The organism is Burkholderia territorii (genome assembly GCF_001718335.1).
GTDB classification, from domain to species: Bacteria; Pseudomonadota; Gammaproteobacteria; order Burkholderiales; family Burkholderiaceae; genus Burkholderia; species Burkholderia territorii.
In genome coordinates this window covers 57,021-169,041 of the sequence record NZ_CP013365.1, presented here as the reverse complement: position 1 = coordinate 169,041, position 112,021 = coordinate 57,021, and the positions used below count along the sequence as shown (strand labels likewise).

At 65.4% G+C, this 112,021-nt stretch carries 113 protein-coding genes and 4 pseudogenes (1 of these 117 running past the window's edge); 48 read left to right on the top strand and 69 right to left on the bottom strand.

The window, feature by feature from the left end; translation table 11 throughout:
- Positions 1-21 precede the first annotated feature (21 nt).
- A complete protein-coding gene (locus tag WS51_RS00825; RefSeq protein ID WP_059508087.1) occupies positions 22-522 on the bottom strand; it encodes an Lrp/AsnC family transcriptional regulator in 501 nt (166 codons plus the stop codon).
- A 188-nt stretch (positions 523-710) separates the two neighbouring features.
- Between WS51_RS00825 and WS51_RS00820 the strand changes: the two genes are divergently transcribed.
- A complete protein-coding gene (locus WS51_RS00820; RefSeq protein WP_059447580.1) occupies positions 711-1,727 on the top strand; it encodes a 1-aminocyclopropane-1-carboxylate deaminase in 1,017 nt (338 codons plus the stop codon).
- Positions 1,728-1,908: 181 nt separating this feature from the next.
- On the opposite strand, the gene WS51_RS00815 is transcribed toward WS51_RS00820, so the two are convergent.
- The 3 genes from WS51_RS00815 to WS51_RS00805 all read right to left on the bottom strand — a co-directional run bounded on the left by WS51_RS00815 (position 1,909) and on the right by WS51_RS00805 (position 4,561).
- Positions 1,909-2,910, bottom strand: coding sequence for a hypothetical protein (locus tag WS51_RS00815; RefSeq protein ID WP_069229094.1), 1,002 nt, complete (start codon positions 2,908-2,910; stop codon positions 1,909-1,911).
- 115 nt (positions 2,911-3,025) lie between these two features.
- On the bottom strand, positions 3,026-3,853 hold the full coding sequence (locus WS51_RS00810) for a hypothetical protein (protein ID WP_059447579.1): 828 nt from the start codon (positions 3,851-3,853) through the stop codon (positions 3,026-3,028).
- Between the two features lie 120 nt (positions 3,854-3,973).
- The gene (locus WS51_RS00805; RefSeq protein ID WP_059447578.1) at positions 3,974-4,561 is read right to left on the bottom strand and encodes a tetratricopeptide repeat protein; all 588 of its coding nucleotides are present in this window, start codon (positions 4,559-4,561) and stop codon (positions 3,974-3,976) included.
- A 355-nt stretch (positions 4,562-4,916) separates the two neighbouring features.
- On the opposite strand from WS51_RS00805, the gene WS51_RS00800 reads away from it, so the two are divergent.
- From WS51_RS00800 to atsR, 3 genes are read left to right on the top strand one after another with little or no spacing between them, the layout of a single operon-like run.
- Positions 4,917-5,795 (top strand): response regulator, encoded by an 879-nt coding sequence (locus WS51_RS00800; protein ID WP_069228433.1) that lies wholly within the window; start codon positions 4,917-4,919, stop codon positions 5,793-5,795.
- Positions 5,796-5,828: 33 nt separating this feature from the next.
- Entirely contained in the window at positions 5,829-6,329 is a 501-nt protein-coding gene (locus WS51_RS00795) for a putative pterin-binding protein (protein WP_059447576.1), read from the top strand.
- A 9-nt stretch (positions 6,330-6,338) separates the two neighbouring features.
- Complete coding sequence (gene atsR, locus WS51_RS00790; protein ID WP_059447575.1) at positions 6,339-8,150, top strand: hybrid sensor histidine kinase/response regulator AtsR; 1,812 nt, start codon at positions 6,339-6,341, stop codon at positions 8,148-8,150.
- 56 nt (positions 8,151-8,206) lie between these two features.
- On the opposite strand, the gene WS51_RS00785 is transcribed toward atsR, so the two are convergent.
- Positions 8,207-8,626, bottom strand: coding sequence for a secondary thiamine-phosphate synthase enzyme YjbQ (locus WS51_RS00785; RefSeq protein WP_059447640.1), 420 nt, complete (start codon positions 8,624-8,626; stop codon positions 8,207-8,209).
- Between the two features lie 7 nt (positions 8,627-8,633).
- Positions 8,634-8,960 carry a thioredoxin family protein gene (locus tag WS51_RS00780; RefSeq protein ID WP_059447574.1) on the bottom strand — a complete coding sequence of 109 codons (327 nt, stop codon included), beginning with the start codon at positions 8,958-8,960 and terminating at the stop codon, positions 8,634-8,636.
- A 237-nt stretch (positions 8,961-9,197) separates the two neighbouring features.
- Between WS51_RS00780 and WS51_RS00775 the strand changes: the two genes are divergently transcribed.
- From WS51_RS00775 to WS51_RS00755, 5 genes are all read left to right on the top strand, one after another.
- Positions 9,198-9,890: a flavin reductase family protein gene (locus WS51_RS00775; RefSeq protein WP_069229093.1), complete on the top strand. Its 693-nt coding sequence runs from the start codon at positions 9,198-9,200 to the stop codon at positions 9,888-9,890.
- 44 nt (positions 9,891-9,934) lie between these two features.
- Positions 9,935-10,267 (top strand): DUF2322 family protein, encoded by a 333-nt coding sequence (locus WS51_RS00770; protein ID WP_059447572.1) that lies wholly within the window; start codon positions 9,935-9,937, stop codon positions 10,265-10,267.
- Between the two features lie 62 nt (positions 10,268-10,329).
- Positions 10,330-11,190: a protein kinase family protein gene (locus tag WS51_RS00765; RefSeq protein WP_069228432.1), complete on the top strand. Its 861-nt coding sequence runs from the start codon at positions 10,330-10,332 to the stop codon at positions 11,188-11,190.
- A gap of 58 nt (positions 11,191-11,248) precedes the next feature.
- A complete protein-coding gene (locus WS51_RS00760; protein WP_081053883.1) occupies positions 11,249-11,494 on the top strand; it encodes a type II toxin-antitoxin system RelE/ParE family toxin in 246 nt (81 codons plus the stop codon).
- Positions 11,481-11,768, top strand: a complete 288-nt coding sequence (locus WS51_RS00755) for a helix-turn-helix domain-containing protein (protein WP_059508080.1) — start codon at positions 11,481-11,483, stop codon at positions 11,766-11,768. The genes WS51_RS00760 and WS51_RS00755 overlap by 14 nt, the downstream gene beginning before the upstream one ends.
- 203 nt (positions 11,769-11,971) lie before the next feature.
- Here WS51_RS00755 and WS51_RS00750 read toward each other — a convergent pair whose 3' ends face one another.
- Complete coding sequence (locus WS51_RS00750) at positions 11,972-12,541, bottom strand: hypothetical protein (protein ID WP_059508079.1); 570 nt, start codon at positions 12,539-12,541, stop codon at positions 11,972-11,974.
- A gap of 218 nt (positions 12,542-12,759) precedes the next feature.
- Positions 12,760-13,218, bottom strand: a complete 459-nt coding sequence (locus WS51_RS00745) for an Lrp/AsnC family transcriptional regulator (protein WP_059447568.1) — start codon at positions 13,216-13,218, stop codon at positions 12,760-12,762.
- Positions 13,219-13,344: 126 nt separating this feature from the next.
- Here WS51_RS00745 and WS51_RS00740 point away from each other — a divergent pair, with 126 nt between their 5' ends.
- The 3 genes from WS51_RS00740 to surE all read left to right on the top strand — a co-directional run bounded on the left by WS51_RS00740 (position 13,345) and on the right by surE (position 15,355).
- A complete protein-coding gene (locus WS51_RS00740; protein WP_069228430.1) occupies positions 13,345-14,082 on the top strand; it encodes an AzlC family ABC transporter permease in 738 nt (245 codons plus the stop codon).
- Positions 14,072-14,374, top strand: a complete 303-nt coding sequence (locus WS51_RS00735; RefSeq protein ID WP_081333511.1) for an AzlD family protein — start codon at positions 14,072-14,074, stop codon at positions 14,372-14,374. Before WS51_RS00740 ends, WS51_RS00735 begins: the two co-directional genes overlap by 11 nt.
- A gap of 201 nt (positions 14,375-14,575) precedes the next feature.
- Positions 14,576-15,355, top strand: coding sequence for a 5'/3'-nucleotidase SurE (gene surE / locus WS51_RS00730; protein WP_069228429.1), 780 nt, complete (start codon positions 14,576-14,578; stop codon positions 15,353-15,355).
- A gap of 191 nt (positions 15,356-15,546) precedes the next feature.
- Here the strand turns inward: surE and WS51_RS00725 are convergent, their stop codons facing one another.
- On the bottom strand, positions 15,547-16,350 hold the full coding sequence (locus tag WS51_RS00725; protein ID WP_059447565.1) for an SDR family NAD(P)-dependent oxidoreductase: 804 nt from the start codon (positions 16,348-16,350) through the stop codon (positions 15,547-15,549).
- Between the two features lie 617 nt (positions 16,351-16,967).
- Here WS51_RS00725 and WS51_RS00720 point away from each other — a divergent pair.
- The 5 genes and pseudogenes from WS51_RS00720 (at position 16,968) to WS51_RS00705 (ending at position 21,313) form a co-directional block, all read left to right on the top strand.
- The gene (locus tag WS51_RS00720) at positions 16,968-17,543 is read left to right on the top strand and encodes a fimbrial protein (protein ID WP_060118866.1); all 576 of its coding nucleotides are present in this window, start codon (positions 16,968-16,970) and stop codon (positions 17,541-17,543) included.
- Positions 17,544-17,621: 78 nt separating this feature from the next.
- A complete protein-coding gene (locus WS51_RS00715; RefSeq protein WP_069228428.1) occupies positions 17,622-18,368 on the top strand; it encodes a fimbrial biogenesis chaperone in 747 nt (248 codons plus the stop codon).
- A gap of 75 nt (positions 18,369-18,443) precedes the next feature.
- Positions 18,444-19,667, top strand: a pseudogene (locus WS51_RS31830) (fimbria/pilus outer membrane usher protein); the annotation flags it as partial.
- A 37-nt stretch (positions 19,668-19,704) separates the two neighbouring features.
- Positions 19,705-20,394 (top strand): annotated as a pseudogene (locus tag WS51_RS33125) (YadA family autotransporter adhesin); the annotation flags it as partial.
- A 616-nt stretch (positions 20,395-21,010) separates the two neighbouring features.
- Positions 21,011-21,313, top strand: a complete 303-nt coding sequence (locus WS51_RS00705) for an H-NS histone family protein (RefSeq protein WP_069228426.1) — start codon at positions 21,011-21,013, stop codon at positions 21,311-21,313.
- A gap of 327 nt (positions 21,314-21,640) precedes the next feature.
- On the opposite strand, the gene WS51_RS00700 is transcribed toward WS51_RS00705, so the two are convergent.
- From WS51_RS00700 to WS51_RS00685, 4 genes are all read right to left on the bottom strand, one after another.
- On the bottom strand, positions 21,641-22,108 hold the full coding sequence (locus tag WS51_RS00700; protein WP_059508143.1) for a cupin domain-containing protein: 468 nt from the start codon (positions 22,106-22,108) through the stop codon (positions 21,641-21,643).
- 140 nt (positions 22,109-22,248) lie between these two features.
- Positions 22,249-23,601, bottom strand: a complete 1,353-nt coding sequence (locus WS51_RS00695) for a pyridoxal phosphate-dependent decarboxylase family protein (RefSeq protein WP_069228425.1) — start codon at positions 23,599-23,601, stop codon at positions 22,249-22,251.
- 20 nt (positions 23,602-23,621) lie between these two features.
- A complete protein-coding gene (locus WS51_RS00690) occupies positions 23,622-23,921 on the bottom strand; it encodes an ArsR/SmtB family transcription factor (protein ID WP_059791233.1) in 300 nt (99 codons plus the stop codon).
- Positions 23,922-24,114: 193 nt separating this feature from the next.
- The gene (locus WS51_RS00685; RefSeq protein ID WP_060256790.1) at positions 24,115-25,002 is read right to left on the bottom strand and encodes a LysR family transcriptional regulator; all 888 of its coding nucleotides are present in this window, start codon (positions 25,000-25,002) and stop codon (positions 24,115-24,117) included.
- A gap of 126 nt (positions 25,003-25,128) precedes the next feature.
- On the opposite strand from WS51_RS00685, the gene WS51_RS00680 reads away from it, so the two are divergent.
- Positions 25,129-26,166 (top strand): aldo/keto reductase, encoded by a 1,038-nt coding sequence (locus WS51_RS00680; RefSeq protein ID WP_069228424.1) that lies wholly within the window; start codon positions 25,129-25,131, stop codon positions 26,164-26,166.
- Between the two features lie 55 nt (positions 26,167-26,221).
- Here WS51_RS00680 and pdxR read toward each other — a convergent pair whose 3' ends face one another.
- Complete coding sequence (pdxR, locus tag WS51_RS00675; protein ID WP_059809931.1) at positions 26,222-27,706, bottom strand: MocR-like pyridoxine biosynthesis transcription factor PdxR; 1,485 nt, start codon at positions 27,704-27,706, stop codon at positions 26,222-26,224.
- Positions 27,707-27,837: 131 nt separating this feature from the next.
- Here pdxR and WS51_RS00670 point away from each other — a divergent pair, with 131 nt between their 5' ends.
- The gene (locus WS51_RS00670) at positions 27,838-28,314 is read left to right on the top strand and encodes a GNAT family N-acetyltransferase (protein WP_069228423.1); all 477 of its coding nucleotides are present in this window, start codon (positions 27,838-27,840) and stop codon (positions 28,312-28,314) included.
- Between the two features lie 34 nt (positions 28,315-28,348).
- Here WS51_RS00670 and WS51_RS00665 read toward each other — a convergent pair whose 3' ends face one another.
- Entirely contained in the window at positions 28,349-29,074 is a 726-nt protein-coding gene (locus WS51_RS00665) for a class I SAM-dependent methyltransferase (protein ID WP_060298725.1), read from the bottom strand.
- A gap of 219 nt (positions 29,075-29,293) precedes the next feature.
- Here WS51_RS00665 and WS51_RS00660 point away from each other — a divergent pair, with 219 nt between their 5' ends.
- Together WS51_RS00660 and WS51_RS00655 are read left to right on the top strand one after the other, a co-directional pair.
- The gene (locus WS51_RS00660; protein WP_069228422.1) at positions 29,294-30,307 is read left to right on the top strand and encodes a hypothetical protein; all 1,014 of its coding nucleotides are present in this window, start codon (positions 29,294-29,296) and stop codon (positions 30,305-30,307) included.
- Between the two features lie 230 nt (positions 30,308-30,537).
- The gene (locus WS51_RS00655; RefSeq protein ID WP_069228421.1) at positions 30,538-31,347 is read left to right on the top strand and encodes a TlpA disulfide reductase family protein; all 810 of its coding nucleotides are present in this window, start codon (positions 30,538-30,540) and stop codon (positions 31,345-31,347) included.
- Between the two features lie 115 nt (positions 31,348-31,462).
- On the opposite strand, the gene WS51_RS00650 is transcribed toward WS51_RS00655, so the two are convergent.
- Positions 31,463-31,867, bottom strand: a complete 405-nt coding sequence (locus tag WS51_RS00650; protein WP_059447543.1) for a hypothetical protein — start codon at positions 31,865-31,867, stop codon at positions 31,463-31,465.
- 452 nt (positions 31,868-32,319) lie between these two features.
- Between WS51_RS00650 and WS51_RS00645 the strand changes: the two genes are divergently transcribed.
- A complete protein-coding gene (locus WS51_RS00645; RefSeq protein WP_059508058.1) occupies positions 32,320-32,709 on the top strand; it encodes a fucose-binding lectin II in 390 nt (129 codons plus the stop codon).
- Between the two features lie 85 nt (positions 32,710-32,794).
- Entirely contained in the window at positions 32,795-33,529 is a 735-nt protein-coding gene (locus WS51_RS00640; protein WP_059447637.1) for a fucose-binding lectin II, read from the top strand.
- 107 nt (positions 33,530-33,636) lie between these two features.
- Here WS51_RS00640 and WS51_RS00635 read toward each other — a convergent pair whose 3' ends face one another.
- Complete coding sequence (locus WS51_RS00635; RefSeq protein WP_069228420.1) at positions 33,637-34,674, bottom strand: histone deacetylase family protein; 1,038 nt, start codon at positions 34,672-34,674, stop codon at positions 33,637-33,639.
- A gap of 125 nt (positions 34,675-34,799) precedes the next feature.
- Here WS51_RS00635 and WS51_RS00630 point away from each other — a divergent pair, with 125 nt between their 5' ends.
- The 5 genes from WS51_RS00630 (at position 34,800) to dbpA (ending at position 39,787) form a co-directional block, all read left to right on the top strand.
- Positions 34,800-35,288: an Lrp/AsnC family transcriptional regulator gene (locus WS51_RS00630; RefSeq protein WP_069228419.1), complete on the top strand. Its 489-nt coding sequence runs from the start codon at positions 34,800-34,802 to the stop codon at positions 35,286-35,288.
- 66 nt (positions 35,289-35,354) lie between these two features.
- Complete coding sequence (locus WS51_RS00625; protein ID WP_059768544.1) at positions 35,355-35,684, top strand: hypothetical protein; 330 nt, start codon at positions 35,355-35,357, stop codon at positions 35,682-35,684.
- A gap of 503 nt (positions 35,685-36,187) precedes the next feature.
- Entirely contained in the window at positions 36,188-37,849 is a 1,662-nt protein-coding gene (mqo, locus tag WS51_RS00620) for a malate dehydrogenase (quinone) (protein WP_196484875.1), read from the top strand.
- Positions 37,850-38,190: 341 nt separating this feature from the next.
- The gene (locus WS51_RS00615; RefSeq protein ID WP_059447636.1) at positions 38,191-38,388 is read left to right on the top strand and encodes a hypothetical protein; all 198 of its coding nucleotides are present in this window, start codon (positions 38,191-38,193) and stop codon (positions 38,386-38,388) included.
- A 1-nt stretch (position 38,389) separates the two neighbouring features.
- A complete protein-coding gene (dbpA, locus tag WS51_RS00610; protein ID WP_059508055.1) occupies positions 38,390-39,787 on the top strand; it encodes an ATP-dependent RNA helicase DbpA in 1,398 nt (465 codons plus the stop codon).
- 29 nt (positions 39,788-39,816) lie between these two features.
- On the opposite strand, the gene WS51_RS00605 is transcribed toward dbpA, so the two are convergent.
- Positions 39,817-40,701 carry a LysR substrate-binding domain-containing protein gene (locus WS51_RS00605; protein ID WP_069228418.1) on the bottom strand — a complete coding sequence of 295 codons (885 nt, stop codon included), beginning with the start codon at positions 40,699-40,701 and terminating at the stop codon, positions 39,817-39,819.
- Positions 40,702-40,824: 123 nt separating this feature from the next.
- Here WS51_RS00605 and hndA point away from each other — a divergent pair, with 123 nt between their 5' ends.
- On the top strand, positions 40,825-41,775 hold the full coding sequence (gene hndA / locus WS51_RS00600; RefSeq protein WP_069228417.1) for a 2-hydroxy-1-naphthoic acid nonoxidative decarboxylase: 951 nt from the start codon (positions 40,825-40,827) through the stop codon (positions 41,773-41,775).
- Between the two features lie 83 nt (positions 41,776-41,858).
- Here the strand turns inward: hndA and WS51_RS00595 are convergent, their stop codons facing one another.
- The 17 genes and pseudogenes from WS51_RS00595 to WS51_RS00515 all read right to left on the bottom strand — a co-directional run bounded on the left by WS51_RS00595 (position 41,859) and on the right by WS51_RS00515 (position 55,568).
- Positions 41,859-42,761 carry a SphA family protein gene (locus WS51_RS00595; protein WP_069228416.1) on the bottom strand — a complete coding sequence of 301 codons (903 nt, stop codon included), beginning with the start codon at positions 42,759-42,761 and terminating at the stop codon, positions 41,859-41,861.
- A 67-nt stretch (positions 42,762-42,828) separates the two neighbouring features.
- Positions 42,829-43,650 carry an alpha/beta fold hydrolase gene (locus WS51_RS00590; protein WP_069228415.1) on the bottom strand — a complete coding sequence of 274 codons (822 nt, stop codon included), beginning with the start codon at positions 43,648-43,650 and terminating at the stop codon, positions 42,829-42,831.
- Positions 43,651-43,687: 37 nt separating this feature from the next.
- Positions 43,688-43,882 carry a 2-hydroxymuconate tautomerase gene (locus WS51_RS00585; RefSeq protein WP_257785635.1) on the bottom strand — a complete coding sequence of 65 codons (195 nt, stop codon included), beginning with the start codon at positions 43,880-43,882 and terminating at the stop codon, positions 43,688-43,690.
- A 24-nt stretch (positions 43,883-43,906) separates the two neighbouring features.
- A complete protein-coding gene (dmpH, locus tag WS51_RS00580; protein ID WP_069228414.1) occupies positions 43,907-44,695 on the bottom strand; it encodes a 2-oxo-3-hexenedioate decarboxylase in 789 nt (262 codons plus the stop codon).
- Entirely contained in the window at positions 44,692-45,738 is a 1,047-nt protein-coding gene (dmpG, locus tag WS51_RS00575) for a 4-hydroxy-2-oxovalerate aldolase (protein ID WP_059800514.1), read from the bottom strand. Before dmpG ends, dmpH begins: the two co-directional genes overlap by 4 nt.
- Before the next feature lie 43 nt (positions 45,739-45,781).
- The gene (locus tag WS51_RS00570; protein ID WP_069228413.1) at positions 45,782-46,702 is read right to left on the bottom strand and encodes an acetaldehyde dehydrogenase (acetylating); all 921 of its coding nucleotides are present in this window, start codon (positions 46,700-46,702) and stop codon (positions 45,782-45,784) included.
- A 34-nt stretch (positions 46,703-46,736) separates the two neighbouring features.
- The gene (gene dmpE, locus WS51_RS00565; RefSeq protein WP_059508046.1) at positions 46,737-47,519 is read right to left on the bottom strand and encodes a 2-oxopent-4-enoate hydratase; all 783 of its coding nucleotides are present in this window, start codon (positions 47,517-47,519) and stop codon (positions 46,737-46,739) included.
- A 28-nt stretch (positions 47,520-47,547) separates the two neighbouring features.
- Positions 47,548-49,059: a 2-hydroxymuconic semialdehyde dehydrogenase gene (locus tag WS51_RS00560; protein WP_059508045.1), complete on the bottom strand. Its 1,512-nt coding sequence runs from the start codon at positions 49,057-49,059 to the stop codon at positions 47,548-47,550.
- A gap of 60 nt (positions 49,060-49,119) precedes the next feature.
- Positions 49,120-49,569 (bottom strand): GlcG/HbpS family heme-binding protein, encoded by a 450-nt coding sequence (locus WS51_RS00555; RefSeq protein WP_059508044.1) that lies wholly within the window; start codon positions 49,567-49,569, stop codon positions 49,120-49,122.
- Between the two features lie 20 nt (positions 49,570-49,589).
- The gene (locus WS51_RS00550; RefSeq protein WP_059870235.1) at positions 49,590-50,534 is read right to left on the bottom strand and encodes a catechol 2,3-dioxygenase; all 945 of its coding nucleotides are present in this window, start codon (positions 50,532-50,534) and stop codon (positions 49,590-49,592) included.
- 25 nt (positions 50,535-50,559) lie between these two features.
- Positions 50,560-50,916 (bottom strand): 2Fe-2S iron-sulfur cluster-binding protein, encoded by a 357-nt coding sequence (locus tag WS51_RS00545; RefSeq protein WP_059800518.1) that lies wholly within the window; start codon positions 50,914-50,916, stop codon positions 50,560-50,562.
- A gap of 1 nt (position 50,917) precedes the next feature.
- Entirely contained in the window at positions 50,918-51,982 is a 1,065-nt protein-coding gene (locus WS51_RS00540; RefSeq protein ID WP_060256763.1) for an NADH:ubiquinone reductase (Na(+)-transporting) subunit F, read from the bottom strand.
- A 25-nt stretch (positions 51,983-52,007) separates the two neighbouring features.
- Positions 52,008-52,364 (bottom strand): phenol hydroxylase subunit P4, encoded by a 357-nt coding sequence (locus WS51_RS00535; RefSeq protein ID WP_059800521.1) that lies wholly within the window; start codon positions 52,362-52,364, stop codon positions 52,008-52,010.
- A gap of 84 nt (positions 52,365-52,448) precedes the next feature.
- Positions 52,449-53,999, bottom strand: a complete 1,551-nt coding sequence (locus tag WS51_RS00530) for an aromatic/alkene/methane monooxygenase hydroxylase/oxygenase subunit alpha (protein ID WP_059508039.1) — start codon at positions 53,997-53,999, stop codon at positions 52,449-52,451.
- A gap of 38 nt (positions 54,000-54,037) precedes the next feature.
- Positions 54,038-54,307: an MmoB/DmpM family protein gene (locus tag WS51_RS00525; protein ID WP_059447521.1), complete on the bottom strand. Its 270-nt coding sequence runs from the start codon at positions 54,305-54,307 to the stop codon at positions 54,038-54,040.
- Positions 54,308-54,343: 36 nt separating this feature from the next.
- Positions 54,344-55,126, bottom strand: a pseudogene (locus WS51_RS00520) (ferritin family protein); the annotation flags it as partial.
- Between the two features lie 223 nt (positions 55,127-55,349).
- Positions 55,350-55,568 (bottom strand): phenol hydroxylase subunit, encoded by a 219-nt coding sequence (locus tag WS51_RS00515; protein WP_230947116.1) that lies wholly within the window; start codon positions 55,566-55,568, stop codon positions 55,350-55,352.
- Positions 55,569-55,872: 304 nt separating this feature from the next.
- On the opposite strand from WS51_RS00515, the gene WS51_RS00510 reads away from it, so the two are divergent.
- Both WS51_RS00510 and WS51_RS00505 read left to right on the top strand, forming a co-directional pair.
- Positions 55,873-57,561: a sigma-54-dependent Fis family transcriptional regulator gene (locus WS51_RS00510; RefSeq protein WP_059508036.1), complete on the top strand. Its 1,689-nt coding sequence runs from the start codon at positions 55,873-55,875 to the stop codon at positions 57,559-57,561.
- A gap of 1 nt (position 57,562) precedes the next feature.
- Positions 57,563-58,303 (top strand): GntR family transcriptional regulator, encoded by a 741-nt coding sequence (locus tag WS51_RS00505; protein WP_059800527.1) that lies wholly within the window; start codon positions 57,563-57,565, stop codon positions 58,301-58,303.
- Between the two features lie 25 nt (positions 58,304-58,328).
- Here the strand turns inward: WS51_RS00505 and WS51_RS00500 are convergent, their stop codons facing one another.
- Entirely contained in the window at positions 58,329-59,153 is an 825-nt protein-coding gene (locus WS51_RS00500; protein WP_069228412.1) for a phosphate/phosphite/phosphonate ABC transporter substrate-binding protein, read from the bottom strand.
- 321 nt (positions 59,154-59,474) lie between these two features.
- Here WS51_RS00500 and WS51_RS00495 point away from each other — a divergent pair, with 321 nt between their 5' ends.
- Both WS51_RS00495 and WS51_RS00490 read left to right on the top strand, forming a co-directional pair.
- Positions 59,475-60,500, top strand: a complete 1,026-nt coding sequence (locus WS51_RS00495; RefSeq protein WP_059508033.1) for a fatty acid desaturase — start codon at positions 59,475-59,477, stop codon at positions 60,498-60,500.
- Between the two features lie 230 nt (positions 60,501-60,730).
- Entirely contained in the window at positions 60,731-61,933 is a 1,203-nt protein-coding gene (locus WS51_RS00490; protein WP_059791207.1) for a benzoate/H(+) symporter BenE family transporter, read from the top strand.
- A gap of 30 nt (positions 61,934-61,963) precedes the next feature.
- Here WS51_RS00490 and WS51_RS00485 read toward each other — a convergent pair whose 3' ends face one another.
- Positions 61,964-62,851: an NmrA family NAD(P)-binding protein gene (locus tag WS51_RS00485; RefSeq protein ID WP_069228411.1), complete on the bottom strand. Its 888-nt coding sequence runs from the start codon at positions 62,849-62,851 to the stop codon at positions 61,964-61,966.
- A gap of 142 nt (positions 62,852-62,993) precedes the next feature.
- Complete coding sequence (locus WS51_RS00480; RefSeq protein ID WP_059800534.1) at positions 62,994-63,917, bottom strand: AraC family transcriptional regulator; 924 nt, start codon at positions 63,915-63,917, stop codon at positions 62,994-62,996.
- Between the two features lie 191 nt (positions 63,918-64,108).
- On the opposite strand from WS51_RS00480, the gene WS51_RS30425 reads away from it, so the two are divergent.
- Positions 64,109-64,306: a hypothetical protein gene (locus WS51_RS30425; RefSeq protein WP_081060102.1), complete on the top strand. Its 198-nt coding sequence runs from the start codon at positions 64,109-64,111 to the stop codon at positions 64,304-64,306.
- A gap of 59 nt (positions 64,307-64,365) precedes the next feature.
- On the opposite strand, the gene WS51_RS00475 is transcribed toward WS51_RS30425, so the two are convergent.
- The gene (locus WS51_RS00475) at positions 64,366-65,319 is read right to left on the bottom strand and encodes a LysR family transcriptional regulator (RefSeq protein WP_059508028.1); all 954 of its coding nucleotides are present in this window, start codon (positions 65,317-65,319) and stop codon (positions 64,366-64,368) included.
- 100 nt (positions 65,320-65,419) lie between these two features.
- Between WS51_RS00475 and WS51_RS00470 the strand changes: the two genes are divergently transcribed.
- From WS51_RS00470 to WS51_RS00460, 3 genes are all read left to right on the top strand, one after another.
- On the top strand, positions 65,420-66,778 hold the full coding sequence (locus tag WS51_RS00470; protein ID WP_059508027.1) for an NAD(P)/FAD-dependent oxidoreductase: 1,359 nt from the start codon (positions 65,420-65,422) through the stop codon (positions 66,776-66,778).
- A 327-nt stretch (positions 66,779-67,105) separates the two neighbouring features.
- The gene (locus WS51_RS00465) at positions 67,106-67,540 is read left to right on the top strand and encodes an HAD family hydrolase (protein WP_059447488.1); all 435 of its coding nucleotides are present in this window, start codon (positions 67,106-67,108) and stop codon (positions 67,538-67,540) included.
- A 185-nt stretch (positions 67,541-67,725) separates the two neighbouring features.
- Positions 67,726-69,336, top strand: coding sequence for a histidine-type phosphatase (locus WS51_RS00460; protein WP_069228410.1), 1,611 nt, complete (start codon positions 67,726-67,728; stop codon positions 69,334-69,336).
- A gap of 7 nt (positions 69,337-69,343) precedes the next feature.
- Here WS51_RS00460 and WS51_RS00455 read toward each other — a convergent pair whose 3' ends face one another.
- Positions 69,344-69,595, bottom strand: coding sequence for an energy transducer TonB family protein (locus WS51_RS00455; protein ID WP_069228409.1), 252 nt, complete (start codon positions 69,593-69,595; stop codon positions 69,344-69,346).
- Positions 69,596-69,677: 82 nt separating this feature from the next.
- Positions 69,678-69,959 carry a transcriptional regulator gene (locus WS51_RS00450; protein ID WP_069229091.1) on the bottom strand — a complete coding sequence of 94 codons (282 nt, stop codon included), beginning with the start codon at positions 69,957-69,959 and terminating at the stop codon, positions 69,678-69,680.
- Between the two features lie 372 nt (positions 69,960-70,331).
- On the opposite strand from WS51_RS00450, the gene WS51_RS00445 reads away from it, so the two are divergent.
- The 4 genes from WS51_RS00445 (at position 70,332) to WS51_RS00430 (ending at position 76,433) form a co-directional block, all read left to right on the top strand.
- On the top strand, positions 70,332-70,643 hold the full coding sequence (locus WS51_RS00445; RefSeq protein WP_069228408.1) for a hypothetical protein: 312 nt from the start codon (positions 70,332-70,334) through the stop codon (positions 70,641-70,643).
- Positions 70,644-70,991: 348 nt separating this feature from the next.
- Complete coding sequence (locus WS51_RS00440; protein WP_081333509.1) at positions 70,992-72,638, top strand: EAL domain-containing protein; 1,647 nt, start codon at positions 70,992-70,994, stop codon at positions 72,636-72,638.
- 214 nt (positions 72,639-72,852) lie between these two features.
- Positions 72,853-75,219, top strand: coding sequence for a DNA polymerase II (locus WS51_RS00435; RefSeq protein WP_069228406.1), 2,367 nt, complete (start codon positions 72,853-72,855; stop codon positions 75,217-75,219).
- A 104-nt stretch (positions 75,220-75,323) separates the two neighbouring features.
- On the top strand, positions 75,324-76,433 hold the full coding sequence (locus tag WS51_RS00430) for a J domain-containing protein (RefSeq protein ID WP_069228405.1): 1,110 nt from the start codon (positions 75,324-75,326) through the stop codon (positions 76,431-76,433).
- 61 nt (positions 76,434-76,494) lie between these two features.
- Here WS51_RS00430 and WS51_RS00425 read toward each other — a convergent pair whose 3' ends face one another.
- The 6 genes from WS51_RS00425 to WS51_RS00400 form a co-directional block, all read right to left on the bottom strand.
- Positions 76,495-77,391: a LysR family transcriptional regulator gene (locus WS51_RS00425; protein ID WP_059508022.1), complete on the bottom strand. Its 897-nt coding sequence runs from the start codon at positions 77,389-77,391 to the stop codon at positions 76,495-76,497.
- Positions 77,392-77,470: 79 nt separating this feature from the next.
- The gene (locus WS51_RS00420) at positions 77,471-78,715 is read right to left on the bottom strand and encodes an acyl-CoA dehydrogenase family protein (protein ID WP_059768521.1); all 1,245 of its coding nucleotides are present in this window, start codon (positions 78,713-78,715) and stop codon (positions 77,471-77,473) included.
- Between the two features lie 39 nt (positions 78,716-78,754).
- A complete protein-coding gene (locus tag WS51_RS00415) occupies positions 78,755-79,513 on the bottom strand; it encodes an SDR family NAD(P)-dependent oxidoreductase (RefSeq protein ID WP_059508020.1) in 759 nt (252 codons plus the stop codon).
- A gap of 7 nt (positions 79,514-79,520) precedes the next feature.
- Entirely contained in the window at positions 79,521-80,285 is a 765-nt protein-coding gene (locus WS51_RS00410; RefSeq protein WP_059768543.1) for an SDR family oxidoreductase, read from the bottom strand.
- Positions 80,286-80,348: 63 nt separating this feature from the next.
- Positions 80,349-81,380, bottom strand: a complete 1,032-nt coding sequence (locus WS51_RS00405) for a phosphotransferase (protein ID WP_069229090.1) — start codon at positions 81,378-81,380, stop codon at positions 80,349-80,351.
- A 20-nt stretch (positions 81,381-81,400) separates the two neighbouring features.
- Positions 81,401-82,075: a histidine phosphatase family protein gene (locus tag WS51_RS00400; RefSeq protein WP_059768518.1), complete on the bottom strand. Its 675-nt coding sequence runs from the start codon at positions 82,073-82,075 to the stop codon at positions 81,401-81,403.
- Positions 82,076-82,281: 206 nt separating this feature from the next.
- On the opposite strand from WS51_RS00400, the gene WS51_RS00395 reads away from it, so the two are divergent.
- Together WS51_RS00395 and WS51_RS00390 are read left to right on the top strand one after the other, a co-directional pair.
- Positions 82,282-82,437, top strand: a complete 156-nt coding sequence (locus tag WS51_RS00395) for a DUF3309 family protein (RefSeq protein ID WP_069226475.1) — start codon at positions 82,282-82,284, stop codon at positions 82,435-82,437.
- Between the two features lie 391 nt (positions 82,438-82,828).
- Positions 82,829-83,272, top strand: a complete 444-nt coding sequence (locus tag WS51_RS00390) for a GNAT family N-acetyltransferase (protein WP_059791147.1) — start codon at positions 82,829-82,831, stop codon at positions 83,270-83,272.
- A gap of 130 nt (positions 83,273-83,402) precedes the next feature.
- On the opposite strand, the gene WS51_RS00385 is transcribed toward WS51_RS00390, so the two are convergent.
- From WS51_RS00385 to WS51_RS00355, 7 genes are all read right to left on the bottom strand, one after another.
- Positions 83,403-86,288: a beta-propeller fold lactonase family protein gene (locus WS51_RS00385; protein ID WP_081333508.1), complete on the bottom strand. Its 2,886-nt coding sequence runs from the start codon at positions 86,286-86,288 to the stop codon at positions 83,403-83,405.
- A gap of 268 nt (positions 86,289-86,556) precedes the next feature.
- Positions 86,557-88,491: an SMP-30/gluconolactonase/LRE family protein gene (locus WS51_RS00380; protein WP_069228404.1), complete on the bottom strand. Its 1,935-nt coding sequence runs from the start codon at positions 88,489-88,491 to the stop codon at positions 86,557-86,559.
- Between the two features lie 453 nt (positions 88,492-88,944).
- Complete coding sequence (locus WS51_RS00375; protein WP_069228403.1) at positions 88,945-90,249, bottom strand: dicarboxylate/amino acid:cation symporter; 1,305 nt, start codon at positions 90,247-90,249, stop codon at positions 88,945-88,947.
- A gap of 347 nt (positions 90,250-90,596) precedes the next feature.
- Positions 90,597-91,802: an MFS transporter gene (locus tag WS51_RS00370; RefSeq protein ID WP_069228402.1), complete on the bottom strand. Its 1,206-nt coding sequence runs from the start codon at positions 91,800-91,802 to the stop codon at positions 90,597-90,599.
- A gap of 7 nt (positions 91,803-91,809) precedes the next feature.
- Positions 91,810-91,995 (bottom strand): DUF1289 domain-containing protein, encoded by a 186-nt coding sequence (locus WS51_RS00365; RefSeq protein WP_059508013.1) that lies wholly within the window; start codon positions 91,993-91,995, stop codon positions 91,810-91,812.
- A gap of 3 nt (positions 91,996-91,998) precedes the next feature.
- Positions 91,999-93,282 carry a CDF family Co(II)/Ni(II) efflux transporter DmeF gene (gene dmeF, locus WS51_RS00360; protein WP_069228401.1) on the bottom strand — a complete coding sequence of 428 codons (1,284 nt, stop codon included), beginning with the start codon at positions 93,280-93,282 and terminating at the stop codon, positions 91,999-92,001.
- 11 nt (positions 93,283-93,293) lie between these two features.
- Complete coding sequence (locus WS51_RS00355; RefSeq protein WP_059447469.1) at positions 93,294-93,566, bottom strand: metal/formaldehyde-sensitive transcriptional repressor; 273 nt, start codon at positions 93,564-93,566, stop codon at positions 93,294-93,296.
- Positions 93,567-93,745: 179 nt separating this feature from the next.
- Here WS51_RS00355 and WS51_RS00350 point away from each other — a divergent pair, with 179 nt between their 5' ends.
- The gene (locus WS51_RS00350; RefSeq protein ID WP_060023706.1) at positions 93,746-94,723 is read left to right on the top strand and encodes a chromate resistance protein ChrB domain-containing protein; all 978 of its coding nucleotides are present in this window, start codon (positions 93,746-93,748) and stop codon (positions 94,721-94,723) included.
- Complete coding sequence (locus WS51_RS00345) at positions 94,720-95,898, top strand: chromate transporter (protein WP_059768511.1); 1,179 nt, start codon at positions 94,720-94,722, stop codon at positions 95,896-95,898. Before WS51_RS00350 ends, WS51_RS00345 begins: the two co-directional genes overlap by 4 nt.
- A 113-nt stretch (positions 95,899-96,011) precedes the next feature.
- Here the strand turns inward: WS51_RS00345 and WS51_RS32720 are convergent, their stop codons facing one another.
- Positions 96,012-96,386: a thiamine pyrophosphate-binding protein gene (locus WS51_RS32720; RefSeq protein ID WP_236872358.1), complete on the bottom strand. Its 375-nt coding sequence runs from the start codon at positions 96,384-96,386 to the stop codon at positions 96,012-96,014.
- 88 nt (positions 96,387-96,474) lie between these two features.
- Between WS51_RS32720 and WS51_RS00340 the strand changes: the two genes are divergently transcribed.
- Entirely contained in the window at positions 96,475-97,350 is an 876-nt protein-coding gene (locus tag WS51_RS00340) for a LysR family transcriptional regulator (protein ID WP_059508004.1), read from the top strand.
- Between the two features lie 33 nt (positions 97,351-97,383).
- Here the strand turns inward: WS51_RS00340 and WS51_RS00335 are convergent, their stop codons facing one another.
- The 12 genes and pseudogenes from WS51_RS00335 to thrS form a co-directional block, all read right to left on the bottom strand.
- Complete coding sequence (locus WS51_RS00335) at positions 97,384-98,586, bottom strand: multidrug effflux MFS transporter (RefSeq protein ID WP_069228400.1); 1,203 nt, start codon at positions 98,584-98,586, stop codon at positions 97,384-97,386.
- A 486-nt stretch (positions 98,587-99,072) separates the two neighbouring features.
- The gene (locus tag WS51_RS00330; protein ID WP_167357955.1) at positions 99,073-99,945 is read right to left on the bottom strand and encodes a gamma-glutamyl-gamma-aminobutyrate hydrolase family protein; all 873 of its coding nucleotides are present in this window, start codon (positions 99,943-99,945) and stop codon (positions 99,073-99,075) included.
- Positions 99,946-99,973: 28 nt separating this feature from the next.
- Positions 99,974-100,360: a GFA family protein gene (locus WS51_RS30415; protein ID WP_081053822.1), complete on the bottom strand. Its 387-nt coding sequence runs from the start codon at positions 100,358-100,360 to the stop codon at positions 99,974-99,976.
- 36 nt (positions 100,361-100,396) lie between these two features.
- Entirely contained in the window at positions 100,397-101,551 is a 1,155-nt protein-coding gene (locus WS51_RS00325; RefSeq protein ID WP_069228399.1) for a trans-sulfuration enzyme family protein, read from the bottom strand.
- Positions 101,548-102,759 carry an MFS transporter gene (locus tag WS51_RS00320; RefSeq protein WP_059791125.1) on the bottom strand — a complete coding sequence of 404 codons (1,212 nt, stop codon included), beginning with the start codon at positions 102,757-102,759 and terminating at the stop codon, positions 101,548-101,550. Before WS51_RS00320 ends, WS51_RS00325 begins: the two co-directional genes overlap by 4 nt.
- A 166-nt stretch (positions 102,760-102,925) precedes the next feature.
- Positions 102,926-103,588, bottom strand: coding sequence for an ATP-grasp domain-containing protein (locus WS51_RS00315; RefSeq protein ID WP_069228398.1), 663 nt, complete (start codon positions 103,586-103,588; stop codon positions 102,926-102,928).
- 22 nt (positions 103,589-103,610) lie between these two features.
- Positions 103,611-104,132 carry a preATP grasp domain-containing protein gene (locus WS51_RS00310; RefSeq protein WP_069228397.1) on the bottom strand — a complete coding sequence of 174 codons (522 nt, stop codon included), beginning with the start codon at positions 104,130-104,132 and terminating at the stop codon, positions 103,611-103,613.
- Complete coding sequence (locus tag WS51_RS00305; protein ID WP_069228396.1) at positions 104,125-105,048, bottom strand: fatty acid desaturase family protein; 924 nt, start codon at positions 105,046-105,048, stop codon at positions 104,125-104,127. Before WS51_RS00305 ends, WS51_RS00310 begins: the two co-directional genes overlap by 8 nt.
- Before the next feature lie 2 nt (positions 105,049-105,050).
- Positions 105,051-105,827: a hypothetical protein gene (locus tag WS51_RS00300; RefSeq protein WP_069228395.1), complete on the bottom strand. Its 777-nt coding sequence runs from the start codon at positions 105,825-105,827 to the stop codon at positions 105,051-105,053.
- A gap of 233 nt (positions 105,828-106,060) precedes the next feature.
- Positions 106,061-106,201 (bottom strand): annotated as a pseudogene (locus WS51_RS33115) (LuxR C-terminal-related transcriptional regulator); the annotation flags it as partial.
- Between the two features lie 12 nt (positions 106,202-106,213).
- Complete coding sequence (locus tag WS51_RS32675) at positions 106,214-106,750, bottom strand: autoinducer binding domain-containing protein (RefSeq protein ID WP_208606672.1); 537 nt, start codon at positions 106,748-106,750, stop codon at positions 106,214-106,216.
- Positions 106,751-106,941: 191 nt separating this feature from the next.
- Complete coding sequence (gene thrS, locus WS51_RS30405) at positions 106,942-108,150, bottom strand: threonine--tRNA ligase (protein ID WP_081053821.1); 1,209 nt, start codon at positions 108,148-108,150, stop codon at positions 106,942-106,944.
- Between the two features lie 976 nt (positions 108,151-109,126).
- Between thrS and WS51_RS00280 the strand changes: the two genes are divergently transcribed.
- Positions 109,127-109,744, top strand: coding sequence for a LysE family translocator (locus WS51_RS00280; protein ID WP_059800572.1), 618 nt, complete (start codon positions 109,127-109,129; stop codon positions 109,742-109,744).
- A gap of 110 nt (positions 109,745-109,854) precedes the next feature.
- The gene (locus WS51_RS00275; protein WP_059507992.1) at positions 109,855-110,103 is read left to right on the top strand and encodes a hypothetical protein; all 249 of its coding nucleotides are present in this window, start codon (positions 109,855-109,857) and stop codon (positions 110,101-110,103) included.
- 121 nt (positions 110,104-110,224) lie between these two features.
- Here the strand turns inward: WS51_RS00275 and WS51_RS00270 are convergent, their stop codons facing one another.
- Positions 110,225-111,583 carry an MFS transporter gene (locus WS51_RS00270; protein ID WP_059507991.1) on the bottom strand — a complete coding sequence of 453 codons (1,359 nt, stop codon included), beginning with the start codon at positions 111,581-111,583 and terminating at the stop codon, positions 110,225-110,227.
- Between the two features lie 164 nt (positions 111,584-111,747).
- On the bottom strand, positions 111,748-112,021 hold the 3' portion of the coding sequence (gene pcaC / locus WS51_RS00265) for a 4-carboxymuconolactone decarboxylase (protein WP_059447463.1). Its footprint extends 113 nt past the window's final position; 274 of the gene's 387 nt are visible here — the last part of the coding sequence; the start codon falls outside the window, past its right edge; its stop codon occupies positions 111,748-111,750.

Here is a 112,021-nt window from a genome sequence, read left to right as displayed (position 1 = left end):
GCCCGGCGACGTTGCGATGCGCTACACCGGCAGCGCATGCGTCGACAGAATCTCCTTGAGCACCATGAACGAGCGCACCTGCCGCACGCCGGGCAGGTACAGCAGCTGTTCCGCATGCAAGCGGTTGAAGCTCTCGTTGTCGCGCGTGCGGACCAGCATGAAGTAGTCGAATTCGCCGGTCACCACGTGACATTCGACACACCCGGACACCTTCCGCGCGGCCTTTTCGAATTCGGCGAATGCCTCGGGCGTCGAACGATCGAGCACGAAGCCGATCACGACCAGCATCCCGGCACCGAGCGGCCTCGGGTCGAGCAGCGCGACGATGCCGCGGATCAGTCCCGTCTCCTTCAACCGTTCGACGCGCCGCAGGCACGCCGGCGCGCTGAGCTTCACCTTCGCGGCGAGGCGCACGTTCGAGATCGACGCGTCCTGCTGCAACTGCCGCAGGATCGCGCGATCGATGCGGTCGAGCACCGGCGCTGTGTCGGCAGGCACTGCCTTGTCGCGATCTAATTTCATTGCGTCACCTGCGCCTTTTGCGAACCGAAATTATCGATTTGATCCGGATATCATCGATAACGTAGGTCTTCGTTATTTATTTCGCAAGCTCATTTCGCGCGGTCGTGCCTATCATTTTTTCAGCGGGACACGGCACGACTGCCGCACCCGACCGTTTCGAATCCCCCATCGCCTTTCGGAGCTTGCCGATGAACCTGCAACGTTTCCCCCGTTATCCGCTCACGTTCGGCCCGACCCCGATCCAGCCGCTCAAGCGTCTGAGCGCGCACCTCGGCGGCAAGGTCGAGCTGTATGCGAAGCGCGAGGACTGCAACAGCGGCCTCGCGTTCGGCGGCAACAAGACGCGCAAGCTCGAATACCTCGTCCCCGACGCGCTTGCGCAAGGTGCCGACACGCTCGTGTCGATTGGCGGCGTGCAGTCGAACCAGACCCGCCAGGTCGCGGCCGTCGCCGCGCATCTCGGGATGAAGTGCGTGCTCGTGCAGGAGCACTGGGTCAACTACGAGGATCCCGTGTACGACCGCGTCGGGAACATCCAGCTGTCACGGATGATGGGCGCCGACGTGCGGCTCGTCGCGGACGGCTTCGACATCGGCATTCGCCGCAGTTGGGAAGAAGCAATGGAGAGCGTGCGGCAGGCAGGCGGCAAGCCGTATCCGATTCCTGCCGGGTGTTCCGAACATCCGCTCGGCGGGCTCGGGTTCGTCGGGTTCGCGGAAGAAGTGCGCGAGCAGGAAGCGCAACTCGGCTTCAAGTTCGACTACATCGTGGTCTGCTCGGTCACGGGCAGCACGCAGGCGGGAATGGTCGTCGGCTTCGCGGCCGACGGACGCGCGGACCGCGTGATCGGCATCGACGCGTCGGCAACGCCGGAGCGCACGCATGAACAGATCACGCGCATCGCCCGGCACACGGCCGAGCTGGTCGGGCTGGGACGCGATATCGACGAGAAGGACGTGGTGCTCGACACGCGCTATGCCGGGCCGGAATACGGACTGCCGAACGATGGCACGCTGGAGGCAATTCGTCTGTGCGCGCGACTGGAAGGTGTACTGACGGATCCCGTCTACGAAGGAAAATCGATGCACGGGATGATCGACAAGGTGCGGCGCGGGGAATTCGAGCCGGGGTCGAAGGTGCTGTATGCGCACCTGGGCGGGGTGCCGGCGTTGAGCGCGTACAGCGGGATTTTTCGGGAAGGCTGAACTTGCCCGTGCGGCAGAGGCCGGCGAGGCAGGCGTGAAGCGGGCGCCGCCTCGGCCGGTGTGACGCCTCCTGCCGATTTCCACTGAACGGCCGCTTCGCGCCGGCCGGGCGCTGTGCTCACGCGAGCGCAGCGCAGCCGGGCGCTCGCCGTGATCGTCACGGCGCCCCTGATGCACCGGCTCAATTCTGCGTGAGCGGATTCAGCGTGGTACACAGGAAACCCGTGCAGTTTCCGGCCTTGAAATAGAAAGGCGCCTGTTGCATCGACGCCGTCGGCGGGTTCCTGAACCCCAGATCGCCCAGATACGCATTGCCCTGCGCACCAAAGTCGTTCGCCTGCTGCACGAAGCTCGCGCCGCTCGACTGAGTCACGGCCGACTGGTACGTGAAGGTCGACGACTGCGTCTGGTCCTTCACGTAGATCCAGGACATCGTGCTGCCGAACGCTTGCTCGCCCTTCGCACGATATCCCTTCGTGCCTTCGCTGTTGGCCTGCGCGATGAAATCGTTGATGTTCGTCGCCGGGGCCTGTGCGTCGTACGTGTAGGTCGCGTTCGAGGCATTGTTCTTCATGTACACGTTCGCCTGCACGGATCCCACGCTCATCGGGCTCACGAACCAGTAGCCCGACTGGCCCTGCGCGTTCGCCTGCGTGAGGAACGCGCTCGCGTCGGCCGGCAGGCCCGCGGTCGCGTACGTGTACGTCGCGGACGAGCCGCCATCCTTGCGATACAGATAACCGTAACTGTACGGGCCTTCGTAGCGATAGCCGCTCGCGCCTTGCCCATTGGCCTGGCTGAGGAAGCCCGGCCAGTCGGCCGGCGGAGATTGCAGTTGATACGTGTACGTCTGCGCCGTGCCGTCGTTCACGAAGATCGAGCGTGTCCCGCCACCGTTGGTCGCATCGTAGTAATAGTCGCCCAGATAGCGAAAGCCCTTCGCGCCCTCGTTGTTGAGGAGCGTCAGGAACCCGGGGCCATCGGCCGCGGGAACCTGCGCATCGTAGCGCAACGTCAACGTGCTGCCGCCCGCGCCTCCCGTCCCGCCGCTGTCGCCACCGCCGGTGCCGCCATTGTTGCTCGTCCCCGTCCCGCCGCCGGATGCGGCAGACGAGGAATTGTCGTCGCCGCCGCAAGCGGTCAGCGCCAGACACGTCAATGCGATCAATGCGGCAGCTTTCATCGAAATCACCTCGAAACGGAACGGACGAACGAGACCATACGCGCAGACGACGTCCCACGCGCACCCGGCCGTGAATCGCAAACCGGCCGGCGGCATGCAGCGCCGGCCCGGGACGTCAGTTGACCTGCAACTGACCGCCGCGACCAAGGCCGCCCTTCACGTCTTGCGCCTTGTAGCTGCGCAGCGCGACAACCATCTTGTTCCACGCGTCGATGAACGCGACGACGGTCGCCTTGCCTTCCGGCGTCGTCGAGAAGCCGGCGAGACCGCCGCCCACGCCGCCGCCCAGGCCGCCCAGCGCCGCGCCGTAGTTGGTCGCCGTCGAGCTGCCTTCCGCTGCCGCGATCTGCACGGCCGAGCGCACGTCGAACAGCGTCAGCGTCACGACCGAGGCCTTCGTCTGCAGATGGCCTGCCACCGCCGCGACCGCGCTGTTGCCGATCAGCCCGCCGATCATGCTGCCGATACCGCCGATCGGCGAATCGTTGATCACGATCTGCGGCTCCATGTAGTAATCGGCCGCGACGCGCTGGCCCTTCTGTTGCTTCGAACCCGCACGGTATTCGCCCGAGTTGCGCTGCAGCTGCGTGATGCGCGACAGGCGCGCGTCGCTCTTCTGGTTGCCGATCGACGTGATCACGAAGCAGTTCGATTGCTGCACGGCCAGGCGCAGCAGCGGATCGATGCTCGTCACCTTGGTCGCGCTGCCGAACGGGCCCCACCAGTCGGCGTTGCGGCCGTCGTCGACGGCGATCGTGCCGAGCGGCGACGTGCAGCGCTGCAGTTGCGAATCCGCGCCGGCGCTCGTGCCGCCCGCCGCTGCGCCCGTGACGCCGGCGTTCTGGCCGCCGGGCGTCACCATGCCGCCGCAGCCGGCAACGGACGCGCAAAGCGCTGCAACCAGCGCACCTTGAGTGAGACGTTGGGAAAGGATGGTCTTCATGTCGTTGTCGATCGATAGAGTCGTTGTTCGGCTTATGTGTTCGTGCGAACTTCGATAAGCCCCCCGGCGTGGCGCGCGATGGTGGTCTCCCCGCGGCTGCCCCCGTTGCTTTCGGTCCGGTCAGTAGTACCAGTACGTCTGTTGCCAGACGCCGTAGTACGGGTAGCCCGAGTACCAGTAGCCGTAATAGACGTCACGCCATTGCGTGCGCCATTTCCAGTCTTCTTCGTCTTCTTTCTTCGCCTTGCGGGCGAGCTCCAGCAGCTTTTTCGATTCCTTGTCGCCGCGGCTCGCGGCGATCGACAGCCACTTGTCCGCCTCGCGCGGATCGGAGCCCATCTCCTCGAGGCCGAACAGGTAGAAACTGCCGAGCGCCTTCTGTGCGTTCAGGTCGCCGCGCTCGGCGGCGTCGCGCATCCACTTGAGTGCCTGGTAGCTGTCCTGCCGCACGCCGTCGCCGCGGAAATACCGCAGGCCAAGGTCGTAGGCGGCCTTCGGCTGGGTCTTCGCGGTTTGCTTCAGCGCAACGATGCGCGGATCCTCGCGATCGTCGGCATCTTCCCTTTTTTGATAGGAGACCTGATCTTTAGGGCGATCGGAACACCCGGTTTCATCGCAGATCCGTACCGTGTTGCCGGTGACGGACGGATCCTGCGCGCACGCGGCCAGCAACAACAGCAGCCCCGGCGCCAGTAAACGGCGAATCATTTTTACTTTCCCCACGTTTTATTTGCGCCGCACTGCTTCGCGCTATCCCGCCCCGCGAGCGCGTACCCGGCTTGCGCGCGGCGAGGCGAATACAATTCACCCACGCCGACACGCAGTCCAAGGCTCTCTCAGGCTCTCTCTTTGAATCGTTCCGTCACGTGCTGGCTGCCGCTTTTCGCCGGGCCGAGCGCTGTCGACACCCGCCTCCAAACCTGACGCAGCAAACAATAGTGACGTGGTGAGCAATAATAATGGAGAAAAATGGCATGTCAAGGTGATTCGCGATTTCCAAGTTTGCGCATCGCGTCACTTTTGAATATGCTCTTCGTCGCTAAAACCAGGAGACCCCGTCGAGATGCCCAATAGCGAGCAGGCCAATGCCGATCTTATTACCGCAACGAAGGTGCGCGATCTGCTGACGCGCAACGGTATTCCGCCGCGCAGTCACAACACGACCATCGCGAACGTGCTCGGTCTCAGTTTCTCGGTCGTCACGCGCAAGATGAAAGGCCTGATCCCGTGGAACCTGTCGCAGTTGCAGGACATCGCGACGCACTTCGGCGTGCCGCCCGCGATCCTGCTCGACGACAAGGGCACGCAGCCGGCCGCCGCCGAGATGATCGACGCGACGCTCGTGATCGAGTCACGCCGCTTCCGCTGCCGCGCGGCGATCTCGGCGAAGGCCAGCAGCCAGATCGAAACGGACTTCGTCGCGCTGCAGTGGCAGGGCGAATGGATCGTCACCGAACGCCGCGACGCGCGCGAAGGCCGCGTCTATCCGGTCGACGTCATCGAACTGCGCTCGAGCCAGCCGACCGTATACGCGGCGCGGATCGCGGTGGTCGACGATTCTCGGGACGTCGCCGAAACCGTGTGCGAATACTTCATCGAAAAAGGCGTGAACGCGATTCCGTACCATGACGGCGCGTCGTTCCGCAAGGCGCTGGAAGTCGAGGATTTCGACGGCTACATCCTCGACTGGATGCTCGGCGACCAGACCGCCGCCGAGCTCGTGCGCGGGATCCGCTCGAGCGAGAACGGCGGCGCGCCGATCTTCCTGCTGACCGGCAAGATCTCCACCGGCGAAGCGAGCGAGGACGAGATCGCGCACATCGTGTCGCACTACAACGCGCGCTGCGAGGAAAAGCCGGTGCGCCTGCCGATTCTGTTCGCCGAAGTCGCGCGCGAACTGAAGATCGCGCTGCCGGCCGCCAATGCCGCCGCCGCGAGCTGAGACCACCACACGAACACAACCAAGGGGAAGCACATGCGAATTTCGACCATCTGGATCAAGAGCCTGGTCATGGCCGGCCTGCTCGGCATGGCCGCCGCGAGCTGGGCCGCGTCGTTCACGTTCACCGTCGACGGCAAGATCGGCCGCAGCAACCAGCCCGGCAAGACGACGTTCGTCTTTACCGAGCAGGCGCTGATGGCGCTGCCGCAGCACACGATCGTCACGTCGACGAGCTGGACGCCGAAGTCGACCTTCACCGGCCCGCGCCTGTCCGACGTGCTGAAGGCCGTCGACGCGCACGGCACGCAGATCGAGTTCCGCTGCATCGACGAATACACATTCACGATCCCCGTGTCGGATGCCGACAAGTACGGCGTGATCCTCGCGCGCACGATGAACGGCAAGGTGCTCGGCAACGACAACTACGGCCCGCTGTGGATCATGTATCCGCGCGACCAGTATCCCGACGAGCTGAAGACGCCGCTCGGCGAAGCCAAGTTCGCGTGGCAGATCATCGGCCTGACCGTGAAGTAAGCACGCGACATGATGCGCGGGCGGTGGAAGAACAGAAAGATCATTCTCATCCTGGGATCGTTGTGGATCCTGGGATTCGCCGCATGGGCATTCCTGCTGTGGGACCTGCTCGCGACGTCGGTCAACGAGGGCGTGCTCGAAGGGCCGCGCGAAGGCGTGTTCTGGACGGCCGCGCAATACCGCAACGCCTACACGCGCTTCGAGCGCCAGTTGATCCTCTATTCGACGCACGTGGACGACGACTTCGATCACGTGCAGATGCAGCTCGACAGCCTGTCGGTATCGTTCGGGTTCCTGCAGCGGCCGTCGGAGGTGTCCGAATACTGGCTGCGCATCCCGCGCGCGCGCGCCGAAATCGCGGTGCTCGGCGCATTCATGGCACGCCTGAAGCACGACGTGCCGCTGCTGCGCGACGCGCCGCAGAATGCCCCGCACGTGCTCGACGACGTCGGCGCGTACTGGCCGAAGGTCAACGGCCTCGCGAACTATTTCCGCGCGATCGAGATGGCGCAACGCGACTTCACGTTCCATCAGCTGAAGGAAAAGCAGCGCGCGATCCTGGCGCTCGGCATCATCCTCGGCGTGATCCTGTGCGCGCTGTTCCTGCTGCTGTTCTATACGATGCGCACGCGCGACGACCTGCTCGAGCGGCAGAACGCGGCGCTCGACGCGGAGCGCAAGGCATCCGATCGCGCATTCGAGATGATCGAGGCGAAGAATGCGTTCCTCGGAATGGTCAGTCATGAACTGCGCACGCCGCTGCAGGCGATCTGCGGTTCGATCGAGATCCTGCTCGCGCGGCCGCAGTCCGACGCGAACCTGAAGACGATCCGGCGGCTGCAGAATTCCGCGTCGTCGCTCGAAGCGCTGGTCAAGGATCTGACCGATTACATCAAGCTGCGCTCGACCAAGCGCCTCGCCGAAACCGAAACGGTTGGCATGGCGTCGCTGCTCGCCGAGGTGCTCGATCCGCTGCGCGAGAAGATCGCGGCCAAGCGGATCGCCGTCGCGCAGCGCGTCGAGCCGCGCGACCTCGCGATCCGCTCCGATCGCAAGCTGTTGCGTCAGGTGCTGTCGAACCTGATCGAGAATTCGGTGAAATACACCGTCGACGGATCGATCGACGTATCGGTCATGCTCGTCGACGCACCGGCCGGCCGGCAACTGAAACTCGCCGTGCGGGATACGGGGGCCGGTATCGCAAAGCAGCATCTGCCGAAGATCTTCGAGCCGTTCTACCGCGCGAACGATGCAGTCGGCCTGCATGTGGACGGAATCGGGATGGGCCTCGCGGTCGTGCGCGAGATCGTGACGACGCTGCGCGGCCACGTGGACGTGCGAAGCGTCGTCGGCGAAGGCAGCGAGTTCGTCGTGACGCTGCCGGCCGAGGTGCCGGATGCCGCCGAAACGACCGGCGACGCGCCCGCGTGGCCGGCCGCCGCCGAGCATCGCAATCGCCGTGCGCTCGTGGTGGACGACAACGACAACGCACGCGAAACGCTCGGCGCGATGCTGTCGGCGCTCGGCCTCGATGCCGATCTGTGCGGCACCGGGCAGGAAGGCGTCGCCCGTTTCCGCGACACGCATTACGACCTCGTCGTGCTCGATCTCGAACTGCCGGACCTGAGCGGCTTCGAAGTCGCGCGCCGCATCCGGACGGTCGCGCAACCCGACGACGACGGAAGGTTTCCGTCGATTCTCGGTGTCAGCGCATACGAATCGGCAGCGCTGCGCGAGAACCAGCGCGTGTTCGACGAATTCCTGCCGAAACCCGTTCACCTGCGCGAACTCGGCGCGCTCGTCGAGAAGCTGCTCGCCTGAGCGTGGCCGCGATGCACGACGGGCAGGCGTTGCGCCCGCCCGTCGCGCGTTCGCGCTTATTCGCCGATCAAATGCAGCACGATGTCGCGCCGATGCGCGGCGCGGCGATGTTCGAACAGATAGATGCCCTGCCAGGTGCCGAGCACCATGCGTCCATGCTCGACCGGGATCGACAGCTGCACTTGCGTCAGCGCCGTGCGCAGATGCGCCGGCATGTCGTCGGGCCCTTCGGTGTCGTGCTCGTAGCGCGTGTCGTCCTCGGGCGCGAGCGTCGCGAAGTACCGTTCGAGATCGCGCTGCACGGAAGGATCCGCGTTCTCCTGGATCAGCAGCGACGCGGACGTATGACGGCAGAACACGGTCAGCAGCCCGGTGCGGATCGCCTGCTGGTCGACGAACGCGCGCACTTGCGGCGTGAACTCGACGAGGCCGCTGCCGCGCGCTTCGACGCCGATATGCGTGATGGCCTGTTGCATGACGACCTCAGGCGAGCGCGGCGAAGCCGTCGGCATCGATCTGCGCGGCATCGGTCGGGCGCACGACGCGCGCGACTTCGACCCCGTCGCGCAGGAATACCAGCGTCGGCCACAGCTTCACGCCGAACGAACGGCCGAGCGGCCGGCCCGGGCCATCCTCGATCTTCAGGTGCCGCACGCCCGGATGCGCGGAGAACGACGCGGCGATCGCGGGCTGCGCGCCCGCGCAAATTCCGCACCAGTTCGCGCCGAATTCGATGACGGTCGCACCGGCCAGTGCGTCGACTTCCGCGCGCGTCGGCGCGTTGGCGGTGTAGCGTTGCTCGATGTCCATCGGGCCCTCGTGTGCAATGGTGGAACGGTGGAACGTGGCCGCCGCGTGCCGGCGTGGCGGCACGTGCTGCCTTCGATTTCCTACTCTAGCGGAAAAGCACGCGCGATGCCGGCGGCGGGCGGACCGTGCACGCGGCCGTGCGCGCCGCGTCACTCGAATGACATGACAAGAATCGGAGCGCCGCGCGGCCGCGATGCGATCAGCATGGGAACCGATCCCGTCAACGAAGGACCGACCATGAACGTTCCGCATCGCGTCACCGAACCCAACATCCTCTATTTCGGCACGCCCGTCGTGCTGATCAGCACGCTGAATCCGGACGGCACGGCCAATCTCGCGCCGATGTCGTCCGCGTTCTGGCTCGGCTGGCGCTGCATGCTCGGGCTCGCCGCCAGCTCGCAGACCACGCACAACCTGATGCGCACCGGCGAATGCGTGTTGAACCTGCCGTCGGCCGCGCAGGCGCATTCGGTCGATCGCATCGCGCGCACGACGGGCACGCATCCGGTGCCCGCGTCGAAGCAGGCACGCGGCTACGTGTACGAACCGGACAAGTTCGGCACCGCGGGGCTCACCGAAACGGCGTCGCAGACCATCGCGCCGCCGCGCGCGCTCGAATGTCCGGTGCATCTGGAAGCGGTGCTCGCCGCCACGCACGGCATGGGCGACGATGCACCGGACCTGCGCGGCCACATCCGCGTGTTCGAGGTGCGGATCCAGCGCGTTCACATCCATCCGGACCTGCTGATGGACGGCCGTGCGGACCACATCGATCCGGACAAGTGGTCGCCGCTGATCATGAGCTTTCAGAAGTTCTATGGCCTCGCGCCGCATCAGGTGCATGCGTCACGCCTCGCCGAGATTCCGGAGCGCGCCTATCGCAGCCCCGACATCGACCGCGCGCGCGAAGCGGGCATGTCGATCGGATAAGATACGGGCCGATCGACCCATGACCGAACCGACGGAGTGTTTCAGTGATTCAACCGACCCACGTATTCAAGGACAACCTCGCGCAACTGCCGGCCATCGACGGAATCGCGCGCATCGATCTCGTCGCCGCGAACGGCGACGTGGTCGCCAGCATCGAGAACCAGCCGGGCAAGCAGGGCTCGCTCGCGGTGTACAACTACCTGAAGCAGGCATTCGGCACGCTCGACGCGAAGGCCGCCGAGCACGGCCTCGCCGTGTTCGCGGAGCACACCGCCGACGCGCGTAACCGCCCGGGCGCACACCCGAACGTCGATCGCCTGCTGGCGATCGTCGACGGCGGCGACGCGCTGCGGATCGACGTGATCGCGAAGGCCTGAATGCGCGGCAACGGGCACGAGCGCAAACGGTCGATGCCCGTTCCTTCCCCGCATCCATTCCCATGCATCGCATGACGGCCTTGCGGTTTTCCCGCGTCGTCGCATCGATCGCCGCCGTCGCGGGCGTCGCGCTCGGCGGCGCGGCGTTCGCCGACTCGCTGCGCACCGCTTCCGATATCGCCGGCGCGTCGGTGGTTCCGCTCGGCGCGTTGCCGCGCTCGCCGGAGAACGGCACGCTCGATGCGTTCTGTGCGCAATATCGTGCGAAGACCGCAACCGCGGCCGGCCGCGACGTCGCGAAGCTCGGCTGGATCGTCACGTCGGAAGCGCCGCTCGGCCGCTACACGGTCGTCACGTTCGCGAGCGGTTTCAAGCCGGGGACCAGCGCGATCTGTTATGCGCGCAATGCGAATGTCGGCGTCTTCGACGGCACGACGCTCGTCGCGCTCGGCTATACGGCACGCTCGGCCGGCTGGCAGCTGGGCTCGGTGGAACCACTGGAAAGCGGCGCGCTGCTGGTCTGGGGCGGCGATGGCCCGTCGGCACCCGTCGGCGAGCTGCGCGACGAACATGGCGGCTTGCGGCTGACCGCCGTCGCCGCCGAGCGCACGTTCTGCCACGGCCGTGCCGTCGTGCCCAACGTGTACGGCAAACCGCTCGACGCGGCGCGCAAGATCCTGATCGCGCGTGGCTGGCAGCCGCTGCGTCCGCACGAGAAGCCGGACCCGATGGACGGCGCGGCCACGCTCGCGAAACACGGGATCATCGAAGCCGAAGCGTGCTCGGGCACCGGCATGGGATATTGCGCGCTGCGGTATCGGAACGCGGCCGGCGTGCTCGGTGTGACCACGGCCGGCGGCGAGCCGGACGTGCCATCGGCGAACACCGTGATCGATTATCAGGTGGCTTGCCGAAAGCAGTGATCGGCGCGGGGCGCAGCGTCGGCACGCGCGCCGGTTCGTTCACGCGGGATCGCACCGCATGCGTTCGTTGTCGCGGCGAAACGGCGCGAATCTCGGCGAGCCGCACACCTGGTCGATGGGAAACGGGCTGTACGAAATGCGACTGAAGGGCGCCGAAGGCATCGCCCGGGTGTTCTACTGCGCGATCGTCGAGCGGCGTATCGTCATGCTGCATTGTTTCGTGAAGAAGACGCAAAAGACGCCGCGCAAGGAATTGCAAATCGCACGGCAACGACTCAAGGAGGTTCAAGATGGCAACGTATAAGGCGCTACGCGAGCGTGCCTTGTCCAACCCCGAGGTGCACGCCGAATACGAGCGGCTCAACCGCGAAGAACTCGCACTGCTCGACATGATGCTGGCTGCCCGGCGAGACGCCGGCCTGTCGCAAGCCGATGTAGCCGAGCGCATGGGCACGCAAGCACCGGCGGTGACGCGGCTCGAGCGCGCGCTCGCAACGGGCCAGCATTCACCGTCCATCGACACGCTGCGCAAGTACGCGGCAGCTTGCGGCAAGAAACTCGTGATCTCGCTCGCGTGATGCGTCGCACCGGCCACCCGTCGTGTTCGCGGCCGGCGCGACGCGCGATCGAAACCCATGTCGATCAGCAGGCGAGCTTCACGCGAGTGAACAGCGCCGCAAACCCGTCAGCCGCGGCGCGCATCGCGCATCGACTGCATGCATGACGGAATCAATGCGCATCGCCCGGTAACGAATCCACTGCCGGCGCGCGTGCGTACTGGTCAGCGATTCGCGCCGAGCGCCACGCGTAACCGCTCCATCAGCCGCGTGTAGTGCCGCACCACCTCGGCCTTGTCCGTCACGTTGGCGGTCGAAAACCGCTCCGACCACGCGGCCTTCCACTCGTACGTGCCGTGCACGCTGCGGTCGCCGTCCGGCGACTGGATCAGCGAACGAATCCGCGCGTCGCGCCCCGGCCCCGTATGCATCTCGAACAACGCGTGGATGAACGTGTGATACGCGTCGTACACGTCGTCGTCGAACAGGTAGCGGTAGATGTGGAACGTGCGGTCGAGTTCGCGCTTCGCGCGGATCACGTCGTCCGGCGAGATGTCCTTCCAGTAGCCGATCCACGTGTAGAAGCACAGCAGCGCATTGAGCTGCGGCGCAACCGTGTCATACAGCGTGAGCCGCTTTTCGATCAACCGCTGGTTGGTCCACTGCACGAGCTCGAGCCGCTTCAGCCGGCGCGCGACGAGCCAGCCGAGACACGCGACCGACAACGGCGTCAGCACGCCGAGCACGAGCTTGACGATTTCCAGCGAATTCCACGGATTGTTGAATGGCTGCATGAATGGCTCGACAAGAATGACGCACCGCGCAACGGATCGCATCGCGCGCAGCGCGCGCCGTCACGGATCCCTTCGCGATTGACCGTTAGTTGCTTGCGCATCGAAATCGCACCGTGACTCAGCCGGTGCGCGGCAAGCGGCTCGTCCTCCCAGTGTATCGGTCAAATGTCACCGGCCGGTGACGATTCGCCGAATCGGCGTCACACACCCGCGCCGCGTTACGTCGGCAGCGCCGAGGTGAGCTTGATCTTCTGCATCGGAATGTCGGTCTTCACGCTGAGCACACCCGGGATGCGCGTCAGGTATTCCATCTGGAAGCGCCGGTAGTCGTCGATGTCGGCGGCCACCACGCGCAACAGGAAATCGCAGTCGCCGGCCATCAGATGGCATTCGACCACTTCCGGCATCTGCTGGACGGCCTCGGCGAAGCGGTTCACGGATTCGGCGTCCTGCCCCTTCAGCCACACGCGCGTGAAGATGGTCAGACCCTTGCCGACCTTCGCCGGGTTCAGCACGGCCACGTATTTCTCGATCACGCCCGCTTCCTCGAGCAACCGCACGCGCCGCAGGCACGGCGACGGCGACAGCCCGACCTCGTGCGCGAGTTCCACGTTCTGCATGCGGCCGTCGCGTTGCAGCGCGCTCAGGATCCGTCGGTCGATAGCGTCAAGCTTCATTGGCATCAAATTCCAAAAAAATCGCGAATCCCGCGCTCAATGCCAAATTCTTATGAATTTCGATCGGCAACGCAACCCGATTCGAGTCAAAAAAGCAGACAATCCTCCTCCCCCGAAGGAGGAGTAATGAGCAGTAGCGTTTCAACGTCGTCCGGGCTTCGCGACAAGCCCGCCTATGTCGCCGAGATCGGCCGCGGATTGCGCGCGGCGCTGCCCGTCATGCTGGGCTTCGTGCCGTTCGCGCTGGTGCTCGGCGCGCAGGCCGCGCAAAAAGGGCTGAGCCTGTTCGAGGTGCCGATGATGACGGGCCTGAACTTCGGCGGCGGCTCGGAATTCGCGGCGATCCACCTGTGGACGTCGCCGCCGCACATTGCGCTGATCGTCGCGATGTCGTTCCTCGTGAACTCGCGCCATATCCTGATGGGCGCGGCGTTCGCGCCCTACATCCGGCGCCTGCCGCGCCGCCGCGCGTTCGCCGCGCTGTTCTTCATGTGCGACGAAAGCTGGGCGATGTCGCTCGCCGACGCGCGCTCGCGCGCGGCCACGCATATCAGCGTCCCCTATTACGCGGGCATATGCGCGGGGCTGTACCTGACGTGGATCTCGATGACGACGCTCGGCGCGGCGGTCGGCCCGACGATCGGCAACGTCGAGCAATACGGCTTCGACATGGCGTTCACGGCCGTGTTTCTGGTGCTTCTGCGCGGGATGTGGAAAGGCATGCGCGCGAGCCGTCCGTGGTTCGTGAGCCTCGTCGTCGCGGCCGCCACGCACCTGGCCGTGCCCGGCGCGTGGTACGTCCCGGCCGGCGCGTGCGCGGGCCTGATCGCCGCGCTGCTGTGGGAGCCGCGCGATGCTGCCTGATTTCGCGACGGTCGCGACCATCGTGCTGATGGCAGCGACGACCTACCTGTCGCGCGTGCTCGGCTACGTGCTGCTGCGCAACCGCACGCTGAGCCCGCGGATGGCGTCGGTGATGGAGAACGTGCCCGGCTGCGTGCTGATCTCGGTGATCGCACCGGCATTCGTGTCGACGCGCCCGGCGGATCTGCTCGCGCTTGCCGCCACGCTGATCGCGGCGATCCGCCTGTCGATCCTGCCGACCGTCATCGTCGGCGTCGTGTCGGCCGGCGTGCTGCGGTACCTGCTCGGGTAAGCGGCCAAGCGGGCCGCGCGGTTCCGGCCCGCGATACGGCCAGCACGTCGAGCCGGAGATAACGGGCGCCTCATGCGCCCGTTTTCGCATTCGCGCGCAGGCGCGGCGCTGCACGACGCGACACGCGTCGCGACCGGATGCTAGCCTTTCGGGTAACCGCGATGTCCTTTCCCCCATTGCCCATCTGCGAGGATCGTCCCGATGTCAGAAATCCACCCGCTGTTCGACCGCGTCCTGCTCACCAACGACGACGGATTCGACGCCCCCGGCCTTGAAGTGCTCGAACAGGTCGCCACGCAACTGGCGCGCGAAGTGTGGATCGTCGCGCCCGCCGAAGACCAGAGCGGCACGTCGCATTCGCTGAGCCTGCACGAACCGCTGCGCGTGCATCGCAAGGGCGAGCGCCGCTTCGCCGTGCGCGGCACGCCGGGCGATTGCGTCGCGATCGCGGTCAGTCACCTGATGAAGGACGCACGGCCCGACGTCGTGCTGTCCGGCGTCAATCGCGGCGCGAACCTCGGCACCGAAACGGTGTTCTCCGGCACGGTCGGCGCCGCGATGACGAGCATGCTGGTCGGCGTGCCGGCGATCGCGCTGAGCCAGGCCTTCAGCGATCGCAACGCGGTGCCGTGGCATACGGCGCGCACGCATGCGCCGGACGTGATTCGCCGGCTGATCGCGGCCGGCTGGGACAGCGATGCATGTCTCAACGTGAACTTCCCGGCGCGGCCGGCCGACGACGTGCGCGGCCTGAAGGCGACGAACCAGGGCGCCGGCACGCTGCAGGGCGTCGAAATCGTGTCGGGGCGCGATCCGCGCGAGATCGACTATCACTGGCTGAAGCTGGCGCGCGCGCCGCGCGACGACGATGCCGATTCGGAAACGGTCGCGCTGGGCGAAGGCTATATCGCGGTCACGCCGCTGAAGTTCGAACGCACGCACGACCACGCGCTTGCGCGGCTGCGCGCGCGCATCGGCTGAGCGACGAGATCGAGGTTGGCGCAGCGCTCGAGCCGGGCGATGCGCCGGCACGTGCGTGCCGGGTCGGGGCGAACGGCTGCGCCCCGGCGACACGGTTCGGCCGGGCGGCGCGGCGCCTCCGACACGCGCATCCGTAGCCGCATCTCCCCACATCCGCCCGCGTGCGCGCCGGCACTTGCGTCATACCGCCATCACGTCAGATTCAAGCCTCCGTCGAGCATCACGATCTCGCCCGTCACGTAATCGGATGCCACCAGCATCGAGACCGTCTGCGCAATGTCGTCCGGCGTCGCAGCACGGCGCATCGGCGCGCGCTCGCGCCACAGGGTCTGCGCATCGGTCCAGTCGGCGGTCAGCGGCGTATCGACGAGCCCCGGCGCGACCGCGTTGACGCGAATTGCCGGCGCGAGCGTGCGCGCGAGCAGCCGCGTCGTGTGATTCAGCGCGGCTTTCGCGGCCGCGTACGGAATCGACGCACCCTTCGGCCGCACGCCGGCATGCGAGCTGACATTGATCACGCAACCGGCGCGCCCGCGCGATGCTGCTTCGAGCAATGCTGGCTGCGCCTCGGCGACGAGCCGGAACGGCGCGATCACGTTGATCTCGTGCATCTCGCGCCACACGTCGGGCGTGGCCGCCGCCAGATCGTCATGCGGAATCACGCGGCTCACGCCCGCATTGTTCACCAGCACGTCGAGCCGCCCGTGCACGGCGACCGCCTCGCGGATCAGCCGCACGCGCTCGCCGTCGTCGGCGAGATCGGCCTGCACGTAGGCCGCGCCGAGTTCGCGCGCCATCGCGCGGCCGACCTCCGCCGAGCTGCGCGAATGCAGGATCACCGTGTAGCCGTCCGCCGTCAGACGCCGCGCGATTGACGCGCCGATACCGGACGTCGAGCCCGTGACGAGCGCAACCGGCTTCGATGTGCGCGATGGCAGCGCGTCGGCATCCGTTTCGGCGTCGGGCGAAATTGTCGGTAGATGCAGCGTATCCATGAGCGGAAATCCAGCAGTGACGTTCCCGCATCATAAGCGCGATGGCCGCAACCGGGTGCGGGTCGCGGCGGCCATCGCGCCGCGCCTGGCAAGCGATCCGATTTGCCAATCGCTTCCCGGTACGAGCCTCGGGTATCGCAAAGCCCATCACTCGGTCTGACGTGGATTCGCGTGGTCTGCGGAATACGGGAAGCGTCGTGATTAATATTTTTTAAATAACCATTTTCGACAGTTAATCGATAAATCAGGAATAACTCTGTCAACCTTTGTCACGAGCGGTATTTAGCAAAATCAAACTGGATAGAATGCTGGTGCGTTGTCACCGATCGGCCTCCCCCTAAAAAAACAATCTGCTTTCGACGAAGCAAATTGAACAGCTGACGTGACCGTGCGAGATCCGAGCCTGCTCACGCCAATAGCGACCGAGCAGGACCATTGAATCCACAAAACAGGGAATCGGCACCGAGGATTTCCTGGCCGCGTGCGTGGTCGCCAAAATCGCCTCGTCCTCAACGAGACAACTCCACTTATCCGGCATATTCGAAATCGCTATTGGCGTGGGCAGGCTCGGCATACTAATCAGAGGCGCAGTGCCTCAACCAGCGAAGGAGTTCCAGATGAGCAAGAAAATCCTTGGGCCGTTATCGGCAGGTGCGGTGGCATTGGCCATCGCGTTGCCGGGCATTTCGTATGCGGCGGACGGTACGATCGATTTCAACGGCGAAGTCGTCTCGCAGACCTGCACGATCAATGGCAACAACACCGGCAAAAGCGACTTCACCGTCACGCTCAAATCGGTGCCGGCGTCGGCGCTCAAGAAGGATGGCGATTTCGCCGAGCGTACGCCGTGGACCATTGCGCTGACCAACTGCACGCCCGCATCCGGCAACGTGACGGTCTACTTCGAACCCGGCCCCCAGGTCGACTTCAACACCGGTCGGCTCAAGAACTCGACCGGCACGGCCACCAACGGCAAGGCGTTTGCTACCAATGTCGAAGTGGGCTTGCTGAACAGCGGGTTCCAGCCGATCACGCTGGGTAACGATCCTTCCACGCAGGGTGCCGACGTCGTGGCGATCGGCGCGGACGGGACGGCTACGCTGAAGTTCTACGCCCAGTACGTGGCAACGGGCGGAGCGGCAACGCCCGGCCCGGTGCAAACCCAGGTCATGTACACGTTGAACTTCAGCTGATCGAGACACGTCGACATGACGCCCGCCCCCTTGCCAGGGGCCTTCGCATTCCTAATCATCAGAATCGGATTCCCAGACATGTTCCCATGGAAGACAGTAGCGCGTTCCGCCGTCGCGGTGTTGCTGACGTGCGTTTCGACGGCGTACGCCAGTGTCGTGATCATGGGCACACGGGTGATCTACCCCGCTGGCGATCGCGAGGTCTCCATCAAGCTCAGCAACGAAGGATCATCGCCCGCACTGGTGCAGACCTGGCTCGACAAAGGCGATCCCAAGGCGCAACCCGGGGCCGTCCAGCTGCCGTTCACGCTGATGCCGCCGCTGTTCCGCATGGAGCCAAGGAAAGGTCAGACGCTGCGCCTCATTTATACCGGGGAGCCGCTGCCTCAGGACAAGGAATCCGTCTTCTGGCTGAACGTGCTCGAAGTTCCGCCCAAGGCGCAGGTGTCGACGGAAAACGAGAACCTGATGCAATTGGCATTCCGCTACCGCATCAAGATATTTTTCCGGCCGAAGGCGCTGCCGGATAACCCCGACGCAGCCGCCACTCAGCTGAAATGGACGCCCGTGCCGGAAGGCGGCGAAATGAAAGTGCGGGTGGACAATCCTTCCGCCTATCACGTGACGATCGTGAACATCGACGCCGGAATCGACGGCAAGTCGTATTCGGACAGCGTGGGCGGCATGGTCGACCCAGGGGCGAGCATGACGTTCCTCCTGAAGAAATCCGCCGTCACGCCGGCCGCCGGGCCGTTCGAAGTCAAGTATCGCTATATCAACGACTACGGCGCGGAGATCAACGCGACATTCCCGAAGAGCAAGTAGCGACACGCGCCCTGCCCTCCGTCGCTCGCTGCTCGAGCGACCACGCATGCGGAGCTTCAGGCCGCTCTCCCGATCATGTTCGCGGGTCACCCAGGTTCTCCCATCATCATGTATTCGTATTCGCTCGAATCCGGAAGCAAACGCATCGTCATGAGACCGTTGGTGGCGTTGCTCACGCTATGCGCAGCCAGCGTGATGCAGCCGGCACGTGCGAACGGCGACACGACGACGAAGGACGTCCAGTTCGACAGTCAGTTCCTGCTGGGGCCGGACGGACGCTCGATCGACGTGAGCCGGTTTGAGAGAGGCAATCCGGTGGTCCCCGGTCAATATCTGGTCGACGTGATCGTGAACGGGAACTGGGTGGGCCGTCAGGCCGTGAAGTTCGGGCCCCGCAACGGCTTGAATGCCGCGCTGTGCTTCGACCGCAAGCTCGCCGAGCGCATCGGCCTGAACTTCGACGTGCTGTCACCGGAGAATCGTGCGCGACTCGCGTCCGCAAGCGTCGACGAGTGCCTGGACCTGAGATCGATGGTGGGCGACGCCAGCGTCGATTTCGACCCGTCCGACCTGAGGCTGGATCTCACCGTGCCGCAAGTCGCGGTGAAGCAGAACCCGCAAGGCTATGTGAGCCCGGAGCTTTGGGATGCCGGCGTGCCGTCGGCGACACTGGCCTACAACTTCACGGGCTCGCGTTCGACAGGAGGCGAGTCGACCGACTCCCAGGGCTTCCTCGGACTGAACGCGGGAGTCAACGTCGGCAGCTGGCATTTCAGGCACAACGGCTCGATGTCGTGGTCGACGGGGCGAACGCGCGAGTATCAAAGCATCGTCACGTACCTGCAGCACGACGTGCCGTCGCTGAGGAGCCAGGTGAAGATCGGCGACACGTATACCGACGGCCAGTTCTTCGACAGTTTCGGTGTGCGAGGCATTCAACTCGCCACCGACGATCAGATGCTGCCGGAATCGATGCGCGGCTATGCGCCGGTCATTCGCGGCGTCGCGAACTCCAATGCCCGTGTGACGGTCACGCAGAACGGCATCAAGCTTTACGAAACGATCGTGTCGCCCGGCGCGTTCGAGATCAAGGATCTCTATGCGACGGGATACGGCGGCAATCTGCTGGTGACGATCACCGAGGCGGACGGTAGCCAGCGAAGTTTCGCCGTGCCGTACGCGTCGGTCGTGCAGCTGCTGCGTCCGGGAATCTATCGCGTCACGGCCTCCGCGGGCGAGTTGCGCGACCAGCAAATCACATCGAAGGTGAAGGTGGTGCAGTCGACCGTCCAGCGCGGTCGCGCCACTGATCTCGATCAAAACGCAGACGACGGATGGCAGCACCGCAATCGGTTCAGGATCGTCGGCAGCTGCGAATTCGACGGCGGTCGGCCAGAATGCGACCGCGTCGGGCACGAATTCGACCGCAGTGGGCCAAGGGGCAACGGCTTCGGGACTGAACTCGACCGCCGAGGGTCAAGGGGCAATCGCTTCGGGGAAAAACTCGAAGGCCGACGGCCAGGCCGCAGCTGCAACGGGCGACAATTCAACGGCACTGGGGCAAGGATCGACGGCTTCGGGAGTCAATACGACCGCGGTGGGCCAGGGCAGCATGGCAAGCACTCCGAACTCCGTTGCGATCGGCACGGGTTCGGTAGCCTCGGCGCCGAACACCGTTTCGTTCGGATCCCCGGGCAACGAACGTCGGCTGACGAACGTGGCGCCTGGCATCAACGGCACGGACGCCGTGAACATGAATCAACTGTGGGGCGTCCAATCCACCGTCAACGAGGTGGCCCGTCGTGCGTACTCAGGCGTCGCCGCGGCAACCGCGTTGACGATGATCCCGGAAGTCGACCCGGGCAAAACGATCGCGGTAGGGATCGGCGGCGGCAGCTACCAAGGGTACTCGGCTTCGGCGATCGGCGTGTCCGTCCGCTTCAGCGACAACCTGAAGGCGAAGCTCGGCGTCGGGATCAGCGGCAATGGCAGCACTTACGGCGGAGGCGTGTCCTACCAGTGGTAAGTCGCAATGCCCCGGGCGTCGCAGTTGCAACTGGCGCTCGGGGCGTTATTGCATGAAGGAGACGGCAACGAGATCGTCACTTCCCGGCCGTCGGAAACCCGCTCCGCCCAACGACGGACCGCATGAGGCCAGCTCGCGGTGCACCAGCGTCACGCCGACTGCAATCGCTTGTGTCGCATCTGCCGCTCGCGTGAGCGCGGCCTCCGGCACCGACCGACGCGTTGCAGACATCCGGTGTCGCCACCATCCGCAGTCGCAACCTGTAGCCGGTCGCCAGTCGAACCCCGCATGCACGCCGATTCACACGCGACGCTCCGGTGTTACGTGGACTATTCGATCGACATCGCGCCGATACATCGCGTGACGATCAGCTCGCGGCCCTCGTCCAATTCTCCGATGCACCGATATCGTGAAAATCCTGGACATTCAGGATTGGAAAATAAATCCATTAAATAAAACGCCAACTGCAAAGCATGTAAAAAAAGTTCGTTTCAAGAACCAACTCCCAACACGCCATCGATACAATTTCATACAGCACCGCGACGTTCGCCGGTTCATGAAAATTCATTACAACAAAACTACATAGGGGACCTTATAGAAACCACACGAGACCAAGATGACAGAGCCTTCAGATTGCCCAGGGAGAAAAACCGCGCCAGAGGAACAGATCAATGAGAATAACGTTCCCTGTCGAAAGAAAGTGTTGGCGGAGATTCTGATGGCGGTCGCGGAATTTCAATTCACACTGGACGAACTGTTCCCGGACGTCCGCAAGCGCAAGGCCCACCCGCGCTACTTCGATCCGGTCAGCGGAGCGACGTGGAGCGGCCGGGGAAGAGAGCCTCACTGGATCCGCGGCAAGGATCGCAGGGCGTTCGAACTGGATAACGGCCCGCCGGCAAACGAGCCGGAACGCTGAGACGGCGTCGACCGAACATGCGGTCGTCGCCGTGTCGACGCGAGCGCACCATTCACCGAATCGCGGCCGCATCCGACACTCCGTGTTTGCGGCGTGATGGCACGTGGCGCCCGGCACGGCCGTTCGTCACCGTCGATTCCTGCTCCATGAGCATTGCACTTGGCAGCGTCGGCAGGCGCCCTGCGCCAAAGCCGGCCGCCGGCCTTCATCTCGTCTTCGATGCTCCGTTACCGTTGCGGTTTCCGTTGCCGCCCCGGCCGTTTCGATTGCCTGCCAAAAATACGGATATCGCGAGTTTTACGCGGCTTCAAAACCATCCGCCCCGGATCATCCCTGTTTCGGCAGATCGACGAATTCCTCGAGTTTGCCGGCCACGTACAGGCGCTTGCCGATGCGCGGGTATTCGCACACGTCGTGCTCGAGGCGCTGCCCGAACACGAGCATTTGCAGCGGCGCGTCGCCGGTATTTTGCAGCGTGTGCGCGTCGCCGCCGCGCGCGAAACCGAGGAAATCGCCCGGGCCGACTTCGCAGGCGCGTTCGCCGATCGTGACGGTGCCCGTGCCGGACAGCACGTACACGCATTCCTCTTCGTACAGATGGCGGTGATACTCGGCCGATTCGTGACCGGGCATCAACGTGAGCAGGTGGCAGCCGATCTGCGTAAGACCGGTCAGGTCGCTCAACTGTCGTTTGAGGCGAACGGCGTTGGGATTGAGCGAATGCACCTCGCGGGCCGGTTCCATCTTCGCGATGTCGGCGGCTTTCAGCAGTTCACGGGGAGATGTCGTGGACATGGGGATCTCGTCGGCGTCAATGCAGCGGTTGAACGCGCCGCCCAGGCGGGCGCGGCGTGCATGCCGCGTCATTGTCCGTCATTTTCAAGCGAATGCGGTCACCGGCACGATCGCCGCCCACCGCTGCCTGGCGACGTCGCTCAGCCCACGTGCACGCCGCGCAGCTTCATCAGCAACGCGACGAGGCGATCGATGTGTTCGTCCTCCGTGCGCCACGACGACACACTGATCCGGAACGCCGGCCGCCCCTGCCACACGGTCTGCCCGAACCATGTGTCGCCCGAATCCTGGGCGGCCTGAAGGATCGCGATCGTCTCGTCGTCGGTGCCGGCGCGCACGAGCACCTGGTTCAGCACGACACGGTTCAGCACGTCGTAGCCGGCCGCGCGCAGGCCGTCGGCGACGCGCTGCGCCTGCGCGCAATGCCGCTCGACCAGCGTCGCCACGCCGGCGCGGCCGAGCGCGCGCAGCGCGGCCCACACCGGAATGCCGCGCGCCCGCCGCGAAAACTCGAGGTTGAGATTCTTTTGCGCATCGCGTGCGCCGCTCAGGTAGACGGCGTCGCTGTTCATCGCGCTCGCGAGCGCGGCTGCGTCGCGGCAGATCACCATCGCGCCGTCGTACGGCGTGTTGAGCCACTTGTGGCCGTCGGTGGTCCAGCTGTCCGCGCCGTCGATGCCGTCGGTGAGCGCGCGCTTCGACGACGCGCGCGCCCACAGCCCGAACGCGCCGTCCACGTGCACCCACGCGCCGGCGGCCTTCGCGAGCGGAATCAGCGTCGCGAACGGATCGAACTCGCCGGTGTTCACCTCGCCGGCCTGCACGCAGAGGATCGTCATCTCGTCGAGCGGCGGCAATTGCGCGGGATCGATGCGGCCGTGCGCGTCGACCGGCGCGACGATCAGGCGCTTCATCCCGAAGCCGAGCACCCGCAGCGCCTTCTTCACCGTGACGTGCGCGAGCTCGGAGAGCACGACCTTCACCTCGGGCGCGCCGATCAGCCCGTCCTCGTCGACGTCCCAGCCCTTGCGCGCGAGCAGCGCACGCCGCGCGGCGACCAGCGCGACCAGCGTGCAGGCCGTCGCGCTCGTGCCGAATCCGACCGCGCTGTCTTCCGGCAGCCCGAGCACGTCGACGACCCAGCGCGCCGCCTGTCGCTCGATCGTCGCGGCCACCGGCGAATTCGCGAACGACGATGCGCACTGGTCCCACGCGAGCATCAGCCGCTCGGCCGCCGCCGCGGCCGGCAGCGTCGCGCCGATCACGAAGCCGAAGTAGTTCGGGCCGTTCGATGCGACGGTCGCGGGCGTGCCGCGCTCGTCGAGCAAGCGCAGCACGTCGTCGGCCGGGTAGCCCGTATCGGGCAGCGGTTCGTCGAAGGCCGCAAGGCCGGCGAGCGCGGCCGCATCGGGGTACGCGCGCCGTTCGCCGGTCGCTGCGAGATATGCGTGCGCGCGCCGGTCGGCGTCGGCCAGCAGGGCGAGTTCATCCATGTCGTTTGCCTCTGTGAAGATCAGAGTTGCAGGAGATCGCGACCGAGCTGCTGCAGCGCATCGTCGATCCGCTTGTAGTACGTGAACTTGCCGACGCGCGTCGCCCGCACGAGCCCCGCATCCGCGAGGATGCGCATGTGGCGCGTGGTCGTCGCCGGCGCGATGCCGAGCTTCTCGGTAATGTACGTGCAGCACACGCCGAGTTCGTCGAAGTCGCCATGCGGCTGCGGCGGGAAATGCTTGCGCGGCTGCTTCAGCCAGCGCATCACGGCCAGACGGCTTTCGTTGGCCAGTGCGCTGATGCGGGTGACGTCGTCCATGGGTTCGGGCTCGTTTGACGTTTTGAATATTAGCTAAATGACGAAACGTGTACAACCGGTTTCGCCGGAGACGGTTGCGCTCTCCGGCATGCGGGAACGTGACGGAAGCGGCCCCGGTGCTGTTGCGCCGCATTCGACGCCATCGTGTCGGCGGCTGACCCACGAGCGCGGCAGCGCGGCGCTTCGGTTGCGATCACGCGGCTGTCAGCGCCTGCGCCAATCTTTCGATCAGCGCACGCACGCGCCGCGGCTGCACCGCCCCGCCTGGATAGACGATCTGCAGGTCGACTTCGCCCGGCGAGAAGTCGCGGAGGATTTCGACGAGCGCGCCGGACGCCAGATCGTGCTCGACGTCGAGTCGCGATTTCAGCGCGACACCGCGCCCCGCGACACACCACGCGCGCACGAGCGCGCCGTCGTTGGCCACGCGCCGGCCGCGCACCATCACGCGTTTCAGCTCATCGTCGATGCGGAACGGCCACTCCGCATACAGTTCCTGGCCGAAGCGCATCACGATGCAGTCGTGCGCGGCGAGTTCGTCCGGGTGCCGCGGCGTACCGCGCGCGGCGAGATACGCGGGCGCGGCGCACACCACGCGGCGCGAACGGCCGAGCGACAGGCTGCGCAACGCGCTGTCGGCCAGCATGCCGCGCCGGATCGCGAAATCGAGCCCCTGCCCGACGAGATCGACGTAGCCGTCGCCGAGATGCAGATCGACAGTGACGCCGGGATGCTCGTCCAGGAACGCGTCGACCACCGGCACGACGCGCGCCTGTCCGAGATCGGCCGGCGCGCTCAGCCGCACGGGCCCCGACAGCGTCTGCGCGCCGAGCCTCACACGGCTTTCGAGTTCGTCGGCTTCGGCGAGCAGGCGCCGTGCACCCGCGACCACCGTGCGACCTTCATCGGTCAGGCTGATCGCGCGGGTCGTGCGCGTGAGCAGCGTCGCGCCGTAGTAGCTCTCGAGCGCCGCCAGCCGCTCGGAGACGGTGGCCGGCGACAGGCCGATCTCGCGGCCGGCCGCGGCGAGCCCGCCCTTCTCCACGATGCGCAAGAACAGCGCCAGATTGTCGAGCAGCATTCTTCGCCTCCTCCGAAGGATATTTTCGAAGTCTGCCCAATTATCCGGATCGGCCGCAAGCGCTAGAGTGGGCGCTACTTGCCGGCGCGCTCACGGGCCGGCCTCGACGACGAGAGGGCACACGACATGGAATACCGCACGCTCGGCCGCTCCGGCCTCAAGGTTCCCGTACTGAGCTTCGGCGCCGGCACGTTCGGCGGCACCGGCCCGTTGTTCGGCGCATGGGGCAACACCGGCGTCGACGAAGCGCGCCGCCTGGTCGATATCTGCCTCGATGCCGGCGTCAACCTGTTCGACACGGCCGACGTGTATTCGGACGGCGCATCCGAGCGCGTGCTCGGCGCCGCGATCCACGGACGGCGCGATCAGGTGCTCATCTCGACCAAGACGGGCCTGCCGACCGGCGACGGCCCGAACGACGCCGGCACGTCGCGCCCGCGGCTGATCCGCGCGGTCGACGACGCGCTGCGCCGCCTCGATACCGACTACATCGACCTGCTGCAGCTTCACGCGTTCGACGCGGCCACGCCGGTCGAGGAAGTGTTGTCGACGCTGGACGACCTGGTTCGCGCAGGCAAGGTGCGCTATATCGGCGTGTCGAATTTCGCGGGCTGGCAGATCATGAAGTCGCTCGCAGCGGCCGACCGGCACGGCTGGTCGCGCTACGTCGCGAACCAGGTCTACTACTCGCTCGTCGGCCGCGACTACGAGTGGGACCTGATGCCGCTGGGCGCCGACCAAGGCCTCGGTGCGCTGGTATGGAGCCCGCTCGGCTGGGGCCGGCTCACGGGCAAGATCCGCCGCGACGCGCCGTTGCCCGAACGCAGCCGCCTGCACGACACGGCCGGCTTCGGGCCGCCGGTCGACGACGAACGACTGTACGACGTGGTCGACGCGCTCGACGCGATCGCCGAGGAAACCGGCAAGACGGTGCCACAGATCGCGCTGAACTGGCTGCTGCAACGCCCGACCGTGTCGTCGGTGATCGTCGGCGCGCGCAACGAGGAACAGTTGCGCCAGAATCTCGGCGCGGTCGGCTGGTCGCTGACCGACGCGCAGGTCGCGAAGCTCGATGCGGCGAGTGCGGTCGAAGCGCCGTATCTGTACTTCCCGTATCGCCGCCAGCACGCATTCGCGCGGCTCAATCCGCCGATGCGCGGCTAAACGAACCCGACGACGGGCGTGTTCCGCAACGGCGGATCGGTGCGGCCGTCGTCCGTCAGTCTCGCTGTGCGGCCAGCGCGCGGTCGATCATCTCGCCGATCCGCCGCGCGAGTGCATCCATTCGCTCGGCCGGCACGCCGCCGTAGCCGAGCACGAGCCCGTTGTAGCCATGCGCGGTGCCCGGCAGGCAGAAAGACGACAGCGGCCGCAGGATCAGCCCGTGCGCCTGCGCGACGCGGCTCAGCGCCGTGTCCGCTACCGGCACGTCGAGCCGCGCGGACAGATGCATGCCGCCCGCGCCGCCCGACACCGTCAGCCGCGTGCCCAATCGCCGCGCCAGCGCGTCGTGCAGCGCGTCGCGCCGCTCGGCGTACACACGGCGCATGCGCCGCAGATGCCGCGTGAAGTGCCCGGCCTCGATGAAATCCGCGAGCGCGCGCTGCTCGACCGCGCGGCCCTGCAACATCAGCGCCCCCGCCGCGTCGCGCAGCGGCTGCGCGAGCACGGGCGGCACGACCATGAAGCCGATCCGCAACGCGGGAAACATCACCTTGCTGAACGTGCCGAGGTAGATCACCGGTGCATCGTCCGCGAGCCCTTGCACGGCCGCGTGCGGCGTGCCGTGGTGGCGAAACTCGCTGTCGTAGTCGTCCTCGATGATCCACGCACCGGCCGCGCGTGCCTGTGCAACGAGCGCGAGCCGCCGCTCGAGGCTCATCACCGCGCCGAGCGGATACTGGTGCGACGGCGTGATGTAGACGAGCTTCGGCGGGCGATCTCGCCAGTCGTCCGAATGCGGCGCCAGCCCCTGCGCATCGACGCCGATCGGCTCGACACGCAGGTCGGCCGCGAGAAACGCGTTGCGCGCACCGTGGTAGCCGGGATTCTCGATCCATGCGACGTCGCCCGCGTCCGCCAGCGCGCGGGCGCACAGGTCGAGCGCACCCTGCGTGCCGTCGGTGACGATCACCTGCGCGGCGTCGCAACGCACGCCGCGCGACGCGCGCAGATAACCGGCGATCGCATCGCGCAACGCCGCGTCGCCTTCCGCGGACTGATAGCCGAGCTGCGCCGGCCCGGCCGTGCGCCACGCGCGTTCGACGCAGCGCCGCCATTGCGCGAGCGGGAATGCGTCGACGGCCGGCACGCCCGGCATGAACGGCAGCGATTCGTCGAGGCCGCTCGTCGCGCGCTCGGCCTGTGCGACGCGCCGCGACAACATCGCCGCATCGCCGGCGGGCGCCGCGGCGGCGATCCGCGACCCGCGCAAGCCCATCCGGGCGACCACCGTGCCTTGCCGCGTGCCGGTCACGAATCCTTCCGACGCGAGCCGTTCGTACGCGTACAGCACCGAGTTGCGCGCGATGCCGAGTTCGTCGGCCAGCGTGCGCGACGCGGCGAGCCGTGCGCCTTCCGCGATGCGGCCGCTCAGGATCGCATCGCGCAGACATGCGTAGAGCCGCTGCTGCTGCGACATCCGCGTGACCGCGTGCGGCCCCGCCTCGCGCTCGAAGGTCGACAGCAGCACCGCGTAATCCATCGTGGCTCCAGAATGTATGAATGTCTTGGGTCTACACATGGTGCCACGAAGTTTCTATCGTTGATGTCTGCTTTCGTTTCCGGCCGCGCCGGCAACGCTTCGTTTCATCCATCCTCGAAAGGTTCGCGACCATGAACGCTACCGACACCCGCCTGACCGTGCGCCCCGTGCGGCACGACGATTTCGACGACTGGCTGCCGCTGTGGGACGGCTACAACCGCTTCTACGGCCGCTTCGGCGACACCGCGCTGCCGCGCGAAATCACGCAGCTCACGTGGTCGCGCTTCCTCGACGACGACGAGCCCGTGCACGCGTGTGTCGCGGAACGCAACGGCCGGCTCGTCGGGCTCGTGCATTTCCTGTATCACCGGAGCACGACGCTGATCGGGCCGACCTGCTATCTGCAGGATCTTTTCACGCTCGAGAGCGAACGCGGCAAGGGCGTCGGCCGCGCGTTGATCGAAGCCGTGTACGACACCGCGCACGCGCAACGCGCCGAACGCGTGTACTGGCAGACGCACGAGACGAATCACACGGCGATGCGGCTCTACGACACCGTCGCGGAAAAAACCGGATTCGTGATCTACCGGAAGGTCTTGCCGCGCTGATCGTGCCGCACGGGGCGGCGCCGTCCCGGCCGCGTTACGCCAGCGGCCGCGCCTTGATCCACAGGAACAGCGGCACGCGCGACCACTGCTTCAGCGTGTCCGTGTCGGCGCGGTCAGGCAGCGGCTCGCGCAGCGACACGACCGCGAAGCCGGCGGCCTCCAGCGCGTCCATGTAGGCCTGCAGCGGCAACGACCAGCCCGCGAAGTGCATCGACAGCCCGTCGCGCGTTTCCACGCCTTCGAAATGCGCGCTGCCGAAATACGTGCCTTCGAGCACGAACGGCGCGTCGGGCTGCGGCCCCGCGAAACGGCCGCGATCGCGAAACGGATGCACGAGCGACACGAACAGCAGCCCGCCCGGTTTCAGCACGCGGCGCGCCTCGCGCAACGCGGCCGCCATGTCGTCGAGATCCATCAGCACGTTGTACGCCATCACGATGTCGAAGCTGGCCGGATCGAACGGCAACACGGCGGCGTCGGCGAGTGCGTAACGGTGTGCGGAATTCGCGCGACGGGCGGCGTCGAGCATCGCGGGCACCGCGTCGCTCGCGGTCACGTCGTAGCCGAGCGCCTTCAGTTCGCGGCTCACGCGGCCCTCGCCGCAACCGATTTCCAGTACGTGGCCGCTGCCGTGACCGAGGTAAGCCGCCAGCCCTTCGCGATACTTCCAGAATGCATCGTGGCCCGGCCTGCCGGCCCACTCGATCCACTGGTCGGCGACGTGCGCCCAGTGTTCCGTGATGGCTTTCGTGTCGGTCATGTGTGCTCCCGGTCGGTGTGCGGCGTGCTGCCCCAGGATGCGCATGGTAAGCCGAAGCGGCCGGGCGCGTGAGCGGGTGGCGCGAAGCAAAGCCGCCCGCCCCGCCAATTTCCGTTTCCGACCTCGGCGTTCTACAGTTACGAGAAACGACATGCGACGCTGCCGACGTTCACGTTCGGTCCGCGTCCGCCGATACGCACCCGATTCCGAGGAACGTCCATGCCGAGTATCGTCGCCGGTCCCGCCCATCTTCCGCCGAGCCCCGTCGCCGCCGAAACGCGCATGGTGCACGACGTCGCCACGCTGCAGCCGTCGGACTATCGTTCGGCCGACGGCGCATCGTGGGTCATCGCCACCGTCACACCGGCCCCCGACAGCGGCGAAAACGTGACCGGCACGACCTACTTCGATACCGCGAAACAGCAAACCGTCGCGGTGCCCGACGCGCGCCGGCGTTATGCGAACCGTGGCACCTGGCAGGTGGTCGCGAGTTCGAGCCCGTCGGTGCCCGCCACCGGCCGCTACGACTGGCTGACGCTCGCATGGCTGCCGATCAACCGGCGGCCGTTGCCGCAAACGCCCGAGCATCTGTATTCGCCGTTCATTCACGGCGGCACGATCGTCTACCGCTGGAATCCGGCCACGCAAGGCGGCGAACAGTTCGACAACGTGCGGATGATCTTTCCCGAGTGGCGGCAGCAGGTAGCGGACGTGCTGCGCGCCTCGCCCGGCGACTTCGCGCATGCTGCCGCGGGCGCGCCGGCATCGGCGCTCGATCGCGTACAGCAGGACGACAACCCGATGGCCGCCGTGCTCGACTTCGGCACCGCGCTGCATGAGGAACCGGTCGACCGGATCGCCGCACGCCTGCCGGCTTTGCTGCGCGTGAACGACCTGCACGAAGTGTCGGCGATCGTGTTCCAGTGCATCGCGGCGTCGCGCGAGGAGGACCGGCCGCGCCTGGTCGAAGCGATCAGCGGGTCGATCTTCTCGATCGACGACGGCGCGCGCCTGCTCGCGATTGCCTATGGCGCATTCGCGGCGGGCAGGGCGAAGCCGCGTCCGTTCAGCGATGCCGCGCAAGCCGCGCGGATCAACGACGTGTTCGCGACATTGAAGCAGCGGACGTCAGCGCTCGGCGTGCCGGTCGCTCAGGGTTCGCCGTGGTACGAATTCTTCACCGCTGATCGGCTCGGGAGCGCGTCGCCCGGCGCCGGCGCAAGCAGGCAGTAGTTGCCCAGGCCGCGCGATCGCCGGTCGACCTGACGCTTCGGCAAGCATCGACGAAAACAACGTCGTCCTGAATGCCGGTGCGCGGCGAGCAATTCGCGCGCGCAACTTACGGCGCACATTGCTCGGTCTGAACGGGAACCGCGTGCGTCGCTCAGGGTCGAATCGCGACATGACCGGCAACGTTGCCGTGTTCACCGGTCGATCCACGATCCCCGCACCTTTTTCTTCCCATGTTGAGCATCGGTCCCTTCTCGATCCGCGTCGTCGCGGTAGCCGCCGCCGCGCTGCTGGCGTGGCTCGTCGCCCGTTTCATCCAGCGCCGCCCGCCGGACGGCCAGCACAAGAGCGCGTCGAGCCTGATCCTCGACGTGCTGCTGCTCGGGCTGGTCGCCGCGCGCATCGGCTATGTCGCGCAATGGTGGCGCGAATATTCAGCGGCGCCACGGTCCATCATCGCGCTCGGCGACGGCGGCTTCGACTGGCGCATCGGCGTTGCCGCCGCGTTGACGTTCGCCGTGTGGCGGCTGCGCGGCCTGCCCGCGCTGCGCCGCCCGGTGGCAGCCGGCATCGTCGCCGGTCTCGCCGCATGGGGCATCGCGCAAGGCACGCTGGCCACGCTGCAGCACGCCGCGCGGCCATTCGCCACGATGCAGCTCGAAGCGCTCGATTCGACGCCGGTGCCGCCGCAACGCTTTGCCGGCAAGCCGCTCATCGTGAACCTGTGGGCAACGTGGTGCGCGCCTTGCCGGCGCGAGATGCCGATCCTCGAACAGGCGCAGCGCGAGCATCCCGGCATCACGGTGCTGATGCTCAACCAGGGCGAAAACGCGCAAGCCGTGCGCGCGTTCCTCGAACAGCAGGGGCTGCGTTTCGATAACGTGCTGCTCGATCCGCCGTTGCGTGCGATGCACGCATACGGGTCGCGCGGGCTGCCCACGACGCTGTTCTTCGATGCGAAGGGCACACTCGTCGAATCGCACATGGGCGAGATCACCGCCGCGCGATTGAAGGACGCCGTGGCGCAGCGCTTCAATCAGTGATGCCGTCGGAAGCCTGCGGGAAGGCGTGGTCGATCGTCGATGGCCGGGCCCGGTCGTGGCACCGCGCATGCCTCGTTCCACGATTGGCCGGCACGTCGCCAACCATTCGCCACGCTTACGGCCTCGACAGCACCATCACGCGCCCCGACACGCGCTGAAGCTTCAACCACCCGGTGTCGGCGGTGAAGCGAAGCTGCTGCAACGGAAAATCGAAGCCCGCCTTCTGCGCGGCGCTGACCACCGCGTCGGCGATCCAGCGGATCAGTTCCTTACCTTCGTCGGTCGTCTGGTGGCCGTTCTGGACACCGTAGAAATAGCGGTTCCCCGCGTTGACTTCGTTTTGCAGCTGCATCCAGTGCCCCGGCAGGCCAGGCAGCGTCCTGAACAGGTCGGCCACGCGCTGCGTCGTCAGCCCGCGCGCCCACAACGCGCCATTCACCGCCGGCCTGGCCAGGTTGTGGCGGTCTGCCTCCTGAGCTTGCCCCTTGATCTCGCCTTTCAGAATATCGGGTTTCGTCATCGCACTGTCCTCGTGAAGGCCCGCCAACGGGCCGATTGAATGAAAGCCGCCGAATAATGGAGCACGTAATGGAGCGCGCGCGCTCCGTGCACGATACAGCTAATCTCGAAATTAATCGCCTGTCAGGTGTATCAGGCGAACGCGTCGCGATATCGAATGGCGCAAATCGGCCTGCGCCGGCACGCGCCGAAGCCGTGGCTCCGCCCATCCATTCATTATTCAAAAAGGCGTGACGCGCAGCGACATCGTTTCGCGGATATTTTTAATCATATTCAATCAAACGTTAATCACTAAATCGAACTGTTTCGATCTCCGATTTTCTGAACAATTTCCATTCCAGGCCGAATATTTTTTTATTTATTTTTCGCCATGCTGGGCACGTCGCGTTTCAAACGGCAAACGTTTGCGCGACGCACAACAATGCCTTATCCACCGATCTTCAGGAGGCAAGCATGGCCGACTCTCAAACGTCCTCGAATCGCGCCGGCGAGTTTTCGATTCCGCCGAACACCGACTTCCGCGCGATTTTCTTCGCGAATGCCGCCGAGCAGCAGCACATCAAGCTGTTCATCGGCGACAGCAAGGAGCCCGCCGCCTATCACAAGCTGACCACGCGCGACGGCCCGCGCGAAGCCACGCTGAATTCCGGCAACGGCAAGCTCCGTTTCGAAGTGACGGTCAACGGCAAGGCATCGGCCACCGATGCCCGCCTCGCGCCGATCACCGGCAAGAAATCGGACGGCTCGCCGTATACCGTCAACTTCGGAATCGTCGTGTCGGAAGACGGTCACGACAGCGACTACAACGACGGCATCGTCGTGCTGCAATGGCCGATCGGCTGACGAACGCATGCTGCATCACGCGCGACACGGCGAAATCCGATCGCCGGCCGCGTCACGCAAGACCATCCATCAAGACGAGGACGACATGACACAACCCTTTACCCACGACGACCTGTATGCGCTTCTGCAGCTCGCGGGCAACGACGCAACCGCCGTACAGGCGAACGGCGATCAGGCGGTGCTCGACCGCATGCGTCAGTTCATGACCGCGCAGCTCGTGGAAAAACTGCCGCAATACGACGTGTTCGTCGACATCGCGACCATTCCGTACAGCTTCGACGTCGGCAGCTGGCAGAACAAGGTGAAGGCCGACGCTGCGGGCCAGGTGATCGCATGCACGGTGACGTGGGCCGGCGCGCCCGGTGTGCTGCCCGGCGCGGCGGCGAAGTTCGGCGTGGGCGCGGTGGTCAATTACTTCTCGAAGGCGACGCCGCAACCCGCGCAGCCGGAACCCGCGACGACCGGCGGCGGCGAGCGCGACGGCATCTTCAACCTGCCGCCGAACATCGCGTTCGGCGTGACGGCGCTGGTCAACTCGGCCGCGCAGCAGACGATCGAAGTCTATGTCGACGACAACCCGAAGCCCGCCGCGACGTTCCAGGGCGCCGGCACGCAGGACGCGAACCTGAACACGCAGATCGTGAACTCGGGCAAGGGGAAGGTGCGCGTGGTCGTGACGGCGAACGGCAAGCCGTCGAAGATCGGCTCGCGCCAGGTCGACATCTTCAAGAAAACCTACTTCGGGCTGGTCGGCTCGGAAGACGGCACGGACGGTGACTACAACGACGGCATCGCGATCCTGAACTGGCCGTTGGGCTGAGTCGCTCTCTCCTGTCGACGGTCGCCGCGCCGGACGGCGTGGCGATCCGCATCGACGCTGATTCTTTGTGATCCGAACGACTTTCGATTGCAGCCGAAGCGATACGATCACGCGCGCCCTTCGAATCCAAGCAGCACGTTCACCGTATTGATCCCGATTTCGTCGACCATGTAGCCGCCTTCCATCACGAACAGCGTCGGCAGGTGCAGGCGCGCGAGCACCTCGCCGATCCGCACGTAGTCGGGCGAGCGCAGCCTGAAATGACTGATCGGATCGTGCTCGAACGTGTCGACGCCGAGCGACACGACGAGCAGGTCGGGCGCATGCGTCGCGATCGCGGCAGCGGCGTGGCCGAGCGCCGCCGCGTAGGTGTCCCACTGCGTGCCCTTCGGCAGCGGCAGGTTCAGGTTGAAACCTTCGCCCGCACCTGCGCCGCGCTCGTCGGCGTAGCCGGAGAAGTACGGATACGACACGGCCGGCTCGCCGTGCAGCGACGCGAACAGCACGTCCGGCCGCTCGTAGAAGATGTCCTGCGTGCCGTTGCCGTGGTGGAAATCGACGTCGAGCACCGCGACGCGCGCGGCACCGCTCGCCATGCCGTGCTGCGCGGCGATCGCCGCGTTGTTCAGGTAGCAGTAGCCGCCCATGTACTCGCGGCCCGCATGATGGCCGGGCGGGCGGCACAGCGCGAACGCCGCGCGCGCGCCGCCGCTCGACAGCAGGTCGGCGCCAGTGAGCGCCGAGTTCGCGCTCGCGCTCACTGCCTCCCACGTACCGGCGTTGATCGGTGCACCCGCATCCATCGCGAAGAATCCCAGCTTGCCGTCGATGAAGTCGGGCAGCGTCGCGGCCGACGGCAGCGCGCGCACCGGCCATACGAGCGGCAGCGCCTGGCAGGTGCGCCCGCTCGCGGTCCACTCGTCCCATGCGCCCGCGAGGAAGTCGACATAGCGCGCGCTGTGCGCGCCGGCATAGCACGCGCGGTCGAACGCGCGCGGCGGGACCACGCTGCCGAGGCCGGCCGCGCGCACCTGCGCGAGCACCGTCTCGGCGCGGAGCGGGTTCTCGAACGATTCGGTGATCGCGCCGTCCTTCAGTTCGACGCCGCGATGCAGATGGTGATCGCTGCTGTAGACCGTGAGCATGGTTGACCGTCGCCGTGAGCGCTTGAAAGGGTGACAACAGTCTATTGACGCTGGACGGCACTTGTTTTGCTTTTCACCGCTCCGTTTCATACAATTTTGAGAAAACAGCCTACGGAGACCCGGGAATGAGCAAAAATCGCGCTTCGGTGGAACTGGACGGCGTCGACCGGGCGATGCTCCGCCTGCTGCAGGAGGATGGCGCGCTGTCCAACGCGACGCTCGGCGAACGGCTGTCGCTGAGCGTCACGCCGTGCTGGCGGCGGCGCAAGCGACTCGAGGACGAGGGCGTGATCACCGGCTACCAGGCGAACCTCGACCGCCGCGCGCTCGGCATGAACGTGTTCGCGTTCGTGCAGGTCACGTTCAACATGCATTCCGATCAGGATCCGGACCACTTCGAGGACGTGATGCGGCGTCACGACGAAGTGACGTCGTGCCACAAGATCACCGGCGCGGCGGATTACATCCTGCAGGTGGTCGCCGCCGATCTCGACACGTATGCGGACTTCGTCGAACGCGTGCTGAGGAAGCAGGCCGGCGTGTCGTCGATCCATTCGAGCCTCGCGCTGCGCGAGGTCAAGTTCTCGTCGCGCGTGCCGGTGCCGGATGCGTGATCGCATCGTTCAATCGCCCGTTCGCGGGCATCCGCAGTCGAACCTCATCCCATGGAGCGCTACCGTATGAAGCCTTTCACTTGTTCCGCGTCGATTGCCGCGATGATCGCCTGTGCGCTTGCATTGAGCGCGTGCGCGACCGAGCCCGCTTCCCCGCTTCCGCCCGATGTCGCCGGTCAGAACACCCAGGCCTCGCAGACCGCGCAAGCCGGACAAGCCGCGCCGCCGCTCGTCGGCGGCGATCGCGATGCGCATGGCTGCATCGGCTCGGCGGGCTACGCATGGTGCGAACGAACGCAGCAATGCGAGCGTCCGTGGGAACTCGCGAAGGCGCATGGCTTCGCGAATTCGGCGCAGGGATACGCGCAGTTCTGCCACGGCGGCGCGTCGAACTGATGCCGTGACGGCAACCGGATCGCGGTGCAACGCCGCGATCCGGATGAAGTAACGCTTTCGCGCGAATCGCGCCTGTTCCGTCCCCGCCGTTTTTGCCGTTCCGCGCCCCGCCTTTCCGGAAACCCGGACACGTAAAAAACCCCACGAAAACAAGGATATTCCGCGTGTGCGACACCGGAATCGAGTTCGGTTATATTACGCGCCCCTTGCCATCCCGCCCCCGTCGAATGCATTGCGCGCGGCCTCTTTCGGCGCAGCCTGAAGCCGTGTCCGGCGAGGCTTGCTGCACGGGCCCGCACGCTCGTTGCACGACCGTGAAGCGTGAACTTGCATGACCGCATCAAGCCGATCCGAAGGTGTCCTTCGCAACGGCTTCGCGTGCGCAAATGCAACGGTGAACGCGGCCGATCCGGAATTCCGGATTCGCGCTCCGGATCTCCGGACGCGCGGGTCGAACGCGAATCCGCATCGGCCGGGCGGCATGGCAAACCGATGCATCCAAGTTGAAAAAGGGATCTGCTGTGATCAAAACGTTACGGGTAATACTGTCGGCGCTCGCGCTGTGCGTCGCGGCGACGTCCGCGAATGCCGCCGATACGAAGAAGGTCGACGTCCTGCTGGTGGGCGGCGGCATCATGAGCTCGACGCTCGGCGTGTGGCTGCACGAGCTTCAGCCCGACTGGTCGATGACGATGGTCGAACGCCTCGACGGCGTCGCGCTGGAAAGCTCGAACGGCTGGAACAACGCGGGCACCGGCCACTCGGCGCTCGCCGAACTGAACTACACGCCGGAGAAGGCGGACGGCAAGATCGACATCTCGAAGGCGATCGAGATCAACGAGTCGTTCCAGATCTCGCGCCAGTTCTGGGCGTGGCAAGTCCGGCAGGGCGTGCTGAAGAACCCGCGCTCGTTCATCAACTCGACGCCACACATGAGCTTCGTGTGGGGCGACGACAACGTCCGCTTCCTGAAGAAGCGCTACGACGCGCTGCAGGCGAGCCCGCTGTTCCGCGGGATGCAGTATTCGGAAGACTACGACCAGATCAAGCAGTGGGTGCCGCTGATGATGGAAGGCCGCGACCGCAACCAGAAGGTCGCGGCAACGTGGACACCGATCGGCACCGACGTGAACTTCGGCGAGATCACGCGCCAGTTCGTCGGCTACCTGAAGACGCAGCCGAATTTCACGCTGTCGCTGTCGAGCGAAGTGCGCGAGATCTCGCGCAACGCCGACGGCACGTGGCACGTGTCGTGGGTGAAACTGCATTCGGATGAACCGCCGCAGGCCGTCGACGCGAAATTCGTGTTCATCGGCGCGGGCGGCGGTGCGCTGCACCTGCTGCAGGCCTCGGGCATTCCAGAGGCGAAGGACTACGGCGCGTTCCCGGTCGGCGGTTCGTTCCTCGTGACCGACAACCCCGAAGTCGTGAAGCGCCACCTCGCGAAGGCATACGGCAAGGCGTCGGTCGGCTCGCCGCCGATGTCGGTGCCGCACCTCGATACGCGCATCATCGACGGCAAGAAGATCATCCTGTTTGGGCCGTTCGCGACGTTCTCGACCAAGTTCCTGAAGAACGGCTCGTACTTCGACCTCGCGAAGAGCACCAACGTGCACAACGTCGCCCCGATGATGCGGGTCGGCATCGACGAGTTTCCGCTCGTCCAGTACCTCGCGGGCCAGCTGATGCTGTCCGACGACGACCGCTTCAACGCACTCAAGGAGTATTTCCCCGACGCGAAGAAGGAAGACTGGCGCCTGTGGCAGGCCGGCCAGCGCGTGCAGATCATCAAGCGCGATCCGAAGAAGGGCGGCGTACTGAAGCTCGGCACCGAGATCGTCAGCTCGCAGGACGGCAGCATCGCGGGGCTGCTCGGCGCATCGCCGGGCGCGTCGACGGCCGCGCCGATCATGCTGAACCTGATGCAGAAGGTGTTCAAGGACAAGGTCGCGACGCCCGAATGGCAGCAGAAGATCCGCCAGATCGTGCCGAGCTACGGCACGAAGCTGAACGACAGCCCGGCGAAGGTCGTCGAGGAATGGACCTACACGAGCGACGTGCTGCAGCTCTCGCCGCCGCCGAAGATCGACCTGACCGCGCCGTCGCAGGCGACGGGCGCAACCCCGGTGCGCCCCGCGAAGGCATCGGCCGACATGGCGCTGTAACGCGTCCGGCCCCGTTTCGTCGCATCGCACGGCCGCCCTTCGGGGCGGCCGTTTTTCATGGCGAAGGCGGGCGGTGCCGCGCGCGCTCGCCGGTGGCGGCTCCGCAGCCCCGCAAGGACGCTCGTCCGAAGCCGGCCGGTGCGTGCCGTATCGCCCACTGCCGGCTCCCCGCATCCGCTAGAATTGCGGGCACGCGCGACGCCGTCGCCACCCGATCCACCACCCGCATCGACGCGGTCACGCGACCGCCGGTGCGGCCCGCGCCCGAGCCGCGCGAGCGCCGCACGCCGTTGCCGCGCCCGCCGGGCGCGCCACCAACCGAATTCAGCTGGAGAAAGACCGTGTTTACCTGCCGAAACCAGAGCTGCGGCACGCAGTGGGAGACGTCCGACGTCGTCATCAAGGACGAAGGCCAGGGGCTGTTGTTCCGCTGCCCGCTGTGCGGCGCGCGCAACTATCTTGAACGCTTCGAGGACGATGAAGGCAACGTCCTCTACGAACAGATGGAAGGCCGCCCTTACCTCGGAGATCTCTCCTGACATGACCCAATCGACCGCCACGCCGTTCAGCGCGCTGCCGCTGACGCCCGCCATGCTCGCGAACCTCGCGCAGCTCGGCTATGTCGACATGACGCCGATCCAGGCCGCGAGCCTGCCGATCGCACTGGCCGGCCAGGACCTCATTGCGCAGGCGAAGACGGGCAGCGGCAAGACCGCCGCGTTCTCGCTCGCGCTGCTCGCGCGCCTCGACGCGCGCCGCTTCGACGTGCAGGCGATGATCCTGTGCCCGACGCGCGAGCTCGCCGACCAGGTCGCGCAGGAAGTGCGCCGCCTCGCGCGCGCCGAGGAAAACGTGAAGGTGCTGACGCTGTGCGGCGGCACGCCGATGCGACCGCAGGCGCAAAGCCTCGAGCATGGCGCGCACATCGTCGTGGGCACGCCGGGGCGCATCATGGATCACCTCGATCGCGGCAACCTGACGCTCGATGCGCTGAACACGCTCGTGCTCGACGAGGCCGACCGGATGCTCGACATGGGCTTCTTCGACGACATCGCGAAGGTCGCGCGGATGTGCCCGACGACGCGCCAGACGCTGCTGTTCTCGGCGACCTACCCGGACGGCATCGCGAAGCTGAGCCAGCAGTTCCTGCGTAATCCGAAAGAAGTGAAGCTCGAGGAGCGCCACGACGACAGCAAGATCCGCCAGCGCTTCTACGAAGTGACGGAAACCGAGCGGCTGCACGCAGTGGGCCAGTTGCTGAACCACTATCGGCCGGTGAGCACGATCGCGTTCTGCAACACCAAGCAGCAATGCCGCGACCTGCTCGACGTGCTGCACGCACAGGGCTTCCACGCGCTCGCGCTGCACGGCGAGCTCGAACAGCGCGAACGCGACCAGGTGCTGATCCAGTTCGCGAACCGCAGTTGCTCGGTGCTGGTCGCGACCGATGTCGCCGCACGCGGGCTCGACATCGCCCAGCTCGAGGCGGTGATCAACGTCGACGTGACGCCCGATCCCGAAGTGCACGTGCACCGCATCGGCCGCACCGGCCGTGCCGATCAGGAAGGCTGGGCGCTGAGCCTCGCCAGCATGGACGAGATGGGACGCGTCGGCGCGATCGAGCAGGCGCAGAAGCGCGAGGTCGAATGGCATCCGCTCGCGGAACTGAAGCCGGCCAGCAACGACCCGCTGCTGCCGCCGATGGAAACGCTGCAGATCCTCGGCGGGCGCAAGGACAAGATCCGCCCGGGCGACGTACTCGGCGCACTGACCGGCGACGCGGGCTTCGACGGCAAGCAGATTGGCAAGATCAACGTGACCGAGTTCTCGACCTACGTGGCGATCGAGCGCGGCGTCGCGCGCGACGCGCTGCGCAAGCTCAATGCAGGGAAGATCAAGGGCAAGCGGGTCAAGGTTCGGTTGATGGACGAGGAATGACGCGCTGATGCCGGCGCGCGCCGCAACGCTTACGCAGCGCGCGCGCCCAGCATCGCCAGATACTGCCGTACCGCTCCCGATTCCCCGCCGATCAGGCTGAGCGCGACGAGTTCGGAGCCCGGCACGTTGCCCGCGAGTTTCCGATACACGATATTCGGCGCCGCGATCCGGCTGAGCGGCGCCGGCACGAGCGCCACGCCGAGACCGGCGCCCGTCAACGCAAGCACGGACAACGTGCTGCTCACCTTGTGCGCGATGCGCGGCGTCCAGCCGAGCACCCGCCGCAGAATCGCGAGCTGCCCTTCGTCGTCGCCGTCGGCCGCATAGAAAATGAAAGATTCGTCCGCCAGCGCCGCGACGCTCACCGAGCGCCGCTTCGCGAGCGCGTGCCGGTCGCTCATCATCACGTTCCACGCCCAGCTGCCGACCGTCCGCACGGCCAGTTTCGGATCGAATGCCGCACCGAAGGCCGGGCAATAGCCGATGTCGAGGCGGCCCGCCAGGATGGCGTCCTGCTGCGCGGCCGGCGCCATTTCGTGCAGGTCGAGCGTCACTTCTGGCCATGCCGCGTGAAACGCGATCAGATCGTCGGACAGCCGCCCCGTCGCGACCGCATTGCCGACGAAGCCGATCCGCACCACGCCCGTCTCGCCGCGCGCCGCGCGCTGCACCACCGCCTTCGCGCGCTCGGCCTGCTCGAGCGTGTGTCGCGCTTCGGTGACGAGCAACCGGCCCGCGTCGGTCAGCAGCACCTTGCGGGTCGTGCGCTCGAACAGCGTTGCGCCCAGTTCCTCCTCGAGCGCGCGGATCTGCGCGCTCAACGCGGGCTGCATGATATTCAGACGCTCCGCCGCACGCCCGAAATGCCCTTCTTCGGCAACCGCGAGAAAGTAGCGCAAATGGCGAAGGTCCATGGAGTCGATTGATCACTCGCAACGATTAATCTCGAAATTTAATCTATTGGAATGAAAAGTCAACCGCGCGCATCCTGATGAATATCCGCTGCAACCCAGCGGACCTTCACGGGAGCCCGAACCATGTCGCGCCGAAACCGCATCGATGTTCATCAGCATGTCGTCCCGCCGTTCTGGGCCGACGCCCTGCCCGCGCACGGCGGCGACCCGTCCGGCTGGCGCAGCCCCGACTGGAGCCCTGACGCGGCGCTCGCGTTCATGGATTCGCTGCAGATCCAGACCGGCGTGCTGTCGCTGACCGCGCCCGGCGTGCAGGGCTGGAACGGCCAGGCAAAACGCGACATCGCGCGTCAGGTCAACGAATACGTAGCCAGCCTCGTCGCGAAATGGCCGACGCGCTTCGGCAACTTCGCGACACTGCCGCTGCCCGACGTCGACGGCGCGCTCGCTGAAATCGACCATGCGTTCGACACGCTAAACGCCGACGGTGTCGTGCTGCTCAGCAATTACGGCGGCGTCTATCTCGGCGATACGGCATTCGAAGACATCTGGGCCGCACTCGATTGCCGTCACGCGGTGGTGTTCATTCATCCGGCCAAACCCGCGATCGACGTCATGGCCGGCATGCCCGGCCCGCTGCTCGACTATCCGTTCGATACGACACGCACTGCGCTGCAGCTCGTGCTCAACGGCGTGGTGGCACGCTACCCGAACGTGCGCATCATCCTGTCGCACGCCGGCGGGTTCCTGCCGTATGCGGCATACCGCGTTGCCGAACTCGCGCCGGGCGTGCGCAACGACGTGCCGGACCGCGACGGGCTGCTCGACCTGCTGCGCACGTTCTACTTCGACACCGCGCTGTCGTCGCCGTCCGCGCTGCCGAGCCTCACGGCGTTCGCGCAACCCGATCGCGTGCTGTACGGCAGCGACTTCCCGTATGCGCCGGCCGCCGTCGGCACGTCGTTCACCCACGCGCAGGATGCGTATGCCGCACTCGACGCCGAGCGTCACGTCGCGATCAACCATGCGAACGCGCTGCCGCTGTTCCCCCGCCTCGCCGCCCTCGCTCGGTAACGCACGACGACGTGCGCGTGACGCCCTTTGACGGCGGCGGCGCGCGCTCGATCGGCGCGCCGCCTCCCCGCTGCGCGACGCCGTCAGAACGGAATGACGGCCTTCGCCCACACGGCCTCGCCGGCGGGCCGGTTGCGCACGAAGAACTCCTTCACGACGCGCGCCTCCACGCTGATCTTGCCGAACTGGTAACGGAAACCAGGCCCGATCGCGAACGTCTGTCCACGAAAGCCGTCGCCCGCGACCGGCTGGCCGTTCTGCATGTCGTCGGTGGTCTGCTTGACGAAGTACCCGGACAGTCCGACACGCGCGTTCGGCGTGACCGCATAGCTCGCCGAGTAGTCGATGTGGAACAGGTTCCCCGAGTGGTAATGGGTGTCGTTGTTCGACGAGTTGAAGCTGTAGGTCATCTTCGCGGACACCTCGACCTTGTCGTTCGGCAACCACGACACGCCGAACACGGGCCGCGCGGTGTAATAGTTCTTGCCGGTGTTCAGCGCCGCGTGCGCATCGTACTGTCCGGTCGGAAACACGAACTCGATCGCCGCGACGGTGCGCAGCGCCCCTGATCCCCATGCGATCAGCACGGGGCTGACGATCAGGTCGCCGAGATTGGTGCGGTTGAACGACGCACCGCCCGCGTCCAGCGCCAGGTGCTCCATCGGCAGCACCGCATACGCACCGTAGCGCCCGCCGAGCACCGACACGTTCGACATCCACACGACGCGCGGAATCAGCACGTCGGCATCGAGCTTGAAACCCGGCACCGAGCCGTTGCCGTGCGAATCGTTGAAGCGCGACGCATGGTAATGCGTGTAGTACAACAGTCCGTACAGCCCGGCCGGCGGGAGCGCGCCGGCGAAGAACGCCTCCGCGCCCTCGCCGATCGTGTCGCCGCCGCCCTCCGTCGCCGATGCGCCGGTGCTCAGCGCCATGCCCGCGCACGCCGCGAGCGAGAGCAGTCCGAATGCAGCCTTTCGTTTCATCGATGTCTCCAATATTCGTTCTACTGAATTGATTTGTTATGGTCGTCCTGCGTGCCTGCCGGTCCGTCTATTCGTTGAAGTGCTCGATCACGAGCCGATTGAAGCGTGCCGCATGCTCAATCTGCGTCCAGTGCCCGCAGCGGCCAAACACGTGCAGCTGCGCATTCGGAAGCAGTTGCAGCAACCTCATCGAACTGTCGAGCGGAATCACGCGGTCCTCGCGGCCATGGACGATCAACGTTTCGTGCGGCAGCGCGCGCAGTTTCGCCTCGTCGCTCGCGAGCGCATCGACCCAGCGCTGGCGCGGCGCCGGAAACATGTTCGCGAACGCTTCTTGGTAACCGGGCCGCACGCTCGAGTCGTAGCGCAGCTTCGCGAGCTCGTCGTTCACCAGCGTGCGATCGAACGCGAAGATGTCCAGCAGGCCGCGCATGTTCGCGATCGATGGCGTATAGCCCCACACGGCATCGAGCCCTTCGGTCAGCATGAAACGCGTGCCGGCTGCGCCCATCAGCACGAGCCGGCCGACCCGGTCGGGCGCGCGGATCGCCAGCGCCAGCGCGAGCGCACCGCCGAACGAGTTACCGATCACATGCGCGCGCTCGACACCGAGCGCATCGAGCAGGTCCAGCGCGTGGTCGACCCAGTGGTCCATCGAATACACGTAACCGCGCGGCCGCTCGGTTTCACCGAATCCGGCCATGTCGGGCGCGATCACGCGAAACTGCCCGGCGAGCGCCGGCATCGTGAGCCGCCAGTTCGCGTAGGCCGTGACGCCCGGCCCCGAGCCGTGGATCAGCAGCACGGGCGGCCCGTCGCCGAGGTCGTGATAATTGGTGTCGAGACCGCCCGCGACGATCCGGCGGCCGAGTTCGGGATTGGCTGACATGACGCTCCTCCAGTCGATTTCGATGATGCGCGGCGCGTCAGCGCCCGCGTTTCTTCGCGCTCTGCCCGCCGATCCCGAAGTGTCCCTTCGGCATCTCGGTGATGATCACGCGCACCGATTCGACCGGTGCGTCGAGCGAACGATGGATGGCTTCGGTGACTTCGGCGATCAGGCGTTCCTTCTTGTCGTCGTCGCGGCCTTCCAGGATGTACAGATGTGCTACCGGCACGATGGCCTCCCTTTGCGTCAGGAACGTTCAAACGAATCGCAAGCCGACGGACCCGATGTTCTGCACGCGCAGCGTCACGTTGTCGCCGGCCGCGACGGCCACCGCCTCCGTGATGCCGCCGGACAGGATCAGGCTGCCCGCCGGAATCGATTCGCCGCGCGCGCCGAGATGGTTCGCGAGCATCGCGATCGCGGCCGCCGGGTGTCCGAGCACGGCGGCACCGGCGCCGAATGCGACCGGCAAGCCGTTCTTCTCGAGCACGATGCCGAGCGTGCGCAGGTCGACGCCGTCCACGGCCAGCGGCCGGCCACCCGCGACGAAGCGCGCGGCCGACGTGTTGTCGGCCGCCACGCTCTTCAGATCGAACTTGAAGTTGCGGTAGCGGCTGTCGATCACCTCGATCCCGGCGACGACGAATTCCGTCGCGGCAAGCACCGCGCCGACATGGCAGCCGGGCCCCTTCAGTTCGGCCTTCGTCACGAACGCGATCTCCGGCTCCACCTTCGGATGAATCAGCGCGGACGTATCGCACTCGCCGCCGTCGGGCAGGTCATGAACGTCGGTCAGGAAGCCGAACACGGGCGTGTTCACGCCCATCTGCCGCATCTTCGCGTGCGATGTCAGGCCAGCCTTGTAGCCGACGATTCGCGCGCCGCGCGCGAGCTGCCGGCGGCGGATCGCATCCTGCACCGCGTAGGCATCGTCCCAGTCCATTTCCGGATGGCGGTCGGTGATCTTCGGCGTGTCGCGCGCTTCGCGCATGCAGCCGTCGAGATGCGCGGCCAGCAACTCGATCGTGTCGGTCGTCAGATTCATGCGGCCTCCTGCTTCGGTTGCACCGCGCGCGCCTTCGCGAGCGTCAGCGCGGTGTCCTCGATCATGTCCTCCTGTCCGCCGACCATCCCGCGGCGGCCGAGCTCGACGAGGATGTCTCGCGCGGGAATCCCGTACTTCTCGCCCGCACGCTTCGCGAACAGCAGAAACGAGCCGTACACGCCCGCGTAGCCGAGCGTCAGCGCGTCGCGGTCGATGCGGATCGGGAAGTCCATCATCGGCACGACGAGATCCTCGGCAACGTCCTGGATCTTCCATACGTCGACGCCGGTCTCGATGCCCATCCGCTCGCACACGGCGACGAACACTTCGAGCGGCGTATTGCCCGCCCCGGCGCCGAGTCCTGCCGCCGCACCGTCGATCCGGTTCGCGCCGGCCTCGATCGCCGCGATCGAGTTCGCGACGCCCATCGCGAGGTTGTGGTGGCCGTGGAAGCCCAGTTCCGTTTCAGGCTTCAGCGCGTCGCGCACCGCTCCCAGCCGCGCCTTCACGTCGTCGGGCAGCATGTAGCCGGCCGAATCGGTGATGTAGATGCAGTTCGCGCCGTACGACTCCATCAGCTTCGCCTGCTTCACCAGCCCGTCCGGGCTGTTCATGTGGCTCATCATCAGGAAGCCGACGGTGTCCATGTCGAGCTTGCGCGCCATCGCGATGTGCTGTTCGGAGACGTCAGCCTCGGTGCAGTGCGTGGCGACGCGGATCGTATGCACGCCGAGCGCATGCGCTTCCTTCAGGTGGTCAACGGTGCCGATGCCCGGCAGCAGCAGCGCGGATACCTTCGCGCGCTTCAGCAGCGGGATCACCGCGCCGAGATATTGCGCGTCGGTATGCGCGGGAAAACCGTAGTTGACCGACGAGCCGCCGAGCCCGTCGCCGTGCGTAACCTCGATCAGCGGCACGCCGGCCGCGTCGAGCCCGCTCGCGATCGAGCGCATCTGTTCGAGCGTCATCTGGTGACGCTTCGGGTGCATGCCGTCGCGCAGCGTCATGTCGTGGACGGTGATTCGTTTGCCTTTGAGATTCATTTCCGTTCCTTTCGTCCGGTCGTGGATGTCGCGTCGGCGGGCGTCAGGCCGCCTGGGCGGCCGATGCCAGCGTGAGGCGGCCGGCCAGCAATTCCTCGGCGAACATCTCGGCGGTGCGCGCGGCGGCGGCCGTCATGATGTCGAGGTTGCCCGCGTATTTCGGCAGGTAGTCGCCGAGGCCTTCGACCTCGAGATAGACCGACACGCGGTTGCCGTCGAACACCGGCCCGTTGACGAGCCGGTAGCCGGGCACGTAACGCTGCACGTCGGCGATCATCGCGTGCACCGATTCGACGATGCGCGCTTCGTCGGGCGCGCTTTCCGTCAGGCAATGCACGGTGTCGCGCATGATCAGCGGCGGCTCGGCCGGGTTGATCACGATGATGGCCTTGCCCTCGTTCGCGCCGCCGACCTGCGCGACGGCCGCGGCCGTCGTGCGCGTGAATTCGTCGATGTTCTTGCGGGTACCTGGGCCGACCGAGCGCGACGACACGGTCGCGACGATCTCGCCGTAAGCGACCGGCTGCACGCGGGAGATCGCGCGCACCATCGGAATCGTCGCCTGCCCGCCGCACGTGACCATGTTCACGTTCATCTCGCCGGAGCCGATGTGATCCTTCAGGTTGACCGGCGGCACGCAGTACGGGCCGATCGCGGCCGGCGTCAGGTCGATCATCAGCACGCCGAGCGCGTTCAGCTTGCGGCTGTTTTCCGCGTGGACGTATGCGCTCGTCGCGTCGAACGCGATCTGCACACCGTCCGCATGCACGTGCGGCAACAGGCCGTCGACACCGTCGGCGGTGGTCTTGAGGCCGAGTTCGCGCGCGCGCTTCAGGCCATCGGAATCGGGATCGATGCCGACCATCCACACGGGTTCGAGCACGGGGCTGCGCATCAGTTTGGCGAGCAGGTCGGTGCCGATGTTGCCGGGGCCGATCAGCGCGCAACGGATCTTTCGGGTCATGGGGAAACTCCTCGTTTGCTTGAAAAGGGGGCGCCTACGCGAACCGCACAGAACACGCGCCGATCCCGCCGATCGACACACGGAAGTTGTCGCCGCGCGCGGCCGGCGCCATCGCCGCGAGCGCGCCCGACAGGATCACTTCGCCCGCTTTCAGCGGAATGCCGAGGCGGCCGAGCGTGTTGGCGAGCCATGCGACCGCGTTCACCGGCGAGCCGAGCGCAGCCGCGCCGGCGCCGGTGCCGATCACGTCGCCGTTCTTCTCGAGCACCATCCCGCACGTCGACAGATCGACGCTGCGCGTGCTCACCGCCCGGTCGCCGAGCACGAACACGCCGCACGACGCGTTGTCGGCCACGGTGTCGCCGATGCGGATCTTCCAGTCACGGATGCGCGAGTCGACGATCTCGAAGCACGGCATCACGCACTCGGTGGCGGCGAGCACCATCGCGTTCGTCACGCCCGGGCCGAGCAGGTCACGCTTCAGCACGAACGCGATCTCGCCTTCGGCCTTCGGCTGGATCAGCGTATCGAGCGCGATGCACTCGCCCTCGCCGTACACCATGTCCGACAGCAGATAACCGAAGTCCGGCTGGTAGACACCGAGCATGTCCATCACCGCCTTCGACGTGACGCCGATCTTTTTGCCGATGACGGTTTCGCCGGCATCCAGGCGGCGCTGCACGAAGCGCTGCTGGATCCGGTACGCGTCGTCGACCGACAGGTCCTCGTGCTGCGACGTCAGCGGCGCGACGGGTTCGCGCGAGGTCATCGCGTCGTACAGCCTGTCGCCCAGCGTGGTAATCAACGTGGAGTCCATAAGAATTTTCCGGTCATTTACGGGTGGATCAGAGCTTGATGCAGACGTTGCGCAGCTCCGTGTAGAACTCGAGCGAATGCACGCCGCCCTCGCGGCCGATGCCGGATTGCTTCGCGCCTCCGAACGCGGTACGCAGGTCACGCAGGAACCACGAATTGACCCACGCGATGCCGACGTCGATCGACGCCGCGACGCGGTGCGCACGCGACAGGTTGGTCGTCCAGATCGCCGTCGACAGCCCGTACGCATTCGCGTTCGCGCGGTCGATCACCTCGGCTTCGGAATCGAACGGCATCACCAGCGTGCACGGTCCGAAGATTTCCTCGCGCGCGATCGGCGAATCGTCGCCGAGGCCGGTCCAGATGGTCGGCTGCACCCACGCGCCGCCGCGCAGGTCCTCGGGCATGTCGGGCACGCCGCCGCCGGTCACGACCGTCGCGCCGAGTTCGGCCGCCTTGCGGTAATACGACAGCACCTTGTCGCGATGCTCATGGCTGATGAGCGGACCGAGGCCCGTCGACTCCGCTTCCGGACGGCCGGGCCGCAGCCGTTCCGCGCCGGCCTTCAGCGCGGCGACGAAGCGCTCGAACAACGGACGCTCGACGTACACGCGCTCGGTGCCGAGGCAAACCTGCCCCGCGTTCGCGAAGCACGAGCGCAACGTGCCTTCGACGGCCGCGTCGAAATCGCAATCGGCGAACACGATTGCCGCATTCTTGCCGCCCATTTCGAGGCTGACGGGCCGCGCACCGTCGGCCGCCGCCTTCATGATCGCCGCGCCGGTACGCGTCTCGCCGGTGAACGTGATCGCGTTCACGCCCGGATGCGTCGTCAGGAATTCGCCGGCCGAACCCGGCCCGAAACCGTGCACCACGTTGTAGACGCCATGCGGCACGCCCGCCGCGTTCATGACTTCGCCGAGCAGCGCGGCCGTCTGCGGCGTCTCCTCCGACGGCTTCACGATCACCGTGTTGCCGCAGGCGAGCGCGGGGCCGACCTTCCACGTCATCAGCAGCAGCGGCAGGTTCCACGGGCAGATCACGCCGACCACGCCGACCGGCCGGCGAATCGCGTAGTTGAGCGCGCCGGCGCCGTCCGGCGTCGCCATCTCGAAGGTTTCACCGGGCACGTTCTTCACCACGTCGGCGAACACCTTGAAGTTCGCGGCACCGCGCGGGATGTCGATATGGCTCGCGAGGCTCACCGGCTTGCCGGTGTCGGCCACCTCCGCTTCGAGGAAATCGTCGAAGCGGCGCGTGATGCCGTCGGCCACCGCATACAGGAGCTCGACGCGCTGCGCGACCGTCAGACCGCCCCACGGACCCGCGAGCGCCGCCCGTGCGGCCCGCACGGCCGCGTCGACATCCGCGCGACTCGCTTCAGCCACGCGCGCGATCACCGCGTTGTCGAGCGGCGAGCGCTTGTCGAACCAGCGTTCGCTCGCGCGATAGTCGCCGTCGATGAAGTTGCGGACGAGCCGCGGGTCCGGCTGCCCGCCGGCGGGGCCGCGGCTCGCGGCGTTGGGTTCGGTGTCGTACATGATGTGTGTGCCGATGATCGTGAATCCGTGGGTTCGTGGAGCGCGTTTGCGTGCCGTGCGTCATGGGCCGCCGAAGCCCGCCGCGTCGAGTCCCGCATGCGCGCATTGCTCGTCCTGCGCCTCGCTGCCGCCCGATACGCCGATGCCGCCGATCAACGCGCCGTCCTCGACGATCGGCAGTCCGCCGCCGAACGCGACGAAGCGCGGCCGCAGCACGAGGCCCTGCCTCACCGCGTCCGAGTGCGTTGCCAGCGCGGCGTGCCATGCGCCGGTGGGCAGCCCGAAGCTCGCGGCCGTGTACGCCTTGTCGATCGCAATGTCGATCGAATGCAGCGGTGCGCCGGGCATGCGCACGAACGCCGCGAGCAGCCCTGCCGCATCGACGACCGCGACGTTCACGCGCACGCCGAGCCGTTCGGCGGCCTCGGCCGCAGCGTGCACCGCATGCGTTGCGGCGGGCCAGTCGATCGTGCGCGCGGCGATGCTCCGGTTCGTGTCGTTTCGATCCATGACGTTGGACTCCTCGCGGCTCAGGTGTAGACCGTCGTGAACGCTTCGTTCAGCTCGCCGGAGTGGAAGAAGATCCCGCGCCCGAGTTCCTGCTCGGTCCACGTCGTGACCGGGCGGTCGGGTTGCGCAAGGTAGCCGAGCCCCGCGAACGTCTCGTTGCGGTTGCCGCTCGGATCGAAGAAATAGATGGTGGTGCCGCGCGTGATGCCGTGCCGCGTCGGCGCGACGTCGATCTTCACCTTGTTCTTCGCCATCACGTCGGCCGACTTCAGCACGTCGGCCCAGTCGTCGAGGAAGAACGCGATGTGATGCAGACCGTTTCTCGGGCCGCCGACGAACGCGATGTCGTGCGGCGTCGTGCTGCGGAACATCCACGTCGCGGCCTGGATCGTGTTGCCCGGGCCGACCATCACCTGCTCCGCCAGATGGAAGTCGAGACACTCGGCCATGAAGCGCGTGTTCTCCTCGACACGGTTCACGCCGGTCTCGGGGTTCAGTTCGCACATCAGCAGGCAGTGGTCGAGCCAGTGCACGGCCGAGCCCGGAACGTCGTCGGGCCACGGATCCGGGTTCAGCGAGCCGACCGCGGTGCCCACCAGCTCCTTCTTCGCGAACAGCCGCAATTCGTGCCCGCTCGGCAGCAGGAACCGCAATTGACGGCCGACCGCAGGCAGCGCGCCCTCGGGCAGCATCTCGGTCGCGATCCCGTATGCCTCGATACGTTGCTGAAACGCGTCCAGATCGGCATCGTGCTCGACCTTGTAAGCGGCGTGCTTGAGCCCCGCCTGGTCGGACGACGACAGGATCAGCGAATACTTGTCCCACTCGTCCCAGCATTTCAGGTAGACGTTCCCAGCCGCGTCGCGCATCGTCTCCTGCATGCCGAGCACGCGCACGTAATGACGCAGCGCCGCTTCCATGTCCATCACCTTCAGATTGACATGACCAATACGCATCACACTCATGATGTGTCTCCTCCTGGTTTCCTGGTTAGTTGTCGATCGTCGGCACGCCGGCACGGGCCGCGCCGCAGAAAAACGGCTTTTTCAGCCGGCCCGCCACTTCGAGTTCGACGTCGCCGTCCGGCACCACACGGCATGCGAGCGCATAACCGTCGTTCTCTTCCTGCGCGCTGACGTGCGCGCGACTGATCGGCCCGAGCTTGCGAACCGCGCCGCGCAGCACGCGAACCTTGCACACGCCGCATCCGCCGTTCAGGCAACCGACCGGAATGCCGCGCCGGCCGAGCTTCGCCATGCCGGCCAGCAACGACTCGCCGGACACGCACGCATAGCGCTCGTCGGTCTGCGCGATCGTGACCGTCCCGCACACGTGGCCCGGGTCCATGTCACACCCGCCGGAACAGCGGGCTGCGCGTCTGTTGCGCGTCGGCCGCCGAGATGAACTTCTCGTGATAGATGTCGCGCTCGAACAGGCGGCCCTGCATCAGCGTCGTGATGCATGCATCGATCATCGCGGGCGGCCCGCACAGGTACGCCTGATGTCCGGAGAAGTCGCCATCGAAATGCGTCTTCGCGACGTCGTGCACGAACCCTTGCGCGACATCGCCGCCCGCATCGGGTGCGCCTTCGGACAGCGCCGGGACGTACGTGAAGTTCGGATAACGCTCGGCGAGTGCGCGGAATTCGTCGTGGTAGTACAGTTCCTTCGCGTTGCGCTGGCCGTAGACCAGCGTGATCGGCGCGGTGACGCCGCTCGCGAGCAGGTCCGCGATCATGGAGCGCGGGCTCGACAGGCCCGACCCGCCTGCCATGAAGATCATCGGCCGCGCGGCCGACCGGCGTACGAAGAAGCGGCCGTACGGGCCCGACAGGCGCACGCGATCTCCGATTGCCAGTTGCTCGTGCAGATAGCCGGTGCCGAGCCCGCCCGGCACCCGGCGCACGTTCAGCTCGATCTCGCCGGTGGCCGCGACGTCGGCCGGCGCGTTCGCGATCGAGAATGCGCGACTCTGCCCGAGCCCTGGAATCTCCAGTTGCACGTACTGGCCTGCCTGGAAATGGATCGGCTGCGACAGCTTCAGCCTGATCGACTTGATGGTCGGCGTGAGCGGCTCGATGCGCGTCACGTCGGCCGCGAAGTCCTTGACCGGAATGATTTTCGCGTCAGGCTCCTCGTCGACGTCGGCCTCGATCACGGTGTCGGCCTGCAACGTCGCGCAGCACGCGAGCGCCTTGCCCTCCTCGCGCTCAAAATCCATCAGCGCGAACGGGTTCGCGTCGCCCAGATCGGTTTCGCCGTCGAGCACCGCGACCTTGCAGGTGCCGCACAGGCCGTGGCAACACGCATGCGGAATGTAGATGCCCTGGCGCAGCGCGGCATCGAGCATCGTCTGTCCTTCCTCGACCTCGATCGTGACGCCCAGCGGCTCGATGGTAAGTTGGTGGCTCATGATGGCTCGCTCGTCCGCGTGGCGGTCAGAAGCTCGCGCCGCCGAGGCCGTCGAGGCCCGGCGTGCGAAAGCTGATCAGGTCCTTGTGCCCGAGTCCGTTGTCGGCCAGGCTCTTCGTCGCATCCGGCGTCCACGGCTCGCCGGAGCGAAACCAGTCGACGCGGTTCCAGTCGATCTTCGCGAAGTCCGGGTGATAGCCGTAGACCGGCGGCAGCACCTTGTCGGCGAGCGCGCCGAACGGCATGTCGGGCGGCAGCGGCAGGCAGAACGGCGCCGGAAACATCAGGTGGTTTTCCCAGCACACGTAAAGCAGCGGCGCCGGAAACTTCCCGACCGCATCCTTCACCGGGAAGTCGTAGGGTTTGAGCGCGATGACAGCCATGTTTGTCTCCTGTCGGCCCGCGTTCGCGCGGCAGCGCGCGCGGGCCCTCTTCAAGGTTGCTGATCGTTGCTTGTCGGCTGCGTGTCAGTTGCGCGTGGCCTGACCGCGCCAGGTCGCGAAATTCCTCTGGTCTTCCGAGCCGTCGAAATCGAGGTTGTCGCGCCCCATCTGCACTTCGTAGTAATCGAGCACCGCGGCGAGCGGATCGAAGCCTTCCGCACCCGGGTCCGCATCGGACGGGAAGCAGTTGCCCTGGTGGATCTGGTGCACGGGAAGCCATGCCTGCACGTATTTCTGCGGCTCGTGGTCGAAGATTTCCTTGCAGTGATCGCTGCAGAAATGAAACTTGTTGCCGAGGTAATTCGACTCGCGCGCGCCGATCTTCGTCGGGTTGCCCGGCTCGGTGAACAGCATTGGAATCTGGCACGTCTGGCACAGCATCGGCAGCGTCTTCATGTAGAAGCGGTTGCCGGCGTTTGCCTGCTCGCCCCAATAATCGAAGCGCGGGCGGTAATAGCGGTCGAACGAATCGGGATACTTCGCGGACAACCACGCCATCTCCTCTTCGGTCGGCACCCAGGTGTGGAACGCCGAGGCTGCGTTGAAACCGTAGAACGTCGACCATGCCTGGTGGCTGATGTGGTCCTTGCCTTCGCACGCGTCCTGCCAGCCCTTCGGCTCGCGAATGCCGTAGCGCGCGAGATCCTTGAACAGCGCGCCGCCGTTCTGCTCGGCGTACATCTCCCAAGACTCGCGCCAGCTCATCACGCGTTTCGGCTGCATGTAGTCCATCATCATCGCGACCAGCGTGAGCAGCCGGTAGCCGCGCCAGAACCACTTGTCGATCCAGCGCTGCACGATCGGTACGTTGTCCGGGTCCTGCTCAAGCATGAACTTGATGCACTCGATGCCGAGCGTCATGTGCCGAGATTCGTCCGACTGCGCGGAAAAGCCGAACGTGACCGTCGACATGTCGCCGTTGTACGCGGCGCCCGACATGAAGGGCACGAACAGCAGGTTCGTCAGCACGTATTCGAACGAGAAGCTGACCGCGGTCAGGAACTCGAACGGACCCGCCGAATAGGCGTCCTCGAAGAACGACTTCGGCACCGACAGGTACCAGACGCGATCGAACCAGTGGTTCGAATGATGGAAACCGTTGAAGAACTTGTTATACGTCGACATCGCGTGCGTTTCGGTCTGGTAGTGCCGCAGCTCGTCGATCGACTGCATCTGGCACGCGATGCGCGCGCCCTCGCCGGTGAAGTGCCGGCCGACGTGCGCGAAACCGCGATGCGCGAGATATTCGAGCGGCGTCACGCCCTGGAGGAACAGCTTCAGTGCATTGATGTAGCGCGCGTCTGTCACGCCGAGGAATGCATTGTTCTGTGTGAACGCATCGATTACCGCGTACAGCTTCTTCTCCTTCTCGCCCTGGTATTTCCAGTACGCATCCATCGTCAGGCGGAACGGGTCGACCCACTTGTCCCAATCGTGGATCTTGATGCCTTCGTAACGGTCGTACGGGAAGACCTTCTCCATCGGCTGATAGGTCGTCTCCCAGCCGAGGCCGCGCGTCATCGCCGCGTAACGGTCCTTCAGGCCGAGCTTTTTCTTGAGCGTTGGCGTGTCCATTCGTGTCTCCGGTGTTGTCGGTGCGTGTAGCGCGGCGTTCAGTGCGACCAGCTCAGCGTGAACTGGTCGTCGTCCTCGTCGAGGTGGCCGGACAGCGTGATCAGGTTCACCTGCAGCTGCTGCAGGTCGAAGCGCGCGCCGGTCAGTTCCTCGATCGTTTCGCGGCGGATCGTCAGCCGGTCCGGCGCGTCGATCTTGACCATCCCCGGCGACTCCACCACCACCGCACGCGGGTTGTCGGCGACGATCGCGTCGACGATCGGTCTGGAGTCCTCATTTGCCTGAAAGGCGATGAATACGTTCGACATGCTGGCTTTCCTTGGATTGAGGGAATTGGCGCGGCGTCAGGGCGCGAGGCCGAGCTTTGCGACGCGTGCATGAAACTGCTCGCGCACTTCATCGAGCGCGGCGCGGCCGCCCTCCTGCAGCGCGCGCGCCGCGACCGGTGCGAGCGCCGCATCGGCCCGTGCGGACCAGTCGCGGGTCCAGCGGGCAAGCAGCGCGCGGTTGTCGTCGGATTCGGCGGCCATGGTCTTCACCACCGCGTCGATCCAGCGGTTCGATTCGGCGTGCCATTCAGGCATGAACGCGGTGAGCATCGCGACCGCCGAGCCGCCCGCGAGCGCGATGCGTTCGTCAACGAAGCGGTCGTAGACGAGCGGATACAGCATGCCGTCAAGCGCGAGGTTCTGCGCGACGAACAGTTCGACGGGGTCGGCCACGACCAGCGTGTCCTCGACGTAGCGGCGCAGCGGCTGCCATGCGGCATCGTTCATCCAGCTCGCCTTGGCCGTATCGAGCACGTCGGGCTCGGCCATCGCGAGCGCGACGCGCGTCAGGTACTGCGCGACGCCGAGGTTGTCCATCGCATGGAACATCGCGGGCGCCGTAAACGCGGTGCCGTAGCCGAGCGCGCAGATCTGCGCGTTGTTCATGTTCGCGCCCCACGCGGCATGGCGCAGCGGCACCAGCACGTCGAGCGCGTGCGCGGCCACGTCGTCCGGCATCAGGCCGATCATCCGGCGCGATTCGACGAACTCGAAGTTCGACTCCATCGCGTCCTGCTGGCGCGCCCGCGTCGTCGCCCACGACGCGTAGTAGAACTGGCGCGGATCCTTCAATGCGTACCAGTTCGCCATCCGGATCGCCGACCGCGACGGATCGAAGATCTCGTGGTCCGGATCCCAGGTCGGCCGGTAGTGGAAGTTCGCCTGGGGCTGCGCGCCCATCATGCCTTCCTGGTAGCGCGTCGCCGTCTTGTCGCCGCCGATGTTCTGCGCGACATGCGCGAAGGTGTGCCGGAGCGGCTTGATGTCGACTGTCTTCAGCTCGATGGTCACTTCTTGCTCCTCAATGTCGTGGGTTCGCTTCGACGTCGAGCCGCACGACCTGCTGTTCGCGGCAGAACGCGTCGAAGGCGGCAGGAGACAACGTCAGCTCGACGAACAGATCAGGCGCGCCGCCGAGCGAAAACTCGAATTCGACGAAACCGCGCACGTTCGTGCCGGTCACGCGCACACACTTGCGGCCGGGGTCGAGCGGGGAAAGATCGGTCGGGTGCTGATTCATGATCGGTGTCGCCTCCATGCCGGACTTCAATGCAGCATCCGTGCCACACGCGGCCACGCCACGAAAAAATCTCGATAATTCAGGGAAAGCCCTGACGCGAAGTTCGAATTCGCGATCCACAATGGCGGTTAACCAGAACGGAAACCGCCTGTCTGCGACTACGCCAGAACCCGTTTCCAGCGGTACTTTTCACCATTTGAGCAACCCGCTCGCGCGCATTTGATGAAATGATCAAATCGATCCGCCCGCCGCGACGCCGCTGGCGAAAATCTTGAAAATCACGAGAAATCTCGACGGAGGAGACATGACGCGGCCCAGCCTGCCCCCCTTGCCGCCCGACACCGACCTGCGCAAGCTGATTCATTTTTCGGCGAGCGACGGTCGCATCTGGCTGGCCGGTCAGCGGATGGTGCTGCTGCATGCCGGCGCGCTCGCGACACTGCGCCAGGAGCTGATGGAAAGTGTCGGCCCGGCGCAGACGCGGCGCTTCTTCACGCGCGTCGGCTTCGCCGCCGGTGAACGGGACGCCGCGCTCGCCCGCGAGATTCGGAGCGGCGCGTCGCTGTTCGACATGTTCCATGTCGGCCCGCAACTGCACATGCTCGAAGGCGCCGTGCAAGTCACGCCGTTGCGGTTCGAGGCCGATCCCGCGACTGGCGCGTTCTATTGCGAATACCGCTGGGAGCATTCATGGGAAGCCGATGTGCACCGCCGCACGTTCGGTCCGCAGCCCGAGCCCGTGTGCTGGATGCTGATCGGCTATGCGACCGGCTACACCAGCGCATTCATCGGCCGGACGATCCTGTTCAAGGAAACCACCTGCGTCGGCATGCACGATCCGCACTGCACGATCGTCGGCAAGCCGGCCGACGAATGGCCCGACGCGGAAGAGATCTCGTCGTGGTTCAAGGCCGACTCGCTGATCAACACGATCCGCGATCTGCAGACCGAAGTCGAATCGCTGCGTCTCGAGATGACGCCCGACGATGACCGGACGCGGCTCGTCGGACGTTCCGACGCATTTCGTGCCGCCTATGCGCTGCTCGAGACCGCAGCACCCACCAAGGTCGCCGTGTTGCTCACCGGCGAAACGGGTGTCGGCAAGGAACGCTTCGCGCGTGCGCTGCACAGCCTCAGCCCGCGCGCGCGAAAGCCATTCGTCGCGATCAACTGCGCGGCCATTCCGCATGCGCTGATCGAGTCGGAACTGTTCGGTGCGGAGAAGGGCGCATTCACGGGCTCGCAAGCCGCGCGCGCCGGCCGCTTCGAGCGCGCGGACGGTGGCACGCTGTTTCTCGACGAGATCGGCGAGCTGCCGCTCGACGTGCAGGCGAAGCTGCTGCGCGTGCTTCAGGAGGGCGAGGTCGAGCGGCTCGGCGCAACCGACGGCCGCAAGGTTGATGTCCGCGTCGTCGCGGCGACCAACCGCGATCTCGAGCAGGCCGTGCGCGACGGCACCTTTCGCGCCGATCTCTATTACCGGATCAACGTCTACCCGGTGCTGATTCCGCCGCTGCGCGACCGGCAGGACGACATCGCGCCGCTCGCGGACGCCATGCTCGAACGCTTCGCGGCCGTGCACGGCAAGCCGGCACCGACGCTGACCGACTATGCGTACGACACGCTGCGCGGCTACCGCTGGCCCGGCAACGTGCGTGAGCTCGAGAACCTGATCGAGCGCGCGGTGATCCTGTCGCGTCCGAACCGGCCGGTCGACGCGAAAGACCTGTTCCCCGGCGTCGGCTCGCCCGGCGGCGCAACGGTCGACCGGGCCGGGCAGATCCGGCCGGCGGCCGCAATGTCGATCGACTGCGGCGCCATCCTCGACCGGTTGCAGGCCGGCGGCGGGCTCGACGGCCTCGAGCGCGCGTTGCTGCACGAGGCCGTCGACCGCGCGAACGGCAACCTGTCGGCCGCTGCGCGCTTGCTCGGCCTGACGCGTGCACAGCTCAGCTATCGGCTCAACCGAAAACAGGACCAGGAGGACGCGTGACATGAACACGATCCTGCCCGCCCATGCACTCGAAGAGCCGCCGCCGGCGCTCGAGCCGGCCGCCGACGATGCAGCGGAGCCGCATGCCCGCACACTCAGCGAGCATGCGTATCACCAACTCCGGCAACACATCATCGAAGGCCATTACCCGCCCGGCACAAAGCTGCGCGTCGAGCATCTGAAGGACGTGTACGGCGTCGGCGCGGGCACGCTGCGCGAGGCGCTCACGCGGCTCGTCAGCGATGCGCTGGTCGTCGCCGAAGGGCAGCGCGGGTTTCGCGTGACGCCGATGTCGGTCGACGATCTCGAAGCGATCACGCGGCTGCGCATTCATATCGAGGTCGATGCGTTGCGCGACTCCGTGCGGCGTGGCGACGACGCATGGGCGCAACGCGTGCGGCAGAGCTTCGACATGCTGTCGGCGTGGGAGCAGCCGGTTTCCATCGAAAACCGCGCCGCATGGGAAGCGTGCAACCGGCGCTTTCACGAAGCGTTGATCTCGGCGGCCGCGACGCCCTGGACGTACCTGATCCTGCGCATGCTGTCGCAGCAAAGCGAACGCTATCGGCGCGTGTGCATCGGGCTCGGCGATTCCAGGCGCGACGTGCATGCGGAACACACGTGCCTGTTCGAGGCCGCGATGCGCCGCGCCGACGCGCGCGCCGCACTCGCGCTCGAGGACCATATCGGCACGACGCTCGCCGTGGTACGCAACGCGCCGCCCGGCACCTTGCCGTTCTAGGCATCGTCGCCCGCAGCGCGCGCGCTCACGCCAGCTCCGGATACCCGTGCGCAGCCGCGTCCGTCGCGAAATCGGCAATCGCGTCGTAGGCATCCGGCGGCAGGCGCTCGAACCGCTTGAGCCGCAATGCGCTCGCCCGTTGCGCATCGACCGTAACCGCGTGATCGAGCGCATCCTGCAGCGCCGCCACGAGCCGTCCTTCCAACGCCTTCGATGCAATCAACGGCAAGCCCGGCGCCGATGCCGTCATGCCGATGATCCGGATGTCGTTCAACAATTCCGGCAGCGCATCACGCACGTACGCGAACGTCACGCAGTCGATCGCCGCGCAATCGGCAACGCCCGCGGCCAGCGCGCGCAGCACGTTCAGATGCGAGCCGAACGACACGACCGAACCGAAGAAGCGCCCGTCATGCGCGTGCGGCGCAACCGCGTGCCGGAATGCGTTCATCCCGCTGTGTGAATCCGCGCCGTTGTATGCGGCACGCAATCCGCGACAGGCAGCCAGCGTCGTCGCACCGCCCGAATGCACGCGCACCGACACCACCAGCACGCTGCTGTAGCGCGCGCCATCACAGCCCGGGGCATCGAATGCCGGTGTCGCGATCGGTTGCACGGTATCGCGCAATCCGAGCATCCGGTATGGATAACCGCATGTTTGCGACAACAGCAAGTCGTCGCGGCGCCACAGCGCGTGCAGATCGCCGAACGGCTCGTCGAGCAGCGCGACGCCGGCCGGCCCGCCTGCATGCGCGAACGCATCGAGCGCATCACACAGCAACGCGCGCCACAGGGCGGCGTGGCGCGGCGTCACGTTGTACATCGGCAGTCCGGCGATCCATGAGCTCATGCGCGCATTCTACGCATCGACGGCGCATTGGAGAAAGCCCGTTCTCTCGCGTTTCGCACGGGTCCGGCACGCGGCGCGGGCAGTCACAATGCTTATCCGTCGCGCAGCGATAAGCAAATGCGAATTGCTTGGTTGGCCTGACTACGCGAGCCGGTTAGCGTTCCGGTGTCGCGACACCGTCGCGAGCCGCTGTCGGTAGCGGTCCGACGGCGAGCCGTGGACCACGTCGGCCACCTGCATCGCGGCCCGCGCCGGCGCGATCGTCCGCTATCCGTGACGCGTGTCGCACCCGTATCACCCGCTTCATCCTGTCCCACCAACATGGCCGAATACTTCGACGTCGACCACGCGCGCGCGATCGCCGCACTCGACGCCCGCTTCACCGCACGCACCGAGTGGCCGACGTGGCTGCTGGTCGTCGCGATCTACGGCGGCTGGCTCGCCGTGCTGCTGCTCGTGCGCGCCGGGCATCTGTCGCTGGCAGCCGCGACGCCGCCGCTGATCCTCCTCGGCGCGTGGCACATGTCGCTGCAGCATGAGCTGCTGCACGGCCATCCGACGCGCTCCGCGTTCGTGAACCGATTGCTCGGCTATCCGCCGTTGACGATCTGGTATCCGTACACGCTGTATCGCGACACGCACCTCGACCATCACCGCGACGAGGACCTGACCGTGCCGGGCGTCGACCCGGAAACGAACTACGTGTCGCGCGCGCAGTGGGCGCGGTTGCCGCGCTGGCGTCGCGCGCTGACCGTTGCGCGCACCACCTTCATCGGACGTCTGGTGTTCGGGCCGCCGACGAGCGTTGCCGCGATGTTCGCCGACACATTCGCCGCGTTCCGACGCGCCGACTTCCGCTATCTGCGGATGTGGATAACGCACGGCCTGTGCGTGGTCGCGCTACTCGCCTGGCTGCAGCGGGCGATCGGCGTGCCGTGGTGGTACTACCTGCTGGCGGTCACGTGGCCCGCGCTGTCGCTCGCGATGATCCGCTCGCTGTTCGAACACCGCGCCGCCCGGCATCCGAAGGCGCGCATCGCGATCAACGAGGCCGGCTTCGCGATGCGGCTGCTGTACCTGAACAACAACTATCACCTCGTGCATCACGACCTGCCGAGGCTGCCGTGGTACGACCTGCCGCGCGCGTACCGGATGCGGCGTGACGCCTATGCGGCCAAATGCGGCGGCTTCGTGATCCGCGGCGGGTATCGCGAACTGCTGGCGCGCCACGCATGGACGCCGACCGACGCGCCCGTGCATCCGTTCGACGGCGGCACGGCGTCGCTGTCGACGGGCGGTGGTGCGAAGATTGCCGCCGTCGACGGGTATCTTCAGATCAGTACGTGACGTTCCAAGCAAGCCGCGCTTCGCCATGAAGCCGCCCCCGGCGGCGACGCGCGCGCAAGGCCGCACGGCAGCACCGACGCACATTCCTTACGAAAAGCCGACAACGCCGATCTCGATCGGCAAATTGCCAATTCCGGCGGCAATGCGCAGAATGACGGATCGTCCGGGGCCTCCAACAATCATTCGCCCCGGCTCAGCCTACCGGCCACGCGCCGCACTCCCCTACGACGATGCAACCGAACACCTCGCCCGGCGCGATCCGCTCGATCGGCAACGACTGGTCCGTCTCCGCGATCACCGCGGGCTTTCTCGCGGTGCTGATTTCCTATGCGGGCCCGCTCGCGATCTTCTTCCAGGCATCGCAGGCCGCGCATGTATCGAGCGACATGGTGGCGTCGTGGGTGTGGGCGATCTCGATCGGCGCGGGCGTATCCGGGCTGTTCGCGAGCTGGAAACTGAAGGTGCCGATCGTGACCGCTTGGTCGGCGCCCGGCACCGCGCTGCTCGTCGGCCTCTTTCCGCAGCTGACGCTGAACCAGGCCGTCGGCGCGTACATCACGGCCGCGCTGATCATCCTCTTGATCGGCATCACCGGCTATTTCGACCGGCTCGTGCGCCACATTCCGCGCGGCATCGCGTGCGGGATGATGGCCGGCATCCTGCTGCCGTTCGGCATGCACGCGTTCTCCGCCGCGACCGCGCAGCCGGTGCTCGGATTCGGGATGATCGCCGCGTACGTGATCTTCAAGCGCCTGCTGCCGCGCTACAGCATCGTGCTCGTGCTGCTGACGGGGGCGGCCATCGCGACGCTGCTCGGGATGGCGCATCTCGGCAACGTGTCGCCGAGCATCGCGCGGCCGATCTTCATCGCGCCCGAATGGACGCTCGGCACGACACTGAGCCTCGCGCTGCCGCTCGTCGTCGTGAGTCTCACCGGCCAGTTCCTGCCGGGCATGACGATCCTGCGCGTATCGGGCTATCACACGCCGGCGCGGCCGATCATTACCGCGACCAGCGTGATGTCGCTCGTCGTCGCGTGCTTCGGCGGGATCACGATCGTCGTCGCCGCGATCACCGCCGCGCTGTGCACCGGCAAGGATTCGCACGAGGATCCGGACCGGCGCTACATCGCGGGCATCGCGAACGGTGTCGTCTACCTGATCGGCGGGCTCTTCGCGGGAACCATCGTCACGCTGTTCTTCGCACTGCCGAAGGCGTTCGTCGCGATTCTCGCCGGACTCGCGCTAATCGGCGCGATCGGCGCGAACGTGCACGGGATCTTCGAGGACGAGGACCATCGCGAAGCGTCGGTGATCACGTTCCTCGCAACCGCGTCGGGAATGACGTGGCTCGGGCTCGGGTCCGCGTTCTGGGGAATCGTGATCGGGTCGGCCGCGTATGCGGTGTTGAGCAGGGTGCGGCGCCCGGCATAGCACACGGGATAATTTCCGCCGTCGCGCCACTCACCGCGCGTGCCTGCGTACCAGCGCGGCGAGCGCTTCTTCCGGTGTCGTCGTCCCATGCACCCGCTCCGACACGCCGGCCTCGACGTCGATCTGCCCCGCGTTGTGCACGTCGTACAGATCGACGATCAGTTGCGCATGACGCTCGCTGAGGCCCGCGCGCAGCAGCGTCGTGGTCCATGCGTCGCGCGGCAGTTCGCGCGCGACGATCTCGCGGCTCGCGGCCGCGCCGAGGATCTGCGCGATGTCCCGCACGCTCACGCGCCGCGGCCCCTCGATGCTGACGATGCGCGGCCCGTTGGCGCTTTCGGCGGATTCGAGCAGCAGCCGTGCCGCCGCGATACCCACGTCGGGCGCCCACACCGTCGGAAACACCTTGTCGACCGGATGATGAAAACTCGGCAGCACGCCGGTTGCAAGCGCGACCGGCAGCACGCGCGTCCAGTTCTGCAGGTGTTCGGCCGAGCGCAGCAGCGTGAGCGTGGTCGGGACCGTCTTCAACTTTTCTTCCAGACGATGAAAGAGCCGCGTGATGCCCGTGTTGCCGTCAAGCTCGGCGCCGTAGTCCGATAACGCAAGCAGTGCCGGCGGCGGATTCGCGACGAGTGCGTCGGTCACGATGTCGAGCGTGCGCGCCATCGTCGCGGCCGGGTCGATGTCGGCGACGGGCACCGGACACAGTATCTGCACGGCTTGCGCGCCGTCGATCGCCGCTGCGATCGCACGTGCGTCCGTCAAGTCGGCGGTCGCCACTTCGCAGCCGAGTTGCGCGAAACGTTCGCGATGGCGGGTGTCGCGCAGCACCGCGCGCACGGGATGGCCTGCGTGGCGCAGGGTCGTCACGGTCGACGAGCCGACGTTGCCTGATGCTCCGAAAATAACGAACACGATCCGCTCCTGGGGGATGAAGGTGCGGCGATTGTCGGCCTGCGTGAACGGGAAGGCGCGCAGGCGTGGATGATGTGAACAGGAAAGGATGACCCGATGCGGGGCCGCGCTTGGATCGCGCGGCCCACCGGTTCGTCAGCGGCTATCGGCCGGGTGCCTTCGCATTGTCCTCGCCGTCGTAGGCGAGCCGCAAGCCGCCCCGCGCGCCGGAACGCGCGACCTCCGTGGGCGTCGCGCCCAGCACGCGATTCATCCAGTTCGCCATATGGCTCTGATGGGCAAACCCGGCTTCGAGCGCGATCTGGCTGATGCTGAGGCGGCCTTCGAGCAGCAACGTCTTCGCGCGCTCGACCCGGCGGCGCACCACGTACTGATGCACCGGCATCCCGAGCGTCTCGCGAAACAGCACCTTGAAATGCGGCACGCTGATCGACACGAGCGCCGCGAGCTCGGCAAGCGTCATGCGCCGTTCGAGGTTGGCCTCGACGTAGTCCACCACGCGCGCGGCCGCCTTCGGCGCGAGCGTGCGCCGACGCTCGCGGAACACGGGTTGGCCGTCGACCAGTCGCGTGACGAGCGCCGTGCACAGGCTCTCCGCGTAGAGCGGGTCCGATGCGTCTTGCGCTTCGAGTTCGGCGGCCATCGCCCATGCGATGTGCTGCAGGCGCGGGTCGCGCACCTGTAGCCGCCGGCGGATCTGCGCCTGCGACGGCTTCAGCTCGAGTTGTTCGACCGTGCGCCGCACGAACGTATCGCTGAGCATGACATGCAGGATCCGGCAGTCGGCGCTGTCGGTCCATTGGCCCGGCAGGCCGGCGGGAATCACGTCGATGTCGCCGTGCGCCTGGATGCGCGACACGCGTTCGCCGTCGCACACGCAATCCGCTCGCACGGGCGAGCCGATATGCACGCCGATGCGGTGATGATCCGCGGCCGGAATCCGGTATGTGCCCGCGCGAATCTCCAGCAGCGCCGCGCCGAAGCCGCGCCAGCCGAGCCCGCGGCTGGAACGCAGGCTGACCGGCACGCCGTTGTCGGCCGGCGCGGCCTGAATCGGATCGCTCATGGTCCTTCTCCACCAGATCGTGGGTCGAACGCGCATTGTGACGCTTTTTCCGGCCGCCTGCCGGGCGCGCATTGCCATTCCCCGCCCGGCAGAAAAAGATCATCCATTCCTGCTCGGCGCCATCCTTGCCTGCGCGCCGACGGCCGCCGCGGCGCTTACGATGGCCCCATCCGACACCTACGGAGACCGTCATGCCCCATTGCTGCCCACCACGCGCGGCGTTCATCCCCGCTTCGCCGTCCCGCGCCGCCCGTCGTGCGGCCAGCTCCGCGCCCCGCAACGCACGGTCCGCCTTCGCCGCGCGATGCCTGCGCGTGATCGGCTGGTACCGGCTCGAACGGCTGCTTGCGTCGATTCCCGACAGCAACGACGACTTCGGGATCGTTTGACCGACGCAACGCGCGGCACGCACATGTCGCGTGTGTGCTGCGCGTGTGCCTGCATGCGCCTACTTTCGCCGCCGCTCGTGCGGCGCCACCGTCGCGCCGTCGATCACCGGCGCGCCCTGCTTGATCAGGAAGTCCCGAAACAGTCCCGTGACCTGCGAGATTCGCCGGTCGGCGAGCGTGATCACGTACCACTCGCGCACGATCGGATTGCCCGGAAACGGCAGTTGCCCGAGCAGCCCCGTGCGCAATTCGAGCGCACACGCGTGCAACGACAGGAACGCGACGCCGAGCCCGGCTTCTGCCATCTGCTTGATCGCCTCGTTGCTCGACAGTTCGGAGCCCACATGAAAGCGGTAGCCGGCCGTCTTGAACAGGCTCTCGACGGTCGAACGCGTGCCCGCGCCGCGTTCGCGCACGAGCAGGTGCGCGGATTCGAGATCCTTGAGCGCGACGCGCTTGCGCTGCATCAGCGGATGGCCCGGCGCCGCGACGAACACCATCGGATGCTTCGCAAACTCCACCGCGTGCGTGCGCAGCTCCTTCGGCGCGCTGCCCATCACCGCGAGATCGATTTCATGCGTGGCGAGCATGCGAATGATGTCGTCGCGATTGCCGACCTTGAAATAGGTCTTCACGTGCGGTCGCGTCGCGGTGAATTTCACGAGCAGCGGCGGAATCAGATACTCGGCCGTCGTAATCGCGCCGATCCGCAGCGTGCCGCCGAGATCGCCCGTCAGTGCGGCGACCTCGTCGCCGGCCTCGCTCCACAGATGCAGGATCTCGCGCGCATAGCGCGCCACGATCTCACCGGCGGCGGTCAGCTGCACGCCGCGCCCGACCCGCTGCAGCAGCGCGGCACCGACCGCCTCCTCGAGCAGGCGAACCTGCAGCGACACGGCCGGCTGCGTCAGGTTCAGCTCCTCGGCCGCGCGCGACACGCTGCCCAACCGCGCGATCATGTCGAGCGCCTTCAGCTGCCGGAACGTCGCTGTCTTTCCTATAAGTGAATACATATGAGTCGCTTATAAACATTAAATTGTTCGCGTAGGTTCAAAACTATATCGTCGGTCCTTGAGCAATGTCATCCGAATCGTCATCAGCGGGAGCCACAACATGGACCACATCACGCCTACCCTTGCAACGGACCGCGCACCGCGCGTGCCGCGCATCGTGATCGTCGGCGGCGGCGCCGGCGGCCTGCAGCTCGCCACGCGCCTCGGCGACACGGTCGGCCGCCGCGGCCAAGCCGACGTCGTGCTCGTCGACCGCTACCCGACGCACTTCTGGAAGCCGCTGCTGCACGAAGCCGCGTCCGGCCATCGCGATCCGGCCTCGCACACGATCGAATACGCGGCGCAGGCGAAGCGCCACGGCTTTCGCTTCGTGCAGGGCGCGCTGCAGCGGGTCGACCGCGCGGCACGCACGGCGACGATCGCGCCGGTGCATGACGCGGACGGCACGGAGATCCTGCCGCAACGCGAGCTCGGCTACGACGATCTCGTGCTGGCCGTCGGCAGCGTGACGAACTTCTTCAACGTGCCGGGCGCCGCACGGCACGCGCTGCCGCTCGAAAATCTCGACCAGGCCGAGGATTTCCGCCGCAAGTTCCTGGCCGCCTGCACGAAGGCCAACCACCTGGCCGAGCAGCAGCCGGCGCACCGCGCGGCACCGATCTGCATCAACGTGATCGGCGCGGGCGCGACGGGTGTCGAACTGGCCGCGGCGCTGCGCCATGCGATCCAGCAACTGACGACCTATCGCTTCAAGGCGCTGGTGTCCGCGCGCGACGTGCACATCCGGCTGATCGAAGGCGGCCCGCGCATCCTGCCGGCGCTCGACGAAAGGCTGTCGGCCAGGATGCACGCGCAACTGCGCACGCTGAACGTCGACGTGCTGACGGATACGCGTGTCGCGGAAGTGGGCGCGGACGCGGTCACGACCGCGACCGGCGAGCGGCTCGCGAGTGACATCACGATTTGGGCGGCCGGCGTCGCGGGCCCCGCGATCCTGCGCGAACTCGGCGACATCGCGCTCAACCGGTCGAACCAGGTGGTCGTGACCGATACGCTGCAGACGCCCGACGATCCGCACGTGTATGCGTTCGGCGACTGTGCCGCATGCCCGTCGGCCGATGCGAGCGGTTTCCTGCCGCCGCGCGCGCAGGTCGCGCATCAGCAGGCCGTGTATCTCGCCGATGCGCTCGCGCGGCGTCTCGCCGGCAAGCCGGTGCCGGGCTTCACGTTCCGAGACGCGGGTACCGTCGTGTCGCTCGGTCAAGCAGGCGCCGTGTACCAGGCCGATCTCGGCGTGCGTTCGCGCTCGCTGATCGTCGACGGGCTCGCCGCGATCGGACTGTACAAGTTCCTGTACCGCAAGCATCTGTTCAGCGTGTACGGACTGAAGCGCGCGCTGTTCCAGTCGCTGAGCCATTGGCTGCAAAGCCGCAACCAGCCTTCGATCAAGCTGCACTGATCGACGATCGCCACGCGGCGTCGCAAGAGACGGCGTATCGGGCGCATCTCGCCCGATACGCCGTTTTTTTCATCTGCACACAGCCGGTGCATCGAGATCGTGCGCGCGTTTGGTGCATCACATCGAACCGCGTCGATAAGATGCAAATCGTCCGGAAAACATGGCGTCACGCGCCTCCCGCGCCAGCATTGGCTCGCGGCATCATTCATTAGTCGAATCGTATGAGTCGAATATAAATATTAATTAGTCGCATATTCCGGATCGACGCTAAGGTGTTTGGCATTCCCGTCCGCGAACGGATCGTCACGTCTCAGGAGAGGAATCACCGTGGTCATCGAAGCCATCGTCACCCGTCTCGACGCCGCATTCGCGCAGATCGAAGCGACACCGGATTCGCACGAATCGCGCAACCAGCGCGATGCGATCATCCAGTGGCTCGACAGCGCGTCGGAGCAAGGATATCGACTGGGTCTCGTCACGACGCTGCCTGCCGCCCGGCTCAGCGACATGTTCGAAGGCCAGTTCGGCCGCGCGAACCTCGACCGCTTCTCGGTCGTCGTGACCGACGCACATCAGCAGGACTCCGTAGGAAATCAGCATCCGTTCGACGTCGCGCTGCAGGCGCTTGGCGTGCCGCCCGAGCGCGCGGTGGCTGTCGCGAGCAGCGAACCGGAACGCCGCGAAGCCGAGACGTTCGGGCTGTCGCGTTGCGTGCGCATCACCGACACGATGCGATCGATCGCATCGGCAGGCCTGCACTGACCTGAGCACCTGCATGCGGGCCGGCTCGCGCCGGCCGGTCGCGATCCGGCATCACGCCGACGATTGCCCGACCGAATCCTGACATTCTGCTGTCAAAGTCGCTTGCAACACTTGCGGACTCGACCGATCCCGCCCGGACACGGGACGACGCGCTTGCCGCGTCGTTCCATCCGTTTCAAGCCACGATGACACGCCCTACCCGCACCGCTACCGCCGTCGCCTTCGCCTGCCTGCTGCTCACCGCATGCGGCGGGCAAGAAACGTCGACCGTGTCTGCCGCGTCGGCAGACAACGGCAGCACGCAACCGGCACCCGCGCCGGCACCGACGCCCGCGACCTACTACCAGACGAAGACGCCCTATCGCCCGCAGCAGGACGCGGCGACCTACGAAGCGCCGCCCGCCGGCTATACGCCGGTGTATACGGAGCTCGTCGCGCGGCACGGCTCGCGCGGACTGTCGGGCTTCAAATACGACGGTGCGATCTACGCGATGCTGGTGAAGGCCGAAGCCGACGGCGCACTGACCGCGCTCGGCGCGCAGTTGAAGGCCGACACGTACACGATGATGAAGGCCAACGCGCTGCTCGGCTACGGCGTGCAGGGAATTTCGACGCCCGGCTACGGCAATCTCACGCAAACCGGCATCCGCGAACATCAGCAACTCGCCGCGCGGCTCGCGCAACGGTTGCCGGCACTGTTCGCGTCGGGTGGCCGGCAGATCGTCGTCGTCAACTCGGGGCAGGACCGCGCGGTCGACAGTTCGACCTACTTCTCGGCCGCGCTCGTCGCCGCGCAGCCGGCACTCGCCGCCGCGATCACGCTGCCGGCCGCGCCGTCCGGCTATCCGGCGAGCGCGCCGGTCGCGCAGCCCGCCGGCACCAACCGCTTCCTGCTGTATTCCCATGCGCTGAAGCCGGCCACCGATCTCGTCACCGATACAGCCGATCCGTATTACGCGACCTACCAGGCCAGCCAGGCTTACCAGGCCTATTCGAACGATACGGCAGTCGCGGACAAGCTGAAGACGATCAAGGCCGCGCCGCAAGTCGCGGATGTCGCGCAAACGGTGCTGGCCGCGCTGGTGTCGCAAGCGTTCATCGCGAAGCTCGGCACGGACGGCTATACGTTCGCGAACACGGGGACCTACGCGTTCACGTCGCCGGACGGCAAGTTCACCAATACGCTGAAGGGCGACGGCAAGACGAAGATCGCGTCGACCGTCGATGCGGTGAACGTGCTGTACAACCTGCTGCAGGTCGCGCCCGCGATGACGGCCGAGACGGGTGGCGTCACGATGGAGAAATACATCGGCGCGGAGCAGGCGCAAACGCTCGCCTATCTGCAAGATGCGGAGGATTATTACCAGAAAGGGCCCGGCATCCAGGAAGCAAATCCGGTCACGTACCGGATGGCGAAGGTGCTGCAGGACGACTTCTTCAGCGAGGTCGACGCGATCGCGCGCGGCGACCTCACGCGTGCCGCGAAGCTGCGCTTCACGCATGCGGAAATCGTGATCCCGTTCGCGTCGATCATGAACCTGAAGAACGTGTTCGTGCCGACGCCGCAGGCGCAGACCTACACGTATGCGAACAACCCGTGGCGCGGCGATCAGGTGTCGCCGATGGCCGCGAACATGCAATGGGACGTGTACCGGAACGGCTCGCGGATCATCGTGAAGATGCTGTACAACGAGCGCGAGACGGACTTCCAGGCATCGTGCGACGGTGCGAAGATCGCCGCGGGGAGCCACTTCTACGATTACGCGGGATTGAAGCGCTGTTACGGGTATTCGTGACGCACCGTCAGTCGACCGGGTAATCGAGATCGTGCCAGCGCTTCGCCGATTTCCCGCCGGAGCCGAGGTGACCGCCGGGGAAGCGCATCACCGCAATCGCGTGAAGCGCCTTCTCGTCGAGCGCGGCGTCGCCGCAACTGCGCCTGACCTTCAGATCGCGGACTCGCCCGTGCTCGTCGAGCCACACACGCACGATCACGCGCCTTCTCGACGTGCCGTTCTGCACGCCGCGTGACAGCAGGCGGCCCATCAGCGACATGATGGTTCTCCGTGGTGATCGAATGTTTCGGTTGTCATGGCGCGCGGGCGACGGATCGATGCACGCCGGCCCGCGTGCAACGTCAATGCTTGATGGTCGCGCTTTGGTGCGCTGTCCGCGCGACCTTCGTCTTTGCGACGACGGGTGTCTTCGGATCGACACCGGCCGCGTGCTCGACCTTGCCGGTCTTCCCGGCCGCCGCGTGCGGCTTCGACACGGGTTTCGCATCGGCCTGCGCCGCGGCCCGCGCATTCGACGTCGAAGAGGCGGGTTGCCGCTCAGGCTTCACGGGCGCTGCGGCATGCGCCGCCACGGGCGAATGCTTGACCTGTTGTGCGTACTCCTTGACGTCGTGATCGCTCATCCACGATTCCGTATACGCCGCCGACGCGGCCTGCGACAGGTTGAGATACGCGACCGATGCGACGAGAAAGGCACGAATATGCGTGCGACGATTCAATGCGGTAATGACGAATGCTCCTTGCGAACTGGCTTGACGCGCCGTAATCGGCGCCGTCGTGGCGGCACGATAATTGAGCGCATTCGCCATCGCAAGGGTGTGAGGGGCGATCCAAACGATTCTTGACGTTTGAGCGATCGATCCGGTGTGCGAGACCACTCATGCGCCGCGTTCGACCGCGCCGGAGATGCCCGTGTCGTCGCGCATGCGGGGCCTCGACGGCGTGCCGAACTCGGGGCCGCAGACGATGTCGAACGTGCATCGCCGGAGAATCACATGAAACGCGCCGCTCCTTTTGCCCTGCTGGTCCTGCTTGCTGCCGTCAGCGTGCCGGCGGTCGCCGGCCCGGCCGCGGACAACACCGCCGCACCGGTTGCGCAGCCAGCACGAAACTGCGTGCCGTCGTCCACGTCCGCTGGCACGGCGCCCGGCTCCCGCGCGGCGTCGAAGGCCCCGCCGATCCGGATCTGCGTCGGCGATTCCGATACGCAGCTGAACCTGCCGTGGTTCCTGACCGACGTCCTCACCGCCGTGGACACGCATCAATCGCCCCGCGACCTGCTCCACAAGATGCGCAACGACTTCTGAAGCTCGGCGGCCGGAAGTGACGCGCGACGCAAATATTTCCCGTCGAGCATCAATCTCGATATTTCGCGATTTTTTGAACAGCATTATTTCGTAATCCGGTGTGACACACCTTATACTTGCCGCGCACCATCCTCGTGCCAAGAGACGGTGTCTTAAGTCCCGGCCGCACATCGATGCGGCCGGGTTTTTTTTGGGTTGCGACACCGATATACATGCATCGGCAATGTATGTTATGAAGAATTCCATCCGCGCGCCCGCCGCGATGCCGCTTCGTCGGTTTCGCAAGCGTAGAATCGATTTGCGTCCCGATATCGGCGCGAGCCGCGGTGCCCCGGCCAGGCACGGCGAATGCCTCGTACGAATTCACCGACCGGTTCGACCTGCATTCACATGCGCAAAACAACAAGTACGACCCGAGGACCGTCCGTGCCCGCACCGCGCCCGAAGCCCGCGTTCCAGCGCAGCGGCGCGTGGCCGCGCATCGTCTTCCCGGTTGCGCTGATCGTCTGCATCCTCGTGTTCGTGCTGGCGCTCGTCGTGGCCGGGCGCCTGGCGCGCGACGCGATTGCGCGGCACGAAAGCGACGTCGCGAACGACATCGTGATATCGGTCGACCGCATCCTCGACGGGATTCGCTCGCGGCACCCGGACGAATTGAATGCGCTGGTCCGGCAGCCCTGCACGACGATCTTCCGGACACTCGCCGAAGTAGGCACTCACCTGCGCTATCTTCGCGCTGTCGCGCTCGCGAACGGCGGTCGTGTCACCTGCTCGTCGGCGCTGGGCGCGATCGACGTCCCGCTCGATGCATACATTCACGCGCCGGCGCCGGGGATGACGGCCATCACGCTGCTTCGGCAAACGCCGTTTCAGCATCAGGTTCCGGTGCTGGCGGCGTTTCGCGCAACCGCGCCCGGCTCGGGCGTCCTGTATCTGGTCGAAGGCGACTATGTGGCCGACATGCTCGCGCACGGAACCCGCTTCGGCGCGGAGACGGCCACGCTGTCGATCGACGGCGCGGGAAGCATCGATCAGTACGGCGCGTTCATGGCGCCACGCGGCGCGCCACCGGCAACGGGCAGCAAGATCGCGTCGAAAGCGTGGCCGTTCACGGTCTCCGTCACCTCGGCCGAACCCTACGTCTGGCAGGTGCATCGGCGCTACCGGCTCATCTGCCTGACGATCGCGCTACTGGTCAACGGCCTAGTCGCGGCCGCGTACCTGATCGCGATGGCGCCGCGCCGGCTGTTGCTGAAGGCCGTTCGCAATGCGCTGAAGCGCAACGAATTGCACGTCGTCTACCAGCCGATCATCGACATCGAAACGCGCACGACCGTCGGCGTCGAGGCGTTGCTGCGCTGGCACCATCCGAAATGGGGAGCCATCAGCCCGGCCGTGTTCGTGCCGCAGGTCGAGTCAAGCGCGGTCCTGCCGAAGCTGACCGAGTTCGTGCTGCGGACAGCCGTATCGGATCTGACCGCACTCGCGCCGTCGGTGTCGCTGCGCATCGCGGTCAACGTCGCGCCGAAGGATCTTGAACGCGCGCGCTTCGTGTCCGTCATCGAGGACACGATCGGCCGGCTTCCGCCGGGCTGCACGCTGGTGCTCGAAGTGACCGAGCGCATCCTGCTCGAGAAGAATCCGCGCACCACCGAGATGTTCGCCACATTGCGCGCGAAAGGCGCGAAGTTCGCGATCGACGACTTCGGCACCCATCACAGCAACCTCGACATGCTGTCGCGCTTTCCGTTCGACTACGTGAAGATCGACCGACAGTTCATCTCGCAGCTCACGACGGGCAACGCGAAACTGATCGAAGGGATCGCGGCGGTCGCCCACCACTACGGGCTGAAGATCATTGCCGAGGGCGTGGAGACCGAAGAGCAGCACCGCGCGCTGCATGCGGTCGGGATTCAGTATGCGCAGGGCTATCTGTATCAGCGGCCACGGCGAGCGGAACACCTGAAGTGGAATTTCGCGCCGATGCCGGCTTGAATGCCGCATCGGCGCCGAACGTTCGGCAGACGAATACGTGACACATGCGTCATCCGCTCTGCGCGCGACGCCGGCTGCGTCACGCCGCCGATGCGCGGCGTGGCGGATCGCGCGGCGTTCTCCTGCCACCTCATGCCACCGATTCGCCCTTCGGCGGAAACCGCGCGAGAGGCGCTAAAATCCGCCGCCTGGGCATCCACGACGAGCAAGCGTTTTGACGGAGTTCGAGCAGGGTTTCATCCTCACCCGCCACTGGCGGGACACCGCGTCCGGCATCGAGATCGAGTTCTGGCTGGCGACCGAACGCGGTCCGCGCCACGTGCGGCTGCGCCCGCAGGAAGCCGTCGCGTTCGTGCCGGTCGAGCAGCAGGCGCTCGCCGAACGCGCGCTCGCCGGCGAACGCGATGCGCAACTTCGCCCGCTCGCATTGCGCGACTTCCGCCAGCGCGCGGTTGCCGGCCTCTACTGCCGCCGCTACCGCCATCTGTCCGGACTCCAGAAACGCCTCGCCGCGGCCGGCGTCGACGTCTACGAAGCCGACGTGCAGCCGCCCGACCGCTACGCGATGGAGCGCTTCATTACCGCCCCCGTGCTGTTTCGCGGCACGGCCGGCCGCGACGGCACGCTGACCGACGCCGAACTGAAACCGGCGACCGACTATCGGCCGACGCTGCGCTGCGTGTCGCTCGACATCGAAACGAGCGTTCACGGCGAACTCTATTCGATCGCGCTCGAAGGCTGCGGACAGCGGCAGGTCTACATGCTCGGCCCGCCGAACGGCGACGCCCCGGCCATCGACTTCCGCCTCGACTACTGCGACAGCCGGGCCGAGATCCTCGCGCGCATCAACGACTGGTTCGCCGAACACGATCCCGATGCGGTGATCGGCTGGAATCTCGTGCAGTTCGACCTGCGCATCCTGCACGCGCACGCGGAACAATACGGCGTGCCGCTGAAGCTCGGCCGCGGCGGCAGCGTGCTCGAATGGCGCGCGCACGGGCAGCAACCCGACCATTTCTTCGCGGGCGCGGCCGGCCGCCTGATTCTCGACGGCATCGACATGCTGAAATCGGCGACGTGGACGTTCCCGTCATTCAGCCTCGAATACGTGTCGCAGTCGCTGCTCGGCGAAGGCAAGTCGATCGACAATCCGTATCAGCGAATGGACGAGATCCAGCGTCGCTTCGATCACGACAAGCCGGCGCTCGCGCACTACAACCTGAAGGACTGCGAACTCGTCACGCGCATCTTCGAGAAGGCCGACCTGCTGTCGTTCGCGCTCGAACGCGCGACCGTCACGGGCCTCGCGGCCGATCGCACCGGCGGCTCGGTTGCCGCGTTCACGCACCTGTACTTGCCGCGCATGCACCGGCTCGGCTACGTCGCGCCGAACCTCGGTGACGTGACGGGCCAGAACAGCCCCGGCGGCTTCGTGATGGATTCGCGGCCCGGCCTGTACGATTCGGTGCTCGTGTTCGACTACAAGAGCCTTTATCCGTCGATCATCCGAACGTTCCTGATCGATCCGGTCGGGTTGATCGAGGGGCTCGCGCATCCGGGCGACGACACGTCGGTGCCCGGCTTCCTCGGCGCGCGTTTCTCGCGTACCGCGCATTGCCTGCCCGACATCGTGCGGCGCGTGTCGGAAGGCCGCGACGAAGCGAAACGCCAGCGCAACGCGCCGCTGTCGCAGGCGCTGAAGATCATCATGAACTCGTTCTACGGCGTGCTCGGCTCGACCGGCTGCCGCTTCTTCGACCCGCGCCTCGCGTCGTCGATCACGATGCGCGGCCACGAGATCATGCATCGCACGCGCGAGCTGATCGAGGCGCAGGGCTACGAAGTCATCTACGGCGATACCGATTCGACCTTCGTCTGGCTCGGCCGCGAGCACGACGACGATGCAGCCGCCGCCAAGGGTCGCGCGCTCGTCGACCACGTGAACCGCTGGTGGCACGCGCACCTGCGCGACCGCTTCGGGCTGGAAAGCGCGCTCGAGCTGCAGTACGAGCGGCACTACCGGCGCTTCCTGATGCCGACCGTGCGCGGCGCGGAGGAAGGCAGCAAGAAGCGCTATGCGGGCCTCGCGCGCGCGGCGGACGGCGGCGAGGACCTCGTATTCAAGGGGCTCGAAACGGTGCGCACCGACTGGACGCCGCTCGCGCAGGCCTTCCAGCGCGAACTCTACCGGCGCGTGTTCAAGCGCGAACCGTATCAGGACTTCATTCGCGACTACGTGCGCCGCACGCTCGCCGGCGAATACGACGCGCAGCTCGTCTATCGCAAGCGCGTGCGCCGGCCGTTGAGCGAATACCAGCGCAACGTGCCGCCGCACGTGCGCGCCGCGCGAATCGCGGACGAATTCAACCACGCGCGCGGCCGGCCGCTGCAGTACCAGCGCGGCGGCTGGATCAGCTACGTGATGACGACGGCCGGCCCCGAGCCGCTCGAGACGATGCGCTCGCCGATCGACTACGCGTTTTACGTGAGCCGTCAGTTGCAGCCCGTCGCCGATGCGATCCTGCCGTTCCTGCGCGACGATTTCGAACGCGTGATTTCGGGGCAGGGGCAATTGTTCTGAGCTTGCCGCGCGACGTGCACGGCTTCCGGTGCCGACCGTCTCGCCGCCGACCACGTAAAATACCGGCCTGCCGCGCCTCCCGCCGCGGCCGGAGGACATTCATCATGACCGCACGTCGCGGTGCCGCGGTCGCCATCGCGCCCGGTCACGAGACAGCCAGCCTGTCGAAAGCCCAGAAGACGTTCAATACGCTTGTCGAGCACATCGAAAAGCGGCGCGAACGGCTGCGCGCGTGGGAAGCCGTCATGCCGGCGTTCCAGAAGAAATTCGTCGACGGGCTGTTGCCGCTCGAACAGGAAGCGACGGCGCTGCGGATCAGGCTGATTCATCTGCTCGACGACACGTTCCTGCGAAAAGGCTTGAGCAAGGCCGAACAGCGCACGCTGTCCGACCTCATCGCCGATATGGCGCGCGACGTGCTGCACGTCAGCGACGACGCGGCGTTGAAGGCCATCTACGACCGGCACGCCGAGTCCGCGCACGTCGGCAGCGCAACGGCCGAACCCGCCCCGAAGCAGCACGACCCGGAGGGGCCGGCGGATCTCGACTCGTTGTCGCCCGACGAACTCGCCGAGCGGATGCAGGCCGAACTCGGCGCGCAGTTCGAGCGCGACATGGCCGCTCACGCGGCGCGCGAGGCCCAGCGCGCGAAGCGCAGGAAATCGCCGAAGCAGTCGGCCGCGCAGGCCAGGATCGAGGCCGAGCAAGCCGAATCGAACAAGTCGATCCGCGAGATCTATCGCAAGCTCGCGAGCGCGCTGCATCCCGATCGAGAAACCGATCCCGGCGAACAACAGCGCAAGACGGCACTGATGCAGCAGGTCAACCGCGCGTACGAGAAGGGCAACCTGCTGCAGTTGCTGGAACTGCAACTGGAGATCGAACAGATCGACAGACGCACGATCGACGGCCTCAGCGAAGCGCGTCTCACGCGCTACAACGGCATCCTCGAGGAACAACTGCGTGAGCTCGATCAGGAGATCCGGCACGTGGAGAACGATTTCCGGCGGACCTACGGCATCGCGTCGTCCACCAAGGTCGCGCCCGATACGGTCTTGCGCATGCTCGCGCGCGACATTGCAGGCACGCAGCGCGCCAACCAGGATCTGACCGTCGCGCTGCGCGAGTTCGAGGATCCGGACAACGTCAAGGGTTGGCTGAAGGACATGAAGCGGTGGCCGGCATCGACCCGCTTCGACGACGATTCGTATTGAGCGAAGCACGCGCCGGCCGACGCGCGGCGCCCGGCGCGCTTGGCTCGTCGCATCGCGGCGCCTAACCCATCCCGCCCATCAGCGTCATCAACTGCTCACGCAGCCAGCGGCTGCCCTGATCCTGATCGGCGCTGCGATGCCAGTAGCAGAAGTATTCGAGCGCCGGCATCTCGAACGGCAGTTCGAGAATCCGCGCCGGGTAGCGCTGCAGCAGCCGCAGCGGCGCCGTCAGCGCAAGATCGCCGCGCATCGCGATCAGCGGCGCGACCATGTAGTGCTGCACGCGCATCTGGATGTTGCGGCGCAGCCCGAGCCGCGTCAGCTCCGCATCGACGTGCCCGCTGCCCTTGCGGCGGCTCGACACGTGGATGTGGCCCATCGACAGGTAGTCGTCCATGGTCAGCGTGTCGCCCTTGAACGGGTGGTCGTCGCGGATCATGCACGCGTAGCGGTCTCGCACGAGCAGCGCCTGGTGCAGGTGCGGATCGCCGATCAGCGGCGCGTCGATCGCGATGTCGACGGAGCCGTTCGCGAGCGCGGTCGCCACTTCGCGGCGGTCCATCGTGTAGCTGCGCACGTGCATGCCGGGCGCATGCGTCTGCAGCAGTTCGCCGAGCGCGGGCAGCAGCAGCGCCTCGGTCAGGTCGCTCATGCTGAGCCGAAACACGCGCTCGGACGAAGCGGGATCGAACACATCGCCTTCGTGCGCGCTCGAATCGAGCAGTTGCAGCGCCTCACGCACGCGGCCGACGATGTTCTCGGCCATCGGCGTCGGCATCATCCCGGCCGGCGTGCTGACGAACAGCGGGTCGTTGAGCGTCTTGCGCAGCCGCGCCAGCGCATTGCTGACGGCCGGCTGCGTGAGGTTCAGCACCTCGGCCGCCCGCGTCAGGTTGCGCTTGTTGTAGATCGCCTCGAATACGACGAACAGGTTCAGATCAATCTTCGAAAGACGCATCGCCGGATCTCCTTGCCGGCATCTTAATACGGCGTGCGTCTGCGGTTCGCCCACGTCGCGTTCGCGCGCGGAGCACCGCTCAGCCGCGCGGCGGCCGCGTCAGGTACGGCTCGGTCGAGCCGCGCACGGCGTCCTTGATCTCCATGCGCGCGATCGCCTGCAGGTGCACCTCGTCCGGGCCGTCGGCGAAGCGCAGCGCGCGGCCCCAGGTCCACAGGTCGGCGAGCGGCGTGTCGGGGCTCAGACCCATCGCGCCGAACACCTGCATCGCGCGGTCGCACACGTCCGTGTACACGGTCGGCACGAGCGCCTTGATCATCGAGATTTCCTTGCGCGCCGCCTTCGCACCGACCTTGTCGATCATCCATGCGGCCTTCAGCACGAGCAGGCGCGCCTGATCGATCTCGATGCGCGAGCGCGCGATCCATTCGCCGATCGTGCCGTGCCGGTTCAACGGCTTGCCGAACGCTTCGCGCGACTGCGCGCGGTCGATCATCAGTTCCAGTGCGAGCTCGGCCGCGCCGATCGAACGCATGCAGTGATGAATGCGGCCCGGCCCGAGGCGCGCCTGCGCAAGCGCGAAGCCGCTGCCTTCTTCGCCGAGCAGGTTGCGCGCCGGCACGCGCACGTTGTCGAACGTGATCTCGCAGTGCCCTTCGGGCGCGTGATGATTGACCACCGTGATGTTGCGCACGACCGTCACGCCCGGCGTGTCGCGCGGCACGAGGATCATGCTCTGTTGCTGGTGCGATTCCGCTTGCGGATCGGTCTTGCCCATCACGATGAAGATCCGGCAATTCGGATGCGCGGCGTTCGTGATGAACCACTTGCGGCCGTTGATCACGTATTCGTCGCCCGCACGCTCGATGCGCGTCGTGATGTTGGTCGCGTCCGACGACGCCACGTCAGGCTCCGTCATCGCGAACGCCGAACGGATCTCGCCGCGCAACAGCGGCAGCAGCCACTGTTCGCGCTGCTCGGGCGTCGCAAACATGTGCAGCAACTCCATGTTGCCGGTATCCGGTGCGTTGCAGTTGAACACCTCCGACGCCCAGCTCACGCGCCCCATGATCTCGGCGAGCGGCGCGTATTCGAGGTTGGTCAGGGCCGTGCCCGGCTCGTCAGCCTTCAGGTGCGGCAGGAACAGGTTCCACAGCCCTTCGGCCTTCGCGCGCTCCTTCAGCTCCTCCATGAACGACACGGGATACTGCCCCGCATGCACTTCCTCGTTCCACTGACGGATGCGCGGCACGATATGCGCGTCCATGAATGCACGCACGCGCTCGCGCAGTTCTTCCACTTTCGGGGTGTAGCCAAAGTCCATGATAGACTCCTCGAGATTCCGGTTTTCCGTTCGTTCCGTTCAGAAGGCCGAGACGCCGCCGTCGACGGCGACGGCCTGCCCGGTCAGATAGGTGTTTTCCTTCGCGCACAGCGTCAGCATCGTCGCGACGATTTCCTCGGGGCGGCCGAGCCGTTTCATCGGCGATCCCTGCGCGAGAAAATCCTGGCGATCGCCGATGTCGCTGTCGGTGACCATCGGCGTCGTGCTGTAGAACGGGCACACCGCATTCACGCGAATGCCGTGCCGCGCGTATTCGAGCGCGGCCGTCTTCGTGAGCCCGACCACCGCGTGTTTCGACGCCGCGTAGGCGGCGAGCTTCGGCGCGCCGCCGAGCCCGGCCATCGACGCGACGTTCAGGATCACGCCCTCACGCTGCGCGAGCATCTGGCGAATCTGATGCTTCATTCCGAAGAACACGCCTTTCGCGTTGACCGCGAAGCTCAGGTCGAGATCGGCTTCCTCGGTATCGATCAGCGCCTTCAGCGGCGGCGCGATGCCCGCATTGTTGATGCCGACGTCGAGCCGCCCGAAGCGCTCGACCGCCGCCTGCACCAGCGCCGCGACGTCCGCTTCGATGCGCACGTCGCAGCGCTGCGCGATCACGTCGGCGCCGGCCGCGCGCAGCGGCGCGGCCACGCGTTCGAGCGCCGCTTCGTTCAGGTCGCCGAGCGCGAGCCGCGCGCCCATCGCGGCCAGCTCGCTCGCGAGCAGCGCGCCGAAGCCGCTTGCGGCGCCGGTGATCATCACGGCCTGCCCGGCGTAGCTGTCGAGTTTCATCGCGCGCTCAGATCGTCAGGCCGCCGTCGACGACGATGCATTCGCCGTTCGTGTAGCTCGCCGCGTCCGACACGAGATACAGCACGGTGCCGGCCATCTCGCGCGGCTCCGCGTGGCGGCGCAGCGGAATCTTTGCCATCCAGGTTTCGTAGATGTCCTGATCGGCGAACAGCGCGCCCGCGAACTTCGTCTTCGTGAGGCCCGGCAGCAGCGCGTTCACGCGGATGCCGAACGGCCCGCATTCCTTCGCGAACGCCTTCGTCATGTTGACGACCGCGGCCTTCGTGATCGAGTAGATGCCCTGGCGGTCGCCCGGCTGCAGCGCGTTCACCGACGCCGTGTTGACGATCGCGCCGCCGCCCTGTGCCTTCATCATCTTGCCGGCCTCGACCGACATGAAGAAGTAACCACGGATGTTCACGTCGACGGTCTTTTCATACGCGGCGAGATCGGTATCGAGGATGTGCCCGAAATACGGATTCGCGGCCGCGTTGTTCACGAGAATGTCGAGCCGGCCATGCTTGCCGCGGATCGTCTCGAACGTCGCGGCGATGTCCTCCATCCGCCCGACGTGGCATGCCAGCGCTTCGGCGCGGCCGCCCGCCGCGACGATCGCGTCCGCGACCGCCTGGCAGTCGTCGAGTTTGCGGCTCGACACGATCACGTGCGCGCCCTGCTGCGCGAGCAGCTTCGCGATTTCCTCGCCGATGCCGCGGCTCGCGCCCGTCACCAGCGCGATCTTGCCCGTCAGGTCGAACAGATTCGTTGCCATGTTGCTGTGCTCCTCCATTGATGTCTTGTGTTGTCGTGCCGCCGCGCGGCGATGTCGGTGACGTCAGCGATGCGCGCCGATCACGTCGACGGCCAACTCGGCCAGCCGGCCGGCCATCGCGCCCACGCGCAGCGCCTGCTCGCTCGACGCGTTGCCCTGCAGCGCGCGCGCCTTCACGCCCTGCGCGATCGCCGCGAGCCGGAAGAAACTGAACGCGAGATAGAAATGCCAGTCGCGGATCGGCTCGATCCCGCGCAGTTCACAATAGCGCGCGACGATCGCCGCTTCATTGGGAATGCCAAGTACCTCGCGATCCTGGCCGGCGAGCCCGCGCACCTGACCGCCCGACGGCAACCGCAGGCACATGCAGAAATACGCGAGATCGGCGAGCGGGTTGCCGAGCGTCGACAGCTCCCAGTCGAGCACGGCCTGCACGCGATAGTCGTCGCGCGCGAACATCAGGTTGTCGATGCGGAAATCGCCGTGCACGAGCGCGGCTCGGCCCGTGTCCTCCGGGCACGCCTTCGGCAGCCAGTCGATCAGCGTCTCCATCGCGTCGAGGCGTTCCGTTTCCGCCGCGCGATACTGCTTCGTCCACACGCCGATCTGACGCTCGAAGTAGTTGCCGGGGCGGCCGTAGTCGGCGAGGCCGACTGCGTCGACGTCCACGTCGTGCAGCGCGGCCATCGTGCGCAGCAGCGCGTCGTAGCAGAGTGCGCGATCGGCCTTCGGCAACTCCGGCAGTGCCGGATCCCAGAAGATTCGCCCGTCTTCGAAACTCATCACGTAGAAGAGGCTGCCGATCACGTCGCGGTCTTCGCACAGGTGATACGGATGCGCGACCGGCACCGCGGTGCCCGACAGCGCGCTCAGCACGCGGAATTCGCGATCGACCGCGTGCGCGGATTTCAGCAGTTCGCCGGGCGGCTGGCGGCGCAACACGTAGCGGCCGCTCTTCGCGTGCAGCAGGAAGGTCGGATTCGACTGGCCGCCGGCAAACTTCTCCATGTCGAGCGGGCCTTCGAAACCCGGCACATGCGCTTCCAGATAGCGCGTGAGGCGAGCTACGTCGAGGGGCTGGGAAGGATTCGTCATCGTCGCGATCGTTCGTTGGGTCAGCCGTAGGTGCGCCACGTGTGGCGTTCCGGATCCTCGAGATGCGGGATGCCGTTGAACGACGCGAGGTGGAACGCTTCGGCGTTGAAGAAAAACTGCGAAAGACTGCTGTTGCGGATCTGCAGGTTCAGCGCGATCGCGCTCGACGACGGTGCGGCGAGCACCTGCTGCACCGTCACCGCAATCGGGCCGCCGGAGCTCACCGCGAGCACGCGCTGACCGCCGCCCTCCCGGATCGCGGCGCGGGCGTCGGCGACGCGCTGCTGGAAATGCGTCCAGGTTTCGGGCGCGGTGTCGCCCAGCTTGTCGTCGGCCCACAGGTAGAGCACCTGCCGCAGCGCGCGAAAGTGTTCCTTCATCGAGCCGGCCGCGAGCCGCGCGATCTCCGGATAGTCGCTCGCCGCAGCCGCGAACAGCCCGTGGAAGTCGTATTCGTTCAGGCCGGGATGACGGTCGACCCGCGCGCCTTCGGCGCCCAGGCCGCGCAGGATCGCATCGACCGTCTGCGCATGCCGGTTCATCGTGCCGCAGATCACGCGGTCGAACGTCAGGCCCTGCCGCGCGAAGTATTCGCCGAGCCAGACGCCCTGCTGGTCGCCGGCCGCGGACAGCCGGTCGTAGTCGTCCGTGCCGAACGACGCCTGCCCATGCCGCACCAGAAACAGTTCTGCCATTGCATGCCCGCCCGAGGGAAATCGAAGGCCCAGCATAGCGGCCGGGGATGCATTTTTGAAATTTATTTTCTGAATCGGCGGGCATTCATCGTGTGAATTGCACGTATTCATACAGCGCGCTTGTGCCGGCTTTCGACCGGCTGGCCGTCGCGGCACGCGAATTGCGGCAGGAGCCACGTCATGTCACCACGTTCAGGAGGGATGCGATGCTCGGTACGATCCTTATCATCGTTCTGATTCTGCTGCTCATCGGCGCATTTCCGGCATGGCCGCACAGCCGAAGCTGGGGCTACTGGCCATCGGGCTCCGTCGGGCTGATCGTCGTCATCGTCGTGATACTGGTGTTGATGGGGCGGATTTGAATGTGACGGCGCGCGCCTGTCGGCCAGGCGCGCGCCGTTCGATCATGCCGTCGTGGCTTCTTTACAAAGAGCCGTAGATGAATGCCAGCCCGGCAACGGCGCGCCGGTGGAGCGTGCTGTTTCCCTCGGTCGGTCCTCGCCCATGGCATGCCCGCGTCCGGCCTGTCGCGGAATCCTTGCCTCACGCCCGGTATGCGGATGCCGCATGGCGGCCGGGGAAGTCGCCGCCCAGATTCGCCGTCGCCGCAACGCGCCCGGGCGCGGTTCGCGTTTGCGCGGCGTGCCACCGAGACCGCGTGGCCGATCCACTTGCCCGGGCTTTGACCGACATGCCGCGTTCGTGGATCATTCGCTTCGAGCCACGGAATCCGCGCGTGAACGCTCCCCGACCATGCCCCCTGCCATTTGCCTGCGCCCTGCGTGCGCCACCGACCTCCCGTTTCTGCTGACGCTGCGCCGGCTCACGATGACCGAGCATCTGCAACGCGTCGGCGCGCCCACCGACGATGCAGCGCACGACCAGCGCATTCGCGCGAACTTCGACGATGCGATGATCGTCGCCGAAGGCGCAGATGCCGATGCAATCGGTTTGCTGAAGGTCACGCGCGCCGCCGACGAATGGCACGTTCACCAGATCCAGATCCTCCCGTCCCGGCAAGGCCAGGGCATCGGCGAAGCCGTGCTGCGCGCGCTGCTGCTCGAAGCCGCACGCGAGCACGTGCCCGTGTCGCTCAGCGTGCTGCACGGTAACCCGGCGCGGCGCCTCTACGAGCGGCTCGGGTTTCGGCTCGTCGCGGAAACGGAAACCAGTGCGACGCTGATGTGGCGCGCCTGAAGTTTCGCATTGCGGCCTGCCGTTGCGGAGTGCGGCGGCCCCCGCCCATGTCGACGGCCGCCGCCGCTCGCCTTGCAAAAAAACACGGGCGCTCGTGCCAGGAGCGCCCGCGTCCAAAACAGACGGCCGATCAATCGTCGTCGCGGCTCGCCACCTTTTGCGTCACGCCCCGGAGCTTCGGATACGGCTGCGCGCCCATCATCCCTTTCCACAACACGCGGTTGAACTGATCGGCCGGCACCTCGTCGGCATCGTCGAAGTCGAACTTCGCCGTCACCTTCGCCCAGTACGCCGCGTCATGCTTCGGCGTGACGTCCGGCCCGGCCGCGTATTGCAGCAGGTTCTCGCCCGCGCCTTCGGCCAGCCGCAACCCCGTGCCCTTCAGCGCCGTCGACGCGACGGCCGTGTAGGTCCACGACGCGGAGCCGTGCACGTCGAACACGTCGGTCATCGGCCGCTGGTACGCGGTATTCAGGTTCATGTGCTGCGTGCCGAGCACGTCCTCGATGGTGCGCAATGCATTGACCTGGCTGTAGCGCGTCCGGATCACCGCGCCCTGCTTCACGTACGGCCCGACGATATATGCCGGCCCGCGATGCGAATCCACGTGGTCGGGGCCGTCCTGCACGTCGTCCTCGGTCACGACGATCAGCGTGTCGTTCGCATACGGACTCTTCGCGACGGCCTCGACCAGCCGGCCGACCGCGAGATCGTTGTCGGCCTGCTGCGTCTCCGGCGTGTTCACGCCGGCGAACGCCGTGCCGAACGCACCCATGTGATCGTGCGACAGGCGCACCAGCGACAGCGTCGGCAGGTTGCCGCTCGCGACGTACTGGTCGAACTCGCGCTTCCACTCGTTGAGGCGCCACTGGTCCGGATACGTCTGGTCGAAACCGCGGAAATACACGTCCGTCATCGACGCCAGCCGCGGGTCGAGCGCGGCGACCTGCACGACGCCCGCCGCGCGCGGATCCATGATCGGGTTCGCCGCCGTGCCGATGCTGCCGATGTTGTTCACGAGGAAGCCGTAGTTGCGCACGGTGCCGCCGCCGGCCAGCACCGCGTCGAAGATATAGCCGCGCTGGCGGCCGAACGGCGCATCGGACGACGCATGGTTGCCGGTGCCGGGCAGCAGGTTCGCCGCGCCGCCCGGCAGGCTGGCGGCCGCGTTGCTGTAGTTCGCGGTGCCGGCCGGCCCGGCCGCCGCATCGCGTTGCTGCACCGACTCCCAGTTGACCGGCACGTTGCGGTTCGTCCCTTCGCTCTCGTACGACAGGCCGCGATTGACCGCCGCGTAGTTGATCTGCTGCGTGATCGTCTCCGTGTTGGTGACGCGCCCCTGCAGCGCCCACGACCAGCCGTCCATGCTGCCGTCGCCCGGGTTCATGAAGTTGTCGAGCGTCACGAACTGGCTCGCCAGACGATGGAGGTTCGGCGTGATGTTGCGACCGAACTGCGCGAGCTTCGGATCCGCGTCGGCGCCGTTGCCGATGTCGCCGAGCACCTGGTCGAACGTGCGGTTTTCCTTGACGACGTAGATCACATGCTTGATGTGACGGCGCAGGAAGCCCATCACCTCGTTGTCCCGGTCGTTGTCTTCCGGGCGATAGAAGTTGTTGCGCGCGGCCTGCTGCGTGAGCGCGGGCAGTTCGCTGGCCGCCGGCACCGGCGCGCTCACGAGCGACGCGCGCTCGAGCTGGAACTGGTATTCGTTCGACGCGCGCGACGCGGCGGCCTGCGCGGGCGTCGCGCCGAACAGGTGGCCGGGGTTCGGGCCGGTCGTGCTCTTGCCATTCACCACGTACATCCACGTGCCGTCGGCGCTGAACGTCACGTCGTGCGGTTCGAACGCGGTCGGAATCAGGCCGGTGACACGATACGCGCGCGCGCCGACGAGCGGAATGACGGCGATTTCGTTCGCGCCCGCATTGGTCGCATACAGCGTGCGGCCATCGCGCGACAGCGTGACCGCGTACGTCGCCGCGCCCGTGTGCGCCTGGCCATGCGCGAGCACGCCGGCCGGCGCGCGTGCGTCGATCCGGGTCACGATCGCGTTGGCGTTCGTGTCGATCACCGCGACCTGGTCGGCATTGTCTTGCGCGACGAACAATCGCGATTGCGACGCGTCGAGCGTCATGCCGAGCGCGTTGCCGTCCAGCTTGATACGCTTGACCAGCCGGCCGCGAGACGGCGACGACACGTCGATCGCGACGATCTCGCGATCGCGATCCGACGACACGTAAGCGATTCCATTGCCCTTCATCACGACCGCGAACGGGAACGTGCCGCCGGCGTCGCCGCTGCGTCCTTCGTTGCCGGAGAAGAACGGACGCAGGTCGTGCTCGTAACGCACGTTGTTGGTCGCGGTATCGATCACGCTGATCGAATCGTTGTAGTTGTTCGCGACGACGAGCGTCTTGCCGTCGGCCGACAGCGCGAGGCCGGCCGCGTTCGGCTGCACGCGGATGCCGACGCCCTTGCCTGCATGGCCGAGCGCGATCGTCGTCGACAGCGCCCACGTGCCGCCCTGCTGCGCATAGACGTACACCGCATCGTCGCTGCCGCCGGTCGCATAGAGCTTGCTGCCGTCGTGCGAAAACGCCAGGCCGACGAACGCGTTGGTCTGCTGCAGCACCTGCCTGAGCACCGGGCGCGTCGTGTTCGCGCCCGCGACGTCGTACAGGAAGATGAATTGCGTCGAGGCTGCGGTGTCGACCGACCCGTCCGGCTTGTACAGCGAGTTCTGGCCGGCGGTGATGATCGCGAGCGTCTTGCCGTCCGGGCTCAACTGCGAGCGCACGGCTTCGCCCGCGACGAAATGCGGATAGGCCGGCAGCCCGGGATTCAGGAACTGCTGGACCGCGCCACGCACGGCGAGCGGCGTGACGAACTGACCGCTCGGCACACGCGCTGCATCGGCGGCGTTGAAGCCGTCCGCACGCGCATGCGACACAAGCAGCACGGCCGACATGACGGCTCCGAGCCGGAGCGCGCGCTTGACCTGGCTATTTCTCATAGGAATCCTCTATACCGGTGGGGCGATGATCGTGTGAGGTGTCCGACATGATCCTGGCGCGTCTGCCCGTATCGCGCGACGGCGAGGGCCTGTGCCAATCGATCGAGTGCGTTGCGTCGGCGATCGCCGACGTGCGGGCATTACATCGCCGCCCAATGTCAAGCGGATGACCGGCTCCGTTGCGGAGCCGGCTTATTACACATCGTTACAGCAAAGGCGTTTCGATGACAGCCATCGTGGTGTCATCGTCACATTCGATGCGTCGCGGTCACGGCGTCCATCGATAAACGGTGATGCTGTTCCCCTTCACGTTGTTCTTCGTCACGACGTATTCGCCGTTCGAGCGCCGGTACGCGCGCACGCTGTACATCGCATCGATCGCGCTGCTGGTATCCACGGTCGCTGGGCTCGCGTTGACGAGCGTCGTGTCGAGATTACCCGTGTCGAGATTGAACGCATCGATGTTCGGCCACAACGGCCCGCTGCTGCTGAACCAGTAGCCGACGAACAAGTGGTTGCCCGCCGCATCGATCGACTTCGCGCCGCCGTGCGGCAGCGTGATCACCGGGTTCGGCTTCGTCGCGTTGCCGGCGCTCCAGCCGTGATACACCTCGATGCGCGTGCCGATCGACGTCCAGTCGGTACTACCGACCACACCCTGCGCGAGCACCATCGTGTCGCTGTCGGCGAGATAGACGATGCGCGTGAGCGGCTGAATGCTGGCCGGCACCGGCGTCGGCACGCCCGGCCCCCACGACGGCTTGCCGCTCGCGTCGAAACCGGTCAGCGGATAGTGATAAATGGCGCCGGTCTTGTCGAGGCCGGCCCAGACGCCGCCCTTGCCGTCGAGGCTGAAGCCGGCCGACACGCGCCGGGTCGTGTTGAACGCGGGCCCGGGGATCGATCCGTCGGGAATCGCGACATAGCCGTTGGCCGCGTTGAAGTGGAAGAAGTAGTAGACCGGCGGATTCTGCCCCGCCGCAACGAGGATCCGGTTCGCGCCAACGGACGTCAGGATCCCGAAGTGCTCGTCGCGCTGGGTGTCGCTCATGTCGATGCGCGGGTCCGATGGATACGTGAACGGATCGACGGTGTTCGCGACGAACGTGCCGCCCGCGGTGCCGCCGTAGACGTGCGTGCCGCTGTAGAACAACGCGCCGTCGGTAACAGGATCGGGTGCGGCGATGCCTTCGAAGTTGAGCGACTGCAACGTCCATCGCAGGCTGCCCGCGCTGCTGTACGCGTGAATGTCGGTCGCGCCGTTGCGGCCGAGATCCCAGCTGCCGCCCCACGGGTTGTTGAGCACATACAGGTTGCCGGCCGTGTCCTTGCCGATGCCGACGATGCGCGTGAAGCGCTGCGCGCCGACCTGCCCCTTGATGCCCGTCGTCGTGTCGAGATAGCCGCCCGGCACGCCGAACGTGCCGGCCAGCGCGGGCCTGCCCGAAACGGAATAGCGCTTGATGTTCATGTCGGGGCCTTCGTCGCCGATCATCAGCTGCCCCGCCGCCGCATCGAAATAGAGCGCGGAAGGCTGCGCGCCGGCGGGGAGGCGGATCGTGTTCAGCAGCGCGCCGGCCGGACTGAATTCGACGACCGAGCCCGCGCGCTTCTGCGCGACCCAGATGTTCCCCGCACCGTCGAGCGCGAGCGCGCCGGGCGCCGACACGCCGATGTCGCGCTGCCACACGCCGTCGGTCGTGAACACCCGCACGCGATTGCCGTAGAAATCGCTCGCATAGAGCAGCGAGCCGGCCGTCGCGAGCCCGGTGACGACGTCGACGCGTGGCTGGTTGGTCGCCGCGGTGACCTGAATGAGCTTGTCGCGAAACCGCGTGGCGCGGTTGTAGCGCCCGACCGCGCCGCTGCCGTATCCGTTGCCGGGTTGCAGCGCGACGAACAGCGACGTCGCATTGCCCGTGATCGCGCTGCCCTGGAACTCGGAATGAGTGCCGATCGAGCCGGCGCTCTTGCCGTTCTGGTAGATCGCGACGCCGCCCTCGTCCTCGTCCCACATCGACGCGGTGTAGATCACGCCTTCGGGCGCGACCCACATCGAGCGCGCGACGTTGCCGACGTGCGCAGCGAGCGTGCCGTACGTATTCGCGATCCAGTCGGTGGTATTACCCGCGTTTCCGGCCGGCGCGATCGCGGCGATCGCGCAGGCAAGCAGCACGGCCTGAATCGGTTTTCTGGCGACCATGGCTGATGCTCTCCTGAATGGTGGAGTCTTTCACATGACGGGCAACCGGGCGGTTTGAAAATCGGCAATGCGTAAATAGTTCCGCTCGATCCGCCGATGCAGTCGGTATTACATCGCGCGTGCATTCGATAATCGGCAACGCCGAGAATAACGTCATATAAATCGAAAGAAATTGCGAACTGCTCGGGCACGCAGGGCGCGCGACTGCGCGAGTGTGAACGACCACTTACGCGCTCGCGCGCGAGCAATCGGAAATAGCACGGCTTTCGATGGCGGGAATATCGCCGCGACCTGGAATGCGGCGTATCGAGAATGGCGGAGTGGATTTTCGGCGAAACGGAAAAATCGCCGGATGCGGGCAAGAACGACCCGAGGAATGACCGCTGTCAGATATCGCGCCGGCCCGAATCCATATAAAATCCGGGCCGGCACACATCATTTACAGCCGGAGAATCATGCGGACGTCGCCGTCTCCCGCACTTGTACTTGCTTGATTTCGGCGCCGCCGTCCGAATCCGCGTCGTCGCGCGAATCGCCCAGTTGGCCTTCCCACTTCGCGACCACGGCCGCCGCGATCGAGTTGCCGACGGCGTTGGTGGCCGAGCGGCCCATGTCGAGGAACATGTCGACGCCCATGATCAGCAACAGCCCGGCTTCCGGCAGATGGAACTGGTTGAGCGTCGCCGCGATCACGACGAGCGACGCACGCGGCACGCCCGCCATTCCCTTCGACGTGACCATCAGCATCAGCAGCATCGTGATCTGCGTGCCGAGCGGCAGGTCGATCCCGTACACCTGCGAGATGAACAGCACCGCGAACGTGCAGTACATCATCGAGCCGTCGAGATTGAACGAGTAGCCGATCGGCAGCACGAAGCTCGAAATCTTGCGATTGACGCCGAACCGGTCGAGCGCGTCGAGCAGTTTCGGGTACGCGGCTTCGGAGCTCGCCGTCGCGAACGACAGCAGGAACGGCTCGCGAATCAGGCGAATCAGCGTGAACGCACGCTTGCCCAGGAACGCGACGCCGGCCAGCGTCAGCACGCCCCATAGCAGCGCGAGCGCCAGGTAGAAGCTCGCCATGAACTTCGCGAACGTGAGCAGGATGCCGAGACCTTCCGTCGTGATCGTCGATGCCAGCGCGGCGAACACGGCAACCGGCGCGAATCCCATCACCGCGCCCGTCACCTTGAGCATGACCTGCGCGAGATCGTCGATCACGCCGGTCAGGCGCTTGCCTGCGTCGCCGAGCGCCGACAGCGCGGTGCCGAAGAAGATCGAGAACACGACGATCTGCAGGATCTCGTTGTTCGCCATCGCCTCGGCGATCGATTTCGGCACGAGGTGGACGACGAAGTCCTTCAGCGTGAATGCGCCCGTCTTCAGGTTCAGCGCCGCGTCGGCGGCCGGCAACGGCAGGCTCAGGTGGCTGCCCGGCTTCAAGATCGTCGCGGTCACGAGGCCGAGCACCAGCGACGTGAACGACGCGATGAAGAACCAGCCGAACGCCGTCACGCCCACGCGGCCGACCGAGCCGCTGTCGCCCATCTGCGCGATGCCGACCGTCAGCGTCGCGAACACCAGCGGCGCGATGATCATCTTGATCAGCCGCAGGAACACGTCGGACAGCAGCGACACGTAGCCCGCGACTTCCTTGGCCATTTTCGGATCGGGAAACGCGCCATGACAGGCGTAGCCCACGGCAATGCCAAGCACCATCGCGATGACGATGGACCTGGTGATGTTGTGCTTCTTCATTAGCAATCCAGATTACAGAACTTGTGTTTCCAACGGCAGGTCGATCGCCGGCATTGCAATGGCGTCGATGTTCCGCCACGCGGCGCACCGTTTCGGGTGCCGGTGCCCTTCCGTGGGCATGGCCACGGCGAACAGGGGGCGCATTCTATCGCAAACGCCGGGCACGCTTTCAAATCCGAAAGCGGCGCGGCGCGCACGATGCGGAGAAGGCGGGTGAGCGAGCTTTTCCCGGCGGACCGGACGGGTGGCCGATGGGCCGCGACGCATGCCGGATTCGGATACGGTCGTGCCCGGTCGTCAGCGCGACGCCCGTGCGAAGGACGTCGGCTAAACCGGCATGCGCCGCGTCACGCGCGCGGCGTCCCGGGTCGCGGCATGAACCGGCACAGGCACAGCGGCACCACGACCAGCGCCGCGCCCGCGAGAAACGTGGCGGACGCGCCGAAACGCATCCACAGCGCGCCGGCGATGCTGCTCGCGAGCAGCATGCAGATGCCGCTCACCAGGTTGAACACACCGAACGCGGTGCCGCGCAGCGCGGCCGGCGCCGTTTCCGACACCATCGCGGCGAGGATGCCCTGCGTGAAGCCCATGTGCAGCCCCCACACCGCCACGCCGGCAAACATCGAGATCGTCGACGTGCCGATGCCGAGCAGCAGGTCGGCCGCGATCAGCAGCACCATGCCGGCCGCGAGCAGCGCGCGTCGATCGAGCCGGTCCGACAGGATGCCGACCGGCCACGCCGACAGCGAATAGGTGACGCTCATCGCGACCATCACGGCCGGAATCCACGCCGCGTCGAGCCCGGTCTGCTGCGCACGCAACACCAGGAACGCCTCGCTGAAACGCGCAAGCGTAAATGTCGCGCCAGCCGCGACGACGAACCAGTAGCTACGGGAAAACTCGCACAGGGCGCTCCAGCGCAGCGGCGAGAGAAAATGCCGGCCGGGTTTCGACTGCTCGGGCTCCCGCACACCGAAGACGATCAATGCGATCGCGACGAAGGCCGGCACGACGGCAAACCACAGCACGGTGCGAAGGTGATCGCCAAACCACAGCATCAGCACGATCGCGAGCATCGGGCCGAGAATCGCGCCCACGGTGTCCATCGACTGACGCAGGCCAAAGCACGCGCCGCGGATTTCGGGCGGCGCGACGTCGGCCACCAGCGCGTCGCGCGGCGCGCCGCGAATCCCCTTGCCGACACGGTCGAGCAGACGGGCCGTCACGACGACGGCCGGCGTCGACGCCAGCGGAAACAACGGCTTGGTCAATGCCGCGAGCCCATAGCCGAGCAGCAGCAGCCCCTTGCGGCGCCCGAGCCAGTCGCTGATCGCGCCGGAGAACACCTTGACGATCATCGCCGTCGCTTCGGCCGCCCCCTCGAGAACGCCGAGCGCGGCGACGCTCATGCCCATCGTCGACACCAGATAGATCGGCAACAGCGCATGGATCAGCTCGGACGACAGGTCCATGAAGAGGCTCACGAGCCCCAGCGCCCACACGGTCCGTGGAATCGCAGGCTTTCCGGCAATCGGTGACGGCGCGCTCATGATCGGTTCAGTCGGTGGTTTCCCGCGTCAGTTTCGCATGCCGCCGTGCGCGGTCGTTCACGATCTGATGACGCCGGTGATCCGTCATCTTCTTCCAGCCGCGCGCTTCGTCGCGCGTTCTCAGGCATGCCACGCAGTAGCCGGTACGGCCGTCGAACGAACACACGTCGACACAAGGAGACTTGACCGCCATTGCTCATCGCCCTCGCGTCGCGGGCACGACTTCGACGGTGACGTGCGACAGGTTCCCGAATCGCTGCAGCACGCCGTGATAGAAGCGTGCGTCCCGCGCCGGATCGTTCGTCGTCACCGACACCACCGCACTCATGTGCCCCGGCCCGAGCCGCCACACATGCAGGTCGCGGACGCGGTCGCCAATGGCTTCGATCGCAGCGCGCACGTTGTCCGTCAGACGGCGATCCGAACTCATGTCGAGCAGGATGGCGCCCGTGTCGCGCATCAGGCCGTACGACCAGTTCGCGATCACCAGCGCGCCGACGATGCCGGCCAGCGGATCCATCCACACCCAGCCGAACGCGCGCGCGAGCAGCAGCCCGACGATCGTCAGGACGGAGACCGCCGCATCGGCGATCACGTGGATGTACGCGGAGCGAATGTTGTGATCGCGCGCCGCCGCCGCGGATGCGCGATGATCGTGCTCCTCGAACGCCAGTTCGTGTTCACGACCGTTCAGGCAGACGATCGCCTTGAACTCGTGCGGCTCGGGGATGGCTTCGGTCGACTCCAGGTAACCGTCGCGGTTTTGCATCGCGAACACCTGACGCGTGCCGTCCGGGCGGATCGTCGTCACCGACACGGCGCTCGCATCGACGCCCTTCGTCTCTTGCGTCGCGGGCGCCACGCGGAAAACCGGCGGGACGCCTTCCTCGAACACCGACACGGCGAATACGCCCTGCTGATCGAAGATCTGCTGCGCTTGCTCGGCGTGGTCGTGTGCGTGATCGTCGTGATCCCCGTGGCCGTGATGATGGCCGTGACCGTGATGATGGCCATGATGGTCGCCGCTCAACAACCAGACGCTCGCGATGTTGACGAGCAAGCCGGCCACCGCGATCGGAATCGCCTCGCCGAAATGGATCGGGACCGGCGCGAGCAAGCGCGCGATCGCCTCGTAGCCGATCAGCAACGCGATCATCGCGAGCACGATCGCGCTCGTGAAACCCGCGAGGTCGCCGAGCTTGCCCGTGCCGAACACGAAGCGCGGATCGTTCGCATGCTTGCGCGCATAGGTATAGGCAAACGCGGCGATCAGCATCGCGCCCGCATGGGTCGACATGTGCAGGCCGTCCGCGATCAGCGCCAGCGAGCCGAAAAGCGTCCCGCCGACGATCTCGGCGACCATCATCACCGAGCACAGCGCGATGACCATCCAGGTCCTGCGCTCGTTCTGCTCGTGCGCCGCGCCGAGAAAGATGTGGTCGTGCCCGGCGCCGAAGGCGTCATCGCTGAAATTGCTCATTCCGCCTCCGTTTACTTGAAGTAGCTGTGAACGACTTCGATCAGCTGCTCGGTCGCGCTGCCTTCGTCGTCGTGCCCCTCGGCGTCGACCAGATGGCTGCGGATGTGATCTTCGAGCACGACCGCGAGCAGGCCGTTCATCGCCCCCCGGCCGCTCGTGATGAGACGGAGGATTTCGTTGCAACCGCGCTCGTCCTCCAGCGCGCGTTCGATCGCTTCGACCTGTCCCTTGATACGACGGACACGGTTCAGCAGCTTCTGCTTGTCCTTGATGGTGTGGCTCATGATGGTCCCTTCATATACCGGGGGGGACTATATCTCAAATTGCCTTTCTGTATAGGGGGGAGGGGTATTTTTCGGGAAGACCGGATGAACCGGCATCCACCCCACATCGCGGTCCCGCCATTGCAGGCGCCGTCATCGTTTTCTTGTAGAGTTTATAACTATTGAGTAGGATTCTCTACATGAATACGCTCACGACATGGTCGTTCCTCGTACTGACCCTTCCGACTCAGAACGCGACGGCGCGCATGCGCTTCTGGCGCGCGCTCAAAGCCAAGGGCTGCGCGGTGTTGCGCGACGGCGTCTACCTGCTGCCGCACTCGGACGAGCACGAACGGGCGTTGCGCGAGCTCGCGGATGCGATTGCCGAAAGCGGCGGCAGCGCGCATCTGTTGCGCGCGCCGAGCCTTGATGCGTCGCAGGAGCGGGAATTCCGGACGCTTTTCGATCGAGGAGACGACTACGCCGCCTTCCTTCAGACACTCGCGAGCGCCCGCAAGACGCTCGCCGGGCAGTCCGCCACGGAACTGACGCGCTTGTTGCGACGCGTGCGCAAGGATTTCGACGGCATCCGCGCAATCGACTACTTCCCGGATGACGCGGCGACGCGCGCCGAAGTCGGGCTCCAGGATTTCGTCGCGTTGGTCGATACCGTGCTGTCGCCGGGCGAACCGCATGCCGCGGATCGGCCCGTCCGGCGGCTCGTGATGGGCGAGTATCAGGGACGCACCTGGGCGACGCGCCGGCGCATGTGGGTCGATCGTGTCGCCAGCGCGTGGCTGATTCGCCGCTTCATCGATGCACGCGCCCGCTTCATCTGGCTCGCATCGCCGGACGATTGTCCGGCTGACGCACTGGGCTTCGATTTCGACGGCGCGACGTTCACGCATGTCGGCGAACGCGTAACGTTCGAGGTGCTGCTCGCCAGCTTCGGACTCGACGACGATCCTGCGCTCGTGCGGCTCGCCGCGATCGTGCACGCGCTCGATGTGGGCGGCCCCGCGGCGCCGGAGGCGACCGGCTTCGAGGCCGTGATGGCCGGCACGCGGCAGCGCACCGACAACGACGATCAATTGCTCGAGCAGATGAGCGCCGTGCTCGACTCCCTCCACGCGCATTTCTCGTCGTGCGGAAAGCACGAGACCGGAGCCCGATCATGACCACTGCCGTCGCCGCGACCGAACCGACCTACTCGCTCGGCGAACTGGTCGCCTACATGTTGCGCCTCGGCACGTTCGGCTTCGGCGGGCCGGTCGCGCTCGCCGGCTACATGCGTCGCGACCTCGTCGAGCGCCGCGGCTGGATCACGGAAGCCGACTACAAGGAAGGGCTCACGCTCGCCCAGCTCGCACCGGGGCCGATGGCCGCCCAGCTCGCGATTTATCTGGGCTTCGTTCACTACCGCATTCTCGGTGCGACACTCGTCGGCTTCGCGTTCGTGCTGCCGTCGTTCGTGATGGTGCTCGCGCTCGGATTCGCGTACGCGCATTTCGGCGGACTGTCGTGGATGCAAGCCGTCTTCTACGGCGTCGGCGCCGCGGTGGTCGGCATCATCGCGATGAGCGCCTACAAGCTCACGACGAAGACCGTCGGCCGCGACAAGCTGCTCTGGGCGATCTTCGTGACACTCGCCGCCGTGACGTTCATCACGGAATCGGAAATCGCATGGCTGTTCCTCGTCGCGGGCCTGGTCGGCTGGCTGTGGCGTGCCCCACCGAAATGGCTGCACAGGGGCGGCCTGAATGCGGCTGCGGCCGCCAACCTGCCGACGCTCGGCGCAATAGCGAGCGGCATCGACCTGCCGCAGCTCGTCCAGATCGGCGCGTTCTTCGCGAAGGCCGGCACGTTCGTGTTCGGCTCCGGGCTCGCGATCGTGCCGTTCCTCTACGGCGGCGTCGTCACCGAACATCACTGGCTCAACGACAAGCAGTTCGTCGACGCGGTCGCGGTCGCGATGATCACGCCCGGCCCCGTCGTGATCACCGTCGGCTTCATCGGCTATCTCGTGGCCGGCTTTCCCGGCGCATGCGTCGCGGCGCTCGGCACGTTCCTGCCGTGCTATCTGTTCACGGTCATTCCCGCGCCATACGTGAAGAAGTACGGGCACCTTCCGGGCGTGAAGGCGTTCGTGGACGGAATCACGGCCGCGGCCGTCGGGGCGATCACGGGCTCCGTCCTCGTGATCGCGAAACGCTCGATCGTCGACATGCCGACCGCGCTACTCGCCGTCGTGACCGTCGTGCTGCTGTGGCGTTTCAAGAAGCTGCAGGAGCCGGTTATCGTCACGGCTGCCGCGCTGGTTGGGCTGGTGGTTTATCCGTTGATTCGTCATTGAGTGGCACTGCGGGAAGTGGCCGTGACGCAGGTGCGATGTTCGTCGGGCATATATGAGGCACGCCGCGAAGTTGGCTACACGCGAACGGTCGAAGGTCGTCCGCACTGCATGTCTTATGGCAGTCCATGCATCGTTCCGGGTTCGGATATGGCGAGACTCACACCCAATTTGCGACTTGCTCTTGCGTAGCCATCGGCCATGAAAGCACTGCCGGCCTCGTGCGCGGCAACGATTCCACGTACTTCCGGCCCCTTGTTGACCGCGTCAAGCAACGGATAAACCATCGTTTCGCGGACCAGAAAAATGTGGGCGACGTGCAGCGACCGTAGGAGATTCATAACACTTCTCGAAACGTCGAATCGGGCAGCGACGTGAGTTGCCTTTTTCAAATTTTTTGCTTTTTCTTTTGATCTGAAATGACCTAAGCAAGTCGAATGCGCCATCCGCATCTTCCGGCACTCAGCAGCAACCCACTTGATACGGATCACTTATTATCTCCGTTGGAGGGCAGTGGCTCAACTTGTATAATTGCATCCAAAGAATGCAAAAGTGCTTTACTGAGAGAGAACGTTATTCATGAATTGGGACGATGCACGCGTCTTTTTGGCAGTTCATCGCGCCGGGACGCTGCGCGAGGCTGCAGTCGTTCTCGATGTCGATCAGGCAACCGTGGGGCGGCGACTGACGGCACTGGAGAAGGCGCTGGGCGCGAAGCTGTTTCTCAAGACGTCGTCCGGCTATGTCGTAACGCAGATCGGTGAGCATTCGCTGCAGGCTGCGGAAGCGATGGAGCGGGCAGCATGCGAGTTCGAGCGGCGCGCACATGGCTCCGACGACCGGCTCGAAGGTGAGGTTCGGGTAACGACAACCGATTCCCTGGCGATGGATTTTGTCGTTCCCGCGATACGGGCGGTACGCCGGAAATACCCCGGAATATGCGTGGTCCTGACGACTTCCGTGCAGGTGCTCAACCTGACGCGACGTGCCGCCGATCTCGCGATTCGAACCGTGATGCCGGAAAATCCCGATCTCGTACGCCGAAAACTGGCCGAATGGGAGGTCGGATTGTTCGCGAGTCGCGAGTATCTGGATGCGCGCGGCGCCCCTGCGATCGGATCCGCTTTCGAAGGTCATGATCTCGTTGTCTACCAGCCCTCCATCACGTCCAACCAGGGGCACTCACTGTGCGGCGAGTCGATGGAACGAGGGCGCGTGGTAGCGCAGGTAAGTTCGAGCCTGATGCTCGCGACATCGATCCGCTCCGGTATCGGAATCGGCGAGCTACCGGTATATATGGCGCAGGAGGACGATTCGCTCGTGCGAATCTGGCCCGACAGGACGCGCACCGCGCCGTATCAGGTCTGGCTCGTGTCGCACACGGACCTGAACCGGACGGCGCGCGTCCGGGCGGTCACCGACGAGATTGCTGCTTCATTCGACCGCTATCGATAGCGGCCGGAATCTCGTCGGCGGAAGGCCGGGGGCTTAGCGCGGCAGAGTCTTGCGCATCGAGCGCGTGCGCCGCGCAGCATACCAACGGGGGACGATCGCGACTGCGGCGACGGTTGCGAAGAACGGGATTGCCGTCGCCAGCACGTGGCTTCCGGTACCGAGCAGTCCGCTGGACAGAGTGGCCGCAAGCGACGCACTTCCGATCTGGAAGAATCCGACCAGCCCGGACGCAGTGGCAGCGCGCCCATGTTCGCTCGCAATGGCACCCGAGACGGCGAGCGACAGCGACGATCCGTTCGACAGGCTGACGAGAAACATTGGCATCACGACTGCGATGATGCTCTTGAAGTGCCACGACTCGCACAACGCGAATGCGATGCCGCCGGCGACGAAGCAGCCCACACCGGCCACGACGATCGAGTCGTAGGACATCCGGTCGAGCATGCGGCGCGAGATCATGTTGGCGGAAATGATGCCGGCAGTAAGCGGCAGATAGAGCCAGCCGCTTTGCTGTTCCGAAAGACCGAGGCCCGAAAAGATGAAGGGCGATTGCGTCAGATATACGAACCACGCGCAATAGATTGCACACACGACGAGCGTATATCGTATGAACACGCGATCTGCGAGCACGTCGGAAAAGCCGGCCAGCGGAACTGCGCGATGTTGCCCCGGCGCGACGGGCGGCCGCGTTTCTTTCAGAAGAAGCTGTACCAGCACGAGCGCGACTGCGCCAAACCCGGCGACGAAAATGAAATCGCTCCGCCACCCGAACCAGGCGGCCAGATATCCGCCGATCGCCGGGGCGATCGCTGGAGACAGCGAGACGAGCGGATATACGATGCTGTAGACCTTTGCGGATTCCTTCTTATCGCAGGTGTCGGCGATGATTGCGCGGCCGATGACGAGACCGGAAGCTGCACCGAGCGCCTCGAGTACGCGCCAGCCGAGAAAGCTTGCGAAGCCGCCGGCACTTGCGCAGCCGATTGAGCCAAGAATGTACAGCAGGATTCCGACCGTCAGCGCGGGTTTGCGGCCCCATCGATCCGAGACGGGACCGTAAAACAATTGGGCGCAGGCGAGCGCGATCAGGTAGGCCGATACCGTCTGCGGCATTTGCCATGCGCCGATTGAGAATTCATGGGCCATCGACGGCATGGCGGGCAGGTAGACGTCGGACGCGATCAGGCCAAAGGCGCTCAACATTGATACGACGAGTATGAGTGAGAAGTTGGACATATTCGCTGGGTTGTTGTGGCGAAGCGCGCGAACGAATGGAGGTGACGACGCGCATTGGGTGGCCTCGAGAAAAGGCCGGGGCGATCATACGGCGTACGATGCGGTTCGCGGTCAGACGGAATCGCATCGCTGGGATGCATTTTTGCGGTCGTGGCGGCCGCACGCGAAATCGCTGGGAGCAGGCTGTGGTTGAACGCATGCTGGTGCTGCGCGACGAACAACTGGCGGCCGTATCTCTCGTGGAAACGGCATGACTCCACCTGATTGAAGGCGGCGGAGCGAACCGCTTATCGCCCGGTCGCGCGATAGTTGAAACGTGGTCTTATGGAATGCGGTCATCTGTTCCAAGACAACTTATTGAGACCGCGAACATCTTTTCCGAGTACCGACCAGTCTTGTTGTGGGCTCTCAGAAAAGGTGTCTTTGGCCCCCTAGACAGTTCAAGGACTTGGACATCTTTTCTGAGAAGACTGCCTGTCCTTCGTCTCAGAAAAGATGTCCGTGGCCCCGGATATTCTCGGAAAAGTTGTCTTTGAGAATGTTGCCCGCCCCCGTCGGCGTATCCCGACAGGACTGGGCGTCGAATCGACGGCGCAAATAGGTTGCACATTCGCGACCGAACCGCGCCCAGACTGCACGGTTCAACACACTATCCCGCACATACCACTCAGGATGCCACTGCACACCGAAGATCGGTGCCCTGATATGCGACACCGCCTCGATGGTGCCGTCGTCGGCATATGCATCGACACTCAATCCGTTCGCCAGGGCGGCAATGCCCTGCCCATGCAACGAGTTCACATGAGCGCGCCGACAATCCGGCGACATTGTCCGAATCGCCTCGTCAAGCCAGCCGCCGCTCACCAACTCGACCGCATGAACGTCCCGATAGCGCTCCTCGAAAGCCAGAGTGCGATTCGCCCGGTGATCCCGTCTCCCTGGCTCGTCGTGAAGTGTCGCGCAAAGGGTGCCGCCCAACGCGACATTGATCTCTTGCATGCCGCGGCATATCCCGAACACCGGGCGCCCCGATGCCATGGCCTCCCGGACGACACGAATCGCCATCCTGTCACGTGTCCTGTCGAGCGATCCGACGTGTGGTTGCGTGCCACCGTAAAACGCAACGTCGACGTTGCTCGCGCCGCCCGGCAGCATGATTCCGTCGAGACGATCGAGCAGCGTGTCGAGACTTCGATCGGATGCAATATCGTCCGTCGAACCGATCAGGAGCGGCAGTACCCCGCCAAACTCCGTCGCAGCCTGCAGATATCGGTCGAACACCGCCTGATGGGAAAGGCACCCCCAACCCGGTATCTCGATATCCTCCGCCGAGCACAGCACGCCGACGACGGGTTTCATTTCCTGGAGTTGTCGCATCGCGGCCGAGTCATTGCGGAAAGGACTGGATGTTTTCTTCCCAGTTCTTCCCGTCAAACGGAACCACATCGAAAGCGTTGGCCCCTGGAAGATCCAGACAGCGAAGATTGACGCTGTAATCGCGGGGATGAGAACGCGGACGATAGAATGGCTTCACGCCGCAAACTCGGCAGAACGTGTGCTCCGCAATCCCGGTATTGAAGCGGTATCGCGTCAATTTCTCGCCACCCTCGAGCAACTCAAAATCGTCGTGCTCGACCGGAACGTGTAGGAAGCCCGATGCAAAACAGATCGAGCAATTGCAATCGATCACCTTGCGCGACGCTGTCGATCGAATGCGAAAGCGTATCGCACCACAGTGGCAATTTCCGTAGATATATTGTGTTGCTTCCGTCATTGATCGCCCCTCGTTTCAGAAAATACACACGGCCTTTCATCGGTGCCCTGCACGCAGCGCAACATCCAGATCCTGTCGAATCATGTCGGGATCTTCGAGCCCGATGCTCAACCGGATACCGATACGCCTGGCATTGTCTCGAGACACCGTGGTCGGACAAGCGACGGACTCGTAACCGCCCCAGCCCCAGCCTCGCCCGATCAGCGAGAGACCGTCGATGGCATTTCTGACCGCCCCCTCGCCGCCATCCTTGAGTACGCATGCAAACACACCGCCCGCACCCGAATACTGTGTTCGCCATGCGGCGTGACCGCTATCGCCGACCAGCGGCGGGTAGTGAACGCTTTCGATCAGCGGATGATCCCGCAACCACGACGCTACATCGCACGCGGACTGAAAATGCCGATCCATCCGGACTGCCAGCGTCCGCAATCCTCGTAAAGCCAAATTCGCGTCGTCCGCACCGACGGCTTGCCCCGTCAAACGGCTTACGCTCTTCACGCGCTCGTACATGTCGAAGCTCGCAAACACCGCTGTGCCGACCATCGAATCGGCGTGCCCGCCGATGTACTTCGACATGCTGTGAATGACGATGCTCGCACCGTGATCGAGCGGATTGAAGAAATACGGCGTGCCCCAGGTGTTGTCGACAACGACCGGAACGGGTCCGGCAATCTCGACGAGGTCTCGTAACACGCACATATCGAAATGCGACGACCCCGGCAGGTCGAGGTAAACCACACACGTCCGTTCATCGAGTTTCGCCGCCAGTTCAGCCGGATCGGCCAGCGAGAATTCGTCGATCGATACACCCTGTCGATGCAGCACCTCGTCGCAGAATTTACGTGCCGCCGGATACGACGAACGCGAGATCAATACCCGCCCCTCGGGAGCCGCCAGCGTCTGCAACACCGTCGCGATAGTGGCCAGTCCCGAACACATCACGAGCGCGGCAACGCCATGTTCGATTTCCGTCATCGCGTCGCACAACGCATCCGTTGTCGGTGTCCCCCAGCGCCCGTAGTGATAAGGGGCCGCACCAGGTGCCATTTCGTCGAATGATTCAAAAAGGACTGTCGACCCTCGATATACGGGCGGATTGACGAAGCCGAAATGTGCGGCAGGCGCGCGGCTCACTGTGGTCAGGGCAGTGCCCGTCGCGCCCTTCCCCGTGACAGGCTCGCGATTCATTTATGCCATCTCCAGAATGCAAGTAGACCCATCAGGGAGATGCCCATGAACGCGACCCACCCCAGGGTATGCACGGTCCAGCTTGCCGCGGCGCTGCCGATGAAGTTGCCGAGCATCCCGCCGATCGCCCACGAGATCGCCGATGCGCCAAAATAGCTGCCGGCGTTGCCATCGGTCGTCAGATCGGCGAGCGCGATATTCGATGCAGGAAGAATCAGGCTTTCACCAAACGTGAAGACGACCGCGACGGCAATCAGAATGACCAGCGACGCACCAGCGCTCCAGCCGTGATCGAACAGCAGTGTGGCAATCGCGAAGCAGCAACACATCGCAGCGTGCCCGATGGTCATCATGGATCGCCAGGTCGTGCGCTGAAACCAGCCCATGCCAAACGAAGCTGTAGCAATGCCAACCAGCGCATTCGTTATGTAGAATGGCCTGACGCCGTTATAGCCGCTCGAGCCGTTCGAAAACGTCAGCGGGATGAAGACGTAGATCTGCGTATACACCGTCCAGAACGGAACGAGCGCCCAGCACAGTCGGCGGAACCGTCTGTCTCCAAACGCGATCATCAAACCACGCAGCGGATGTACCGCAGCTGCGTTGCTCGCTCTCCGTCCTGAGATCCAGGGCGCCACGAGCGCAAGCACGGCGAAAATCATGCCGCTTACCAGAAACGGTAACGTCCGGTCCGTGTTCGGCACGACGATAAGCACCGCCGGACCGATCAGCGCGCCGAGATTGAGCGCCAGGTTATTCAGCGCGAACACCTTTGGACGTACCGCGGCATCGAGCGAACCGAAGATCGAATACGCGGTCGTTTCGTAAAGCGCAGCGCCGAGCCCGGACAAGAATGCCCACATCAGCAGTCCGGCAAACGACGGCGTAAGCGCCAGTCCGACAAATCCTGCGGCGCGGCAGATCAGACCAAGTGTGGCCAGCACGCGGCTGCTGAAGCGATCCGTCGACGCACCCAGCACCAGCGGCAACAACCGGCTCGCCAGCAAATTCACGGTCAGTACGCTGGCAACGCTGCCCGCGTCCAGATGACGCTCCAGGTCAAGGAACGCAGCGAGCAGCGGAAGCGACCCGAACACAGACAAATTCACGAGGAACTGAAAACTCAGCAGGATCCGCGTCGAAACCGGCACACCGTCGGCCATGCCGCTGAACCATGCCGAGGGCCGTGTGAACTTGATTGCATCCATCGTTTCACCCCGGTACAGCGACTGATTCTTGAGCCATCTCGAATTCGCGCTGGAACGTGCGCTCGAGCGCAAGCGCACCTGACAAATTGCGCGCATATACCATGTATTCGATCGTGCCTGTACCCGCCATATCTTCCGTAAGGACGACGACACCGGCTTCGTCGCGCTACTGCGTCAGTCGATGCGAGACAGTCAGCGCAGCACGCAGGTCGCGAGCGGGCACCCTGTTGCGCGTCACGACGGCGTGCGTGGACAGATAGTCCGGCCCCACCAGTTCGCACAGGATCGCGTCAAGATGGCTGCAACCGCCGATACGCCCGTTGATCTCGGTAAAGACGACTTCGCCGTCGTCGGTCACGATGGCGTCGAAATTTGCGCGCCCGACGAATCCGAGGCGCTGGGAGATCGACGCAAGCACGTCGCCTTGCGCCAGAAATGTGTCGATCACGCCCGGAGACAACTGGCTGGGGATTTGAAATCCGGTCCACATGATCATGCCATTGCCCCGCTTGTCGCCCGAAGCGTCCATCCGCAGGTCGCCATAGCTCACAAGCCGAATCGCGTCCGCACCAATCTCATATTCCGCATACAGGACATCCGAACCTTCGTGGAACCGTTCGACGACCACCTGGCAGTTGCCCGCCGTGTCGGTCTGTCTCGACCACAAGTCACGGGCGAATACGGTATCGACGTCCGACAGGTGCGTCAGCGCATACACCTTGCGGACACCGGGATAACTGGTGCGACGCTCGAGTGTGACTGCGATGTTTCCGTCACCGCCGGCATTGACATCCTGCTTGACAATCACGCTCGCATACTTCGCAAGCATGTCACGCAGCGTCAGGTAGAACTCACCGAACGACCGGCAGACTCGCCCGTCCGCACATCCGACCCGACGCGAGCGCTCGAAATACGGCCTTTCGGTTCAAAAGTTCAGCACCGGCCTGTTCCATGAAGTGCGATCCATTCGACACGGGCTGCGCGATGTCGAGCTGATCGCAAAGCAACCCGACCGATGACGTATGAAAGTACGGGTAAACCGTCCACCCTGCGCCACCGACGCGAAGGCCACGCAATGCAGCGAGCGTCGCTTCATCGAGCAGGCGGTCGGAAGTCAATACCACCGGATCGGAGATATCGGAAGACGGTGACACGATCTGCGTAGTGGAAAGACTACGCCTCATCACAGCCGATACGTACTCGATCATGGGGACCGATACCGGCGACGGCAGAATCGCCACGTCGTCGCTTGCCATCTGCCATACGAGGCGCCTTGCCGCAATCGCTGACACCTGACGAAGCGGAAGCGATGCACGCTTCGTATCCCCGATCATTGCCTCGTTATCGACGTTGCCTACAATGAGTTTAGCCATGAGTTGCCCCGTGCTCCCGACGTTGGATAAGATCCCGGCAAACGCGCCAGTGCCATTTCAGATAAGACGATTCACGATGAATGCCAACATTCGGGTGCGCCCCGATCCGGGCGAGCAGTGGTGCCGGAGCGCCCGGATAGCGATGACGCTCGGTATGAAAATTCGCGTTCCACATGAAAAACCGGACGATGCCGTTAGTCGTCATCGTTCTCGACGCCAGGTAACGCGGCTGCACCGGTTCACAGCCGTAATGCTCCGGTAGTCCGAAGAACATCAACCAGAAGTAGGCAAAAAACACCGGACCGATATAGGCCGTAACCAATGCCGACGGCCAGGCACAGGTTGCCGCCGCGATGGCGAGCAACCATGCTGCAATGAACCGCGCTTCGTTGCGCGCTCGCACTTTCCGTCGCACTGTTGCGAGATAGGACGGTGCGCCTCCGGCGATCAGATGTACGTTCAGTCGCAGATTCGAAACGAGAAAACCAACACCGGTCATCGCACCCGCATAGGCACGCAACGTGTCGAATCGGGAGGCCGACTCGGTGTCCTCTTCCGTCGCCAAACACCGGTGATGCTTCAGATGCTTGTCGGTATAGGCCGTGAAGTTTACGAACAGGACATTCGCAGCCAGATTGCCGATGATCGCGTTGACGGATTTCGCACTCACCAGGCTTCGATGCAGACATTCGTGGGCGAGATTCAGGAACCCGCTCAACACAAAACCTTCGGCAAGCATCAGGACGATCCGGCCCATTGCGTTTCCGGATCGGCACGCCAACCATGCCACCAAACTAACGACCGCGATCGCGCCAACGACCTTCGCAATCGCAGCTGCATCGCGGAGCCCGCCTCGCCGCGCGCGATATGCGTCGATCTCGAGCAACACCGGATCCGGACCGTATTCGGCGCTCATGTTCATTCAGCCAGCGAAACAAGCGCCGCACACCACGACACGTTGTCGGAAACGGCCTGCGCAACCCGTACGGCGAATTCAGGAATTTCGTCATCGCTGACAAGGAGCTGAATCATTCGTCTCGTCATTTCGACGTGGTACGCCTCGGCAGGATCATCACCGCCAACGTGACATTGAAAATAAACGAGTCCATGTCGGTCGACACCATAACAACGACTCGTCGACGCCCAAAGTGCGTCGATCATCGCATTCGCGTGCAGTTCGAACGCCACCATGTTCGCGCACCGCTCGAGCGCCGTCTTCGCACCCAGTCCGGCAAGTAGTTTCGTCAGATAAGGCCCCGTCGGTACGCTGAAATTCGGAACCGCGACGCGTCCTGTCAGTCTCTCGATGTCATTTTTCAGGAGGCTCGAGTGAAACCATTTGCCGGTATCGAGAATGCCCTGCAGTCCCTGTTTGCCGTATCGTTCGATGACGTATGCGCCACCCGTCTCGTCCCAACAGAGAAAATTTCCCACCACGCTCGTGATTTCGACGTCTCGCGCCACCGGTCGATTCGATTGAATGGCATCCAGAACGGCGTGAACTTGCGCACCCGCCTGCAGATACGGAAACGCCTGCGACATCGCCAGGTAGTGCGGAAAGATTTTTTCCAGTGCAGCGCACGACGACACGTGCCGGAACGGATGATCATCGAGTCCGTCGCGCAGACTGACCATCAGCGAATCGATTTCCCCATCGACGACCGGGTTCAGAATTTCGTCACAAACATCAGCCATGCGTTCACCTCATCTACCATCGCGATTGTGATGGGCCGGCACAAAACGCCTGTGCCGGCCGCCGAGTATGGCGATCAGAAGTCGATCTGGTCGCTTGCGTCGGTACCACTTTGCCGATTTTCGATGCGGTCTCACACTACAAAAGCTTGTAGTCCCCGTGCCGACGTGGCGTGATTTGACGCATCGGCGCGCGCACGGTCCCGGTCCACTTCGCGTCTCGTGTCACCAACGCGTTACAGCAATCCGAATCTGTATGCCATCAGAACGGCTTGCCGGCGTGTCGGCACGTCGAACTTCTTCATGATGTTGCGGATGTGATGAAGCACGCCATGCTCGGTCAACGCGACAATGCGCGAGATATCCCAACTGGACTTTCCTTCGGCGACTCATTTCAGGATTTCGAGTTCACGCGCGCTGAGGCACGGTGCATCGGATTGCAGCGCCTCCAGCCTGCGGCACGTGTCGAGCGTCAGATTCGCGACAAGTGCGCCCCACGACGGAATGGCGAAGGGCAAATCGCCGTTGTCAGACGCCCGCGCCTGTCGAACGAAGCTCACGCACGCCACATCGCCATGCCTGTTGTGAGCCGGAAACGACACTCCGTCGCTTAACCCGTACATGCGACTTCCGTCTCGAAGTTCGCGCTGTTCGGTTGTCGCGAAGATCCGGTCGCACCAGATCAGCGGTGTCAACGACGACATCGCATGCTGCGCGACCGGGTCGATCATCAGGTAAGCCCGCTCCCGATAACGGGACAACCACGCCTCCGGGTAGTTCGAAAGTGTGCGGCCGCTCTTCAGTGTCCCGCCCGTCATTCGATAGTCCTGGTAACAGACATGGTCAAATCCCGCCAGGCGTCCGATGTCGACCAGCATCCGGCCCAGTTCGTCCATGCAAGTGCAACCGCCGATCTTGAACACCATCTCAAGCATCCGCTCACCGCACCGACACGATGTGGACTCACGACATCCTTCGGCCCATAGAATGACGCGTTCTCTGGCTTCTCTCATAATTTTTAGAATTACTGACGAATTTATGTTTGAAAATCGATTCGATGAGTTCTCAAGGCGCCCTCAATCCGCCTGCGATAGCAGGAAACGGCGCCGTCGTCGAATCAGAACACCCGCGTCGCTGACGGGACGCGCGCATGCTGCTTGACGTACGCGAGAGCATCGTTGATCGTCAGAACGTGCTGCTCCCCGTCCCTCATTCGTAACGACACCTCTCCGGCCAGCGCCTCCTTGCGTCCTGCAATTGCGACGATCGGCGCGGCCAGTTCCCTTGCATCGAAGATCTTGCGCGGCAGGCGCTCGGCGCGGAAATCCCTCAGCACCCGACAGCCGATGTCTTCGAAAGCGAACGCCGCGTTGTCGGCAAATTCGCGGTCATCTTTCCCAATGTTCGCAACGACGATCTGGTCCGGTGCCAGCCAGGTCGGCAACCATCCCTCGTAGTGTTCGAGAAGAATACCGATGAACCGTTCAAGGCTTCCCAGGATCGCGTGGTGCAACATGACGGGCGTTGCCTTCGCACCGTCCTCTGCGACATATGACGCACCGAGCCGTTCCGGCAATACGAAATCGAGCTGGATCGTTCCGCACTGCCACTTTCGTCCTTGGCGGTCGAGCAGATGAAATTCGAGCTTGGGACCATAGAATGCCCCTTCTCCCGCCTGGATCGCGAAATCGAGACCTGCCGCGCGCGCAGCGGATGCCAGCATCGCTTCCGAGCGATCCCAGACCGCATCGTCACCCGCACGGACCGCCGGCCTCGTCGACAAAGCCACATCGAATTCGCCAAATCCGAAGTCTGCGTAGATCGTCTTCAGCAACACACAGAATCGTGCGACTTCAACCTCGACCTGATCCTGCATGCAAAGCACGTGAGCGTCGTCCTGCGTGAACGCACGGGCACGCATAAGGCCATGCAACGCCCCGGACGGTTCGGCCCGGTGGACCGCCCCAAATTCGGAATATCGGATTGGAAGATCGCGATACGACCGACTGCCTTTTTTGAAAACCTGCACATGGCACGGACAACTCATCGGTTTGAGACAGTACGGATTGTTGTCACTCTCGAGTGAAAACATGTTTCGCCCGAATTTCTCCCAATGACCGCTCTGTTCCCAAAGATCGCGCGAGACGATCTGAGGCGTCCGCACTTCGGAAAAGCCCGCCTGACGCATCCGGACTCGGATATATTCCTCGACAACCCGATAAAGAACCATGCCGCGCGGATGCCAGAAGACAGCGCCCGGGCTTTCATCCTGCTGATGAAACAGATCGAGTTTGTTGCCGAGCACTCGGTGATCGAAATCGTCCATCATGTTCTCCGTTGACTTGATACCGGTCGACGGAGCACAAAAAAAGCCCCGTCCGTTTCCGGCGGGGCTTAGGGATGGTTTGAGGCACTGACTTACGACGTGCAACCTCCCCCCGGCCCGCCGTTGGCGGTCGTGGTAGTGGTCGCGGTAGTCGTAACGAAAAGTGCGTTCATGGGGCTAATCTAGTCAACCTGCCAACGTCTGTCAACAAACATTCGAGTCCAAATTCAGCGCCAAAATTTTATGATCCGTTAAAAATCCTCAAACGGAAAATAAATGAAATTCATAGAAAGCATAATGAAATATTATTTAAAGTAAACAAATAATGGTTTTATTCATGGAATGGAAGTTGCGGGCAATCAGAAAAGGCGATCACTAGCAGGCCGTTCCCGAAATCAAGGAAAAGCAAGCCGATGCGAGGCGAGGCGAGGCGAGGACGGTTATAACGAATCGTTGCACAGTCTGGTGGGCAACGTGCAAGCCGGGGCAAATGGCCGAGCCGAACGCGACGTTGCCGCGGAGATGTTGCGGGACGTCGCGCGACCAGATCGCCGCAAGGACAATTGCATGCTACATCCGGCTCAACGTGCCGGAGCATCGATTTCTCCGTAAGTTTGCGCGGACGAACTTCAAACGTTAAACGGGCAGGTAAGCGCCTCCAATACGAAAACAACAACAGGGCGAGTTCGGTCAAACATGCATGAAAAATCCGATATTGGCAAATTTTCTATGATCATTTCCGTATAGCGAGGTAGATTACACCCTTAATGTGCAGAAGGCGGCCAATTATTCAAAGACAACATATTGAGACCGCGAACATCTTTTCCGAGTACCGACGACGAGTCTTGTTCACGCTTGCTCCCCGATCTGCCCCTCCCCGTACCGGCACCCACCCAGCAAACTGTACCGGTACTGTATAGAAAACCGTCGCTACACTGGCTCCATCCCAGTCTCGCACACGAATGGAGAATCCGCGATGGACTTCCTCACCCTCAGCGCATTGCCCGCCGGCATGCTGTTCGCGCTCGTCACGTCGATCACGCCCGGCCCGAACAACACGATGCTGCTCGCTTCCGGCGTCAATTTCGGTTTTCGCCGCACGATGCCGCATCTGTTCGGCATCAGCATCGGCGTCGCGGTCCTGATGCTGTGCGTCGGCTTCGGTCTCGGCGAGGCGTTCCGGCGCGTGCCGGTCCTGTATACGATCCTCGAAGCCGCGAGCGTCGCGTATCTGCTGTACCTCGCATGGCGCATCGGCACGTCGGGTGAAGTGAAGGCGCAAGGCGCCAAGCCGCGGCCGATGACGTTCCTCGAAGCCGCCGCGTTCCAGTGGGTCAACCCGAAGGCATGGATGATGGTGCTGACCGCCGCGACGACCATCCGTCTGTCCGCCGACTACGGGATGAATGCCGCGTGGATGGCCGTCGTCTTCATCCTGATCGGCTTTCCGTGCATCAGCCTGTGGGCCGCGTGCGGCCAGGGCCTGCGCCGCTTCCTGTCGAACCGTCGCGCGCTGCGCATCTTCAACGTGACGATGGCCGTGCTGCTGATCCTGTCGCTGTACCCGCTCGTCGTGCATCTGCTCCCGCAGTGAGCGCTCACAAGTGCACCCGTTGAGCTTCGCGCCATGCAGGCGTACCCTTTTGGTACGGGCGCGTGCAGCCGCTTCGCCGACCGCGCCGCTGCTCTGCTTGGAGATTGCCGATGAAGCCAATGCTGAAAGCCGGCGAGCACATCGAGGGCATGCACTGGATAGCCGAGTACCGCCCGCTCACGCACGACATCCGCGTGCTGCGGGAAAACGTCGAAGTGGGCACGTACTGCGCGCCGCCCACGCTGTTCGGCGACGAGGAGGCGCTCGGCGCCGCGAACCTTGCCGATCACCGCGCTCAGGAGGCGGCGCTGCGCGCGTATCTGCGCAACTTCGTCAAGGAACACGACGCGGAGGAGTAGCGGCGCGATGGCCGTAAAGTGAATGGGCCGCTGACGCGGCCCGGTCAGCTGTTGCGTATCGCCCGGCTCACGACCGTTCGCAACACGCAGAAGGCCGGCGCATCGCCCCGGCCCGATCCGCTCAATGCCCGAGCGACTCGATCTTGCCGCCCGGTTGCGCAACGCCGTGCGGCCGCGCCATCTGCTTGATCAGCAACGCAACGCACGCAAGCAGGCCCGCGACGGCGATCGTCGCGAACACGCCCGCGAACGAGAAGTGCCGGCGCGTCAGTTCGGCAACGAGGAACGACCCGGCGATCCCGCCGAAGCGGCCGACACCGAGCATCCACGCCACGCCCGTGCCGCGCCCTTCGGTCGGATAGAACGCGGCGGCAAGCGCCGGCATCGACGATTGCGCGGTGTTCATCAGCACGCCCGCGATGAACACGATCAGCACGAGCAACCCGACGTTACCGGCCGCCTGGCCGATCGCATACACGCTGATCGCGGTCAGCGCATAGCACACGGCGATCACGCGGTTCGCGTTGAAGCGGTCCATCAGCACGCCGCACAGCACCGCGCCGACGCCGCCGAGCGGGAACAGCGCGGAAATCAGCGTCGCGCTCTTCGGCGTGAGGCCCGCGTCCTTCAGCAGGATCGGCATCCAGTTGATCGACGCGTAGAAGATCACGAGGCCCATGAAGTACGCGAGCCACAGCATCACGGAGCCGACGACGTACGAGCGCGACAGCACGACGCCGATCCCCTTGCTGCCCGTGTGCGGCGCGGATTCGGTCATCGCGAACGAGCCGGCGTTCAGCGCATCGCGCGAGATCCGCGACAGCGTCGCGCGGATCCGGTCGACGCTCTGGCCTTGCGCGACCATGAAACGCACCGATTCCGGCATCTTCAGCAGCAACAGCACGCCGAGCAGCAGCGGCGTCACACCGCCGAGCATCAGCACGCTGCGCCAGCCGAAATGCGGGATCATCCACGCGGCCAGAAAACCGCCGAACGCCGCGCCCAGCGGGAAGCCGCAGAACATCAGGTTGATTACGGTCGCGCGGCGCTTGTCCGGGCAGAACTCGCCCATCATCGTGACCGCGTTCGGCATCGCCGCGCCGAGGCCGACGCCGGTGACGAAGCGCAGCACCGTCAGATGCCCGATGGTCGTCGAGAATGCGGAAACGAAACATGCGATGCCGAACAGGAACACCGAGCCGAGCAGCAGCGAACGGCGCCCGAGGCGATCGGACAGCGGGCCCGACACGAGCGCGCCGCACGCAAGGCCGAACAGCGCGGCGCTCAGCACGGGTGCGAGATCGGGTTTGGTGAGGTTCCATTCGCCGAGCAGCGACGGCGCGATGAAGCCGATCGCGGCCGTATCGAAGCCGTCGAGCAGCACGATTACGAAACACATCAGGAATACGAGCCACTGGAAGCCGCCGAACGGCTGCTCGTTGATGAAGGTCTGGACATCGACCACGGGTGCGCGATTCATCGCGAGTCTCCTATGTAAACAACGCGGCCCGATGGCCGCGCCTTTTCCTTGTTTGCGCGCCGATTCGCCGCCGGCGCGTCATGCGTTCCCGACACCCGCCGGCAGCGGCAGGCGTCGCGATCGGGTCACGTCCGGCGCAAGCCGGCCGTGTTGTTCAGCCGCACCTAGGCGGCCGCGTCCTGTTCCTTGAAGATCTTGTCCGCGAGATGGAATGCGGAGTTCGCAGCCGGCACGCCGCAGTAGATCGCGGTCTGCAGCAGCACTTCCTTGATCTCGTCGCGCGTCACGCCGTTGTTGCGCGCAGCGCGCAGATGCAGCGCGAGTTCCTCGCCGCGGTTCAGCGCGACCATCATCGCGATGGTCAGCAGGCTGCGCGTGTGGCGCGGCAGGCCGTCGCGCGTCCAGATCTCGCCCCATGCATAGCGCGTGATCAGGTTC

Excerpts from the sequence above, each read along its gene's own strand:
- WS51_RS00825 (WP_059508087.1), bottom strand. The coding sequence starts at position 522 with ATGAAATTAGATCGCGACAAGGCAGTGCCTGCCGACACAGCGCCGGTG.
- WS51_RS00820 (WP_059447580.1), top strand. The coding sequence starts at position 711 with ATGAACCTGCAACGTTTCCCCCGTTATCCGCTCACGTTCGGCCCGACC.
- WS51_RS00815 (WP_069229094.1), bottom strand. The coding sequence starts at position 2,910 with ATGAAAGCTGCCGCATTGATCGCATTGACGTGTCTGGCGCTGACCGCT.
- WS51_RS00810 (WP_059447579.1), bottom strand. The coding sequence starts at position 3,853 with ATGAAGACCATCCTTTCCCAACGTCTCACTCAAGGTGCGCTGGTTGCA.
- WS51_RS00805 (WP_059447578.1), bottom strand. The coding sequence starts at position 4,561 with ATGATTCGCCGTTTACTGGCGCCGGGGCTGCTGTTGTTGCTGGCCGCG.
- WS51_RS00800 (WP_069228433.1), top strand. The coding sequence starts at position 4,917 with ATGCCCAATAGCGAGCAGGCCAATGCCGATCTTATTACCGCAACGAAG.
- WS51_RS00795 (WP_059447576.1), top strand. The coding sequence starts at position 5,829 with ATGCGAATTTCGACCATCTGGATCAAGAGCCTGGTCATGGCCGGCCTG.
- atsR (WP_059447575.1), top strand. The coding sequence starts at position 6,339 with ATGATGCGCGGGCGGTGGAAGAACAGAAAGATCATTCTCATCCTGGGA.
- WS51_RS00785 (WP_059447640.1), bottom strand. The coding sequence starts at position 8,626 with ATGCAACAGGCCATCACGCATATCGGCGTCGAAGCGCGCGGCAGCGGC.
- WS51_RS00780 (WP_059447574.1), bottom strand. The coding sequence starts at position 8,960 with ATGGACATCGAGCAACGCTACACCGCCAACGCGCCGACGCGCGCGGAA.
- WS51_RS00775 (WP_069229093.1), top strand. The coding sequence starts at position 9,198 with ATGAACGTTCCGCATCGCGTCACCGAACCCAACATCCTCTATTTCGGC.
- WS51_RS00765 (WP_069228432.1), top strand. The coding sequence starts at position 10,330 with ATGCATCGCATGACGGCCTTGCGGTTTTCCCGCGTCGTCGCATCGATC.
- WS51_RS00760 (WP_081053883.1), top strand. The coding sequence starts at position 11,249 with ATGCGTTCGTTGTCGCGGCGAAACGGCGCGAATCTCGGCGAGCCGCAC.
- WS51_RS00755 (WP_059508080.1), top strand. The coding sequence starts at position 11,481 with ATGGCAACGTATAAGGCGCTACGCGAGCGTGCCTTGTCCAACCCCGAG.
- WS51_RS00750 (WP_059508079.1), bottom strand. The coding sequence starts at position 12,541 with ATGCAGCCATTCAACAATCCGTGGAATTCGCTGGAAATCGTCAAGCTC.
- WS51_RS00745 (WP_059447568.1), bottom strand. The coding sequence starts at position 13,218 with ATGAAGCTTGACGCTATCGACCGACGGATCCTGAGCGCGCTGCAACGC.
- WS51_RS00740 (WP_069228430.1), top strand. The coding sequence starts at position 13,345 with ATGAGCAGTAGCGTTTCAACGTCGTCCGGGCTTCGCGACAAGCCCGCC.
- WS51_RS00735 (WP_081333511.1), top strand. The coding sequence starts at position 14,072 with ATGCTGCCTGATTTCGCGACGGTCGCGACCATCGTGCTGATGGCAGCG.
- surE (WP_069228429.1), top strand. The coding sequence starts at position 14,576 with ATGTCAGAAATCCACCCGCTGTTCGACCGCGTCCTGCTCACCAACGAC.
- WS51_RS00725 (WP_059447565.1), bottom strand. The coding sequence starts at position 16,350 with ATGGATACGCTGCATCTACCGACAATTTCGCCCGACGCCGAAACGGAT.
- WS51_RS00720 (WP_060118866.1), top strand. The coding sequence starts at position 16,968 with ATGAGCAAGAAAATCCTTGGGCCGTTATCGGCAGGTGCGGTGGCATTG.
- WS51_RS00715 (WP_069228428.1), top strand. The coding sequence starts at position 17,622 with ATGTTCCCATGGAAGACAGTAGCGCGTTCCGCCGTCGCGGTGTTGCTG.
- WS51_RS00705 (WP_069228426.1), top strand. The coding sequence starts at position 21,011 with ATGACAGAGCCTTCAGATTGCCCAGGGAGAAAAACCGCGCCAGAGGAA.
- WS51_RS00700 (WP_059508143.1), bottom strand. The coding sequence starts at position 22,108 with ATGTCCACGACATCTCCCCGTGAACTGCTGAAAGCCGCCGACATCGCG.
- WS51_RS00695 (WP_069228425.1), bottom strand. The coding sequence starts at position 23,601 with ATGGATGAACTCGCCCTGCTGGCCGACGCCGACCGGCGCGCGCACGCA.
- WS51_RS00690 (WP_059791233.1), bottom strand. The coding sequence starts at position 23,921 with ATGGACGACGTCACCCGCATCAGCGCACTGGCCAACGAAAGCCGTCTG.
- WS51_RS00685 (WP_060256790.1), bottom strand. The coding sequence starts at position 25,002 with ATGCTGCTCGACAATCTGGCGCTGTTCTTGCGCATCGTGGAGAAGGGC.
- WS51_RS00680 (WP_069228424.1), top strand. The coding sequence starts at position 25,129 with ATGGAATACCGCACGCTCGGCCGCTCCGGCCTCAAGGTTCCCGTACTG.
- pdxR (WP_059809931.1), bottom strand. The coding sequence starts at position 27,706 with ATGGATTACGCGGTGCTGCTGTCGACCTTCGAGCGCGAGGCGGGGCCG.
- WS51_RS00670 (WP_069228423.1), top strand. The coding sequence starts at position 27,838 with ATGAACGCTACCGACACCCGCCTGACCGTGCGCCCCGTGCGGCACGAC.
- WS51_RS00665 (WP_060298725.1), bottom strand. The coding sequence starts at position 29,074 with ATGACCGACACGAAAGCCATCACGGAACACTGGGCGCACGTCGCCGAC.
- WS51_RS00660 (WP_069228422.1), top strand. The coding sequence starts at position 29,294 with ATGCCGAGTATCGTCGCCGGTCCCGCCCATCTTCCGCCGAGCCCCGTC.
- WS51_RS00655 (WP_069228421.1), top strand. The coding sequence starts at position 30,538 with ATGTTGAGCATCGGTCCCTTCTCGATCCGCGTCGTCGCGGTAGCCGCC.
- WS51_RS00650 (WP_059447543.1), bottom strand. The coding sequence starts at position 31,867 with ATGACGAAACCCGATATTCTGAAAGGCGAGATCAAGGGGCAAGCTCAG.
- WS51_RS00645 (WP_059508058.1), top strand. The coding sequence starts at position 32,320 with ATGGCCGACTCTCAAACGTCCTCGAATCGCGCCGGCGAGTTTTCGATT.
- WS51_RS00640 (WP_059447637.1), top strand. The coding sequence starts at position 32,795 with ATGACACAACCCTTTACCCACGACGACCTGTATGCGCTTCTGCAGCTC.
- WS51_RS00635 (WP_069228420.1), bottom strand. The coding sequence starts at position 34,674 with ATGCTCACGGTCTACAGCAGCGATCACCATCTGCATCGCGGCGTCGAA.
- WS51_RS00630 (WP_069228419.1), top strand. The coding sequence starts at position 34,800 with ATGAGCAAAAATCGCGCTTCGGTGGAACTGGACGGCGTCGACCGGGCG.
- WS51_RS00625 (WP_059768544.1), top strand. The coding sequence starts at position 35,355 with ATGAAGCCTTTCACTTGTTCCGCGTCGATTGCCGCGATGATCGCCTGT.
- dbpA (WP_059508055.1), top strand. The coding sequence starts at position 38,390 with ATGACCCAATCGACCGCCACGCCGTTCAGCGCGCTGCCGCTGACGCCC.
- WS51_RS00605 (WP_069228418.1), bottom strand. The coding sequence starts at position 40,701 with ATGGACCTTCGCCATTTGCGCTACTTTCTCGCGGTTGCCGAAGAAGGG.
- hndA (WP_069228417.1), top strand. The coding sequence starts at position 40,825 with ATGTCGCGCCGAAACCGCATCGATGTTCATCAGCATGTCGTCCCGCCG.
- WS51_RS00595 (WP_069228416.1), bottom strand. The coding sequence starts at position 42,761 with ATGAAACGAAAGGCTGCATTCGGACTGCTCTCGCTCGCGGCGTGCGCG.
- WS51_RS00590 (WP_069228415.1), bottom strand. The coding sequence starts at position 43,650 with ATGTCAGCCAATCCCGAACTCGGCCGCCGGATCGTCGCGGGCGGTCTC.
- dmpH (WP_069228414.1), bottom strand. The coding sequence starts at position 44,695 with ATGAATCTGACGACCGACACGATCGAGTTGCTGGCCGCGCATCTCGAC.
- dmpG (WP_059800514.1), bottom strand. The coding sequence starts at position 45,738 with ATGAATCTCAAAGGCAAACGAATCACCGTCCACGACATGACGCTGCGC.
- WS51_RS00570 (WP_069228413.1), bottom strand. The coding sequence starts at position 46,702 with ATGACCCGAAAGATCCGTTGCGCGCTGATCGGCCCCGGCAACATCGGC.
- dmpE (WP_059508046.1), bottom strand. The coding sequence starts at position 47,519 with ATGGACTCCACGTTGATTACCACGCTGGGCGACAGGCTGTACGACGCG.
- WS51_RS00560 (WP_059508045.1), bottom strand. The coding sequence starts at position 49,059 with ATGTACGACACCGAACCCAACGCCGCGAGCCGCGGCCCCGCCGGCGGG.
- WS51_RS00555 (WP_059508044.1), bottom strand. The coding sequence starts at position 49,569 with ATGGATCGAAACGACACGAACCGGAGCATCGCCGCGCGCACGATCGAC.
- WS51_RS00550 (WP_059870235.1), bottom strand. The coding sequence starts at position 50,534 with ATGAGTGTGATGCGTATTGGTCATGTCAATCTGAAGGTGATGGACATG.
- WS51_RS00545 (WP_059800518.1), bottom strand. The coding sequence starts at position 50,916 with ATGGACCCGGGCCACGTGTGCGGGACGGTCACGATCGCGCAGACCGAC.
- WS51_RS00540 (WP_060256763.1), bottom strand. The coding sequence starts at position 51,982 with ATGAGCCACCAACTTACCATCGAGCCGCTGGGCGTCACGATCGAGGTC.
- WS51_RS00535 (WP_059800521.1), bottom strand. The coding sequence starts at position 52,364 with ATGGCTGTCATCGCGCTCAAACCCTACGACTTCCCGGTGAAGGATGCG.
- WS51_RS00530 (WP_059508039.1), bottom strand. The coding sequence starts at position 53,999 with ATGGACACGCCAACGCTCAAGAAAAAGCTCGGCCTGAAGGACCGTTAC.
- WS51_RS00525 (WP_059447521.1), bottom strand. The coding sequence starts at position 54,307 with ATGTCGAACGTATTCATCGCCTTTCAGGCAAATGAGGACTCCAGACCG.
- WS51_RS00515 (WP_230947116.1), bottom strand. The coding sequence starts at position 55,568 with ATGAATCAGCACCCGACCGATCTTTCCCCGCTCGACCCCGGCCGCAAG.
- WS51_RS00510 (WP_059508036.1), top strand. The coding sequence starts at position 55,873 with ATGACGCGGCCCAGCCTGCCCCCCTTGCCGCCCGACACCGACCTGCGC.
- WS51_RS00505 (WP_059800527.1), top strand. The coding sequence starts at position 57,563 with ATGAACACGATCCTGCCCGCCCATGCACTCGAAGAGCCGCCGCCGGCG.
- WS51_RS00500 (WP_069228412.1), bottom strand. The coding sequence starts at position 59,153 with ATGAGCTCATGGATCGCCGGACTGCCGATGTACAACGTGACGCCGCGC.
- WS51_RS00495 (WP_059508033.1), top strand. The coding sequence starts at position 59,475 with ATGGCCGAATACTTCGACGTCGACCACGCGCGCGCGATCGCCGCACTC.
- WS51_RS00490 (WP_059791207.1), top strand. The coding sequence starts at position 60,731 with ATGCAACCGAACACCTCGCCCGGCGCGATCCGCTCGATCGGCAACGAC.
- WS51_RS00480 (WP_059800534.1), bottom strand. The coding sequence starts at position 63,917 with ATGAGCGATCCGATTCAGGCCGCGCCGGCCGACAACGGCGTGCCGGTC.
- WS51_RS30425 (WP_081060102.1), top strand. The coding sequence starts at position 64,109 with ATGCCCCATTGCTGCCCACCACGCGCGGCGTTCATCCCCGCTTCGCCG.
- WS51_RS00475 (WP_059508028.1), bottom strand. The coding sequence starts at position 65,319 with ATGTATTCACTTATAGGAAAGACAGCGACGTTCCGGCAGCTGAAGGCG.
- WS51_RS00470 (WP_059508027.1), top strand. The coding sequence starts at position 65,420 with ATGGACCACATCACGCCTACCCTTGCAACGGACCGCGCACCGCGCGTG.
- WS51_RS00460 (WP_069228410.1), top strand. The coding sequence starts at position 67,726 with ATGACACGCCCTACCCGCACCGCTACCGCCGTCGCCTTCGCCTGCCTG.
- WS51_RS00455 (WP_069228409.1), bottom strand. The coding sequence starts at position 69,595 with ATGTCGCTGATGGGCCGCCTGCTGTCACGCGGCGTGCAGAACGGCACG.
- WS51_RS00450 (WP_069229091.1), bottom strand. The coding sequence starts at position 69,959 with ATGAGCGATCACGACGTCAAGGAGTACGCACAACAGGTCAAGCATTCG.
- WS51_RS00445 (WP_069228408.1), top strand. The coding sequence starts at position 70,332 with ATGAAACGCGCCGCTCCTTTTGCCCTGCTGGTCCTGCTTGCTGCCGTC.
- WS51_RS00440 (WP_081333509.1), top strand. The coding sequence starts at position 70,992 with ATGCCTCGTACGAATTCACCGACCGGTTCGACCTGCATTCACATGCGC.
- WS51_RS00430 (WP_069228405.1), top strand. The coding sequence starts at position 75,324 with ATGACCGCACGTCGCGGTGCCGCGGTCGCCATCGCGCCCGGTCACGAG.
- WS51_RS00425 (WP_059508022.1), bottom strand. The coding sequence starts at position 77,391 with ATGCGTCTTTCGAAGATTGATCTGAACCTGTTCGTCGTATTCGAGGCG.
- WS51_RS00420 (WP_059768521.1), bottom strand. The coding sequence starts at position 78,715 with ATGGACTTTGGCTACACCCCGAAAGTGGAAGAACTGCGCGAGCGCGTG.
- WS51_RS00415 (WP_059508020.1), bottom strand. The coding sequence starts at position 79,513 with ATGAAACTCGACAGCTACGCCGGGCAGGCCGTGATGATCACCGGCGCC.
- WS51_RS00410 (WP_059768543.1), bottom strand. The coding sequence starts at position 80,285 with ATGGCAACGAATCTGTTCGACCTGACGGGCAAGATCGCGCTGGTGACG.
- WS51_RS00405 (WP_069229090.1), bottom strand. The coding sequence starts at position 81,380 with ATGACGAATCCTTCCCAGCCCCTCGACGTAGCTCGCCTCACGCGCTAT.
- WS51_RS00400 (WP_059768518.1), bottom strand. The coding sequence starts at position 82,075 with ATGGCAGAACTGTTTCTGGTGCGGCATGGGCAGGCGTCGTTCGGCACG.
- WS51_RS00395 (WP_069226475.1), top strand. The coding sequence starts at position 82,282 with ATGCTCGGTACGATCCTTATCATCGTTCTGATTCTGCTGCTCATCGGC.
- WS51_RS00390 (WP_059791147.1), top strand. The coding sequence starts at position 82,829 with ATGCCCCCTGCCATTTGCCTGCGCCCTGCGTGCGCCACCGACCTCCCG.
- WS51_RS00385 (WP_081333508.1), bottom strand. The coding sequence starts at position 86,288 with ATGAGAAATAGCCAGGTCAAGCGCGCGCTCCGGCTCGGAGCCGTCATG.
- WS51_RS00380 (WP_069228404.1), bottom strand. The coding sequence starts at position 88,491 with ATGGTCGCCAGAAAACCGATTCAGGCCGTGCTGCTTGCCTGCGCGATC.
- WS51_RS00375 (WP_069228403.1), bottom strand. The coding sequence starts at position 90,249 with ATGAAGAAGCACAACATCACCAGGTCCATCGTCATCGCGATGGTGCTT.
- WS51_RS00370 (WP_069228402.1), bottom strand. The coding sequence starts at position 91,802 with ATGAGCGCGCCGTCACCGATTGCCGGAAAGCCTGCGATTCCACGGACC.
- WS51_RS00365 (WP_059508013.1), bottom strand. The coding sequence starts at position 91,995 with ATGGCGGTCAAGTCTCCTTGTGTCGACGTGTGTTCGTTCGACGGCCGT.
- dmeF (WP_069228401.1), bottom strand. The coding sequence starts at position 93,282 with ATGAGCAATTTCAGCGATGACGCCTTCGGCGCCGGGCACGACCACATC.
- WS51_RS00355 (WP_059447469.1), bottom strand. The coding sequence starts at position 93,566 with ATGAGCCACACCATCAAGGACAAGCAGAAGCTGCTGAACCGTGTCCGT.
- WS51_RS00350 (WP_060023706.1), top strand. The coding sequence starts at position 93,746 with ATGAATACGCTCACGACATGGTCGTTCCTCGTACTGACCCTTCCGACT.
- WS51_RS00345 (WP_059768511.1), top strand. The coding sequence starts at position 94,720 with ATGACCACTGCCGTCGCCGCGACCGAACCGACCTACTCGCTCGGCGAA.
- WS51_RS00340 (WP_059508004.1), top strand. The coding sequence starts at position 96,475 with ATGAATTGGGACGATGCACGCGTCTTTTTGGCAGTTCATCGCGCCGGG.
- WS51_RS00335 (WP_069228400.1), bottom strand. The coding sequence starts at position 98,586 with ATGTCCAACTTCTCACTCATACTCGTCGTATCAATGTTGAGCGCCTTT.
- WS51_RS00330 (WP_167357955.1), bottom strand. The coding sequence starts at position 99,945 with ATGAAACCCGTCGTCGGCGTGCTGTGCTCGGCGGAGGATATCGAGATA.
- WS51_RS30415 (WP_081053822.1), bottom strand. The coding sequence starts at position 100,360 with ATGACGGAAGCAACACAATATATCTACGGAAATTGCCACTGTGGTGCG.
- WS51_RS00325 (WP_069228399.1), bottom strand. The coding sequence starts at position 101,551 with ATGAATCGCGAGCCTGTCACGGGGAAGGGCGCGACGGGCACTGCCCTG.
- WS51_RS00320 (WP_059791125.1), bottom strand. The coding sequence starts at position 102,759 with ATGGATGCAATCAAGTTCACACGGCCCTCGGCATGGTTCAGCGGCATG.
- WS51_RS00315 (WP_069228398.1), bottom strand. The coding sequence starts at position 103,588 with ATGCTTGCGAAGTATGCGAGCGTGATTGTCAAGCAGGATGTCAATGCC.
- WS51_RS00310 (WP_069228397.1), bottom strand. The coding sequence starts at position 104,132 with ATGGCTAAACTCATTGTAGGCAACGTCGATAACGAGGCAATGATCGGG.
- WS51_RS00305 (WP_069228396.1), bottom strand. The coding sequence starts at position 105,048 with ATGAGCGCCGAATACGGTCCGGATCCGGTGTTGCTCGAGATCGACGCA.
- WS51_RS00300 (WP_069228395.1), bottom strand. The coding sequence starts at position 105,827 with ATGGCTGATGTTTGTGACGAAATTCTGAACCCGGTCGTCGATGGGGAA.
- WS51_RS32675 (WP_208606672.1), bottom strand. The coding sequence starts at position 106,750 with ATGGTGTTCAAGATCGGCGGTTGCACTTGCATGGACGAACTGGGCCGG.
- thrS (WP_081053821.1), bottom strand. The coding sequence starts at position 108,150 with ATGGACGATTTCGATCACCGAGTGCTCGGCAACAAACTCGATCTGTTT.
- WS51_RS00280 (WP_059800572.1), top strand. The coding sequence starts at position 109,127 with ATGGACTTCCTCACCCTCAGCGCATTGCCCGCCGGCATGCTGTTCGCG.
- WS51_RS00275 (WP_059507992.1), top strand. The coding sequence starts at position 109,855 with ATGAAGCCAATGCTGAAAGCCGGCGAGCACATCGAGGGCATGCACTGG.
- WS51_RS00270 (WP_059507991.1), bottom strand. The coding sequence starts at position 111,583 with ATGAATCGCGCACCCGTGGTCGATGTCCAGACCTTCATCAACGAGCAG.